The 114,568-nt window shown below is 65.1% G+C and carries 105 protein-coding genes and 1 pseudogene (1 of these 106 only partly in view); 45 read left to right on the forward strand and 61 right to left on the reverse strand.

Annotation, left to right across the window (positions count from 1 at the left end; translation table 11 throughout):
* The first annotated feature begins 183 nt into the window (after positions 1-183).
* The 3 genes from AAFP35_RS11835 to AAFP35_RS11845 all read left to right on the forward strand — a co-directional run bounded on the left by AAFP35_RS11835 (position 184) and on the right by AAFP35_RS11845 (position 3,572).
* Entirely contained in the window at positions 184-1,413 is a 1,230-nt protein-coding gene (locus tag AAFP35_RS11835; RefSeq protein WP_419221788.1) for an alpha/beta hydrolase, read from the forward strand.
* A 71-nt stretch (positions 1,414-1,484) separates the two neighbouring features.
* Positions 1,485-1,895 (forward strand): NAD(+)--rifampin ADP-ribosyltransferase, encoded by a 411-nt coding sequence (arr, locus tag AAFP35_RS11840; RefSeq protein ID WP_419221789.1) that lies wholly within the window; start codon positions 1,485-1,487, stop codon positions 1,893-1,895.
* 189 nt (positions 1,896-2,084) lie between these two features.
* Positions 2,085-3,572: a carboxylesterase/lipase family protein gene (locus AAFP35_RS11845; RefSeq protein WP_419221791.1), complete on the forward strand. Its 1,488-nt coding sequence runs from the start codon at positions 2,085-2,087 to the stop codon at positions 3,570-3,572.
* 22 nt (positions 3,573-3,594) lie between these two features.
* Here AAFP35_RS11845 and AAFP35_RS11850 read toward each other — a convergent pair whose 3' ends face one another.
* On the reverse strand, positions 3,595-4,314 hold the full coding sequence (locus tag AAFP35_RS11850; protein ID WP_419221792.1) for a DUF6319 family protein: 720 nt from the start codon (positions 4,312-4,314) through the stop codon (positions 3,595-3,597).
* Between the two features lie 91 nt (positions 4,315-4,405).
* Between AAFP35_RS11850 and AAFP35_RS11855 the strand changes: the two genes are divergently transcribed.
* Positions 4,406-5,236: an aminoglycoside phosphotransferase family protein gene (locus tag AAFP35_RS11855; RefSeq protein WP_419221793.1), complete on the forward strand. Its 831-nt coding sequence runs from the start codon at positions 4,406-4,408 to the stop codon at positions 5,234-5,236.
* 33 nt (positions 5,237-5,269) lie between these two features.
* On the opposite strand, the gene AAFP35_RS11860 is transcribed toward AAFP35_RS11855, so the two are convergent.
* Positions 5,270-5,809: an AAA family ATPase gene (locus tag AAFP35_RS11860; protein WP_419221795.1), complete on the reverse strand. Its 540-nt coding sequence runs from the start codon at positions 5,807-5,809 to the stop codon at positions 5,270-5,272.
* A 165-nt stretch (positions 5,810-5,974) separates the two neighbouring features.
* Positions 5,975-6,826, reverse strand: coding sequence for a hypothetical protein (locus tag AAFP35_RS11865; protein ID WP_419221796.1), 852 nt, complete (start codon positions 6,824-6,826; stop codon positions 5,975-5,977).
* A 508-nt stretch (positions 6,827-7,334) separates the two neighbouring features.
* Here AAFP35_RS11865 and AAFP35_RS11870 point away from each other — a divergent pair.
* Both AAFP35_RS11870 and AAFP35_RS11875 read left to right on the forward strand, forming a co-directional pair.
* Entirely contained in the window at positions 7,335-8,588 is a 1,254-nt protein-coding gene (locus AAFP35_RS11870) for a cytochrome P450 (RefSeq protein ID WP_419221797.1), read from the forward strand.
* A 236-nt stretch (positions 8,589-8,824) separates the two neighbouring features.
* Positions 8,825-9,640 carry an enoyl-CoA hydratase gene (locus AAFP35_RS11875; RefSeq protein ID WP_419221798.1) on the forward strand — a complete coding sequence of 272 codons (816 nt, stop codon included), beginning with the start codon at positions 8,825-8,827 and terminating at the stop codon, positions 9,638-9,640.
* Positions 9,641-9,847: 207 nt separating this feature from the next.
* Here AAFP35_RS11875 and AAFP35_RS11880 read toward each other — a convergent pair whose 3' ends face one another.
* The 5 genes from AAFP35_RS11880 to AAFP35_RS11900 all read right to left on the reverse strand — a co-directional run bounded on the left by AAFP35_RS11880 (position 9,848) and on the right by AAFP35_RS11900 (position 15,037).
* A complete protein-coding gene (locus tag AAFP35_RS11880) occupies positions 9,848-10,480 on the reverse strand; it encodes a TetR/AcrR family transcriptional regulator (protein ID WP_419221800.1) in 633 nt (210 codons plus the stop codon).
* An 87-nt stretch (positions 10,481-10,567) separates the two neighbouring features.
* The gene (locus AAFP35_RS11885; RefSeq protein ID WP_419221801.1) at positions 10,568-12,085 is read right to left on the reverse strand and encodes a class I adenylate-forming enzyme family protein; all 1,518 of its coding nucleotides are present in this window, start codon (positions 12,083-12,085) and stop codon (positions 10,568-10,570) included.
* 45 nt (positions 12,086-12,130) lie between these two features.
* The gene (locus tag AAFP35_RS11890; RefSeq protein WP_419221802.1) at positions 12,131-12,997 is read right to left on the reverse strand and encodes an SDR family NAD(P)-dependent oxidoreductase; all 867 of its coding nucleotides are present in this window, start codon (positions 12,995-12,997) and stop codon (positions 12,131-12,133) included.
* A gap of 224 nt (positions 12,998-13,221) precedes the next feature.
* Positions 13,222-14,013, reverse strand: coding sequence for an enoyl-CoA hydratase-related protein (locus AAFP35_RS11895; protein ID WP_419221803.1), 792 nt, complete (start codon positions 14,011-14,013; stop codon positions 13,222-13,224).
* 76 nt (positions 14,014-14,089) lie between these two features.
* Complete coding sequence (locus AAFP35_RS11900; RefSeq protein WP_419221804.1) at positions 14,090-15,037, reverse strand: PDR/VanB family oxidoreductase; 948 nt, start codon at positions 15,035-15,037, stop codon at positions 14,090-14,092.
* A 147-nt stretch (positions 15,038-15,184) separates the two neighbouring features.
* Between AAFP35_RS11900 and AAFP35_RS11905 the strand changes: the two genes are divergently transcribed.
* From AAFP35_RS11905 to AAFP35_RS11915, 3 genes are all read left to right on the forward strand, one after another.
* The gene (locus tag AAFP35_RS11905) at positions 15,185-15,967 is read left to right on the forward strand and encodes an SDR family NAD(P)-dependent oxidoreductase (RefSeq protein WP_419221805.1); all 783 of its coding nucleotides are present in this window, start codon (positions 15,185-15,187) and stop codon (positions 15,965-15,967) included.
* Between the two features lie 47 nt (positions 15,968-16,014).
* Complete coding sequence (locus AAFP35_RS11910) at positions 16,015-16,875, forward strand: alpha/beta fold hydrolase (protein ID WP_419221806.1); 861 nt, start codon at positions 16,015-16,017, stop codon at positions 16,873-16,875.
* 90 nt (positions 16,876-16,965) lie between these two features.
* Positions 16,966-17,613 carry a TetR family transcriptional regulator gene (locus AAFP35_RS11915; protein WP_419221807.1) on the forward strand — a complete coding sequence of 216 codons (648 nt, stop codon included), beginning with the start codon at positions 16,966-16,968 and terminating at the stop codon, positions 17,611-17,613.
* Between the two features lie 88 nt (positions 17,614-17,701).
* Here AAFP35_RS11915 and AAFP35_RS11920 read toward each other — a convergent pair whose 3' ends face one another.
* From AAFP35_RS11920 to AAFP35_RS11930, 3 genes are all read right to left on the reverse strand, one after another.
* Positions 17,702-19,186, reverse strand: coding sequence for an aldehyde dehydrogenase (locus tag AAFP35_RS11920; protein ID WP_419221808.1), 1,485 nt, complete (start codon positions 19,184-19,186; stop codon positions 17,702-17,704).
* Positions 19,187-19,195: 9 nt separating this feature from the next.
* The gene (locus tag AAFP35_RS11925; RefSeq protein ID WP_419221809.1) at positions 19,196-20,020 is read right to left on the reverse strand and encodes a mycofactocin-coupled SDR family oxidoreductase; all 825 of its coding nucleotides are present in this window, start codon (positions 20,018-20,020) and stop codon (positions 19,196-19,198) included.
* Between the two features lie 137 nt (positions 20,021-20,157).
* Positions 20,158-21,156: a GNAT family N-acetyltransferase gene (locus AAFP35_RS11930; protein WP_419221810.1), complete on the reverse strand. Its 999-nt coding sequence runs from the start codon at positions 21,154-21,156 to the stop codon at positions 20,158-20,160.
* 180 nt (positions 21,157-21,336) lie between these two features.
* On the opposite strand from AAFP35_RS11930, the gene AAFP35_RS11935 reads away from it, so the two are divergent.
* Together AAFP35_RS11935 and AAFP35_RS11940 are read left to right on the forward strand one after the other, a co-directional pair.
* Positions 21,337-22,509, forward strand: a complete 1,173-nt coding sequence (locus AAFP35_RS11935) for an aromatic ring-hydroxylating oxygenase subunit alpha (protein ID WP_419221812.1) — start codon at positions 21,337-21,339, stop codon at positions 22,507-22,509.
* A gap of 21 nt (positions 22,510-22,530) precedes the next feature.
* Complete coding sequence (locus AAFP35_RS11940) at positions 22,531-23,682, forward strand: acyl-CoA dehydrogenase family protein (protein ID WP_419221813.1); 1,152 nt, start codon at positions 22,531-22,533, stop codon at positions 23,680-23,682.
* 66 nt (positions 23,683-23,748) lie between these two features.
* Here the strand turns inward: AAFP35_RS11940 and AAFP35_RS11945 are convergent, their stop codons facing one another.
* The 9 genes from AAFP35_RS11945 to AAFP35_RS11985 form a co-directional block, all read right to left on the reverse strand.
* Positions 23,749-25,101 (reverse strand): MFS transporter, encoded by a 1,353-nt coding sequence (locus AAFP35_RS11945; protein ID WP_419221815.1) that lies wholly within the window; start codon positions 25,099-25,101, stop codon positions 23,749-23,751.
* 260 nt (positions 25,102-25,361) lie between these two features.
* Positions 25,362-27,773: a CaiB/BaiF CoA transferase family protein gene (locus AAFP35_RS11950; RefSeq protein ID WP_419221816.1), complete on the reverse strand. Its 2,412-nt coding sequence runs from the start codon at positions 27,771-27,773 to the stop codon at positions 25,362-25,364.
* Between the two features lie 29 nt (positions 27,774-27,802).
* Positions 27,803-29,242 (reverse strand): aldehyde dehydrogenase, encoded by a 1,440-nt coding sequence (locus tag AAFP35_RS11955; RefSeq protein ID WP_419221817.1) that lies wholly within the window; start codon positions 29,240-29,242, stop codon positions 27,803-27,805.
* A gap of 20 nt (positions 29,243-29,262) precedes the next feature.
* Entirely contained in the window at positions 29,263-30,447 is a 1,185-nt protein-coding gene (locus AAFP35_RS11960; protein ID WP_419221818.1) for a thiolase C-terminal domain-containing protein, read from the reverse strand.
* Entirely contained in the window at positions 30,444-30,878 is a 435-nt protein-coding gene (locus AAFP35_RS11965) for a Zn-ribbon domain-containing OB-fold protein (protein WP_419221819.1), read from the reverse strand. The genes AAFP35_RS11960 and AAFP35_RS11965 overlap by 4 nt, the downstream gene beginning before the upstream one ends.
* A gap of 11 nt (positions 30,879-30,889) precedes the next feature.
* A complete protein-coding gene (locus AAFP35_RS11970; protein WP_419221820.1) occupies positions 30,890-31,204 on the reverse strand; it encodes a hypothetical protein in 315 nt (104 codons plus the stop codon).
* Between the two features lie 125 nt (positions 31,205-31,329).
* Positions 31,330-32,853 carry an acetyl-CoA acetyltransferase gene (locus tag AAFP35_RS11975; RefSeq protein WP_419221822.1) on the reverse strand — a complete coding sequence of 508 codons (1,524 nt, stop codon included), beginning with the start codon at positions 32,851-32,853 and terminating at the stop codon, positions 31,330-31,332.
* Positions 32,837-33,874 carry an LLM class F420-dependent oxidoreductase gene (locus AAFP35_RS11980; RefSeq protein WP_419221823.1) on the reverse strand — a complete coding sequence of 346 codons (1,038 nt, stop codon included), beginning with the start codon at positions 33,872-33,874 and terminating at the stop codon, positions 32,837-32,839. Before AAFP35_RS11980 ends, AAFP35_RS11975 begins: the two co-directional genes overlap by 17 nt.
* Positions 33,875-33,916: 42 nt before the next feature.
* Positions 33,917-34,726 carry an enoyl-CoA hydratase-related protein gene (locus AAFP35_RS11985; protein ID WP_419221824.1) on the reverse strand — a complete coding sequence of 270 codons (810 nt, stop codon included), beginning with the start codon at positions 34,724-34,726 and terminating at the stop codon, positions 33,917-33,919.
* Positions 34,727-34,861: 135 nt separating this feature from the next.
* On the opposite strand from AAFP35_RS11985, the gene AAFP35_RS11990 reads away from it, so the two are divergent.
* Complete coding sequence (locus tag AAFP35_RS11990; RefSeq protein WP_419221825.1) at positions 34,862-35,698, forward strand: glucose 1-dehydrogenase; 837 nt, start codon at positions 34,862-34,864, stop codon at positions 35,696-35,698.
* Positions 35,699-35,776: 78 nt separating this feature from the next.
* Here the strand turns inward: AAFP35_RS11990 and AAFP35_RS11995 are convergent, their stop codons facing one another.
* From AAFP35_RS11995 to AAFP35_RS12045, 11 genes are all read right to left on the reverse strand, one after another.
* Positions 35,777-36,523 (reverse strand): SDR family oxidoreductase, encoded by a 747-nt coding sequence (locus tag AAFP35_RS11995; RefSeq protein WP_419221826.1) that lies wholly within the window; start codon positions 36,521-36,523, stop codon positions 35,777-35,779.
* 2 nt (positions 36,524-36,525) lie between these two features.
* The gene (locus AAFP35_RS12000) at positions 36,526-38,049 is read right to left on the reverse strand and encodes a class I adenylate-forming enzyme family protein (RefSeq protein WP_419221827.1); all 1,524 of its coding nucleotides are present in this window, start codon (positions 38,047-38,049) and stop codon (positions 36,526-36,528) included.
* 95 nt (positions 38,050-38,144) lie between these two features.
* Positions 38,145-40,319 (reverse strand): molybdopterin-containing oxidoreductase family protein, encoded by a 2,175-nt coding sequence (locus AAFP35_RS12005; RefSeq protein WP_419221828.1) that lies wholly within the window; start codon positions 40,317-40,319, stop codon positions 38,145-38,147.
* Positions 40,316-41,938 (reverse strand): FAD-dependent oxidoreductase, encoded by a 1,623-nt coding sequence (locus AAFP35_RS12010; RefSeq protein WP_419221829.1) that lies wholly within the window; start codon positions 41,936-41,938, stop codon positions 40,316-40,318. Before AAFP35_RS12010 ends, AAFP35_RS12005 begins: the two co-directional genes overlap by 4 nt.
* Entirely contained in the window at positions 41,938-44,172 is a 2,235-nt protein-coding gene (locus AAFP35_RS12015; RefSeq protein ID WP_419221830.1) for a molybdopterin-dependent oxidoreductase, read from the reverse strand. The genes AAFP35_RS12010 and AAFP35_RS12015 overlap by 1 nt, the downstream gene beginning before the upstream one ends.
* Positions 44,169-46,298, reverse strand: a complete 2,130-nt coding sequence (locus tag AAFP35_RS12020) for a molybdopterin-containing oxidoreductase family protein (protein ID WP_419221831.1) — start codon at positions 46,296-46,298, stop codon at positions 44,169-44,171. Before AAFP35_RS12020 ends, AAFP35_RS12015 begins: the two co-directional genes overlap by 4 nt.
* 23 nt (positions 46,299-46,321) lie before the next feature.
* A complete protein-coding gene (locus tag AAFP35_RS12025) occupies positions 46,322-47,863 on the reverse strand; it encodes a class I adenylate-forming enzyme family protein (RefSeq protein WP_419221833.1) in 1,542 nt (513 codons plus the stop codon).
* A 304-nt stretch (positions 47,864-48,167) separates the two neighbouring features.
* Positions 48,168-49,385, reverse strand: a complete 1,218-nt coding sequence (locus tag AAFP35_RS12030) for a CaiB/BaiF CoA transferase family protein (protein WP_419221834.1) — start codon at positions 49,383-49,385, stop codon at positions 48,168-48,170.
* On the reverse strand, positions 49,382-50,044 hold the full coding sequence (locus AAFP35_RS12035; RefSeq protein ID WP_419221835.1) for a PaaI family thioesterase: 663 nt from the start codon (positions 50,042-50,044) through the stop codon (positions 49,382-49,384). The genes AAFP35_RS12030 and AAFP35_RS12035 overlap by 4 nt, the downstream gene beginning before the upstream one ends.
* Before the next feature lie 11 nt (positions 50,045-50,055).
* On the reverse strand, positions 50,056-50,811 hold the full coding sequence (locus tag AAFP35_RS12040) for an enoyl-CoA hydratase/isomerase family protein (RefSeq protein WP_419221837.1): 756 nt from the start codon (positions 50,809-50,811) through the stop codon (positions 50,056-50,058).
* A 6-nt stretch (positions 50,812-50,817) separates the two neighbouring features.
* Positions 50,818-52,005 (reverse strand): aromatic ring-hydroxylating oxygenase subunit alpha, encoded by a 1,188-nt coding sequence (locus tag AAFP35_RS12045; protein WP_419221838.1) that lies wholly within the window; start codon positions 52,003-52,005, stop codon positions 50,818-50,820.
* Between the two features lie 76 nt (positions 52,006-52,081).
* Here AAFP35_RS12045 and AAFP35_RS12050 point away from each other — a divergent pair, with 76 nt between their 5' ends.
* Entirely contained in the window at positions 52,082-52,678 is a 597-nt protein-coding gene (locus AAFP35_RS12050) for a TetR/AcrR family transcriptional regulator (protein WP_419221839.1), read from the forward strand.
* Between the two features lie 39 nt (positions 52,679-52,717).
* On the opposite strand, the gene AAFP35_RS12055 is transcribed toward AAFP35_RS12050, so the two are convergent.
* Positions 52,718-53,200, reverse strand: coding sequence for a MarR family winged helix-turn-helix transcriptional regulator (locus AAFP35_RS12055; protein WP_419221841.1), 483 nt, complete (start codon positions 53,198-53,200; stop codon positions 52,718-52,720).
* Between the two features lie 172 nt (positions 53,201-53,372).
* On the opposite strand from AAFP35_RS12055, the gene AAFP35_RS12060 reads away from it, so the two are divergent.
* The 3 genes from AAFP35_RS12060 (at position 53,373) to AAFP35_RS12070 (ending at position 56,256) form a co-directional block, all read left to right on the forward strand.
* A complete protein-coding gene (locus AAFP35_RS12060) occupies positions 53,373-54,062 on the forward strand; it encodes an alpha/beta fold hydrolase (RefSeq protein ID WP_419221941.1) in 690 nt (229 codons plus the stop codon).
* A gap of 79 nt (positions 54,063-54,141) precedes the next feature.
* On the forward strand, positions 54,142-55,776 hold the full coding sequence (locus AAFP35_RS12065) for a hypothetical protein (RefSeq protein WP_419221842.1): 1,635 nt from the start codon (positions 54,142-54,144) through the stop codon (positions 55,774-55,776).
* A gap of 42 nt (positions 55,777-55,818) precedes the next feature.
* Entirely contained in the window at positions 55,819-56,256 is a 438-nt protein-coding gene (locus AAFP35_RS12070) for a carboxymuconolactone decarboxylase family protein (RefSeq protein WP_419221843.1), read from the forward strand.
* Positions 56,257-56,311: 55 nt separating this feature from the next.
* Here the strand turns inward: AAFP35_RS12070 and AAFP35_RS12075 are convergent, their stop codons facing one another.
* On the reverse strand, positions 56,312-57,394 hold the full coding sequence (locus AAFP35_RS12075; protein ID WP_419221844.1) for an esterase/lipase family protein: 1,083 nt from the start codon (positions 57,392-57,394) through the stop codon (positions 56,312-56,314).
* Between the two features lie 278 nt (positions 57,395-57,672).
* A pseudogene (locus tag AAFP35_RS12080) lies at positions 57,673-58,840 on the reverse strand (epoxide hydrolase family protein).
* 99 nt (positions 58,841-58,939) lie between these two features.
* Between AAFP35_RS12080 and AAFP35_RS12085 the strand changes: the two are divergent.
* Complete coding sequence (locus AAFP35_RS12085; RefSeq protein ID WP_419221845.1) at positions 58,940-59,527, forward strand: CGNR zinc finger domain-containing protein; 588 nt, start codon at positions 58,940-58,942, stop codon at positions 59,525-59,527.
* Here the strand turns inward: AAFP35_RS12085 and AAFP35_RS12090 are convergent.
* Entirely contained in the window at positions 59,524-60,720 is a 1,197-nt protein-coding gene (locus AAFP35_RS12090; protein WP_419221846.1) for an FAD-dependent monooxygenase, read from the reverse strand. The two genes, AAFP35_RS12085 and AAFP35_RS12090, sit on opposite strands and share 4 nt — an antisense overlap.
* 123 nt (positions 60,721-60,843) lie before the next feature.
* Here AAFP35_RS12090 and AAFP35_RS12095 point away from each other — a divergent pair, with 123 nt between their 5' ends.
* The 3 genes from AAFP35_RS12095 to eutC all read left to right on the forward strand — a co-directional run bounded on the left by AAFP35_RS12095 (position 60,844) and on the right by eutC (position 65,015).
* Positions 60,844-62,004 (forward strand): PucR family transcriptional regulator, encoded by a 1,161-nt coding sequence (locus tag AAFP35_RS12095; protein ID WP_419221847.1) that lies wholly within the window; start codon positions 60,844-60,846, stop codon positions 62,002-62,004.
* An 831-nt stretch (positions 62,005-62,835) separates the two neighbouring features.
* Entirely contained in the window at positions 62,836-64,245 is a 1,410-nt protein-coding gene (locus AAFP35_RS12100) for an ethanolamine ammonia-lyase subunit EutB (protein ID WP_419221849.1), read from the forward strand.
* Entirely contained in the window at positions 64,242-65,015 is a 774-nt protein-coding gene (gene eutC, locus AAFP35_RS12105; RefSeq protein ID WP_419221851.1) for an ethanolamine ammonia-lyase subunit EutC, read from the forward strand. Before AAFP35_RS12100 ends, eutC begins: the two co-directional genes overlap by 4 nt.
* A 379-nt stretch (positions 65,016-65,394) precedes the next feature.
* Here the strand turns inward: eutC and AAFP35_RS12110 are convergent, their stop codons facing one another.
* On the reverse strand, positions 65,395-66,201 hold the full coding sequence (locus tag AAFP35_RS12110; protein WP_419221852.1) for an LLM class flavin-dependent oxidoreductase: 807 nt from the start codon (positions 66,199-66,201) through the stop codon (positions 65,395-65,397).
* A gap of 258 nt (positions 66,202-66,459) precedes the next feature.
* On the opposite strand from AAFP35_RS12110, the gene AAFP35_RS12115 reads away from it, so the two are divergent.
* Entirely contained in the window at positions 66,460-67,320 is an 861-nt protein-coding gene (locus AAFP35_RS12115; RefSeq protein ID WP_419221854.1) for a class I SAM-dependent methyltransferase, read from the forward strand.
* Here AAFP35_RS12115 and AAFP35_RS12120 read toward each other — a convergent pair.
* Entirely contained in the window at positions 67,317-68,123 is an 807-nt protein-coding gene (locus AAFP35_RS12120; protein ID WP_419221855.1) for a crotonase/enoyl-CoA hydratase family protein, read from the reverse strand. The genes AAFP35_RS12115 and AAFP35_RS12120 overlap by 4 nt on opposite strands.
* A gap of 122 nt (positions 68,124-68,245) precedes the next feature.
* A complete protein-coding gene (locus AAFP35_RS12125) occupies positions 68,246-69,694 on the reverse strand; it encodes an MFS transporter (protein ID WP_419221856.1) in 1,449 nt (482 codons plus the stop codon).
* A gap of 286 nt (positions 69,695-69,980) precedes the next feature.
* Between AAFP35_RS12125 and AAFP35_RS12130 the strand changes: the two genes are divergently transcribed.
* Entirely contained in the window at positions 69,981-70,352 is a 372-nt protein-coding gene (locus tag AAFP35_RS12130) for a TraR/DksA family transcriptional regulator (RefSeq protein ID WP_419221942.1), read from the forward strand.
* 34 nt (positions 70,353-70,386) lie between these two features.
* On the forward strand, positions 70,387-71,628 hold the full coding sequence (locus AAFP35_RS12135; protein ID WP_419221857.1) for an NAD(P)/FAD-dependent oxidoreductase: 1,242 nt from the start codon (positions 70,387-70,389) through the stop codon (positions 71,626-71,628).
* A 92-nt stretch (positions 71,629-71,720) separates the two neighbouring features.
* On the opposite strand, the gene AAFP35_RS12140 is transcribed toward AAFP35_RS12135, so the two are convergent.
* From AAFP35_RS12140 to AAFP35_RS12150, 3 genes are all read right to left on the reverse strand, one after another.
* Positions 71,721-72,368 (reverse strand): LGFP repeat-containing protein, encoded by a 648-nt coding sequence (locus AAFP35_RS12140; protein ID WP_419221858.1) that lies wholly within the window; start codon positions 72,366-72,368, stop codon positions 71,721-71,723.
* 82 nt (positions 72,369-72,450) lie between these two features.
* Entirely contained in the window at positions 72,451-72,936 is a 486-nt protein-coding gene (locus tag AAFP35_RS12145) for a nuclear transport factor 2 family protein (protein WP_419221859.1), read from the reverse strand.
* Between the two features lie 122 nt (positions 72,937-73,058).
* Entirely contained in the window at positions 73,059-73,412 is a 354-nt protein-coding gene (locus AAFP35_RS12150; protein ID WP_419221860.1) for a histone-like nucleoid-structuring protein Lsr2, read from the reverse strand.
* Positions 73,413-73,780: 368 nt separating this feature from the next.
* Here AAFP35_RS12150 and AAFP35_RS12155 point away from each other — a divergent pair, with 368 nt between their 5' ends.
* Positions 73,781-74,227 (forward strand): hemerythrin domain-containing protein, encoded by a 447-nt coding sequence (locus AAFP35_RS12155; protein WP_419221861.1) that lies wholly within the window; start codon positions 73,781-73,783, stop codon positions 74,225-74,227.
* Positions 74,228-74,445: 218 nt separating this feature from the next.
* Here AAFP35_RS12155 and AAFP35_RS12160 read toward each other — a convergent pair whose 3' ends face one another.
* On the reverse strand, positions 74,446-75,102 hold the full coding sequence (locus AAFP35_RS12160) for a PAS and ANTAR domain-containing protein (protein ID WP_419221862.1): 657 nt from the start codon (positions 75,100-75,102) through the stop codon (positions 74,446-74,448).
* Positions 75,103-75,367: 265 nt separating this feature from the next.
* Between AAFP35_RS12160 and AAFP35_RS12165 the strand changes: the two genes are divergently transcribed.
* Positions 75,368-75,844, forward strand: coding sequence for a carboxymuconolactone decarboxylase family protein (locus AAFP35_RS12165; protein ID WP_419221863.1), 477 nt, complete (start codon positions 75,368-75,370; stop codon positions 75,842-75,844).
* A 1-nt stretch (position 75,845) separates the two neighbouring features.
* Positions 75,846-76,709, forward strand: coding sequence for an RNA polymerase sigma factor SigJ (gene sigJ, locus AAFP35_RS12170; protein WP_419221864.1), 864 nt, complete (start codon positions 75,846-75,848; stop codon positions 76,707-76,709).
* 3 nt (positions 76,710-76,712) lie between these two features.
* Here sigJ and AAFP35_RS12175 read toward each other — a convergent pair whose 3' ends face one another.
* Together AAFP35_RS12175 and AAFP35_RS12180 are read right to left on the reverse strand one after the other, a co-directional pair.
* Positions 76,713-77,477 (reverse strand): enoyl-CoA hydratase, encoded by a 765-nt coding sequence (locus AAFP35_RS12175; RefSeq protein WP_419221865.1) that lies wholly within the window; start codon positions 77,475-77,477, stop codon positions 76,713-76,715.
* Positions 77,478-77,545: 68 nt separating this feature from the next.
* Positions 77,546-78,409 carry a mycofactocin-coupled SDR family oxidoreductase gene (locus AAFP35_RS12180; protein ID WP_419221867.1) on the reverse strand — a complete coding sequence of 288 codons (864 nt, stop codon included), beginning with the start codon at positions 78,407-78,409 and terminating at the stop codon, positions 77,546-77,548.
* Between the two features lie 186 nt (positions 78,410-78,595).
* On the opposite strand from AAFP35_RS12180, the gene AAFP35_RS12185 reads away from it, so the two are divergent.
* The 3 genes from AAFP35_RS12185 (at position 78,596) to AAFP35_RS12195 (ending at position 82,117) form a co-directional block, all read left to right on the forward strand.
* Positions 78,596-79,495, forward strand: a complete 900-nt coding sequence (locus AAFP35_RS12185) for an SMP-30/gluconolactonase/LRE family protein (RefSeq protein WP_419221868.1) — start codon at positions 78,596-78,598, stop codon at positions 79,493-79,495.
* A 202-nt stretch (positions 79,496-79,697) separates the two neighbouring features.
* Positions 79,698-80,351, forward strand: a complete 654-nt coding sequence (locus AAFP35_RS12190) for an LGFP repeat-containing protein (RefSeq protein ID WP_419221870.1) — start codon at positions 79,698-79,700, stop codon at positions 80,349-80,351.
* 101 nt (positions 80,352-80,452) lie between these two features.
* Positions 80,453-82,117: an ABC-F family ATP-binding cassette domain-containing protein gene (locus AAFP35_RS12195; protein ID WP_419221871.1), complete on the forward strand. Its 1,665-nt coding sequence runs from the start codon at positions 80,453-80,455 to the stop codon at positions 82,115-82,117.
* 70 nt (positions 82,118-82,187) lie between these two features.
* Here AAFP35_RS12195 and AAFP35_RS12200 read toward each other — a convergent pair whose 3' ends face one another.
* A complete protein-coding gene (locus tag AAFP35_RS12200; RefSeq protein ID WP_419221873.1) occupies positions 82,188-83,210 on the reverse strand; it encodes a TIGR03617 family F420-dependent LLM class oxidoreductase in 1,023 nt (340 codons plus the stop codon).
* 187 nt (positions 83,211-83,397) lie between these two features.
* Positions 83,398-84,588: a zinc-dependent alcohol dehydrogenase gene (locus AAFP35_RS12205; RefSeq protein WP_419221874.1), complete on the reverse strand. Its 1,191-nt coding sequence runs from the start codon at positions 84,586-84,588 to the stop codon at positions 83,398-83,400.
* Positions 84,589-84,806: 218 nt separating this feature from the next.
* Here AAFP35_RS12205 and AAFP35_RS12210 point away from each other — a divergent pair, with 218 nt between their 5' ends.
* Positions 84,807-85,400 carry a TetR/AcrR family transcriptional regulator gene (locus tag AAFP35_RS12210; protein ID WP_419221875.1) on the forward strand — a complete coding sequence of 198 codons (594 nt, stop codon included), beginning with the start codon at positions 84,807-84,809 and terminating at the stop codon, positions 85,398-85,400.
* Between the two features lie 36 nt (positions 85,401-85,436).
* Here AAFP35_RS12210 and AAFP35_RS12215 read toward each other — a convergent pair whose 3' ends face one another.
* The 4 genes from AAFP35_RS12215 to AAFP35_RS12230 form a co-directional block, all read right to left on the reverse strand.
* Positions 85,437-86,504, reverse strand: a complete 1,068-nt coding sequence (locus AAFP35_RS12215; RefSeq protein WP_419221876.1) for a quercetin 2,3-dioxygenase — start codon at positions 86,502-86,504, stop codon at positions 85,437-85,439.
* On the reverse strand, positions 86,501-87,478 hold the full coding sequence (locus AAFP35_RS12220) for an alpha/beta hydrolase fold domain-containing protein (protein WP_419221877.1): 978 nt from the start codon (positions 87,476-87,478) through the stop codon (positions 86,501-86,503). The genes AAFP35_RS12215 and AAFP35_RS12220 overlap by 4 nt, the downstream gene beginning before the upstream one ends.
* Before the next feature lie 86 nt (positions 87,479-87,564).
* On the reverse strand, positions 87,565-88,446 hold the full coding sequence (locus AAFP35_RS12225; RefSeq protein WP_419221878.1) for a LysR family transcriptional regulator: 882 nt from the start codon (positions 88,444-88,446) through the stop codon (positions 87,565-87,567).
* Between the two features lie 58 nt (positions 88,447-88,504).
* Positions 88,505-89,299, reverse strand: coding sequence for a class I SAM-dependent methyltransferase (locus tag AAFP35_RS12230; RefSeq protein ID WP_419221880.1), 795 nt, complete (start codon positions 89,297-89,299; stop codon positions 88,505-88,507).
* Positions 89,300-89,435: 136 nt separating this feature from the next.
* Between AAFP35_RS12230 and AAFP35_RS12235 the strand changes: the two genes are divergently transcribed.
* Complete coding sequence (locus AAFP35_RS12235) at positions 89,436-90,512, forward strand: helix-turn-helix transcriptional regulator (protein ID WP_419221881.1); 1,077 nt, start codon at positions 89,436-89,438, stop codon at positions 90,510-90,512.
* 104 nt (positions 90,513-90,616) lie between these two features.
* Here the strand turns inward: AAFP35_RS12235 and AAFP35_RS12240 are convergent, their stop codons facing one another.
* Positions 90,617-91,609: a hypothetical protein gene (locus AAFP35_RS12240; RefSeq protein WP_419221882.1), complete on the reverse strand. Its 993-nt coding sequence runs from the start codon at positions 91,607-91,609 to the stop codon at positions 90,617-90,619.
* 305 nt (positions 91,610-91,914) lie between these two features.
* Between AAFP35_RS12240 and AAFP35_RS12245 the strand changes: the two genes are divergently transcribed.
* Genes AAFP35_RS12245 through AAFP35_RS12255 form a run of 3 tightly spaced genes read left to right on the forward strand, consistent with a single transcriptional unit; the run spans position 91,915 to position 92,982 of the window.
* Complete coding sequence (locus AAFP35_RS12245; protein WP_419221883.1) at positions 91,915-92,049, forward strand: hypothetical protein; 135 nt, start codon at positions 91,915-91,917, stop codon at positions 92,047-92,049.
* A 19-nt stretch (positions 92,050-92,068) separates the two neighbouring features.
* A complete protein-coding gene (locus tag AAFP35_RS12250; protein ID WP_419221884.1) occupies positions 92,069-92,782 on the forward strand; it encodes a methyltransferase domain-containing protein in 714 nt (237 codons plus the stop codon).
* On the forward strand, positions 92,782-92,982 hold the full coding sequence (locus AAFP35_RS12255) for a CDGSH iron-sulfur domain-containing protein (RefSeq protein WP_419221886.1): 201 nt from the start codon (positions 92,782-92,784) through the stop codon (positions 92,980-92,982). The genes AAFP35_RS12250 and AAFP35_RS12255 overlap by 1 nt, the downstream gene beginning before the upstream one ends.
* Before the next feature lie 37 nt (positions 92,983-93,019).
* Here AAFP35_RS12255 and AAFP35_RS12260 read toward each other — a convergent pair whose 3' ends face one another.
* From AAFP35_RS12260 to AAFP35_RS12270, 3 genes are all read right to left on the reverse strand, one after another.
* Positions 93,020-94,012: an iron-containing redox enzyme family protein gene (locus AAFP35_RS12260; RefSeq protein WP_419221887.1), complete on the reverse strand. Its 993-nt coding sequence runs from the start codon at positions 94,010-94,012 to the stop codon at positions 93,020-93,022.
* A 140-nt stretch (positions 94,013-94,152) separates the two neighbouring features.
* Complete coding sequence (locus AAFP35_RS12265; protein ID WP_419221888.1) at positions 94,153-94,803, reverse strand: DUF6766 family protein; 651 nt, start codon at positions 94,801-94,803, stop codon at positions 94,153-94,155.
* 85 nt (positions 94,804-94,888) lie between these two features.
* Positions 94,889-95,500: a TetR/AcrR family transcriptional regulator gene (locus AAFP35_RS12270; RefSeq protein ID WP_419221889.1), complete on the reverse strand. Its 612-nt coding sequence runs from the start codon at positions 95,498-95,500 to the stop codon at positions 94,889-94,891.
* A gap of 132 nt (positions 95,501-95,632) precedes the next feature.
* Between AAFP35_RS12270 and AAFP35_RS12275 the strand changes: the two genes are divergently transcribed.
* Both AAFP35_RS12275 and AAFP35_RS12280 read left to right on the forward strand, forming a co-directional pair.
* Positions 95,633-96,823: an aromatic ring-hydroxylating oxygenase subunit alpha gene (locus tag AAFP35_RS12275; protein WP_419221890.1), complete on the forward strand. Its 1,191-nt coding sequence runs from the start codon at positions 95,633-95,635 to the stop codon at positions 96,821-96,823.
* The gene (locus AAFP35_RS12280; RefSeq protein ID WP_419221891.1) at positions 96,820-97,917 is read left to right on the forward strand and encodes a hypothetical protein; all 1,098 of its coding nucleotides are present in this window, start codon (positions 96,820-96,822) and stop codon (positions 97,915-97,917) included. The genes AAFP35_RS12275 and AAFP35_RS12280 overlap by 4 nt, the downstream gene beginning before the upstream one ends.
* On the opposite strand, the gene AAFP35_RS12285 is transcribed toward AAFP35_RS12280, so the two are convergent.
* A complete protein-coding gene (locus AAFP35_RS12285) occupies positions 97,914-98,771 on the reverse strand; it encodes a sigma-70 family RNA polymerase sigma factor (RefSeq protein WP_419221892.1) in 858 nt (285 codons plus the stop codon). The two genes, AAFP35_RS12280 and AAFP35_RS12285, sit on opposite strands and share 4 nt — an antisense overlap.
* 122 nt (positions 98,772-98,893) lie before the next feature.
* On the opposite strand from AAFP35_RS12285, the gene AAFP35_RS12290 reads away from it, so the two are divergent.
* Complete coding sequence (locus tag AAFP35_RS12290; protein WP_419221893.1) at positions 98,894-99,250, forward strand: DoxX family protein; 357 nt, start codon at positions 98,894-98,896, stop codon at positions 99,248-99,250.
* Positions 99,251-99,320: 70 nt separating this feature from the next.
* Here the strand turns inward: AAFP35_RS12290 and AAFP35_RS12295 are convergent, their stop codons facing one another.
* The 3 genes from AAFP35_RS12295 to AAFP35_RS12305 all read right to left on the reverse strand — a co-directional run bounded on the left by AAFP35_RS12295 (position 99,321) and on the right by AAFP35_RS12305 (position 102,042).
* The gene (locus AAFP35_RS12295) at positions 99,321-99,548 is read right to left on the reverse strand and encodes a hypothetical protein (protein WP_419221895.1); all 228 of its coding nucleotides are present in this window, start codon (positions 99,546-99,548) and stop codon (positions 99,321-99,323) included.
* Positions 99,549-99,702: 154 nt separating this feature from the next.
* The gene (locus AAFP35_RS12300; RefSeq protein WP_419221896.1) at positions 99,703-99,909 is read right to left on the reverse strand and encodes a three-helix bundle dimerization domain-containing protein; all 207 of its coding nucleotides are present in this window, start codon (positions 99,907-99,909) and stop codon (positions 99,703-99,705) included.
* A 24-nt stretch (positions 99,910-99,933) separates the two neighbouring features.
* Positions 99,934-102,042 carry a heavy metal translocating P-type ATPase gene (locus AAFP35_RS12305; RefSeq protein WP_419221943.1) on the reverse strand — a complete coding sequence of 703 codons (2,109 nt, stop codon included), beginning with the start codon at positions 102,040-102,042 and terminating at the stop codon, positions 99,934-99,936.
* Here AAFP35_RS12305 and AAFP35_RS12310 point away from each other — a divergent pair.
* A complete protein-coding gene (locus AAFP35_RS12310; RefSeq protein WP_419221945.1) occupies positions 101,980-102,210 on the forward strand; it encodes a hypothetical protein in 231 nt (76 codons plus the stop codon). The two genes, AAFP35_RS12305 and AAFP35_RS12310, sit on opposite strands and share 63 nt — an antisense overlap.
* 692 nt (positions 102,211-102,902) lie before the next feature.
* Positions 102,903-104,690, forward strand: a complete 1,788-nt coding sequence (locus tag AAFP35_RS12315) for a lipase family protein (RefSeq protein WP_419221897.1) — start codon at positions 102,903-102,905, stop codon at positions 104,688-104,690.
* A 40-nt stretch (positions 104,691-104,730) separates the two neighbouring features.
* Here AAFP35_RS12315 and AAFP35_RS12320 read toward each other — a convergent pair whose 3' ends face one another.
* The gene (locus AAFP35_RS12320) at positions 104,731-105,666 is read right to left on the reverse strand and encodes an alpha/beta hydrolase family protein (RefSeq protein WP_419221898.1); all 936 of its coding nucleotides are present in this window, start codon (positions 105,664-105,666) and stop codon (positions 104,731-104,733) included.
* Positions 105,667-106,440: 774 nt separating this feature from the next.
* On the opposite strand from AAFP35_RS12320, the gene AAFP35_RS12325 reads away from it, so the two are divergent.
* The 5 genes from AAFP35_RS12325 to AAFP35_RS12345 all read left to right on the forward strand — a co-directional run bounded on the left by AAFP35_RS12325 (position 106,441) and on the right by AAFP35_RS12345 (position 111,398).
* Positions 106,441-107,082, forward strand: a complete 642-nt coding sequence (locus AAFP35_RS12325; RefSeq protein WP_419221899.1) for a SipW-dependent-type signal peptide-containing protein — start codon at positions 106,441-106,443, stop codon at positions 107,080-107,082.
* 295 nt (positions 107,083-107,377) lie between these two features.
* Entirely contained in the window at positions 107,378-108,718 is a 1,341-nt protein-coding gene (locus tag AAFP35_RS12330; protein WP_419221900.1) for a cutinase family protein, read from the forward strand.
* Positions 108,719-108,752: 34 nt separating this feature from the next.
* Complete coding sequence (locus AAFP35_RS12335; protein WP_419221901.1) at positions 108,753-109,412, forward strand: signal peptidase I; 660 nt, start codon at positions 108,753-108,755, stop codon at positions 109,410-109,412.
* An 86-nt stretch (positions 109,413-109,498) separates the two neighbouring features.
* On the forward strand, positions 109,499-111,007 hold the full coding sequence (locus AAFP35_RS12340; RefSeq protein WP_419221903.1) for a hypothetical protein: 1,509 nt from the start codon (positions 109,499-109,501) through the stop codon (positions 111,005-111,007).
* A gap of 52 nt (positions 111,008-111,059) precedes the next feature.
* On the forward strand, positions 111,060-111,398 hold the full coding sequence (locus AAFP35_RS12345; RefSeq protein WP_419221904.1) for a histone-like nucleoid-structuring protein Lsr2: 339 nt from the start codon (positions 111,060-111,062) through the stop codon (positions 111,396-111,398).
* A gap of 100 nt (positions 111,399-111,498) precedes the next feature.
* Here the strand turns inward: AAFP35_RS12345 and AAFP35_RS12350 are convergent, their stop codons facing one another.
* Together AAFP35_RS12350 and AAFP35_RS12355 are read right to left on the reverse strand one after the other, a co-directional pair.
* Positions 111,499-112,116, reverse strand: coding sequence for a dihydrofolate reductase family protein (locus AAFP35_RS12350; protein ID WP_419221906.1), 618 nt, complete (start codon positions 112,114-112,116; stop codon positions 111,499-111,501).
* 67 nt (positions 112,117-112,183) lie between these two features.
* Complete coding sequence (locus AAFP35_RS12355) at positions 112,184-113,545, reverse strand: HNH endonuclease (RefSeq protein WP_419221907.1); 1,362 nt, start codon at positions 113,543-113,545, stop codon at positions 112,184-112,186.
* A gap of 543 nt (positions 113,546-114,088) precedes the next feature.
* Here AAFP35_RS12355 and AAFP35_RS12360 point away from each other — a divergent pair.
* Positions 114,089-114,568, forward strand: partial view of an SDR family oxidoreductase gene (locus AAFP35_RS12360; protein WP_419221909.1) — the 5' portion only. It continues 351 nt past the right edge of the window; only the first 480 of its 831 coding nucleotides appear in the window; its start codon is at positions 114,089-114,091; the stop codon falls past the right edge of the window.

Raw genomic sequence — 114,568 nt, forward strand, 5'->3', positions numbered from 1 at the left:
CGGGCGCCCGGAGATCCCTCAGTGACTCGCCGGTCCGCCGAGACGGCGTACATGCGTTGACGATCCCGCTAGGCTGACGCTGTGACCGTCGTCCCGTTCAGTCACCGCCGTGTCCACGCGAGCTCGAGATCGTGGACGCGACACCATGATGGGCGATCCAACGGCGTCGGCACCCAGAGATCGATGAGGGCTCGGCGAATCGCCCTGGCCGCAACCGCATTGGCAATCGTCTCGGGGCTGACTTGGGGAATGGCGCCGGCAGCTCAGGCGAACCGTCTCGTTCAGACCACCATCCCGGCTCGCCCCGGGCAGATCTCGGACGTCTGGCTGGGGTCGGTACTCAACGCCGAGCACGCCCCGCCCTACCCCGGGCCTCCGCGTGCGAAGGTCCTGCTGCCCGACAACTATTCGCCGACAAGGAAATACCCCCTCCTGGTCTTGCTGGCGGGCGCCAGCAGCGATTATCGGACTTGGGCCGACGAAGAGCTCGGTCGTATCCGGACGACTGCCGCAGGGTTTCCCGGGATCATTGTGATGCCCGAAGGCGCGACCGGTTTCTACACCGACTGGTGGAACGGTGGCCGACGCGGAAACCCGTCGTGGGAGAGTTACTACCTCGACGTGGTCATTCCCGAGATCCTCAAGCGCTATCCCATCCGTGAGGAACGCCGTTGGCATGCGATCGCCGGCGTCTCGATGGGTGGCCTCGGCGCTGCCTATCTGGGTGGGCGGTTGCCCGGGTTCTTCGGTTCGGTCGTCACGATCTCCGGGCTCACTGATCTCGAGCTGTATCCCGGTGAGACCAACATCGCTGCCGTCGTACCGGCGATCAACGCCCGTCGACCGCTCGATCTGACCGCGGTTTTCGGGCCGGCAGGTGGTTTCTACGCCGCCGGACACAACCCGGTTCGGCTTGCCGCCAATCTGCATCACACGCGCGTGTTCATGGCGTCCGGCGATGGGCGGCCGACCAGCGATGGTGAGCCGATGGACAACAACGTCGTCTCCGACGCGCCCACCGAGGCCGCGTTGATACGCCCGGCATTCGACTCATACCGTCGGGCGCTGCGCCGAGCCGGGGTGCGCGTCGACGGCACCGTTCACGCGGGCATTCACGACTTCGCCAACTTTCGCCGTGAACTCAGGGATGCCATCGCATGGGATCTGTTCGCGCCGGTTCCCACGGATCCGGTGGACTGGGTCAACGACACGGTTGCCACGCGCGGGCAGCTGTGGGGCTTGGAGTACCGGTTCGACGTTGCCCCGAATAGGCTCGTGCGTTTCCGCCGGGCTGGGCACACATTGCACGTGTCCCCCGCCGGAGGTGCGGTGACGATCACCGACGCGCATGGCTGCCGACGGCACGTCGCGACTCCTGCACTCATCGACCTCCAGGTGCCTGCCTGTCGCTGACGTATCGAACCGGTGAAACGACGTGGCCCGGGCCGAGATGCGGCGGTCGCAACAGTGCGTAATCTGTGCCCATGGACGACGCGTTGGATTCGGGACCGTTTTTCCACGGCACAAAAGCCGATCTGCGCCCGGGCGATTCGCTGACGGCCGGTTTCCGGTCGAACTACCGCCCGGAGGTGGTGATGAACCACATCTACTTCACCGCGCTCCGCGACGGAGCAGGCCTGGCCGCCGAATTGGCCGCCGGCGACGCCACACCTCGCGTTTACCTCGTGGAGCCGACCGGCGCTTTCGAGAACGACCCGAACGTGACCGACAAGAAATTCCCCGGAAACCCGACCCGGTCCTATCGGAGCACCGAGCCATTGCGGGTCGTCGCCGAGATCACCGACTGGACGAGACTGACACCCGAAGCGCTACAAGGGTGGAAAGACCGGTTGGCTGCGCTGCGCGCGGACGAGCGCGGCGAGATCATCAACTGACCTCGACCGCCAGACGCTGCCGATCGTCAAGCATCCTCCCTGGGGGGCGATGTGACCGCCGCCGGGACCGCCATCGCAGCGCGACGTGGCCGGACCGCATGATTGCTCGCGCGGCCCGGGTGGTGCACGGTGGTGAACGACGGTCGCCCCCGGGCGTCTGGGCGGCCGAGGATGAGAGTCGAGGCCTCCATGAGCGATGTCGTGAACACATCGGCCGGTGCGGTGCGAGGACTGTCGGACGGCCGCGTCCGATGGTTCCTGGACGTTCCGTACGCAGCTCCGATACATGGTGTGTTGCGATTCCGGGCGCCACAGCCGGTTCCTCCATGGGATGGGGTTCGTGACGCGACGACGTTCGGCGTGTGGGTCCCACAGCAGGCGATTCCGAGCGCGGTGTCGGGTTCGGTCACGGGCGAGGTGTCCGATGTTCGGGCCGCGACAGGACCAGACTGTTTGACCCTCAACATCTGGACTCCTACCGACGCGAGCGGTGGCGAAGCGTTACCGGTATTGGTGTGGGTGCACGGCGGCGGATTCGTGGGTGGCTCGGCCAACACACCGGGGTTCGACGGAATGGTGTTTGCTCGGTCCGGCGTGGTGTTCGTATCCATCAATTATCGCGTCGGTTACGAGGGATTCGGCTGGGTGGAGGATGCGCCCTGGAACCGTGGCGTGCTTGACCAGCGCGCCGCACTGCAATGGGTGCAGGACAACATTGCTGAGTTCGGCGGCGACCCGGATCGGGTGACCGTGTTCGGACAGTCCGCAGGAGCGACGTCGATCGTCACGCTGATGGCCGGCGGAATCGCCGACGGAGTGTTTCACCGGGCGATTGCGCAGAGCCCCGGACACGTGTTCATTCCGGTCGACGAAGCGCGCACGGTCTCGACGATGATCACCGATGAACTCGGTGTGCGTCCGACCGCCGAGATGCTGGCCGACATACCTGCTGACGCGATCCAAGCCGTGCAGTGGAACCCGGTCGCGGTGATGTCGGCGGACGCTGCCGCCTGGACCTATCCCAACAGTCCCTTCGGTATCGTCCTCGACGGCGAGATGCTCGGCGAATTGCCATGGCCCGCAATGCAGCGAGGCGCGGGTCGGGCCATCGACCTGATGTGTGGGTGTACGGCGGCCGAGGCACGGATGTTCACCGTGAACCTCGACCCGGACGGCGCAGATCCCGGCGACGTCGCCCGTGATCTCCGCCTGAATGCGGCCGCGATGGATGAATACCGCGCCGAGCGTCCCGGCATCACCGACAGCGATCTGTCCACGCTGATGCTCTCTGACGCGTTCTTTCGATTGTCTGCGCACTGGGGTGCCCGGGCGCACCAAGCGGGCGGCGGGCGAACGTTCCTCTACGAGTTCGACTGGGTAGGCGATCGCACACTCGGCGCATATCACGGTCTGGACCAGTCGTTCGTCTTCGGTCTCCCGACGGGCCCCCTTGGCTGGGACCTCGGTGCCCGTCCGGGAGAGTTCGACCGACTGTCGGAGGCGATGCGCACGGCGTGGATGCAATTCGCCGTCACCGGGGATCCGGGTTGGCCGGCCTACCGGCCTGATGATTGGCTCGCGCGCGTCTGGAACCTACCGCCGACGGTCGGCGCGGATCCGATTGCGCCGTCGGCGGCGATCTGGGCAAGACACCACCACGCCGTGCAAAAAGGCTGATGAGGCGCCGTGGCGCGCGGGGCTACGAGTGGCCGGAGCCGTCGAGATTCGCCAGTGCGGCTCGTGCCGTTTCGAGTTCGAGATTCAACTCGTCGATTCTCTGTTGAGCTGCTTCACGGGCCGCGGTGATGGCCCCGTCGACTGCAGTGATCGCTGCGTCGTCGCCCAGTTCGCGCATCGCGGTGGCCACCCGATCTGCCGACACCTCGGTGGGCTTGCCGTGTCTCTTGGCGCCGTGTGACACCGATACCGACCACGTGCTCGCGTCTCCCCCGGCCGTGATGGTGACACTCACCGCGGCGGGCGCAGATTTCGCGCGTCGTGAGGTTTTCACCGGAGCGGGCTTCGGCTGGGCCGGTGGCGGATCTGAGGGATGCTCTTTCGGTTTGGGTTGCACGGCAACGGGTTTGGCGGATTCGACCGGGCTGGTGGGCGTGTTCGGCGACTTCGCGCGGTCTCGGCGTGCGGGGGCGGCGGTCGGCGCCGTCACTCGGGTTCGCTGCAGTTCGTCGGCCTCGAAGGGCAGTTGGTCATCGACCCCCTTGGGGCGCACCGTCACCGTGGATCCCTCGATGGACACCGCGCGTGCCGATGTTCCGGACTCGAGGTCCAACGACGGCATCGGCTCGCGAAGGTACACGGTGACTCGCTTGCCGGCAGCGAGCCCGGCGGACAGGGCTTCCAGATCGTCGGGAGTCAGCCCGACCGTTCTGCGCGTGTTCACACCGACATGATCGCACATGTGTGCGAAGGTCCAGGAAAGGCCGGTGTGTTCGGCCGCCGCAATGGCGCTGCTCCCCTGTCGGCGTCGTGAAGTCTGCGATCATGCGCTGATGGAGGCTTTGTCGCAACAGTGGGCGCGCTACTGGCCCGATGCCGACATCACCGCGTTGGTGAGCGACGTCCGGGACCGGGCGCAAGCCGCAGTGGCGGCGTGGGGACTTCGTCGCGTGCGGCCGCTGAACGGCGGCAATGTGGCACTTGTGCTCGCGGCTGACGACGTCGTGCTGAAGGTTCATCCACGCGGACACGCTGACGACGCGCAACTCGCCGCCGAAGGAGAGGCATTGGCGGCCTGGGCGTCGACTGATGCTGCGGTCGAACTGCACGACCGCCGCGACGACGGGTTCACCCTGCTGCTGGAGCGGCTGGTCCCGGGCACCACGCTCGACTGGGCCGACGTCTCGTGGGACGAACGCCTGGATGTGCTCGGAACGCTGGTGCGACGGTTGCACAGCACACGGAGCCCGGTGCCGGACTCGGTCCCGCATATAGGTGACGATTACTCACGCGATTGGCGTCGGGCCCTCGGTGACTCGCCCTTGCTCGATCCGAGCGCGGAGGACGTGCTCCTACACGCAGATCTCCACGGCGCCAACGCACTACGGCATGGGGCTGACTGGCGCGCCATCGATCCGCATGCCGTTCGCGGCGACCGGCATGCGGATGTGTGGGCGCTGATCGATCCCCTCGCGCCGGTCGCCCCGGACACGCGAACGGCCTGGAGTTGGGTCGAGCGCTACGCCGCCGCCGCGAATCTTGACCCCGTCCGCGCGGCCGAGTGGATTCGCCTGCGAGCGCGCGCCGAGGCGCTGAACGGAGCCGAGGGTGATGCGGCGTGGGCGGCACGGCTCACGCGCACAGCGGAGCTGTTGCGGGTGTGATCTTGACTGTGCACCTGATCGCCGGCCGCTGCGTCACGAGGCAGACGCAAGGGTGTCGAGGATGAAGTCGGCGCGTTCAACGACACCTGACCTCGGCAACACTGTCACCGCGTACCCCAGCGATCGATAGGCCCCCAGGAGTCGCTCGTACTCACCGACTGCTTCCTCGAATCCGTGACGGCGTTGCGCGTCGTTCTGAAAGATTTCTGCCCACGGCGGCGTCATGAAGACGTCGTGGTGGTATCGGTCGAGATGTCCGGCGGCGCCCGGCGTCGGCTCACCTCCGGCATGCTGAAGTGCGGCAACGGCATCGACCAATCCTCGATCGACGAACGCCCATGGGGCCGCGGTGGTGTGAACGATCTGCATGTCCGACAGCGCGACATCGACGCACCGTCGGGCAAACGCTTCGGCATCCACCCACGGCAGAGCCTGACCCCCGCTCTCGAGCTCCTCCGCCACTATCCGCCTGCCGGGTTCGGCAACGGTCGGATATCCGCGGCGGGCGAGTTCGGCGAGTGTGGTCGACTTCCCTCCCCCTGAACAACCGGACAGGACAACGAGGCGACTCATCGGCCGGCTCCTTCCGCGTGTGGGTCGGCACATGGACGTCGCCACCTACTCGCGGAAGACGGCGATGAAGTGCTGGTACGCCTCCGCGAGTTCCGACCCTCGGGCGCTCACCCTCAGTGAAGACCCGGCGACCGGCGATGGTCGACCCTCCCAGTGCAACGACTCTCAGCTGCAGGCGTAATCGGTGCGAACGAGCACGGCGTCGTTGCCCGAAACCGACGCGACCTGTTCGACTGTGCATCCTGCGTCCGAGGAGGCGACGACGGCGGCCGTGAGCTCGACGGTTGCGCGAGGAGGAATCAGCACGCGCGCATCGACGAGGTCGCCGTTCTCCGGGACTGCGGTGTCGGAGCCGGTGCTCTCGGCGGCCAACGTTGCGCCCAAGCCGAACATGGATCCCAGCAAATGAGCCACGGGCATGGCCGGATAGCCGTCGAAATGCCCTGCGCACTCTTGCGGACTCACGCCGGTCGTGGCGTTGGCCTGCGTATGGTCGAGACTTCGTATGTCGACGTCAGGCGAAGTGCCATAGGGGCTCTCAGTGGTGCCATCACTGCCTTCCCCAGGGTGCTCGAGGTAGCCGAAGAACTTTTCGAATGCACTCGGGGTGAACACCGAATAGTCGACGTGTCCCCGATACAGTGGCGTGCCGTCTGCTCGTACGACGAAGTCGGCGCGTGCCTCTCGCGACGTGGGCAATGCACCCTGTGCGCTGATCGAGAACGGTCCGCTCAGATCGGCGGCACCGACTCGGGTGACCGAGCCGGTGCGCGCGAGGTAATAGTGTCGGTCATCGTCTCCGCGAGAGCTCGCGGCTGCCGTCAGTCCGGCGATGGCACCGTGTCGTGCGGCTTCGGCGAGACTCACCGCGCCTTCCCCGTTGGGAACCATCTCAGGGACGAAATCACAGGTGATGTTGCCGCGTTCGAGAAGCTCGAGATTGCCGAGCGCGAAATACGGTGGGCGCACGCAGATCCGTGACATGAGTGGCGATTGTTGCGGGAATGCTTCGAACATGATGGTGTCGATTCCTTCCTGCAGAGAGCACGCGCAAACCGGCCGGAGGTGTCAGCAAGGGCACCGTTGACGCGCCCGGAATGTCGTGGGACTGAGATCAAACGGTCACTTCGGAGCGTACGCGCCAATGGGATAATTCACAGCCTTCAATGAGAAATACTCACGATTGCGAGATGTTTAAATACAAAATAGACATCGTATCAAGATGTCCGAATATAGCGATCATCAACAAGGGTGTCGACATTTCTAATCGCCTATTTATCCGCGATGTATTCCAGGATTTCATCTCTCTTAACCGGTCCGTAGCGGCAGATTTGAATCTTGCTGAAATGCGGGCCCCGGGGCGCCACGCGCAGCGCAGAGTCTGTGGTCGTCATCGGATGAGTTGCTGGGTGTCGAGCGGATCGGGCATAGGGGCGCGTGCGGCACTGACTCACTGTTACGGTAAACGCGCGGTTGTGCGGATCGGTGCGGGCCATAAGGACATGCTCGTGTCCGGTGCCAGTCGATGAGACACGGAAGGGCGGTTGTGACACTCGACCACATCGATCTCACCGATCTGGACCGGTTCACCACCGGCTTTCCGCATCACGATTTCGACGTTCTGCGTCGGGAGGCGCCGATCTGGTGGCACGCTCCGACCGACCACACACCGGGTGGCGAAGGATTCTGGGTGCTCAGCCGGTACGACGATATCGTCGCCGTGGCAACGGATTCCACCGGCTTCTCCTCTGAAGGTGGAGGCGATCGCGAGGGTGGAGGAACCACCCTCGAGGACATGCCGCGCGGGTCTGCGGTCGGCTCGTTGCTCAACATGATGGATGACCCTCGTCATGCGAAGATCCGCAAGCAGTTGGCGCCGTCCACCACCCCTCGTGCCCTGCGGGCGATGGAAGCCGAGTTGGCCGAGCGTGCGACGACGATCGTCGAGTCGGCGATAGCCAAGCAAGACTGCGACTTTCTCGTCGATGTCGCCGCGGAGTTGCCACTGCAGGCGGTGGCGCGATTGGCCGGTGTCCCGCAAGCTGATCGCCACGAATTGATGAACTGGGCCAATGTGATCCTCGATTACGACGACCGGGAGGTCGGCGAGACCAACGACCGGCTCCAAGCCGCGCACGCGCGTATGTTCACCTACGGTGTAGAACTCCTCGAACGCAAACGTGCCGCGCCCGGAGATGACCTCTTGTCGGTCGTCACCCAAGCAATCATCGACGGCCGGCCGTTGACGGAACACGAGCAACGGTTGTTTCTGAGTTTGATCATCGCAGCGGGTAGCGAGACGACGCGCAACTCCATCGCGCACGGAATGGCGGCGCTCGTCGAGCGTCCCGACGTGTGGGAGCGCTTGCGCGCCGACGGGTCGTTGTTGCCCAACGCGGTCGAAGAGATACTGCGATGGTCCTCGTCGACGCCGTACAACCGCCGCACCGCGACCCGGGACGTGGATCTGCGTGGTCGCCACATCGCGGCGGGTGACAAGGTGACGTTGTGGTGGTCCTCGGCCAACCGAGATGAGACGGTCTTCGACGATCCGCACGTCTTCGACATCGAACGGACCCCCAACCCGCATCTGAGCTTCGGGCGCGGGGTGCATTTTTGTCTGGGAGCGTCGCTGGCCCGCATGGAGATCAGGATGATGTTCGAGACCCTTCTCGATCGTGTGGACCGCATCGAGATGAGCGGCCCCGTCGAGTACGTGCGTAGCAACAAGCACACCGGTGTGCGGCACATGCCCGTCAGGATCGTCGCGACTCACTGACTGACCGTGTCCGTGCACTCACCATCGAGTGGACACGCGGCAGCATGCTCGACAGCGCAGGGGATTTCGGTGTGTCTTGTCGGACGGCGGTGCATCGGAGTACGGTCCGTACAACCATGCGGGCGCTGGTGTGGACCACCAGATCACAAGCGATCGTGCAGAGGAAGGCGGCAAGTGTGACGGCACGCTGCGATGGCCCTGTCGGGCCGGTCGACCGACAATGACGGAGGCGCTTCGTGACCAGTGAGCTCGTGCTTGTCGACAAGCCTCGCCCCCACATTGCCCGCATCACATTGAACCGCCCGGAGCGGATGAACTCCATGGCGTTCGACCTGATTCTGCCATTGAAGTCGGCCATCGAAGAAGTCAGGCACGACAATTCGACGCGGGCCGTGATCGTGACCGGTGCGGGGCGTGGTTTCTGTTCGGGGGCCGACCAGAAGGCTGCGGGAGCGATTCCACACCTACAAGACCTGACTGCCCCGACCGTTGCGCTGCGGCTGATGGAAGCGTTGGACGAGGTGATCTTGGCGTTGCGCCGACTTCATCAGCCTGTCATCGCGGCGGTCAACGGGCCCGCGATCGGCGGAGGTCTGTGCCTTGCAATGGCTGCCGACATTCGAATCGCCGGCGATTCGGCCTACTTTCGGGCGGCCGGGGTCAACAACGGACTCACCGCCAGTGAACTCGGGTTGTCGTATCTGCTCCCGCGATCCATCGGAGCCTCCCGGGCTTTCGAGATGATGCTCACCGGCCGCGACATGGATGCGGTCGAGGCGCAGAATGTCGGACTCGTATCCCGATGTGTCGCAGACTCGGAGCTCTTGGACCACTGCTACGCGATCGGCCGTCGGATCGCCGAGTTCTCGCGGCCTGGTATCGAATTGACGAAACGGACGCTCTGGAGCGGACTCGACGCGTCGTCGCTGGAAGGTCACATGCAGGCAGAAGGACTGGGCCAACTGCTGATCCGGATGATGACAGGCAACTTCGAAGAAGCCGTGACCGCGCGCAAGGAAGGCCGTGCGCCCGCCTTCACCGACCGCAAGTGACTGCGCCAGCAGCCTTCCGTCCCCTCCCGACGACGCGACACGCGACTCGCAGACGACGTGACAGCGGAGACGGCAGCACCGATGGTGGCCCCAGAAGGTGAGACGCCGGAGTCCACTCCGGCCCAGAGCCCCACATCGGCAGCAGAACGGACCGAGCAGAACTGATTCGGGATCGACACGCACGCTCGCTGATGCGGTGCACCGTCGTCAGGCTCCGAACGAACTCGCCGCCTCCGGCGTCAGAATCCCGGGCACCAAGAAGTTCGTCAACATGCGTCGGTGTTCGGGGTCTGCGTCCGAACCGAAGTCCATTCGCCCGACGAGGATCAACTCGACCAGCGCGATCCACTGACAGATCTCGGCGTTGGTGCGGTCGGGCCGCACCTCGCCGCGTTCGCGAGCCTCGTCGATGACCGGGCCCCACATCTCCTCGGTGAGTCGCGCCGCGAGACCGGAACTTCCGACGAGTGCAGTGGCCATGTCCATGTGCTCGGGGCTGACGATGAGCCGTACGACGGGATCCTTGCGCCCCTTGTCCACGAGGAAGATGAGACCGTCCACGATCTGTTCCCCGAACGTTTTTCGCTTGCGGAGGTACGTTCGGGCCTTGGCGAACATCCGACGCGAACGTACCTCGATCAGCGCGGTGATCAGCGTGTCGCGATCGCTGAAGTAGCGATAGACCGTTGGCCGGGAGATGTTGGCTTCCTTGGCGATGTCGTCCATCGTCGTCTTGCCCACACCGAAGCGTTCGAAGGTGCGCTCGGCCGCTTCGAGGATCTGCAGACGTGCCTCGTCGGGATCTTCACTGAGCACACTGCCCGTTCGACGTCGCGCCATGACACCCTTCTCCTGGTACGGCTGGGCGCCTACCGCCCGGGGAGATCGTACCGCCGAGGGGGTGATCGTCCCTCACGACATCAGCATTTACCGGACCTTTGTGAATCGTTCGGAGACGTCCCGATATTCGGATCGAATGGCGGTCTTGGACAGTTTTCCGCTGGGCAACCGAGGCAGCGGCTCGTCCCGGATGATCACGTACCGCGGCACCTTGTAATCGGCGACGATCCGGTCGCAGTGTTCGACGATCGTGGCTGCGTCCACATCGCCGCTGATCGTGACGATTGCAGCGGGTGTCTCCCCGAAACGATCATCGGACGCGGCGATCACCGCGACTTCCTCGACACCGTCGATCTCGCTGATGACGCGTTCGATTTCGACCGGCGAGATGTTGATACCCCCGGTGATGATCAGATCCTTCATCCGGTCCACGAACTTGACGCGGCCGTCGTCGTCGAGGGTCCCGAGGTCGCCGCCGTGCAGCCATCCGTCGTGCAGAGCTTGGGCAGTTGCCTCGTCGTCGTTCCAATAGCCCGGTGTGACGCCGGGGCCACGGAGCACGATCTCGCCCTCCTCCCCCGGAGCAGCATCGGTGCCGTCTGATCGAATCACCTTGAGTTCGGTGAAGATCGAACCGGTTCCGCACGTGTCGGGGTGCGTGAACGCCTCGTCGCGGGTGGTCGCGGTGGCCACTCCGCCCGCCTCGGTCATGCCGTAGATCTGTCGCAAAGCGACACCCTTGTCGGCCCACGCCTTGAGGAGTGCCGGCGCGACCGCGGCGCCGCCGACGATGGCTGTTCGCAATGACGAGACGTCGGCGGCTTCGAACTCGGGTGTGCGCGAGATGGCTTCGAACACCAGCGGAACACCGAAGAGGGCGTTCACGCCGTGCTCGCCGATGAGTGTGGCGGCTCGGCCGGGCTTGAGTTCCTTCTCGATGACAAGTGTGTTGCCGAGGACCACCGACATGACCAAGCCCCAGACCAGGCCGGGAGTGAACACCAACGGAAGCAGCAGCAGCGCAGTCGAACCCGGGCGGAATCCCTCCTCCGTGAGGGTGGCCTCGAAGACGATGTTGAGCAGGGTCTGGTTGGTGCAGATGACCCCCTTGGACAGTCCGGTCGATCCGCTGGTGAACAGAATCGCGACGGGGTCGTCGTAGTTGCGGTCGATTCGGAAGTCGTCACGGTCGCCCTCACGCAGCCCGACGAAGTCGTCGAACCACAGAGCCTGGAAGTCGGAGCCGAGGGCACGCGTCTGGTCGACCTGTTCGGCGTATTCACCGGGTGCGATGGTGAGCCCAGCTCCGGAATCGTCGAGGACCTTGCGCAGCTCGGCCGGCTTGAGGCGAGGGTTGAGCGGTACGAGGACCGCGCCGGCCTTCATCACACCGAGCGCGAGAACCGGCCAGGCCAGCGAGTTCGGCCCGAGCACCCCCACCCGGTCACCGGGCGTGACACCGGCGGCGATGATGCGACGGGCAACTCGGCTCGACCAGTTCTGTAACTCGCGGTACGTCAGCGTCTCGTCATCGACGATCAGCGCCCGTTGATCACCTTTGGTGCCGGCCCACCAGTGCAGTGCCGAACCGATTGTCGCAGCCATCGTGTCCTTCTCAGGTCGAAATGTTCGAGGGGTGGTGGTGTCGCGTCAGGACCCGGCGGTGGGGTTCAGGTCCTCTTCGAACCACATCCCGACGCGGGCCAGGGTGCCGCCGTCGGTGGTCGGCATCGTCACGCCGGACATGTAGGCTGAATCGTCAGAGACCAGGAACAACGCGGCCTTCGCGTTGTCGACCAGTGACGGCGGCCGGTTCAATTTGAGCGGGATCGGTGAAACGATCGGATCCCACGGGCCGGCGGTCTCCTCGTAGGACTTCCCGACGACCGGTGTGCCCGCCGGAGCGAGGAAGTTCGGCGACATTCCGTGGGTGGGCGCGATCGCGTTGGCTCGGATACCGAATTTGCCGAGGTCGAGGCTCAGGCCCCGGATCAGACCGTTGATGCCTGCCTTCGTCGCCTGGTAGAGCGCGATGCTGTGGTAGGAAGCGAGTGCGGAAGCAGACGACGTGGCGAGGATGACGCCGCCCCCATTGGCCTTCAGCGCAGGCACCGCAGCCTGTGCGGAGTAGATCACGCCGCTGAGGTTGACGCCGCAGACATGCTGCCAGTCCTCTTCGGTGAGGTCCTCGAAAGCGACCTGCTCGCCACCGGCGACGGACGGCACGCCGCCGCGCGAGACGACGCCGGCGTTGGCGAACATGATGTCGAGCTTGCCGAACTCGGAAACCGTGCGGGCGACGGCGTCGACCATCTGGCTCTTGATGCTGACGTCCGCGACCACATCGATCGCGGTGCCACCCTGTTCTTGGACGAGTTTGACGGTCCCGGCAGCGCGTTCCGCGTCGATGTCGACCACGACGATCGTCGCTCCCTCGGCGGCGAACAGCTGTGCCGACTGGCGGCCGAGTCCGGAGCCACCTCCGGTGATGATCGCGACTTTGTTCTGCAGTTTCATGGTGTTCTCCCTTGGGTTCGGAAAGTGGCCGGTCGGTGATCCGACAGCGGGTGAATGGTGAACACAGCTGGTGCACACCGGGTTTCGTCACGGTGCTGGTGGTAAGCCGGACGGCGGACACCTCCGGTGATGGTGACCCACGTTACGCTCCGAGCCGTGATACGTCAAACAAATTTTGTTCTTTGATAAGCCGGCTGAGTGTGCGGGCGAGAGGTGTCGAGCCCTCAACGGCCCGCCCACTGCGGCGCGAGTTTGGCAGCGAACGCCCGAGGCCCCTCCCGCGCGTCCTCGCTGGTCATCACGATTCGCGTGGCGTCGCGGTTGAGTGCCCAGTCCTGCTCGGCCCAGCCGGTGGCCGTCGCGGCGCTTTCGTGCATCACACGCTTGCTCTGCTGGACCGCGATCGGAGCATTCGCGGCGATCGTCGCCGCGAGGTCGAGTGCTGCGGTCAATGCGGTGCCCGCCGGGGCGACCGCATTGACCAGTCCCAGTTCGTAAGCGCGTGCCGCGGAAATGGGTCGCCCGGTCAGTGCGATCTCGGAGGCCACCTTCGGCGGGACCTGCCTGTGTATCCGTAGGACACCGCCGGCTGCGGCGATGAGCCCGCGGGTGACCTCGGGTAGCCCCAAGGCGGCATGCTCGTCGATGACGGCCAGATCCGCGGCCAGCACGATCTCGGTGCCGCCGCCGAGGGCAAATCCGTTCACGGCAGCGATCACGGGTTTGGGAATCCAGTGCCGGACGATCCCTGCGAAGTCGCGGTCACGGTGGTCCGGGTCGTAGATGTTGTTGCCCGCGGCCACTTCCTTCAGGTCCGCGCCTGCGCAGAAGGCGCGTCCCGCGCCGGTGATCACCACCACCCGGACCTGCGGGTCGTCTGCTGCCTTTTCCAGTGCCGCGCCGGCGGCGGCCGAGAGCTCCGAATTGACCGCGTTCATGGCCTCCGGCCGGTTCAACGTCACGATGGCGACATGCTCACGCACTTCATACAGCGCGGGTGGTTCGGATGAGTTCATGGGATCTCCTGGTGGTGTCGAATCCGGTTGCTGTCGGCGGAATTCCGGGTGCTGTCGGCGGGTTGGCGTGACGGGTCTAGAGGTCGAGCACGAGTCGGGGGCCACAACTGCGGGAGACGCAGATCATCATCGCGTCGTTCGCTGCCTGCTCGTCGTCGGTGAGTACGGAATCGCGGTGGTCGGGCTTTCCCGCCAGGACGGCGACCTCGCATGTGCCGCAGGTACCTTCACGACACGAGAAGTCCACGTCGACACCTGTGCGATGCAATGCGTCGATGATCGACTCCGACTCTCCTACGGCGACGACACCGCCGCTGCGTGCCAGTTCCACCTCGAAGGTGTCGTTCGCGCTGTCGTCGACGTCCCTGGCGGCGAACCTTTCGATGTGTAGCGCGACGTGATCGATGTCGCGACAAGCGGATTCGATCGCTGACAGAAGGGGTTCGGGACCGCAGCAGTAGACGGCGGTACCTGGTTCTGCGGCATCCAGGGCCGCGCGCAGGTCGAGTAGTCCGCACTCGTCCTGGGGGCGGAGTCGAACCTGCTCGGGGTGCGCGGCAGCCAGGTCGTCGGCGAAGGCCATGCCGGCGCGCGTGCGTCCCCCGTACAGGAGTTGCCAGGGTGCACCACTGCGGTCGACTCGATTCAGCATCGGGCGCAGCGGGGTGATCCCGATGCCGCCTGCGATGAACAGGTAAGACGACGCAGTCTCGAGTGCGAACCGGTTACGCGGACCGCCGACCTCGATCATGTCGCCGACCTCGAGTTTGTCGTGCACGTACGCCGAGCCGCCACGGCCCTGTGCCTCCCGCAGTACCGCGACCGTCAGGGTCTCGCCGTCATCGGGATCGCCGCACAGCGAATATTGCCGGATGACCTCGCCGAGGGTGAGATCGAGATGAGCGCCCGGCTCCCATCGCGGCACCGAGCCGCCATCGGGGTCGGCCAAGGTCACGAGGACGACCCCATCTGCGGCCGGTTCCTTTGCGCTCACCCGCATTCGCCGTGTCTTGCTCTCGGTCATCGGTGTACCCACTCTGTTCGAACTGGACTCCCCATAAATCTTAAGCAATTAGGTTAATGTGAGCAAGGCTGCTGCAACAGGCCCCCTGACCCGCGGGGCTGGGAGCACGTAAATCTATACTCATTAGCTATGGTCGAAGGGGTTCACTTGAGGACATCGGCGTCGTCTGGTTCGGTACTCGACCTCTTCCGGCTCACGGGGTCTGTTGCGGTCGTCACCGGCGCCGGTAGCGGCTTGGGTGCCGGATTCGCACGTGCGTTGGCCGAAGCGGGTGCCGACGTGGTCGTCGCCGCGCGCCGCCGCGACAGGCTGGAAAAGGTCGCCGAGTCGGTCACCGAGCTGGGACGCCGTTGCCTGGTGGTCCCGACCGACGTGACCGACCCCGGTCAGTGCGACGAATTGGCCTGCGCCGCGGTGGCCGAATTCGGACATCTCGACGTGCTGGTCAACAATGCGGGCGTGACCCACACCGCCCCGGCCACCCGAGAGCGGCCCGAAGACTACCGCAATGTGTTGGAGGTCAACCTGTTCGGTGCGTACTGGATGGCGCAGGCCTGTGCGCGCGTGATGCGGCCGCGGTCGAGTATCGTCAACGTCGCGAGCACGCTCGGGCTGACCAAATCTGTGCTGCCGCAAGCTGCGTACGCATCGAGCAAGGCCGGACTGATCGGGCTCACCCGCGATCTGTCCAATCAGTGGTCGGGCCGTAAAGGGATACGGGTCAACGCGATTGCACCCGGGTTCGTCGAGACCGACATGATCGAGGACATGCCGTCGGAGACACTCGGACGGTTCATCGCCGAATCGTCGTTGGGGCGCACTGCGACCCAACGCGAGATCGATGCTGCGGTGGTGTTCTTGGCCTCGTCGGGCGCCGGATACATCACCGGATCAACCCTTGCCGTCGACGGTGGGACCTCCGGCCACTGACACCCGACGGTGCCACCCGGGGACGGCATTGATCAGAGAGGACCAGCATGACAAACACCACGGTGCATCTCGTGGGTGACGGTCTCACCCTCGTCGCGACCCGCTGGGAGCCGGCCGAGGGCACCACCCGCGGCACGGTGCTACTTCTCCATGGCGGTGGGCAGACGCGGCACTCATGGCAGCGCACCGGAAAGCGGTTGGCAGAGCACGGCTGGACCGCATACGCCATCGACGCGCGAGGCCACGGGGACAGCGATTGGGCCGACGACGGTGATTATGCGATTGCTGCACACGCGCGCGACCTGATAGCGGTGGTCGGCTCGTTCGACACTCCCCCGGTGCTCGTCGGTGCGTCGATGGGCGGTATGGCCTCACTGATCGCGCAGGGTGCGCATCCGGGACTCGGTCGCGCACTCGTTCTCGTCGACATCACGCCGAAGGCCGAGCCGGAGGGGCTCGCAAAGATCAGTGCTTTCATGCACGACGGGCTGGCCGGGTTCGACTCGCTCGAGGACGCGGCTGCAGCCGTGGCCGCCTACAACCCACACCGACCGCGTCCTCCGCGTGCCGAGGGACTGCGCAAGAACCTTCGGTTGCGCAACGGTCGGTGGTACTGGCATTGGGATCCCCGAGTACTCACCCATCGTGAGAACGGACCTGAACAGGCGGGTGTGCGAGAGGAGACGGCGCGTGCCGCGGCACGCAGTGTCACGGTTCCGACGTTGCTGATCCGGGGTGCTCGATCCGATGTGGTCAGCTCCGACGGTGCCCGCGAACTCCTCGACCTGATTCCGGGGTGTCGGCAGGTCGATGTCCACGGCGCCGGGCACATGGTCAGCGGCGACGACAACGATGTCCTGAGTGAGGGGCTCCTCGAGTTTCTCGACCACGCGGTCCCCGCGTGTTGACGCCGTGATCGTCGCGCAGCCCCGACCACCCGTTACGATGTGGTCCACAGCCAGGTTCCGAGCCTGGTGTCGCCGAGTGGAAAGCGCGAGATGCCCCGACCGTCGAAACCGCTGATCAGCCGCACCTCTGCGGTCGCGGCGTCCATCGAGATCATCGATACTGAGGGACTCGATGCATTCAGTTTGCCGCGGCTCGCCAAGCACCTCGGCGTCCGCGCCCCGTCGCTCTATCATCATTTCGCGGACAAGTCGGAGATCCTTTCGGCAGTTGCTCGCCACATAGCCGGGGCCGGGTCCATTCCGCGCCGTACTCCCGGTCCGGATTGGCCGGAGTACTTCGTGTCGATCGCGTTGAATTTTCGGCAATCGATTCTCCGACACCGCAACGCAGCGCCGATTCTGCTGCAGTATCTTCCCCGCGATCTGCTCATCGGTACCTACGAGGAGACCGCTCGCTTCCTGGAAGCATCCGGGGTTCCCGCTCACCTGCACGTGCAGATCTTGGACGGAATGGAACGCCTCTCGTTGGGGGCCGCCCTCACAGAGGCGATGCGTGGCCCGAGCACCCGTCGGACGATCTTCCCGAATGTGGATCCAGAGTCGCAGCCCACGCTCGCGCACGCCTTGGCAGAGAACGAACTCACGTCCAAGAAGCTGTACGAGGAGATGATTCGTAGCTTCCTGCACGGTGTCATGCGTAACGAACCTGCTTCCGATGCGAGCCCGCGCTCGGCCTGACTCTCAGGCTGCGCGGTGATCCCCGCTGCATGACACAGGCGGTGTTCCGGAATTGAGTTCCGGAACACCGCCTGTTAGGCCGAGAAGGTCAGGCTGGCATGTGCACGGTCTGGGTCTCGAAGAACTCCTCGAGGCCTTCGATCCCTCCCTCGCGACCGACGCCCGACTGTTTGTAGCCGCCGAACGGGATCGTGAAGTCGATGACGGCGCCGTTGACGCTGATCGTGCCGGTACGGATACGCTGCGCCAGAGCGTATCCGCGGTCCAGGTCCTCGGTGTAGACGGCGCCGGACAGACCGTAGATCGAGTCGTTCGCGATGGCGACCGCCTCGTCTTCGTCCTCATAGGTGATCAGCGAGATGACCGGGCCGAACACTTCTTCCTGCGCGATCCGCATGTCATTGCGGACTCCGTCTATCAGCGTCGGGGCAACGAAGTATCCCTGTTCGAGTCCCGCGGGCCGACCGCCCCCGAGGACCACCGTCGCGCCGTCGTCGACCGCAGAGGCGATGTAGCCCTCGACTCTTTCGCGGTGACGTGCGCCTGCGAGCGGACCGAGGAAGTTGGTCTGTTCCCACGGGTTTCCGATCGGCAGCGATCCGTATGCCGCGGTGAGTGCCTCCACGACCTCGTCGTGGCGTTTGCGCGAGACCAGGACACGGGTCAACGCGATACACGCCTGCCCGGACTGCATGCAGCCACCCATCGGCAGCGACTGCAGCACGTGGTTCAGGTCGGCGTCATCGAGAATGATCGCGGCCGACTTGCCGCCCAGTTCCAATGACACACGGGCGATGCGCTCGCTCGCCAATGCGGAGATACGGCGGCCCGCGGCAGTGGATCCGGTGAACGAGATGTGGTCGACATCGGGGTTGGTCACCAACGTCTCGGATACCTCACGATCAGCGATGAGGACGCTGACCACGCCCGCGGGAATCCGACCTTCGGCGACCAGTTCGGCGATGACATCGGCGAACACCGCAGGCGACAGCGGTGCATCCGGAGCGCCCTTGAGTACGACCGAACAGCCTGCCGCAAGGGCCGGTGCGACCTTGAACGCGATCGTGCCGATCGGCCCGTTCCACGGAATGATCGCGGCGACAACGCCGGTCGGTTCCTTGAGGATTCGTGAGATGCCGCCGTCGGCGCGGGTGCGATCCTCTCTGACCTCGAATCCACGTGCTTCGTTCGCGACCGCGCGAAAGAGCCCCGCGGTCATCTGCTGGGTGCCGGTGCTGACCGCGACGGGGATGCCGACCTCGAGCACACCGATCGTCGTGAGTTCGTCGACACGCTGCTCGAGGCGGTCGGCGATCTCGTCGATGACGTCGGCGCGCTCGGCCATCGTCTTGCCCGCCCACACCCCCGCGTCGAACGAACTGCGCGCCTCGGCGACCGCACGAGTGACGTCTTCAGCTGTGGCCGAACGTATTCGAGCGGCACGCTGTTCGCTCCAGGAGTCGATGAGGTCGATCCACTCGTCACCGGTGGAGTCGACCCAGCGGCCGCCGATGAAGACCTGTTCGCGGTCGGCGACGGTGGGTGCCGAGGGGGTGGCGTCGGTGATGGTCATGGCTGCCTCTCAGCGGTTGTTGTAGCCGGCGTCGACGGGAAGCGTGACGCCTGTGATGTAGCGCGCCTCGTCGGAGGCGAGGAAGACGATCGCGTTGCTGATGTCCACCGCCTCGATCAACTCGACAGGCATGGGGTTCTTGTAGGCGTCGTCGTTCGCGACCTCGGGATGAGCGTTGACGAATGCTCCGTACTCGGCGTTGGCGACCATCGGTGTGTTGACGCCCGTCGGATGAATGGTGTTGACGCGTATGAAGTTCTTCGCCAATTGCTTGGAGAACAGGCGCATCAAACCGACGACACCGTGCTTGGCTGCTGAGTAGCCGGCCTGTCCGGGAATGGTGCTCAACCCGATGCTGCTCAAGCCGGCCGCCGAACTGGTGATGGCGATGGATCCGCCCTCGCCTCGCTCGACCATGCCGGGTACGGCGACGTCGAGCACCTGCCATACACCGGTGAGCATCGTGTCCACGGCGTCGTGCCAGGCCTGTGGCTCGATGCCCTGATCGATGACCGGCATGATTCCCGCATTCGGCACGAGGATGTCGACGAATCCGAACTGTTCGATGCCCGCGTCATAGGCGCGCTGGACGTCTTCACGCTTGCGGACATCGCCGATCGAGGTGACGATGCGGCCACCGACCTCCTTGACGAGTCGTTCGGTTTCGGCGAGGTCTTCCTCGGTGGCCATCGGGTAGAACACCGATGGGATCTGGGCGCAGATGTCCATGGCGATGATCGCCGCACCCTCTTCGGCGAGCCGGACCGCGTGCGATCGCCCCTGTCCTCGTGCGGCGCCCGTGATGAACGCGACCTTGTTCTCGAGTCTCTTCATGGATTATCTTCTCTCGCTCAATATTTCGTCAGGACTTGGAGTTCGGCGATCGCCGTTCGGATATCGCCACCAGGTGGACGCACCGACGAGGGGGGCATGATCGCGGCCTGGGTCTCTGTGACCGGCGTCACCGGACGTTACCCGCGCGCTGCCGCGTCCGTCAACAGTGGACAAATATTGTCTTTCGTATCAGCGGCGCTCACCTGGTAGCAGGCGTGCGCTTCGTCCTGTTCGAAAGAGAGCAGGCGACACATCCGGACGGCTCTCTCGTCGTCGGGGTCGATGCGCATCAGTGCCAGTTGAGCTCCCGACTCGCGAAGCGCCGCCATGGCGCGGACGAGCAGAGCCGAGCCGAGTCCGCTCCCCGATGCGTCATCGGTCACGAGGAGAGCGCCGATCCAGGACGCTCTGAGTTCCTCGTGGCTGTGATGGGTCGGATCGAATCGCACGAAACCGACGGCCCCGTGGTCTCCCGTGGCGGTGACGACGAAACCGCAGTCGGTGGTGCGCGAGAGCGTGAGGCGGTGTCGGTCGGGCATGGTCGTGCGCGCGAGCACGTCGTCGACGATGGCGTGCGAGTCCGCGCTCTCGATCGGCTCGGAGAGTGTGTACTCCGTCGAAACCGGGTCGATCGGCGCTGCCCACGGCCCGGACAGGTGCCGCACGAGTGTCCACTGCCGACGAATGGCCGGTACTGCGAACCGCGCCGTCAGGCGCTCCGCGGCGGGATGGGTTCCGAACGCCCAGGACCGGACGACACGAGCACCCGTCCCGGCCCAGCCGTCCTTTGCGGTGACGTCGAGCCCCAGCTCCTCGACGAGGAGTGTGGCGATCCCGCGCGACCGATAGTCGGGATCCACGACGAATCGAGCCAGGCCCAATCCGTCGGGGTCGACGCCGAGGTGCAGGTAGGCGACGATGATCATCGGCTCGTCGACTCGTGTGCTGAGGTTGCGTCGGGCTCGGATCGGTAGGTGCCAGACCTGTTCGGCCGCAGACGAACGTGAATCCGCCGTACTCTCATCGATGGCCGAGAAGCCGGCCTCTGCGTCGTACGCGGCGGCTCGTCGAATCAGTGCGCGGACCTCTTCGCGGTCGTCGGCGGCCAACTCGTCGCACCAGTGGTAAGAGATCACCTTTGCTCCTCTGTTGGGCAGATGTGTACCTAAATCTAATGAGCATCGGTTTATGCCGCAAGGGTGTGTGCCGGTCGTGGGGTTTACACGTAAACCTAAGTAGATTAGATTTATGGAGTCGGCGTGACAGCTACCGTCACGGACCTGGCCGACGTCGCAGCCTAGCTTGGGAGGAAACCGATGACCGAGGTCGGAGCGCCCCGTGAGGAACGGATTCGGCGCGCATTGGATCATCTGCGCAACGACACCACCGACGAGTACGACCACCTGACGTGGTTTCAGCCGGAGGAGTTCACCGATCCGGCCGTCGCCAAGCGTGAACGGGACGGCGTTTTCGGCCGGGTGCCGACCATCGTCGCGCACGGATCCGAGATCCCCAAGGCCGGTGACTTCTTCACCTTGCAGCTTCCCCGCAACAACGTCATCGTGGTTCGTCAACGGGACGGCGGTGTCAAGACCCTGGTGAACCTGTGCCGTCACCGTGGCGCAATGGTGGAGAAGGAAGAGAAGGGCCGTTGCCGACTGTTCTCGTGCCCGTATCACCGCTGGTCGTACGACACCGACGGCAGTCTCCGCACCATTACGCGTGACAACACGTTCGGCGAGGCTGACCGCGAGACGATGGGACTGGTCCAGCTGCCGACGGAGGAACGGCACGGCTTCATCTGGGTGGTCGACGATGCAGACGCCGAGATCGACGTGGCCGGCTGGCTGGGGTCGGAGATGGACACGATCCTGTCCACGTATGACCTCGAGTCGAAGGTGGCGGTCAAGGCCGAGGGTTTCGACGAGCCGGTGAACTGGAAGATCATGCAGGATGCCTTCCTCGATGGCTACCACATCCAGTACGCCCACCCGAATACGGCGGCGAAGCACATTCACACGAACGTGATGGCCTTCGACGATTTCGGTCGGCACTGCCGCTTCGTGGCATTGCGCAAGTCCATCGATCGGTGGATCGAGGAGGACCCGGGCGACCGCAGCCTCGCCAAGGACGTGACCGAGACGCACTTTCTGCTACCGAACAGCACCCTGCTGCGACAGCCGGATCACTTCCAGCTCTTGACCTTCCGTCCACATCCGACCGATCCGCAGCGCAGCCGCATGGAGATGCGACTGATCGTGCCGAAGGTCGAGGACACCGAGATGACCGAGGAGCGTTGGACGCGTATCTGGGACAAGAACTGGGAGATCCTGCTTGCCGTGCTCCATGCCGAGGACTTCCCGCTGTTGCGGGATTCGCAGGTGAGCATGGCGAGTTCGAGTGCGGGACGAATGGTGCTCGGACAAAACGAGGTTGCCAACCAGGTCTTCCGCCGCGAGATCCAAAAGCTGCTTACGTCCCAGAACTGATACACACCCGAAGGAGGGGACGTGGAGAGCGATCTCTTCGCCGAAGACCATGAATTGTTCCGTGAGTCGGTGCGCGGATTCGTGGCCAAGCACGTCGCACCGAACCTGGAGAAATGGGATGCCGCCCGGCTGATCGACCGTGACACCTGGTCGGCCGCGGGCCGCCAAGGCCTGCTCGGATTGTCCGTGCCCGAGGAGTTCGGAGGTCCGGGCGAATCCGACTATCGCTACCGCGTGGTGATCCAGGAGGAGATCGCCCGCGTCGGGGCGTCTGCGTTGCAGTCGGGGTTCTCCACCAACGACGACATCGTGTTGAACTACTTGCTCCGGCATGCCGACGACACTCAGAAGCGGCGCTGGCTTCCCGGGTTCGTCACCGGCGAGACGATCGGTGCGATCGCGATGAGCGAGCCCGCGGCGGGCAGCGACCTCCGCGCGGTCACCACGAGTGCGGTCGAGAGCGATGACGGGTGGATCATCAACGGTGCCAAGACCTTCATCACGAGTGGAATCCTCGCAGACCTCGTCATCGTTTTCGCCAAGACCGATCAGGACGCCGGCTCCAAGGGGTTCAGTCTGTTCGTCGTCGAAGACGGCACCGAGGGCTTCACCCGGGGTCGAAAGCTCGACAAGGTGGGGCTGCACGCGCAGGACACCGCCGAGCTCTTCTTCGACAACGTCCGAGTGCCCGAGGAGAACTTGCTCGGCGAGCGGGGTGCCGGATTCGCGTACCTGATGCAATCGTTGCCCCTCGAGCGTCTCGGTATCGGGATCGCCGCGCAGGTTTCGGCCGAGGCGGTGTTCGAGTGGACGATGGACTACGTGCGAGGACGCACCGCATTCGGCAAACGGATCGGCGAATTCCAAGGCATGGGCTTCGATCTCGCGAAGATCCGTACGGCAATCGAGGTCTCGCGTGCGTACATCGACCGCTGCATCCGCGAGTACAACGAGGGCACGTTGTCGGCCGTGTATGCGTCCAAGGCGAAGCTCTGGGCAACCGAACTCCAGGGGCAGGTGGTCGATGCCGGTGTCCAGTACCACGGCGGATACGGGTACATGATGGAGTACCCGGTCGCAAAGGCCTACCTGGATCACCGCATCCAGCGGATCTACGGCGGTACCAACGAGATCATGAAAGAGATCATCCACCGGGATCTGATGAAGGCCTGAGGCCCGGAGGATGCCGGACGCAGTGGGGTGGATCGACGCGATCCACCCCACTGGCGCCTGTGCGACTCACACGGCGATGTGCACCCGATCGCGAGAATGCACATCGTCTGTTCTGCTTGGCGAACCCGAGAGAACGGCGGCGACCAGTCCCAGCAGGGCGATACCGCACAACAGCAGGCTCAACCAGACGGTCGTCCCGTCGAATGCGAGGGGCACGGCCACGACGGGGACAGCGGCCGCGCCGATGGCATTTCCGGCCTCTCGGCCGAGCCCCAGGCCGCTGTAGGCGTGTTCGGTGTCGAACAACTCCGTCACATAGGCGCCCATGGGGCCGAAGATCGCTCCGACGCCGACACCGTTGCCCAATGCCAGAATCACCCAGAACATCGTGGCGGAGTTCGAATTGGTCAATGCGGAGAAGGCAACCCAGGCGAAGATCGCGCTATAGCTGAATCCGAATGCGATGACGGGCTTGCGGCCGACGCGATCGGAGAGGCCACCGAACAGCGGGATGAGCGCCGCATTGGCCAACTGGGCCGCGATCAGGCCCACGAGAATTGCCGTGCGGTCGAGTTCGAGTTGGTTCGCGCCGAACGTGCCCATGAAGACGAGATAGAAGTACCCGATCCCGGTTTGCCCGATGGTCATCACGAGGACCGCCACGAGAGCGCCGGGCTGACGGCGGATGACGTCGCGGACCGGCGACTTGGCCGTGGCATCGGCCTGTTCGATCCGCCGGAACTCGGGCGTCTCCGGCAGGGATCGTCGTAGCCACAGTCCGTAAGCGAGGATCAGCCCGCTGAGCAAGAACGGGATTCGCCATCCCCAATCGAGGAACACGTCCTTCGGGAGGGCTGTGGATACCGCCAGCAGTGCGCCGGTACCGAGCACGCCGCCGAGGGCCGCACCCATACCCGGCAACGATCCGAGCAGTCCGCGCCGGCGCTGTGACGAGAACTCCACCGCGACCAACGTCGCGCCCCCGTACTCGGCGCTCGCACCGATCCCCTGCACGATGCGGAGCAAGACGAGCAGCACCGGCGCCAGCCAGCCGATTCGGCTGTAGCCGGGCAGTAGCCCGACCAGCATGGTGGCGGCACCCATGAGGACGAGAGTGAGCACGAGAATCTTCTTGCGTCCGAAACGGTCTCCGAGACTGCCGAGGATCACACCGCCCACCGGTCGGACGAGGAACCCGACGGCGAAGGTTCCGACGGCCTGCAGCGTTCCCAGGAATGCGCTCGATCCGCTGAAGAACACGCCGGCGAAGACAACCGATGCCGCGGAAGCGTAAAGGCTGAAATCGTAGTACTCGAGCAGGGTTCCGACGAACGCCGCACGGCCGGCACGTTTGGACAACGTCGGTGATGGCGGCGTCTCGATGGGTGTTGTCGCGGTGTGGGATGAGGATTCGGTCATGGACACCTCGGTGTGAGTTGGGCGGATCGCCCGCTATGGACTGTGATGCAGGCCACGTTAACCGATGATGGTTAGGTTTGTCCTATGTTCCGAGATGCTTCACTGAACCTGAAAAGCGTTGTGCACCAGTACCACTCTCCCACGGGGTACTCAGTGTCAGACGCGCACACGGCGGCGTGAAGTCCACAGTCGTGGGCGACTGTGAGCTGCGTGCGTCCGTCGTCGAGATCGGCAGCGCCAGACGAACGCCGCTGGTTGTGCTATCCGGCGGTCACGACGTCATCGAGGGCTGGGTCACCGGCCGGCGGCTGCAGTACTCCCGACCGGACCAGACCGTCGATCTCGTGATCGTCCAGGCCGAGCAGTTCGATGCAGATCTGCCGCGTCTGCTCGCCGGCCAGCGGTGCCTGCCGAGCCGGTGGGTCGCTGATCTCATCGAACACCGCAACACGTGCTGTTGCGGGTAGGTCGACCGACAGCAACTCGTGGGCGATGGTCGTGTACGTCCGTCGCGCGGTCAGATGAGGGTCGGTGAGCAACTGAGGCAAGCGCAGCATCGGGGCGGCAGGGACTCCGGCCGCCTGTAGCGTCGTGGCCGCCGCCTGCGGTTCTCGATCGCGCAGCCAGTCCGCCACCGTGGCGTCCACCTCTGCACGGTTTTCGATCCGAGCCCCTACAGTCGCGAACCGCTCATCCTGCAGCAGATCTGCGCGCTCGATCACGGCACACAGTGACGCCCACTCATCGTCGTCGCGGACGGTGACCACGCACCACTCGTCGTCGCCGGCGCAGGCATACACGCCGCTCGGTGCCGCGTGCGGATCGGCGTTTCCGGGGGCGCTGACGGTTCCGGGTCGCAGCCCCTCCGTGACGAGTTGGGTGCCGAGCTGGACCAGGGCCGTATCGGCCTGGGCCACATCGAGATGCGTGCCTCGGCCAGATCGCCTGCGATCGATCAGCGCCGCGAGGACCGCAACAGCGGTGACATGTGCGGCGATGTGGTCGGGATAGACGGTCTGGCCGTCGCAGAGCAGTTCCGCGTTGTCGGGGTAGCGCCACAGTGCCGAGACGCCGCACGAGGCGCGGACCAGCGGTCCATACCCCAGGCGTGTGCGCCACGGACCGCTGCTGCCGAACGAGCTCGACTCCGAGACCACGATCCGAGGATTGATGGTCGCGAGCGTCTCGTGCGAGAAACCCATTGAGGCGAGTGTCCCGGGCTTGAAGTTGGCGAGAACCACATCGGCGTCACGGACCAGGCGCCGAAAGAGGTCTGCACCCTCGGGGCTCCGCAGGTCGACGCCGAGACTGCGCTTGTTGCGGTGTCCCCAGGCGACCGAGGCAGCCAGTGCCGCACCGCGCTTGGACTGGCGCAGGCCGTCGGGGAAGTTCGTGTTCTCGATCTTGATGACGTCGGCGCCGTAGTCGGCGAACTGGCGGCTCAGTTCGGCGCCGAAGACGATCACGCCGACGTCGAGTACCCGAAGACCGGCGAGCGGTGCATCGGTGGGGCCGCGCGACCCGGCGCTGCGTGCGCCCAGAGGTTCGAGCCGGGCCATGTTGTGCTCACCGAGTTGTGGGGCCCGCGTTCGGATTCCGGCGCGTTCACCGTTCACGCTGACGTATCCGGAGGGCACCAGCGCCCGCAGTCCCGGCGCGATCTCGGCATCGACGAGCGATCCGGATGCCGAGAAGTGTTCTGTCGTCAGGACTTCGGCGAGGGTGTGCACCCCACCGACGGGCACGCCACGCCGTGCGCCCTCGGCGACGAGTTCGGCCTGAGTGCTCTCGGCGAACAACTCCTCGATCAAGGGGTGAAGTGTCTCCGCGGCGGCAAATCGCGCGGGAATCGTGTCGTATTTGGGGTCGGCGAACCGCTCTGGACTGCCGAGCCATTCGAACATGCCGCGCCATTGGCGTTTCGCGAGTAGGCAGATCCGTACGTGTCCGTCCTTGCACCCGAACACCGGGTAGAAGTTGGCTGCGTTCGGTCGTCCGCGGGGGAAGTCCTCCGACCGCCCGGCCGCGGCGGAACCCTGCGCACCGAAGCCGGGATCGAATCCGTGCACGATCGCCTCGAACGCCGACAGGTCGACGGTCTCGCCGCGCCCGCACTCGAGCCTGCGGTGGTAGGCGAGCAAGGCCGCCCATGCAGCATGTGCGCCGACGGTCTCCTCGATGAGTCCCGAGGGCGGAAGGAGCGGCTCGGCACCGGGCGTGCCCGATCGAGACAGCACCCCGGACAGGGCATACAACACCTGCTCGCTGGCGTGCCAGTCCCGGTACGGCCCGGTCTGGCCGAAACCGGTCACCGACACCCAGATGAGCTCGGGTGCAAGAGAACGGATATCGCGAGCTCCGATCCCGATCTGGGCAAGGTGCCCCGGGGGCATCGACTCGATCAGGATGTCGGCATCGGTGGCCAGACCGCGAAAGCGTTCGCGGCCCTCCTCGGTGTCCAGATCGAGCGTGATGCCGAGCTTGTTGGCGTTTCGCAACGCGAACGGGATGCTGACGCCGTCGACGACCGGCTCGGTTGCGCGTGAGCGCGATCCGCGCGGGTCTTCGATGCGGATCACCTCGGCCCCGAGATCGGCGAGGTAGCGGCCGGTGGACTCACCGAGCCCATCGGTGAGGTCCAAGACGCGTATGCCGTGCAGCGGCAGTGTCATCGTAGGTCTCCGTTCGAACGGTGGATTCGTCAGCGGAAGTAGACAGACTTCGCGGCGTAGTACGGCGAAAGCCCCTCGGGGCCGAGCTCGCGACCGACGCCGGAGGCTTTGACCCCGCCGAACGGGGCTGCCAGATCGAGGAGATAGTGATTCACCCCGATCGTGCCGCTGTGCACTCGATCGGCGATGGCCAGGCCGCGTTCCTCGTCGCTGGTCCACACGGTGCCGCCCAGCCCGTAGTCGGAGTCGTTCGCGATGGCGACGGCTTCGTCTTCGTCTCGGTACGGGGTGACGGTCAACACGGGACCGAAGATCTCCTCCTGCGCAATTCGTGCGGAGTTGTCGACACCGTCGAACACGGTGGGCGTCACATACCAGCCGGTGGACTGGTCGGCCGGCACGTGGCCACCGGCGGTGATGCGATATCCATCAGCGCGGCCTGACTCGATGTAGCCGAGTACCCGATCACGCTGCGCCGCACTGACCAGCGGCCCGATATCGGTCGCCTTGTCCAGCGGATCACCGATCCGCAATGCGCGCACCGTCTCCGTCACCCGGTCGACCACCTCGCCATACCTGCTGCGGGGCGCGAGGATTCGCGTGCTGGCGTGGCAGGTCTGACCGTTGTTGACCAGCGAGACCTCGAGCAGGTTCGCAGCAAATACGTCCAGATCGGCATCGTCTGCGATGATCGCGGCGGACTTGCCGCCGAGTTCGAGGGTGACGGGTCGCAGGAGCCGCCCGCATGTCTCCCCGATGGCGCGGCCCGCCGCGGTCGATCCCGTGAAAGCAACCTTGTCGACACCCGGGTGGGACACCAGATGGGCACTGACCTCACGATCCGCGGGCACCACGTTCAACACGCCTGCCGGGAGTCCGGCCTCGGCGGCGGCGTCGGCGAAGACGAATGCGTCCAGCGCTGTCTCGGGGGCGGGTTTGAGCACTACCGTGCACCCCGCGGCGAGTGCGGGCGCTATCTTCATGGCGGCGAGGGATTGCGGGTAGTTCCACGGGGTGATCGCCGCGACGACACCCACCGGTTCACGGCGTACCACGGTCCGTCCACCGAGTGCGGTGGGACGCACATCGTCGGAGTCCTGTTTGCGCACCAGATCGGCGTAGTACCTCACCATCAGCGCGGGTGCGTATCCATTGACACCGATCGACAAAGCGATCGGCATGCCGTTCTCGCGGCTGGCGAGTGTGGCGGTTTGTTTGCCTCGCGATTTCAGTGCTGCGGCGAACCGGTCGAGATGGTCGGCGCGCTCGTCGGCGCTCAGCGCGCGCCAGTGCGTCAGAGCACGCCGAGCGGATGAGACAGCCGCGTCGATGTCGGCGTTCTGCGCGAGAGCGGTGGTGCCGAGCACTTTCTCGGTCGCCGCCTCGATGACGTCATAGGTGGAGTCGCTCGTCGGCGTGGTCCACTCCCCGCCGATGAACAGGGTGCGTCGGTCCAGGGTCATGTCCATCTCGATCCTCGTCGAATTGTCTACAGCGTGTCTTCGTGGCCGAACAGGGTGGAACTGACCACCGGCGCCATCGGACCGCCGATGAACAGCGATGTCCGTGTTCCCTCGACGGGATTCGTGGAGGTTCCACGGATCTGACGTACGGCCTCGACAGCCAGACCCATACCGTTGACGAACGAGTCCGCGATGTTGCCGCCGCTCGTGTTGACCGGCAGCTTGCCGACACCTGCGGTCAGGTTGTCGACGGTGAGGACGTCGCCTGCGGCCGGGCCGGTCGGCGCCAGGCCGTGATCGATCAATGCGGCCACCGCGGGGCCGCTGAAGTTCTCGTACACCTGCACGACATCGACGTCGTCGGGTCCGAAACCTGCTGCTGTCCAGAGTCGTTCGGCGACACCGGGATGCCCGTCGCGGCCGGCGAATCCGGCACTGGTGTAGAGATCGTCGTTGTCGATGATCGACGAGTAACCGCCGGGCGCACCCTGCGCACCTCCCAGCACATAGGCGGCGTCGGTGCGTATGGTCCTGGCGCGTTCGGCCGAAACGAGTACCAAGGCCACCGCGCCGTCGTTCTCGCGGGAGCAGTCGAACAGATGGAACGGCTCGGTGATCATCCGGGAGGCGTCATAGGTCGCTTCGTCGAGTGGCTTACCGAAACCGGCGGCCGTGGGATTGTTCTGGGCGTGCCGGTAGGCAGCGAGCACCAGGGCTCGCATCGCTTCACGAGGCACCCCGTCGTGCTCGAGGAGGCGTTGGGTGCGCAGTGCACATACCTGTGCGGGCGAGCCGACGCCATGGGCGAGATAATGCGGACCGTAGAAGTACTTGGCGTACCCTAGGCGCCCCGTGTCCTCCTGTGCCATCGAGCGATACACCACGACACATTCGGCCTGACCCGCCGCGATCGCGACGGCGGCATTGTTGATGGCGGCGGCGACCGTTCCCCCTCCCCCGCCCCACATCATGTTCGACCAGCGCACGTCGTCGACTCCGAGGGCGCCGCCGATGATCGCACCGTCGTGCCCACCACCCGCGTAGGAGACGAACCCGTCGAGTTCTCGCGGAGAGATCCCCGCATCGGTGCAGGCGCGGACGATGGCCTCGAGCGTCATCCGGAGTTCGCCGTGCGGCGCCTCCCCACGCTTGTAGTGCATCTCGGAGATGCCGACCACCGCAGCCGCTCCGCGCATCGCGATGGCGCTCATGCTCGGGCTCCTTCAGGTCGTCGCCACCGCAGCAGCGGCCACGTGGCGTTCTCATCGAGTTCGATGTGGCCGATCACCGGATCACCGATACGGATGTCGGTGTCGTCACCGGTGAGAATGCCCAGGACCCTGCGGTTTCCGGCCCCGGGAAGCTCCACGAGTACCGTGACGTAGGGCACCCGGTCGGCGAGTTCGGTGATGAAGGGGTAGTGACTGCGCGCCCAGCTGTACACGGTGCCCACGGCCTCGACCTTTTCCCAAGCCGGGTCGAAAGTGTGGCATCGTCCGCAGAGCCACTGTGGGCCCCAGATCCATTCGGCGCAGTTCCCACAGTGCTGCAGGCGCAGTTCACCGTCGAGCAGACCATCCCAGTACGGCCGGTCGAGCCCGTCCGCTGCTGGGCCCCAGGGGAACTCGATGGTTCCGGTCATGGATGTCACACTCACGACGATGCTCCCGGCACCGGGAAGTTCTCCAGAGATGCGGCCTTCCACTCACCCGCCCGGCGTTCCCAGATCGACCGCAGCCCGATGACGCCGTCGGGGGTGTCGTAGACGGTCTCGCCGATCTGTTTGTCGCCTTCGCTGCGGATGTCCTTGATCTCGAAAGCGTTGACAGCGCCACGTGGAACGGAGACGCCGTCGAACACCGTCGGGATGTTCTCCTGCACCATGTCGGCGAGTGCTGCCTTCATGTTCCCGGACACGACATAGCCGACGTGCCGCTCATAGAGTGAGCGGAAGTCTTCGGACGACATGTGATTCTCCTTGATCCACGGGCACCGCAGGGGGCTGACCCCGTGTGCGGTACCGGTTGTGTATTTACCTTATGTCGTTAGATAACTGTGCGTCAATGACGACGGTCGTGTGTTTGACGGTTGCCTCAGGCGAACTCGAATCCACCGTCTTCGGCGACGGCGACAGATCCACCGCACTCTTCGGCGGCCAACAACTGGTCGATCGCCATGGGGTCGGTGGTCGACGCCAGCGTGCGGCCGCCGTCGGGCGTGCGGGCAGCCAGGAAGCCCCGTTCGGGTACACCCGAACGGCCGTAGAGCACAGCCCAGGCCTCTGTGGCCGCCGGGCCGGCATAGCTGGGATGCGCACGGACGGTCGGCTCGCGGTCCACGCTGGCCTGCACGTCTTCACGTCGGAATCCACCGGCGGGCGGTTCGGTCCGATACACGCCGAAGGCGTGCTTTGTCAGGTAGCCGCTGTTGGCGGTGATCAGGCCGATGCCACCCGGTGACTCCCGCAATCGGGTGGCCAGGGTGGCGATGGCATGGGTGCTGTAGTTGTTCCACGGTCCACCGGCGAAGGTGAGCCCGCCGGTGACGGTGAGCGGCCGTCCCGGATCATCGAGCGGCAGACCGAGTTCTCCCGCAGCGACCTGTACTGCGGATGGGAAACACGAGTACACGTCGATGTCGGTGATGTCGTCGATTCCGGTGCCGGCCAACTCCAGCGCCCGGGTGCCGGCGATCCGGATGGCCGGTGACCGGTCGAGTGCCCCACGCTCGGCGATGTCGTAGGTGTCATGGGATTCGGTCCCGGACTGAGGGAAGACCCAGTTGTCTCGGGAGATTCCGAGGCGTGTGGCGACCTCCACCGAACAGAGCAACAGGGCCGCTCCCTGCTCGACCATGTTGTTGGAGTTCAGCAGCTTGGTGTACGGCGACACGATCCACCTGTTGTCGGGGCTCGGCGTGACGATCTCTTCCGTCGTGTATTCGCGTGGCGTCCAGGCGTGTGGATTGCTGGCGGCCACCGCGCTGAAGCGTGACCACAACCTGCCGATCGCCTCGCGGTGTTCGGTGACGGTCCGCCCCCTCGAGAGCCGCACAGCCTGTTCGAACAAGGGATAGATGTAGGCCGGCCGATCCAGCCCGGCTCGCATCTCGGTGTCCGAACGCATCGGAACCTCGTCGACGACGATGGGTGCGGCCGGGACCGAGTCATCCTGAACTGTCCAGTCCGGTCGGATTCCCTGACCACGCAGCTTCATCCGTGTGCGCCATGATTCGGCCCCGCCGATCAGCACGACGTCGGATCGGCCGGCGGCGATGTCCTCGGCGGCAGCATTGACGAGCACCTGCGGCGTGCTGCCGCCGCTTCCGGTGTAGGCGGTGTGCCGCGGTGTGGCGCCGATACGCTCCCCGACGAGGGCGCCGGGGTCGCGATAGCGCCACGACAGCAGCCCGACGATTCGGACCGAGTCGACGAGCTCGAGCAACCTCGTGTTGCCGGCTTCGTCGGCGGCGCCGCGGGCGGCGTCGACGATCAGATCCACCGGCTCGCGGCCACCGTCACGGCTGTTGACCTGCCCTCCCCCGACCAGAACAGGGGTACGTGGGTCGAGCGTCGTGACGGTGCGGGCAAGGGGTGTGCTGTCAGGCACGGATGGCATCGAGGATCTTCTCCCGGTTCTCCGGTCGGGGCCAGCCCCCGAGGATGATTGTGGTCAGACAGGTTGGCTTCCAACGCTTCTCGACATCCTCGCAGATCTTTTCTGCGGGGCCGACGAGGGCGACGTCCTCGACCATCGCGGTCGGGACCGCTTGGGCGGCCAGGTCGGCACGTCCACGGAGGTACAACTGCTGGATCTCGGCGCACGCATCAGCCCAACCCATCCTCACGAACACGTCGTTGTGGAAATTGACGTTCTTGGCGCCCATCCCGCCTGCGTACAGCGCGACGACAGGCTTGAGCTTCGCCGCGGCGCGCTCCACGTCGTCGTCCTCGACGAGCCAGCAGACGTTGGCGATCTCGAAGTCTTCCGCGCTGCGGCGGGCTCCCTCCCGGCCGAAACCTTCGGCGAGCGCGTCGCGATAGAAATCATCCGACTTCGGCGAGAACCAGAGTGGCGTCCATCCGTCGGCGATCTCGGCCGCCAGCGCAACGTTCTTCGGCCCTTCGGCCCCCAAGTAGATCGGGATGTCGGGGCGCAATGGGTGGACAATCGACTTGAGTGGCTTCCCGAGCCCGGTGCCACCCTGATGCGGCAGCTGGTAGTGCTTGCCGTCGAAGACCACCGGCTCGTCGCGCGCCCACACCGCACGCATGATGGACACATACTCGCGGGTGCGTTCGAGAGGACGTGGGTAGGGCTGCCCGTACCACCCCTCGACGACCTGCGGGCCGGATGCGCCGATGCCCAGCACCAGACGCCCGCCACTGAGGTGGTCGATGGTCTGTGCGGCCATTGCGAGGGCAGTCGGGGTGCGCGCCGACATCTGGCACACCGAGGTGCCCAACGTGATCCGCGACGTGCGCGATCCCCACCAGGCCAGCGGGGTCAAGGCATCGGACCCGTAGGTTTCCGCCGTCCAGAAGCCGTCCACACCGAGCGCTTCCGCCTCGACGATCGTCTGCTCCACTCGCCGGGGTGGACCCGAACCCCAGTATCCGGCTGCCACGCCCACCTTCACCGAATCCACCCCCGTGCGTATTGAGTCGTCACTGTTGTCCCGTCAGTGGTTCTGGTACACGGCGGGCCGCTTCTCGAGGAACGAGTACACGGCCTCGCGGTGGTCCTTGGTCATCGCCGCGAGGATCTGGGTTCGGTTCTCCAGGTCGATCGCAGCGCGCAGGCTGGGGACCTCGAGGTTGGACCACATCACCTCCTTGGTCATCCACACACCGAAAGGGCTGTTGCGGGCAATGTTCTCGGCGGTGTCGAGTGCGGTGTCGAGCAACCGGTCCACCGACTCCACCGACGACACGATCCCCACGCGCTCGCATTCGGTGGCATCGACGGGACGGCCGGTCAGCATGATCTCGGCGGCCCGGGAGAATCCGATCATCCGTGGTAGCAGCCAGCTCACACCGATGTCACAGCTGGACTGTCCGCGATTGATGAACGATGCGTGAAGTGTCGCGGTGTCGGCCATCAATCGCACGTCGGCCATCAGTGCCAACGCCATGCCGCCGCCGGCCGCGGCACCGTTGATCGCCGCGATCACCGGTGGCCGCGCGCCGCGGAACGCCTCGACGAGTGAGGCGATGTGCTGCTGCACGCGCATCCCAGCCTGTGCCCGACCCTCGCCCTCGGTGGCGCCCGGTGGTGTGCCGTAGCCGCGTAGGTCGATGCCGGCACAGAAGGCGCGGCCACTTCCGGTCAGGACGATGGCGCGCGTGTCGGAGTCGTGCCGGACGTCGGCGAGCACGGAATGGAGCTCCTCGACCAGTTCGACGTTCATCGCGTTCAGGGCGTCGGCACGGTTGAGGCGGATCAGTAGGACGCCGGGTCTGGGCCGCTCGGTGAGGATCAGTTGGGACATGCGTGGCCTTCCCGTCGTGTGATTGGTGAGGTCACGGCATCGCGCGTGTGACCGTCGACATATCAAGCTAATGTCTTTAGGTTAATACCTCAAGATCGACGGTTCCAAACAGACTGCGGGGAAAGGATTCGACACATGACAGAACTCGACGGCAAGGTTGCGGTGGTCACCGGAGGGGCGAGTGGTATCGGAGCTGCGACCTGCACGCTCCTGGTGGAACGAGGTGCGCGGGTGGTGGTCGCCGACATCGATGACGCGCGCGGATCGGCGGTTGCGGACCGCCTGGGCCGACAAGCCGTCTATCTGCACACCGATGTAACGGCCGAACAGGACATCGCAGCGGCAGTACGAGCCGCGACCGACCGGTTCGGACGCCTGGACGCGATGGTGAACAACGCGGGGCGCGTCGGCACGTGGACCTACATCGCGGACACCACCGCCGACGAGTGGGATGGCGCGTTCGCGGTGCTCGCCCGCAGTGCATTCCTGGGCACCAAGCACGCGGCCCGGACGATGCGCGCACAAGGGTTCGGTACCGTGGTGAACGTGTCGTCGGTGGCGGGTGTGCGGACCGGCTTCGGCCCGCACCCCTACGGTGCGGCGAAGGCGGCGGTCCTGCAGATGACCCGAAGTGCGGCAAGAGAACTCGCGGAGTTTCAGGTTCGAGTGAATGCGGTGACCCCCGGCGGCGTCGCGACTCGGATCACCGGCCACGGCGCAGGTCTGGAAGGTGACGAGCTCGACGCCAGCATCGACGATGTGCGAAAGGGGTTGGCGTCGTTCCAGCCGATTCCCCGTGCCGGCGAGGGCGTGGACATCGCCGGGGCCATCGCATACCTGGTCTCCGACGATGCGACGTTCGTGACGGGGCAGAACATCGTCGTCGACGGTGGGCTCACGCTCGGAAAAGCGTGGCCTGGGAACTACCGTGCCGAGGCGGCCGCGGCGAGCGACGCTCTGGCACCCAGTTGAGATCGTTCCCGTGACCCCGGTCCGAGGTGCAGGCCTTCGGACCGGGGTCACGGGCAACGATGAAGGCGACGCCCTTGCTCAGACGCCGACGGGACCACCGAGCCAGACGCCGACCTCTTCACCCGAGACGTGGCGGCCGTTCTCACTGACGAGGAAAGAGATCGTGTCGGCGATGGACTCGGCGGGGATTCTGGGCCAGTGTGCCGCAAGGTTTTCCACCGCCGCATCACCTCCGGAGGAGATGATGTCGGTCTCCACGAATCCGGGCATCACGGTGTTGACGGTGATCCCGCGGCGCGCGACCTCCAGAGCCATCGAGCGGGTCATGCCGACCAGGCCTGCCTTCGCCGCGGCGTACGCGTTCATCCCTGGTGAGGGCCGTCGACCGCCAGAAGGACTGCTGACGAAGACAACTCGGCCCCAACCGGTCTCGTACATCCCGGGCAGTGCCGCATGGGTGCAGTAGAAGGCGCCGCTGAGGTTGACACCGATCACGCGGTCCCAATCTGACGGCGACTGCTTGCGGGCCGAGCCGGCGAGGTTCATACCCGCGTTGTTCACCAGTACGGTCGGTGCGCCGAATTCGTCGGTCGCCGTTGCGATCAACTTCTCGGCCTGCGACGCGTCGGACACGTCGGCCCGGAGGGCGACAGCTCTGCCGCCGTCGGCGACGATCTTGTCGGCCACCGCCTGAGCGTCCGCCGCGCTCGACGAATAGTTGACCGCGACCGCGAATCCGTCCGCCGCGAGCCGCCGGGAGATCGCGGCACCGATGCCCCGACCGCCGCCGGTCACCACCGCGACTGATCGTCGATTCTCCCCCATGGTCACCGCACCTTCGGATAGGTCTGCGGCACATCGGAATACGTATCGCGCAGGTCCCGTTTCGAGATCTTTCCGCTGGCCATCCGAGGCAGTGCGCCGTCGACGAACACCACATACCGCGGGACTTTGTAGTCGGCGAGATTGTCGTTGCAGTGGGCGACGATGTCGGCCTCGGTCAGGCCCTCCACCTTCTTCACGATGGCCGCCGGGGTCTCGCCGAACTTCGCGTCCGGCACGCTGATCACGGCAACTTCCTCGACACCGGGGAGTCGGTTGATGACTTGCTCGATCTCTGCGGGCGAGATGTTGAGGCCTCCGGAGATGATCATGTCCTTGAGCCGATCCACGAATGTGAGGTACCCGTTCTCGTCGAGCTTCCCGAGGTCTCCGGTGTGCAGCCATCCGTCGATCAACGCCGACCGGGTGGCGTCCTCGTTGCGCCAATAGCCCGGCATCATGCCGGGGCCGCGGAGCAGGATCTCCCCCACCTCTCCTCGCGTGCAATCGGTTCCGTCGGCGGCCACCACGCGGATCCGCGTGAAGATGCCGCCGAAGCCGCATTTGTCCGGATGGTCGGCGGCCTCGTGGCGAGGCATGGCCGTGGCTGAACCGCCGATCTCGGTCTGCCCGTATATCTGTCGCAGTTGCACACCCCGCGCCAGCCACTGCCCGACGAGGGCCGAAGGGACGCGCGCACCACCGACGTGGGCGGTGGTGAGGTGGCTCAGGTCCGCATCCGTGAAGCCGGGGACCCGGGAGATCTGCTCGAACAGGATCGGTGGCCCTGTGAGTGTGGTGGCGCGGCCCTCGATCATCACGCGCAGCGCCGATTCCGGATCGAATCCGGGCTGAAGCAAGAGGGTCCCGCCGTGCAGGGTGGTGCGCGAGATACCCCAGATGATGCCGGCCGCGGTGAACAGCGGGAGCACGAGGAGCGGGCGCAGTCCGTTCTGCTCGATCGGTTCCATAAGCGCCCATTCGTGCATCTCGCCGGCGATCGTGGCGTGGGTGAACACCACACCCTTCGGTTTGCCGGTGGTGCCGCTGGTGAACACGATGGCGGTCGGATCGGATTGCTCGGTGAGAGGTGCGCGAAACGCTGCGTGTGTGCCGGTGCGGAGGGGCCGCACGTCGTGTTCGAACTCTGCGATGGTGAAGGTGCCGCGAGTGGCGTGCACCTCGTCGAGCCGCGAACGCAAGGCCGAATCGCAGTAGACGACGGTGGGCTCGCAGTCCTCGACGAGCGTGGTGAGTTCGCCTGCGAGCATGCGCTGGTTGAACGGCGCGGAAATGGCGCCGACCTTCATCGCGCCGAGGGCGGCGGCGCACCACTCCAGGGAGTTGACACCGAGGAAGCTGACACGGTCGCCGACGCGAACGCCGCGGGCCGTCAGGTCCTCGGCGACACCATCGGCCCAGGTGTCGAGCTCGCGGTAGGTCACGACGTCACCGGCGAAATCGATCGCTGGTTGATCGGGGACGGTGCGAGCCCAGTAGGTCAACGCGTCGATAACGGTACCGCTCATGGGTCCTCCAGGAAGTGTCGGCGCGGCCGGCGTCGGTCGGCCGTCGCGCGGGACGATGTGGGCCACACATCGTGCTCCGCGTCACAGTAGTAAATCTAAAGGTATTTGGTTGTGTTGACAAGGTCGGCCGGGGCTGGGTCCGCGCGGCGGACCTCCACGCGGAGGCCCGTCAGGTGGGACTGATTACTGAGCGGGTCATAGCCGTTCGTCCCCGTGGGGGCGAGGCGGTTGACGTTCGTCCCGGGGTGGCGTCGTGCGACGCCGAGCCCGTGCGCCCTGCCCTGCCCCCAGCCGTGGGTCATCGACACGACGCCGGGACGGAGTCTCTTGTCGTACAACAGCATTGCTTCCACAGACCCGTGGCGATTGGACACGGTGATATCATCTCCCTCGAGCAAGCCGCGGGAGTGGGCATCTTTCGGATTCATCCACAGTGGGTTGCACTGGTGGACGCCCTGTTTCAAGACCGGAAGATTGTGCAACCAGCTGTTGACCATGAAATTGGTACGACGCGTGATCAGCTTGAGTTGGTCGGCAGGCTCCGACTCCAGCTCAACGAGAATGCGCTCCGCGGTGTCGAAGAATCGACCGAACAGTGTTGGACAGCAGTCGATCAGGCCATCGTTGTGCTGGACGGCGATGCTGAACACGTGCCCCGGATCGGCCGGTGGCAGTACGGCTGTCTGGCACGGCATCGATTTCAGTGCCTCGATACTCAGCCCCGATTCCCGCATCATCGCATCGACAACGGCGAACGGATCCGGAGTCGGGTCGTCGAGCAGTGTCTGTACACCCATCTCCTGTTGGATGCGGGACAGGATCCACCAGTCGTCTCGCCGTGCGCCCTTGGCGGGGACGACGGCCGGCGTGTACTGAACGTAGGGTTCCATCGCGACACCCATCGTGTTCAGGAAGTTGATGTCCTCCCGCTCGAGCCAGTCCGTCGCCGGCAGGAGGTAGTCCGCCATCTCGCCGGTCACGGTTCGGTACAGGTCGATCACGACCATCAGTTCGAGCTGTTCGAAAGCCCTGCGCAGTCGGTCGTCGCCGCCGACCGACAGCATCGGGTTACCCGAGACCACGATCAGTGCGCGAATCGGATCATCCGGGTTCTCGATGAAGTCCGGGAGCATCGCTGCGGGCAGATCACCGCCGACGGTCCGCAATTCGCCGAACGGACCGTCGTAGAACGGGTTCTCCCGTTTACGTTTCGAGTTCTGCACGACGTCGGCGACGCCGCGGGAGTAGATGTTGCCGCCGCGTCTGCCGAGGTTGCCGGAGAACAGACTGATCATGTTGAGCATCCAGTACGCGAGTGCCCCCTGGCGTCCTTGGTTGACACCGGTGGCCATGTAGATGCTTGCGCTCGGCGCAGCGCAGAACTCGGTCGCCACACGTCGGATCGTGTCGGTCTCGATGCCGGTCACCGCGGCCACTCGTTCTGGCGGATACTTCGCGACGAAATCGAGCATCTCGTCGACACGTCGCGCATGGCGGTGCACCCACTCGTGGTCGTAGCCGATGCGGAAGACGATCTCGTGTGCAATCGCCGCAAGGAAATAGACGTCGGTGTCCGGCTTGATCAACAACACGTCACCGGTCTCGGGCCCCGACGATTCGATCAGGCGCGGATTGACGAACCGCACGGTCCCGCCGCGTCGCCTGATATCGCGGATCTTGGCCATCGGATCCGAGATGTGGATCAGCGTCATGTGTGAGATCTGCGGGTTGCTACCGAGGCACAGAAAATAGTCCGTGTGCAGCAGGTCTGGGATCGGGTGTGCCATCGACGCACCGTAGATCGCCTCGCTTGCAGCGTATTTGGCTGATGTGTCTTGTGTTCCGGCGCTGAAACGCATCCGGGTGTCGAAGCCTCTGGCGATCCGACCGGCGTTCGCGTAGTAGGCACCGTTGAACGCTGACGGGTTGCCCTGGTAGACGGCGAGCGCGCCCCGGCCGTATGTGCGCCGCACCGAGGCGAGCCGGTCGGCGATCTCACGAGCCGCGATGTCCCAGTCGATGCTCTCGAAGTCCCCGCGCTCTTCGGCGCGATCGTTCGTCCGCCGCAGTGGTCGATCGAGTCGATCGGGATCACGGTGAAGGGCAAGGTAATGCACTCCTTTGTGACAGGAGAAGCCCTTGTGTACCGGGTGGTCGGGGTCGGGGGCCAGTCCGATGATCTCACCGGCGGTAACGTCTGCCACCAGGCCGCAGCCCGGCTCGCAGATCCGACAGAACGTGTGGACCCTGGTCGATTCGGTCTCGGTCATCGCGATGCCGCCGCTGCGACGACAACGGCCTCAGCAGGATCGACGACCTTGACGCGGGGGCGACCTGCGTCGCGACCGCGCGCACGTTCGTGCCGATCGATTGCACGCCAATCAGCGCCGTTGAGTGCATCGGGTCGCCGGGTGCGAATCAGGTCGACCAGATGCTCTGCGGATGCGGTCGGTGCGGGTAGCAATCCCGCATCGAGGTCATCGAGGATCGCGGAGACCGTTTCGGCAGCGCACCAGCGGTTCGTGCCGATGACGCCGGTCGCGCCGCGTTTGATCCAGCCTGTGACGTAATGGCCGGTGACGACCTGATCGGTCTCGGGACGGGTGACCCGACCCGAGCGGTTGACGACGGTTCCGGTGGTGTCGTCGAAGGGCAGCCCTGCGATCGGCAGGCCGCGGTACCCGACCGCCCGCAACACCAGCCCGCAGTCGATCCTGTCCGTGCCGCCGGAGGTCGAGATATGCATCGCCGCCACACGGTCGGCACCCACCACCTCGGTCGGGCTGCACCCGAATCTGAAGACGATGCGTCGATATCCCGGCGTCGGTCGGTGCTCGGCGTAGTCGGCGAGGAGCCTCAATTTGGGCGGTGCGTCCGGACCGGCGACGACCGGACCGTCGACCAAGACGTCGATACCCGGGAGAGAGCCGAGCGCCAACAATTCCGGGGTCGTACAAGCGGCATGCTCAGGTCCTCGTCGACCGAGTACCACCACCTCTTCGACTCGACTGTCCGCGAGTGCGGCGAGCGCGTGGTCGGCGATGTCGGTGCGGCGCAGGGTCTCCACGTCGGACACGAGGATTCGTGCTACGTCGAGCGCCACGTTTCCGTTTCCGACGACGACAGCGCGGTGCACACCGAGATCGAACACCCGGTCGGCGTGATCGGGGTGACCGTTGTACCAGGAGACGAACTCTCGGGCGGCGTGGCTACCCGTCAGGTCCTCTCCCGGGATGTGCAAGCGGCGATCCCCGGCCGCGCCGGATGCGTGGATGACCGCATGGTGGTGTGCGAGCACCTCGTCGAAGGTCACGTCCCGTCCGACCTCGACGCCGAGGTGAAAGGTGAAGCCGTCACGCCGGGCCGTGCGATCGAACACCCGATCCACCGTCTTGGTGCGCCAGTGGTCGGGCGCGACGCCGAATCGAACCAGTCCCCCGGCGACGGGTAGCCGTTCGAACATGGTGACCTGCGCTGCGATGTCGCGGCGCTCGAGCAACTCCGCGGCGGCATAGAACGCGGACGGACCGGAGCCGATGATCGCGACCCGCAGCACGGGCGGGTTCGCGACGCCCGCAGTCGCGACTGCGAGTGGCAGCGGCTGCACCTGGGCTCCCGTCGGCGCGGTTCGCGGATTGCGCTCGTAGTACTCGGCATTCAACTCTCGGTACCGCGAGACGTTGGGTGTGGGTGAGTCGTCGGGCACGATCGCGTCCACCGGGCAGACGTCGGCGCACGCACCGCAATCGATACACGTGCCCGGATCGATGTACAGCATCTCGGTGTGCGTGTATCCGGCCTCGGCGGGCGTCGGGTGGATGCAGTCGACCGGGCACACCGCGACGCAGGTCGCGTCGTTGCAGCAGTTCTGCGTGACCACATACGTCATCAGGGATGCTCCTCGTTCGCGCGGGTCACCGTCACCGGGATCCCGTTGAAGATCGGGGACGACGTGGGCTTCTCGAGCTCGTCCGTGTCCACGAGTGCGTTGTAGTTGCTGCCGGGGACGGCCGCGGACCGTGACGTCCGCAGCCCCGGCCCGTCATGGCCCCATCCGTGCGGCATGCTGACGACGCCGGGCCGCAAGGCGTCGTCGACACGTAATTCGGCCGCGACGGTCGTGACGCGGGAGGCGACCATCACGCGGTCACCGGTCATCAAGCCGCGCGCGGCGGCGTCCTGCGGCCCCATCAGCAGTGCGCACTGGCCGCCATCCGGTTGTGGCAGTGCATTGTGCAGCCAGGAATTCATTCCTCGCCGCTGACGCCGATTGATCAGCAGCAAGTCGTCGTGGGGACGCCTGATGCCGGCACGCATCCGCGGCAGATCGGCGACGATCATCTCCGGTACGAGGTCGATGCGCCCGTCATGGGTGCGCAGTACTCCCGGAATACGAGGCGTAAGCGGCCCGAAGTCGATGCCATCCGGATTCTCCTCCAGGACAGCGAGGGTCAACCCGTCCGGGGCGTGTCCGAACCGGTCACCGTAGGGTCCACTGCGCAGGCGCAGGTCGAGCAAGCGTTGCGGTCCTCGTCGAGCGCCCACCGCAGAGGACGCCTGCGCGGGCTCGCAATCGGCGAGTCTGGCGGCGCGTCGGATCGCTACGGTTGCGACCTCGTCGTCGAGTTCCTCGAGCGGCCGGTCCGGGGTTCCCCTCGCGATCGCAGCCAATCGCAACAGGATGTGCCACTCCGCCATCTCCGAGTCGGCCAGCTCCACGAGGGGCGCGGTGTATCTGGCGACGTTGCGAATCTGGAAGTGCGCCAACGTCACGTCGTGGTGGCCTCGGGTGATCAGCGGTGGTGGTGGCAAGATGACATCGGCGTACCTGGTGGTCTCGTTGAGGTAACAATCCACGGACACCATGAACTCGAGCGCCCCGAGCGCCTCCTCGACAGCGCCACTGTCGGGGAGAGAGCGCGCCGGGTTGCCGGCAAGAGTGATCAGTGCCCGGGTGCGCCCAGGTCCGGGAGTGAGGATCTCCTCGGCGAAGCACACCGCAGGCAACTCCCCCATCGCCTCGGGCAGACCCCGTACCCGCGACCGCCAACGGCCGAATGTCAGTGTGGGACGCTTCGTGACCGGCCAGGTGTTCTGGCCACCACACGGGGGCAGCGCGAACATCGCACCTCCCGGTCGGTCGAGGTTCCCGGTGACGATCGTGAGCACCTCGACGAGCCAGTTTGCGAGAGTTCCGAATTCCTGCATGCAGGTGCCGATTCTGGAATGTGCCACCGCCGCAGATGCTCCCGCGAATCCACGAGCGACACTGACCAACAGGTCGGCGTCGATCCCGCATACGTCGGCCATCTCGCCGGGGTCGAACTCGGCGGCCAAACGCAACATCTCGTCCATTCCGTCGACCACCTCCGGCACGCGATCGGGACGCGTGAGTGCCTCCGTGGCGATCACCGACAGCACTCCGAGGAGGAACGGCGCGTCGGTCCCCGGCCGGATCGGCACGTGCACATCTGCGATCTCCGCGGTGCGGGTACGGACCGGGTCGACGACGACCAGGGTGCCGCCGCGGGCCCGCAGTGCCCGCAACCGGCGGGGCATGTCGGGAGCGGTGAGGGTGCTGCCGTTGGACACCATCGGGTTCGAGCCCAGGATCATGAGATGGTCGGTGCGGTCGAGGTCGGGCAGACTCATGCCCAACCCGGTGCCGTACAGCAGCATGTGCGCGAGGTTCTTCGGCCAGGTGTCCACGCTCGCAGGCGAATAGATGTTCTCGGTGCCCAGGGCGCCGATCAGCTCGCCGAGGTAGAACGTCGCGTCGAGATGGTGTGCGGCCGGGTTGCCATGGTAGACGGCGCAACTGCCGGGATCGTTCGCCACGTACTCCGGAAGCCTGCGTTCGATCTCGGCGAATGCCTCGTCCCAGGTGGCTTCGCGAAAACCGTCGCCGGCGCGCAACAGTGGTGTGCGGATCCTGTCCGGATCGCCTTCGATCTGCCCGAGGCCCAGCCCCTTCGCGCAGCTGTGCCCGGCGCTGAGCACGTCGTCGTGATTCGGCGCGACCCGCACGATGGAGCGCCCGTCGATGTCCATCAGCAGGCCGCAGGTCGACTCGCACAATGGGCAGATTCGGTGTCCGGCCGTCTGTTTGATGGTGGTGGTCACGTGTACTCCTCGGGTGCCGGTGCAACCGCCACGGGAATCGCCGTCATGGTCGGCATCGCATTGATCGATTGCACGCCGTTGTGGGTGCCGGTGAGGACGTTGACGTTGACCCCGTGCTCGGTCCCCGGGTCGACGCTGCCGAAGCAGTGCGTCATCGTCACCGTGCCGCGGGCGAGGGTCGCGTCTGCCCGCGCGATCGCACGGATGACGCCGGATGCCGAACGTATCGTCACGGTCTGTCCGTCGACTGTTCCGATATCCGCCATGTCGTCGGGATGCAGGCTTGCCGGATTGGTGCCTCCCGGTACCAACCCGGGTACGCGTGTGCCGGTGGAGTTCACTGCCTCCCGGATCCGGCGAACCGTCAACAGCAGTGGGAACCGTGCCGCGGGAGCCGCGTCGGTGAGGGCGGCGTGCAGCTCCCGACGGACGTCGTCGGGCATGAGCTGCAATCGGTGGCCGGAATTCTGAGCGAGTGGCGGACCCACGACGGCACCGCTCGGTTCGGCGAGATGCCCGTGAGGTGCGGCGATGAGGTCGTTCCAGGCAACCCGTCCACGCCCGGCCATCATCGCCAACATCTGTTCGGATGTCGGCGGTTCCGTCGGATCGAGGATACGGCCGGCGAACTTCGCGGGTTGCCCGGAGGCGGTCGCGAGATGCAAGAAGAACCGCCAGTCGTCGATCACCCCGGGCGGTGGTGCCACGACCGCCGATGTGAGTTGTGCGAAAGGCTGTGGGAAGAACGGCTCCATGATGGCGGTGTGATCGGGCCGCTCGTACATCGTGGTGGGCGCGATCACGTAGTCGGCGAGACGGGCGGTGTCGGACATGCGCGGGTCGACGCATACGAGCAGGTCGAGTGATCGCAATGCACGCAACGTCTTCGCCCGATCGGGCAGCGCTGCGGCCGGATTGCCGCCGGAGACGATCAGCGCGCGTACGCGGTCCGGCCCGGGTTCGAGGATCTCATCGGCGAGAATTGACGACGGCAGCTCACCGCGGAGGGTTCGTACCCCTCCGACTCGGCTGCGGAAACCGTGTTCGTGACCACGCGAGGGCGGAGCGACCTCCGCGCGGGCCGGGACGTGCCTCATCAAGACGGCGCGGTCGTCGGCGGGCTCCCCCTCTCGAAGATACCGGCCGCACACCACGTTCAAGGCGGCGACGAGATGCTCGGCGAGATTCGAGTGGGGGCCCATACAGAGCCCGGTGCCCGACGTCGCCATTCCGCGGGTCCCGCGCGCGAACACTCGAGCCGTCGCCGTGACATCGTCCGCATCCACGTCGCACAACCGTTGTACGACAGCGGGATTCACATCGGAGACCGCGGCCGCGAGCTCGGACAGGTCCCCCACGTGGCGGTCACAGAACTGTGTGTCGTACAAGTTCTCGGCGAGCACCACATGGAGCAGGCCTGCGAACAGCACCGCGTCCGTCCCGGGGCGCGGCGCCAGGTGGATGTCGGCAAGGGCTGCGGTCTCGGTGCGACGCGGGTCGATGACGATCAGTCGCAAGCCCCGCTCTCGCCCCGACCTAAGCGTGACGGACGGATTCTGCACCACCGCACCGTCTCCGTCGCCGCCGTTGCCGGAGACGACCGGGTTCGTGCCGACGAGTAGCCACACGTCGGAATCGGCGAAGCGTTGCCGGCCGCCGAGGTAGGTGCCCATTCTCTCCGTGACAACCCATTTCGCGGATTGATCGATGGTCATCGTGGAGAACAGCTTGTGCGATCCGGTGCCTTTGAACCAGGCTCGGGCCATCGGCCCGGTGAGGGCCGCGAAGTTCTGCTGTGTACCCATGAACAGAGCGACCGCGTCCGGGCCGTGTCGTTCGACGATGGTGCGCAGTCGATCCGCGATGTCGGTGACTGCGCGCTCCACCGCCACCGCCTGGTGGCTGCCGGTTGCGGTGCGGCGCATCGACGTGGTGAGTCGGTCACGACCGTGTACGAGGTCGCCTCCGCGACGGCCTTTTGGGCATGTGTACCCACCCGAGATGGGATGTCGTGTGTCGCCGAGCACCCGATCGATCCGACCGTCCACGACGTCGACCAGCACCCCGCACGAAGACGCACACAACCGACAGAACGACGTTCTCCGAAACGTGTCGGATGATCCCACTGGGCCAGTGCTCCCCGCCGGTGTCAGGCCCGGGCGGTGATGCCGTCGACTGCCAGCGCATCCTCGGGTGCTGATGGGAACCGCTGGCGCAGTGCAGGTTTGGCGAGCTTGCCGGAGAATGTACGCGGCAAGGGCTCGTCGAGGGCAACCGCGTGCTTGGGCCGCTTGAACTTCGCGAGGTTCTCACCCGCAACCGAGGCGATGTCGGCGACGATCTCGGCGGCGGGACGGTCGCTGTGGAACACCACCATCGGTACTTCGCCCCAGCGGGAATCCTGAACCCCGATGACGGCGAGGTCGACGAGACCCTCGATCCCATGCAGCGCATTCTCGATCTCGGCGGGATAGACGTTGAGCCCGCCGGAGATCAACATGTCCTTGCTCCGGTCGACGATCTTGAGGAATCCGCTCTCGTCCTGCATGCCCAGGTCCCCGGTGCGTAGCCATCCGTCGATCAGGGTCGCCTGGGTCGCATCGGGTTTGTTCCAGTACTCACGCAGCACGTGCTCGCCGCGGACCAGGATCTCGCCGACCTCTCCGGCAGGTGTGTCCACGTCGGGGGCCCCGATCGTAACCTGCGTGCCGACCAAGGACAGGCCCGCGAACCCGGGGCGGGAGAGCGCGTCCTCGTACGTGAGGGTGGAGACCATCCCGGATGCTTCGGTCAGGCCGTAGCACTGTGTCAGCGGGATACCGTGCGCGCGGTAGAAATCGAGCAGATCCAGGCTGACCGGGGCGCCACCGGTGCCTGCGAACGTGAAGTCCGCCAGCTTTCGGCTACCGAAATGCGGGAGCATCGTCATTCGCTCCCAGATGACCGGGACCGTGGTTGTCGCGGTGATCTGTTCGCGCTCGAAGGTGTCGAGGGCGATCTCCGGGTCGTATTCGCGCAGTAGGACCATCGTCGCGCCGGGTACGACGACGAGCTGCATGAAGATCGACAGGATCGAACCCGTGTAGACGAGCGGTGCAGAGCACAGCACGCGGTCCCGGGACGAGAAACCGAAGGTGACGGCTTGCGAGATGCCGGGTGTCATCGCGTTGCGGTGGGTGATCAGCGCACCCTTCTGTGCCCCGGTGGTTCCAGACGTGTAGCAGATGAAACCGGGGTCGTCGGCGGCGATGGCGACAATGGGAGCGGTGCCGGGATCGATCAGCTGCTCGTAGGGGGCAAACGAATTCCCGCCGAGCGCGTAGGTCTCGAACTCCGCCTGCTCGGCCGCGACCTCGAGCAGTGGCGCGAACTCGTCCTCGACGATGATGATCCGAGGAGCCGAGTCGAGGATCATCGGTGCGAGCTCTTTGGCGGTGAGTCGAAAGTTGAGTGGAACGCTGATGGCTCCGAGCTTGAGGGTCGCAAGGATGATGTGGGCGAGCTCGGGGCGGTTGAGCATCATCACCGAGACCCGGTCACCCTTGCGGACGCCGCGGGCCGCGAGACCGCGGGCGATGGCATCGGTGATCGCATCGACCTCTGCCCAGGTCTGGGAGGTGTCTCCGAAGACGATCGCCTGTTGTTGCGAACGCGTCTTGCCCCAATAACGGGTCAGGTCCGCGAGATTCATCTGTGCTCCTCGTGTTCTGTGCGGGGATCCGCGGGCTGTGTCGTCGATGCGCCGGGGAGTTGGTGTCGACGGGGTGTGACCACCCTCACTTCGTAGGTTAAAACCTAACAGTAGTAGGCAATTTGTGCAATGGCCGGGCGGTGGCACTCGTGCGCAACCGGGTCCTGCGTGCCCGGGCACGAAAAGTTCACCCACACAGGCGATTCTGTGTGGGTCAAGGTCCCTGGGTCACTGGCCGATCAGCCGGCCGTGGATGTCTCTCGACGGGATCGGGTCGGGTCGCGCCGTGCCGATCCCGTCGTAGTCATGACCGCGTCATCGTCGCGATCGTGTCATCGTCGTAGCCCGCGACCGAGCGCAGCACGGCGACGGTGTCGGCGCCCATGTCCGGCGGCAGCGCGGGCGCGAACTTCTCGCCGGCGACACGTACCGGACTGACCACGAACTCCAACTCGCCCACCCCGGGATAATCGACACGGTAGGTGTTCTCCCGCGCCCGGAAGTGCGGATCGTCGAGCATGTCGGCGATGCTGTTGACCGGGCCGCCCGCGATGCCGTGCTCGAGGAACAGTTCGACCCACTCCGCGCGCGTGCGTTGGGCGAAGATCTCCGTCAAAGCCCGCCAGACCTGATCGGCACGTTCGGCGGCCCCGTCGTCGACGCTGGTGAGATCGATGGTGATGAGGTCATCGCGGCCGACGGCGATCAGGAAGTTGTGCCAGAATTTCTCCACATGCGAGCCGAACAGGATCGCCTCACCGTCGCTGGTGCGGTACGCCTCGAGACGCGGCCAGTCCGGCAGGCGGCCATCCGGTAGCCAGGTCGGCCGCGGTATCGACCGATCTCTGTTCAATTCTGCATCGACGAGATCGGGCATCCATGCGGCGGCGACGTCGATGCCCGCGACTTCGACGTGACATCCGTGCCCGGTGGTCGCGGCTCGATGTAGGGCGGCCAGCAAGCCCATCGCGCCGTACGCCCCGAGCGCGTACATCGCGATGGGAGGGGTCGTGGACCCGGCCATCCCGTCGGTCGGTGGTTGCGACGGGGTGCTCACCTCGCGAAGGCCCGCGTACGCGTCGAAAACCGGACCGCCGGTTCCCAACACGCGGTAAGGGCCGTCATTGCCCATTCCCGACACGGTGCAGAGCACGATCTTCGGATTCGACTGAAGCAGTTGCTCGTAACCGATGCCGAGCCAGTCCAGGTATCCGCCGCGCATTCCCTCGATCACCGCATCACAAGAGCGGGCGAGGTCGAGGAAGGCCTGCCGACCCTCCGGGCTGCGCAGGTCGAGCGCGACCGATTTCTTGCCGCGATTCCAGCGCAGATGCATGAACGCCGGGCCGTCGGCGTCACCGATCGCTCTGCTGCCGCCCACGCGGACCGGGTCTCCGAGCGGACCCGACTCGAGCTTGATCACCTCGGCACCGAGGTCCGCGAGGTGTCCACCCAGTGACGCCGGGGCGAGCTGGGCGACCTCGAGGACTCGTACGCCGCTCAGCAGTGAGAACCCGCTCATCGGTCACGTCCTTCCAGATTTCTCGAAATATCTTGTGTCTGTTCGTGTCTGAGCTCAACCCACAGGCCTTCGGCATCGGCTACGAGGATGTCGCCGTGATGCATGGCTCCGCGCAGAAACCGCTTTCGACCTTCTTGGCCAGTGAGCTCTCCGGTCACGGTCAGTTCGGTGTGCAACGGCGCCGGGGCACGGAAGTTCACATTGAGGTATGCGGTGCGTGCCCACGGCCGCCCGCCGCTGTTCGCCAGTCGGGCGAGGAGCTCGTCGAAGATCAACGGGGTCACCCCGCCGTTCATCGCGTACCGGCCCGAGTGGAACCGTCCGATCGTCACTGTCCCACGGGCAAAGGTGTCGGTGACCGTGTCGATGTGCAGCACGGGCGCCAGCGAATGACCCTTACCCGCTATCTCCCAACGCTTTCCGGCTATCTGAGAGTCTTCGTCGACCTCGAACGCGCGCATTCGTCTCGCTGTTTCTCGCAGCGTGACGGCAGCGTCGGCCGCCGCGCCTGGCGTCGGTCGGCTCCGGGTGATCGCCTCTTGCACCTCGCGTAGTGCATCGACGAGCTGCGCATACTCGTCATCGGCGTTGACGGTCGGGGCGAACGGGTCCACCCAATCGGGGCTCCAGATGTCCGGGCTGGTCGCGGGCTCGGCCATCCTGCGCTCCTTCACTTGCCCTGCCGGGAGAAGAACCCTGCGAACAGATCTGTGACCGGACGCGGTCGCAGGGTCGTACGGGATACGGTGTTCTCTCTGTCGTACCGGGTACGCAGGTCGTGCCCTGGACCGTCGAGCATCAATCGCTTGATCTCGCGCAACCCCGCTGGTGGCTGCGCGGCGAGTTCGGTGGCCGCGCGCAGCGCCAGAGAGGCGACGTCGCCGTCGTGTGCGTACCGACTCAGCAGTCCTATCCGCAATGCTTCGAGGCCGTCCACGGTGCGTGAGGTCATGAGGATGTCGCGGGCCTGCCCGGCGCCCACCAGGTTGTCGAGAAGCCAGGTCATATTCGCGCCCCCGTACCGTGCCGCGGTGACCGTGAAACGGGTCTCCGGACCCCCGACCCGCAGATCGGAACAAACGGCGAGGATGGTGCCTGCACCGTGCGCGGCGCCGGCGACCTCGGCGACGATCGGCTTGTCGAACGTGAGAAACCGCCACAGCAGTTCCTCGCGCTCGAGCATCGCCTCGGTGGCCGACGCCGGAGACATCTCGGCCAGTTCCTTCAGGTCGTAACCCGCGCTGAAGGCGTCCGGCCCGGTTCCGGCGACGATCACGGCACGGATGTCCTCGTCGGTCGAGGCGTCGGTCAGGGCTGCGTCCACATCACGCTGCAGCTCGAGGGAAATCGCGTTGCGGACCTGTGGACGGTTGATCGACAACCGGAGCACTCCCGGGGCGGGACATTCCCGGAGCAGGGTCGTCATCGCGTGTTACCGGGCCCCTTCGAGTTCGGCCGACGCCCGGGTGCGATCGAGTTCGGCGACGTCTTTGGCGACCATGTTGTGAAACAGTTGACCGGGCAGCTCGTTTCGGCCGTAGATCAGTTCCTCGACCTGTCCGAACGCGGCGTTGTCGGTGATCGTCTTGGTGACGAACCAGTCCTCGGCGTGCAGGGTCTCCATCAACAGTTCCCAGTTCTTGTCCAGGATCCGCTCCTCGCGGGGGGTCTCCGGCTTCTTCGGCGAGAGCAGGCGGATCGTGCAGTAAGAGACGTTCGGATCGTCCTTGTCCGGCACGATCGTCCAGATCTCGAAATGATTGGGTTCCGTGACCAGCATCGTGCCCGGATAGATGGTGTAGTTCGCGAGCGAGTAATCACGGACGTCGAAGCTGTCCGGATCGGCATCCCGCACCTCGGTGATCGCCTTGCGTGCCACCACGAGTCGCCACGACCGGTCAACGACGTCGAGCGCGGTGATGTTGCCCTCGAGGTAGTTGCACACGGTCTTGGTGTGCAATTGGCACAGGTGATACGAGTCCTGGACGCCGTCGACGGCGATCTTCCAGTTCATCCCGAGCCTCCAGGTCTCCTTGCGTACCTGGAACGAGTCGGCCATGCCGGTATCGGTGACCTCAGCGTCGTGCTTGGCGCCCAGAACCGCCTCGATGTCGAGATCGGCGCCGACAGTGGGGACGACCCAGACGAGCCCGTGCCGGACCTCGCATGGGAACTCGACCAGCCCGTACTCACCGCGGTCCATCCCTTCGAAACCCTCCGCATGTGGAAGGCCGCGCAGTGCGCCGTCCTTTCCGTAGGACCAGTTGTGGTAGGGGCAGGCGAACACCCGCTTGCAGCCGGTCTCACCGAACTCGACCTTCGAGCCACGGTGACGACAGACGTTGGAGAACGCTTTGACGCTGCCGTCGCTCTGCTTGACGATGAGCAGTGGTGTGCCGATGAGTTCGGTGGTGAGGAAGTCGCCGGCTTTCTGCAACTCGTCGACATGCGCGACTATGTGCGGGAATCGGCGCACGACCGCACGTTCCCTTTCGGCCAGATCTGGATCATTGAAAACCGAAAATGGCACTCGCAGTAGGTCATCCGCGTAATCGGTGGTGTCGTTGTCCACGTGGTCGATCAGTCGTCGGGTGAGTCTGATCTTCTCGTCGCGCTCCATGCATCCGAGAGTGACACACGAGACAATCAATGTCTAGCGTCTTATCTAATTACTTTAGGGTTGATATCATCGATGCGTGGCGACGCGCATAGACAACGAGCCCCGGACGGATCCGCGTGCCGCGATTCTCCTGGCGGCCGAGGAATGTTTCGAGCGGTTTGGCATTGCCAAGACGACTATGGAAGACGTCGCCAGAGCTGCATCGATGTCGCGGGCAACGGTGTACCGGTACTTCGCCGATCGGGAGTCACTCATCGCCGAATCGGTGGTGCGACGTGCCAGGGCCAACATGGATCGCGCCCGTGTGTACATCAGGCGCTGGCCGACTGTCGAGGAACGAATCGTGGAGGGCATCTGCCGCGACATCAGCAAGGGGCATCGCGACCCGATGGTCAATCGACTCGTCTCCCCCGAGTCGATGGGCTTGTCGATCCAACTGCTCAGCGAGTCCGGACGGGCCATCGAACTCACGCATGAGTTGTGGGGGCCGATCCTCGCGGACGAACAGGCGGCCGGGACGATTCGCGCAGACCTCGACCTGAAGCTACTCGCCGAATGGATCTCCGAACTCGAGATCATGTACATCAGTCAGTTCGGCGCCGATGACAGTGCTCTCGACCGGGTGCGGGCGAAGTTGCGGGCATTCGTGGTGCCGGCCCTGCTGTCGCGGTGATCGTCCGTCCGATTGGCGGGCCAGCAGCGGACGAAGCCGCTAGAGAACGTCCTCGAACGCGGTCAATGCAAGTCCGAGAACGATTTCCGCAGTCTCGAGATCGTGCGTGGGCACGTCGGACAACTGGCTGTGCATGTCCTGCACAAGTGATCCGAAAGCCGACCAGCCGGTCTGTCTGCCCTTCTCGGTGATCGCGAGTGCGACCTTGCGCCGGTCGCCCGGTACCGGTCGCCGCTCAACGAGTGTGTGGTCCACGAGGCGGTCGACGATCGCGGTCACGGTCGGCTGATTCATCCGCAATGTTGCCCCGAGAGCGCCCACCGTGAGGGGCTCGCGAGAGCGGCCCGCGTCCAGGACGAGGGCGAGTGCGCGCAGGTCGGTCGGGTGCAGTCCCAACTGTGCAGCCGAGCGGGATACTCGGTCGGAATAGGCGAACGCCAGGCGCCGAACCAGATGCACGAGGCGGCCGCGAGCGTCGTCGGGAGCGTTGTCGATCCAGTCGTCCCTGTCCGGATAATTCATTTGTTGATAATATCACTGAGTGAATGAAAATCCGCAGTCGCGAACGTCGGACTTCGACGTCGAACTGAACCGCCTGATCGACCGGTGGCCACTGGGCACCCAGCCGGTGTCGGTGGACGGCGCCCGGGCGAGCACTCACGTGCTGGTGAGGGGCGACCACGGCGTACCCGTGGTGCTGATACCCGGCGGGGGCGCGACGGGTGCTTCCTGGTGGCGCGTGGCGCACGAGTTACCCGGTCGGACCGTGATCGCGGTCGACATCGTCGGCGACGCAGGACGCAGCGCGTACCGAGGTCGGCGGTTGACCTCGGCGGACGAACTGCACGACTGGTTGGATGACGTGCTCGAGGCACTCGACGTGACGGCGCTCGATCTGGTGGGGCACTCGTACGGCGGATGGATAGCTGCAAGCTATGCACTCGCGCGCCCCGGTCGCGTTCGTCGTCTCTCGCTGGTGTCTCCGTCGATGTGCTTCTCGTCCATGTCGGTCCCCTACGTCCTTCGCGCGATGCCGGTTCTCGTGCGACGAACGGAGTCCGGTGCGCGTCGGCTGATCGATTGGGAGACACGAGGTGACCTGCCCGTCTCGGTCGACGTCTATGCATCGGGGGTCGCAGCATCGGTGGCCGGGGATCGTCCGACCCAGGCGACCGCACACCGGCGAGTTCCGCTCGCTGACGGCCGACGCGGTGACACTCGTGATGGCCGAGGCCGACCGCAGCCAGAACAACCGGACGTGCGAGGGTCGTGCCCGACACGAGGTGGCGGGTCTCGACGTCGTCGTGACCGACGGCACCTCCCACCACAACATCATCGAGAAGGGTGCGGCGGCGATCGCCGAGACGGTCACGGTCGCGGCTGATCCGCGCAGGGTTCGCGGCCGAGACGAGTGATCCGACAACCGGCCGTCCGGAGTGGTTCTAGGTGGCATAGTTCTGTTCATGCCCGACAATCGATCCCGTCGCGCGTGGCGATGTGCCGTCGCCGTCCTCTCGGCCGCGACCTTCGCCACGGTGGCGACGACGACGATCGCACCGGCCGACGCAGGACCGGCGGGCTGCGTCCCGTTCGGGACCGCGCAAGTACCGCCGGGGCCGCCGTCGACCGGAAACCGCACCGGGCTGGCTGCATTCCCGTCGTACCGGGGAACCCACGCGCCACCTCGAGTGGACCTGCGTACGGAGCGGACACAGTTCAACCGGTTCTGGGAGTTCGCACTCGTGGACCGGCAGTTGCTCACCAGGCCCCGTCACTCCACCGGCGGATGGCGTGTCGTGCCCCTGCCGTCGTGCTTGCGTGGCCAGATCACCGCCATCTCGCTCGATGACGACGAACTCGTCGGTGTCGACCGCGGCGGATGGATCTACACGATGGACAACGTCACTTTGTCTCCGGTGCTGTGGAATTGGACGTCTGCGTGGGGATCGCTCTTGTGGTTGGGGGCTGGCCGCACATTGCCCGACGCCCGTACCGGCGGATGGGCGCTGAGCGTGACATCGCCGACCAACAACCGGGTGTACGCCGACATCGCGGGCCGCCTGCACCCGAGTGGCAGTGCCAAGATGACGATGATCCCATCGCTCACCGGCGACGGAAGCCGGATCACGTATGCCGATCCATGGCTGCCCAACGACAACAGCTACGAGATCGGGAGCCCGCTGGGCGGGCGGTTCCGATCGGTGGCGCTCTCGGCTGCCGGGTCGACGACGTTCGTGATGAACCGCTACGGCGACATGTACACGAGGACTTTCGATTTCGACTCGTCCGGTTCCGATTCGGTGTTCTTCCGCTACAGCTGGGAGCCACAGACGGGCAAACCCAGCGCGCCTGACCTCATCTCGGAGGTCGTGGACCGATCGACCGCCGCGGTTCAACTGCCCGCACCGGGGTGGACCCATCAACCCAAGGTCCCGGGCGAGATTTCCTCATCGATCACGGTGATATCGCTGGGACCCGGCGCCGAGAACCGCGAACTACGGGTCGAAGGAAGATCCGGGGGACATACCGGATTCTGGCACAAAGAGATTCATGCTCCCTCCTGGTCGTTCACACCGACGGGTTCGCCCATGCGAGGACGACCGATTGCCAACTCGGCAAGCGATCGATCGGCGGATACGCTTGCGCCGCCGAAACCCTGGAACCTGACCGCGTCACTCCCCTCGCGAGATGCCCTTGTCGACGGCCAGACACTGATCGACGTCGGCCTGCCGTACAGCATCGTCGATCCACGACTCCTCGACCAGGTGGGACTCCATGCCGGGCCCTCGGGTTACCGGCTCCTCGTCGACAATTTCGACCCCGCCGTCACGACCCGTGATGCCGTGGTTGTCGGCCCTGGCGGCGCCCACATCCCGGTTCTGTTGCACACCGCCGATGGCATGCGGATGACACCGTCACTCCCCGGTTTGACCTCGACGCCGCGGCACCTGGTCGGCGCCATCGAGATACCGAAGAAAGCGTTCGTGGGTCGCGGGGGCAATCCCGCACTCGACCGTTTCGTCACCACCTGGATGCGCGGTGAGTCGATCGCGGCGATCACTCTCAGCGCGACGACCCACGATCTGGTGGTGCGGTGAACACGACGACTGCTCCAACGCTCACCACATCCGGAGGAAACATTGAGCACAGTGAATCTCGGTAAACAGCACCCAGCTGCCTACCAGGCGCTGACAGCGCTGAACGCAGCAGCCGACACGGCATTCGACGAGTGTGGTCTCGACCCCCTCGTCTCCGATCTAGTGAAGATCCGGGTCTCCCAGCTCAACGGATGCGCCTTTTGTCTGCGAATGCACACGCGTGACGCACTGGCCAAGGGCGAGAGCACCGACCGCCTCGCCGTCGTGGCCGCATGGTGGGAATCGCAGTATTTCAGCGCGCCCGAGCGTGCTGCGCTCTCCCTGGCCGAACAGGTCACCGAACTGTCTGTCCCCGAACGTCGCACCTGGGACGACGGCAGTCTCTCCGACGAACAGATCTCTGCCGTGTGCTGGCTCGCGACGGTCATGAACGCGTGGAATCGGGTCGCCATCACCAGCCACTACCCAGTCGGACCCTGACCGACGTGAGACCGTGGGCGGTCCGGCGAGCCGGTGAGACTCGCCGGACCGGTGGTCAGCCGACCAACCAACCGTTGGGCGCGCAGACCACGGGTACATCAGCTCCCAACGCGTCGAGGATCAGGGCCACGGCTCGTTTCGAATAGCTCAGGGCCAGATGGTCGGACATGTCGGCCGCGCACCCGTCCTGCAGGGTGATGTTCTCGACATTCGAGCCCTTGAGGAATGTCGAGTCGTAGGGCGTGGTGACCTCGTCGTACCTGGACCCGATCACGGTGTAGTGCACGCCGGGCACGGTGTCCCCGTCAGCGTTGAGCTTTTTCAGGAAGTCCGAATCGTAGACCTGCTGGATGCCTGAGACCCCGACACCCAAGGCGATGGGCCCGAGGACATCGATACCCAGATTGTTGATACTGCGACCCAGCGCTCCGATCCCGACCAGTGTGGTGCCGTGGTTGGTCGCACCCAGGGTGACCAGGTGGTCGACCTTGGCGGCTCCGCCGTCGAACTTCAGATATTGACGTGCCATCAATCCACCCTGCGAGTGACCCACCATGTCGACCTTCGAGGAGCCGGTCGACGACCGCACGCGGTCGACGAATGTGGCAAGTTGCTCGGCCGACTCTGCAATGTCGCCGGTCGCGTAGGCGCCGGGGAGGACGGTGCCGAGGCCACCACCTCGGCCGAGACCGAGGATCCCGTAGTTCAAGGCATAGACGCAGTACCCGGCACGCTTCAGGTTCGGTGCCAGAAACGCCCAGTTGTTGTACGCGTTCTCCCAGGTGCCGTGCACCAGGACCACGGGGTCCTTCCCTTCGGACGGCCGACAGGTCCAGTCATTGGCCCCGGGTGGAGCGACATCCGGATCGGACAGACCGTTCCCGAACGCCTTCCAGAAGTCGTCCTCCTCCTTGCCGCCACCCGTAGGCACCTTCCACGTGCTCGACCCGCTGAGGATGACATCGTCGGCGACGTGACGCTCGAGCCCTGACTTGATCGTGGTGTCGAGTTGCTGCGCGGTGACGGCAGAAGCCGGCGACGTGGTTCCCAACGCAACCGACGCGGTTGCGGCGATGGCGACGGCTCCCCCTACCAGCCGTCGGCCCCACGCCCGGCGGGACACGACAGATTGACTCATGGTTGTACTCCCCCACTGATGATCGATGTCGATGCCGGCCAATGACCGGCCATGGTTTCGCGGGATGCGCATTCCGCGATGGAGAGTACAACACGATGATTGTGAAAGGTGAAGAAAATCAACAGTTTTGGTGTCGCTAATCGCGAATAGCGTTCTTGAACAACTTAACCGAGCGCTCGATTGGATTGTCGACAGATGGCGTTGTTGCACAGTCGATCTGAGGATAGTTGAGCGTTGCTCAATTGACTTGGTCAATTGTCCAAGTCGGTGCGCGATCGTTACGTGGCGAGAATCGCTGCCAGACCCTCCCGTAGGTCTCGGACGAAGTAGCCGGGAACCTCCAGTGACGGAAAATGTCCGCCGGCGTCGGGGACGTTCCATCGCACGATCTGTCGGTACCGCTGCGCCGCCCACGGGCGCGGGGTCTTCTCGATGTCGCGGGGATACATGGTGATGGCGGTCGGCACGTCGACCCGGAGTTCAGGGTCGAGGGAGTTGTGGCTCTCGTGGTAGATGCGTGCTGCCGAGGCACCTGTTCTCGTCAGCCAGTACAAGGTGACGTCGTCGAGGACCGTATCCAGAGAGATCCGCTCGAACGGACTGTCCTCGGAATCGGTCCAGTCGGCGAACTTGTCGAGGATCCAGGCGAGGAGTCCGACGGGCGAGTCGACGAGCGAGTACCCGATGGTCTGTGGGCGCGTGGCCTGCTGTTTCGCATAGGCCGCGCGGTGTCGCCAGAAATGGTGGGTCTCCTCAGTCCAGCGGCGCTCGGACTCGGTCAGGCCGTTCGTGCTCAGGCCCGGCGGAGCCTCGGCGAACAATGTGTGGATGCCGAGGACGTGATCGGGAAATCGTCCGGCCAGCACCGTGGTGATGTTGCCGCCCCAATCGCCCCCATGAGCCAAGAACTGGCGGTAGCCGAGCCTGGTCATCAGCTCTGTCCATGCGGCGGCGATCTTTTCGGTTCCCCAACCGGTGGCGGCGGGCTTGTCGCTGTAGCCGAAGCCGGGCAACGACGGCGCCACGACATGGAACGCCGGTGTGTTCTCATCTGCTGGGTTCGCCAATTCATCCACTACGTCCACGAACTCCACGATGCTGCCCGGCCAGCCATGCGTCAGGATCAGGGGGGGTTGCATCCGAGCGACGGGACCGCTTGTGTAAGAAGTGAACTCCCAGGCCGTCGATCGTCGTGTGGAACTGGCCGATGCGGTCGAGGCGTGCCTCGAGCGACCGCCAGTCGTACTGGGTGCGCCAGTACTCCACCACCTCGACGAGGTCGGTGAGCGGAACCCCCTGATCCCATCGGCGCGAACCGACGGCCGTGGGGGCGACAGTCTCGGCCTCGGGTAGCCGGGCCGCGACCAATCGCCCGCGTAGATCGTCGAGTTCGGCGTCGGTCGCGTGGGACTCGAACGCTCGCACGTCGCTGCCTGACCGAGACATGGATGCTCCTCGCGGTCGGATGTTTCCGCTCGATTAGAACCGGCTATGACGGTTCTAGCAGTCCGATCGGTCATCGCGCAACCGGCTATGTTGGTTCCCATGACCGCGTTGTTCCCTGATTTCCGGCTCGGTGCCGTGCTCGCAACCAGCTTCACCGGGACCCTCAGCGAGCGATGCGGCACGCCGGTGGAACGCATACCCACCCCTGCTCGGCTCGTCGACTGGCTGGACATCTATGGGCTCACCGTAGAGACCTGCACCCAGGCGCAACTCGAACTCGCATGGCAACTTCGGGAATCGATACACGCCACCGCGACGGCAGTCGCAGTCGGTGGTGCCTTACCGTCGTCGGCCGTCGAGGTCATCAACGATCGCAGCGCTCGAGGCCGCGCAACGGCCGAGTTGACGGCCGACGGTGACCTGCGTTGGCGGCTGCGCAGTGACACCGCCGTCGAAGATGCGCTGGGCGTGATCGCCGCCGACGCGATCGGCATCCTTTCGGGCACACGCGACGGACGGTTGGCGTTGTGTGCATCGCCGACCTGCCGGGCCGCCTTCTTCGACACCAGTCGCAGTCGCTCGCGCCGGTGGTGCGACATGAGCACGTGCGGAAATCGCGAGAAGAAGGCGCGGTTCAATGCCCAACAGCGCAAGCGCGATACGCCGGCACGTCAGCGCAATGTCTAGGCTCCGACCGTTGGTTGATCCGGGAGCTGCGAATCGGCGCGGAACGAGTGAATCCAATCCAGGTGTCGGTCAAAGGCTTCCGGTGCGGCGAGGCGCCTGTTTCGTTCCCGCGCCATCGGGCTGTCGGGCAGATGGAGCATCTCGCCGACCGTGACGGCGGCGTCGGTGACCTTGCGCGTCCGGAAGCGACGGCGTTGCTCGTATGCGGTGCGCGCCCAATCCCAGTCGGAGGACTCGGAGAGCAAGTCGGACAGGACGATTGCGTCTTCGATCGATTGGTTGGCGCCCTGGCCGTGGTGTGGCACGGTCGCATGTGCGGCATCCCCCAGCAGCGTGACCCTGCCCTGTGACCAGTGGGTGAGCGGGGGACGGTAGAACAGCGCCCACTGCTCGCGAACCGGCACGGCCGACACCATCTCGACAACCGCCGGTGCCCACTCTGCGAACGGCTCGACATGCCGCTTGTCCTCCACCGGCGCGACCCATGTCTTCTCCGCCCACGGCAAGGACTCCCGTTTGACGAGAAAGAAGTTCTGATCCCCGTTGCCGATCGGGTAGTGGAGCAGATGACCGCCCGGTCCCATCCAGAACTGGATGGTCTCCGGATCCGGTAACGAGGGCATGAGTTCGGGCGCGACGATCCCGCGGGCTGCGCTGCACCCCGAGTACCGCGCGTCGTCGTATCCCAGCAGGAGTCGTCGGACCAGGGATCGCGCACCGTCTGCACCGATCACCAGATCCGCTTCGGCCTCGTCGCCGTCCTCGAACATCAACCGCGCCGCCGCGCCGCTGTCGTCGATGTCGGTCAGTCGCTTGCTCAGGTGCAGGCTCCCGGCGTCGAGTGCATCGAACAGGATGGCCTGCAGATCTGCGCGATGAATCCCGATGTAGGGCGCACCGTAGCGGCGGCGATAATCTTCGCGCGATGACAGTCGGGCGATCTGCTCACCGGTGCGTCCGTCGCGGAAGATAAGCCCGTCGACCTCGGCCGCCTTCTCCCCCAGCTGTCCGGTGAGCCCGAAGCGTCCCTCGTAGAAGCGGGTGGCGTTGGCCGAGAGTGCAACGGCCGCGCCCACCTCCTTGAGGACGGAGGTCTGCTCGTAGATCGCAACGTCCATGCCCTTGCGCTGGAGGTCGATGGCCAGGGTCAGGCCACCGATACCTGCGCCGACGATCGCGATGCGTTTGGACATGAGTTGGCTCCTTCTGGCTCGGTGGTTCTGAGCCTAGGCAGGCACGCTGGTCCAGATCTCTGGACAAATGGGCAACAATGGTTCCATCGATTCCGACAGACTGTCCAAGCGGAGGTGACCTCGATGCCCAGGGCTGCTGGATTGGATGACGCGCTGCAGGATCTGTCGGAGACCTCCCGGCGGAGGCTGGTGGTCGTGGACTGGGCCATGGCGGTGGTCGCCTACTCCATTCACGAAAGCGAGGCGGATCGTCGCCGACTGTCGCTGCTGCTTGCGCATTCGGGTGGCTGGTCGGCGCCGTCGTTCACCGCGCAGGAGCACACGATCGTGGAGATTCCTCAGATCGGGCGGTGTCTGCTGATCATGCTGACCGATCATCGGCGGCCGGTGGGCTATCTGCTGACCGTCGTCGACGACGCATCCGTCGCCGACGACGAACTCTCCGCTCTGCTGCGTGGTGCTGCCGAGATCGGAGTCCTGCTGTCGCTGCGCCTCCTCTATGAGGAGCACGATCGATCCCGGGTCCGCGAACTATTACTTCGGGTCACCGGAACCGACCCCGTGCAACGGCGTGCGGCGGCCGAAGCCCTTATCGCGGAGCGCCATGTCGGGTCGGCGACGCACTACGCCTCCGTCGCGGTCGGCGGCGATCCCCGTCCAGGACATTCGCCGGACGGTTCCCAGATGGCTGTGTGGCGGACGCTCGACTTCGTCGCGCGGTCATCGACTGCATCGGTCGTCGGCTCCACATTCGACGACGGCACCGGTGTGCTGATCTTTCCGCGCCCGGTTGTGCCCGGTCGACTGGAGCGAATCCTGGCCGACCCGGACTCAGGAGACGTGCGCGCCGGGATCGGGCCGGTGGTCAACCGGCTCGAGGACGTCCATCACTCACTTGTACGGGCTCGTCGGGCGCTGAGAGCGAACTGGTTGGCGCCCGCGGATCACGGCCGCGCGACTGCCTGGGATGAGATGGGGATCGACGGGATACTGGCGCTTCTGCCCGTAGAAGAGTTGACCGGCGAAGATCTCCCGAGGTCGGTGAGACAGCTTCTGGCAGCGAATCTTTCACCCGAGATCATGTTGACATTACGGGCATACCTGGACTGTGGCGGTGATGCACAACGCACCGCCCTGGCGCTGAACATTCATCGATCGACGCTGTACTACCGGCTCGGGAGGGTTCGTTCGGCACTGGACGGAGACCTCATCGACGGTCGACTGCGAACTGAGTTGCACGTAGGGCTGCGATTGCACGACATGACTGGTGTTGCCCGTGAGTGACTCCGGTCTCGAGATACTTGCCGGATGACTCGTCCGCGAGGATCGATGAGACGTAGTAGGTTGGGGCCCTGCGAATTTCGTTTGGCAATCTAACTTTCACGATTCGCGACGAGTGATTGACGTTCGATGAGAGTACACGGGTGCATCGGTTCGAGAATTCTCTCGATCTGCTGATCAGGTTATGGGAGAATCAGAGCTCACCAGCGTCGGCCCCGGTATGGAAGGTGGCGAAGACGCGCGGAGTGCATGGACTGAGTGATCTCCGCGTGACAATCAATCGGGATCTGTTGATTCTGTTGGATGTCAAGACATTCGGTTGTTTGATGCCCCGGGTCGCGATCTCGAGGACAACGGGTGGATCTCGAGAGGAAGAGCAGCCGTGAGTATCAACATCCGAAAGATCGCAGTCGGCACGGCCATCGGAGTGGCGACGGTGACGGTGGCGTTGGCGCCGACAGCGTCGGCAACGCCCGCGGCGCCCGCCGCCGTCACATCGAGCAACGCAGACACAACCATTCGAATACCCGATGTTCCGGTGCCGGTTGTGCCCGCGCCATTGCTACCGGTGCCACTCCTTCCGGTGCCTGTCGTCCCGATCTTCCCGATCCCGGACGCGCCGATGACCGTATGTATCACGATCGTGTGCATCCCTGTCCGCTGATCGATCATCGCCGAATGCGAGGCCGAATGGGGCGGGAGGCAAACAGCTCCGTGGAGTGTGCGGCCAGCGCCGGTGCCGGTTTCATGCTGTACTTCGCTGTGTAGCCGTCATCGGGGCGGGCAGACCTCTGGGCGCGGTCGGCCCGCGTGGTCGACGCCGTGGAGGAGCCTGTGGAGTTCAAGCAGACAATTGCCGGTACCTCATATACGTTTCACGGGCTGGTGGACCTGATGGGGAAGGCGTCCCCCCGGCGATCCGGCGACGAGCTCGCCGGATGTGCCGCCCACTCCGATGCCGAACGTGCAGCTGCCGCTTGGCAACTGGCGGACGTGCCGTTGTCCACATTCCTCGAGGAGCAGCTCGTCGCGTACGAGGCCGACGAAGTCACCCGGCTGATCATCGACACTCATGATCGTGATGCATTTCGGACACTCTCGCATCTCACGGTCGGCGGTCTGCGTGATTGGCTCCTCGACGCCGCTACTCGCGACGACAGCGCGAGCAGGATCGCGGCCGTCGCTCCGGCGCTGACCCCTGAGATGGTCGCGGCGGCCTCGAAGATCATGCGCAACCAGGACCTCGTTCTCGTGGCGTCCGCGACGCGGGTGACCGCAGCGTTCCGCACAACGGTCGGTCTACCGGGGCGGATCGCGACGCGGCTACAACCCAATCACCCCACTGACGACCCGCGCGGTATCGCGGCGGCCATCCTCGACGGTCTGCTGATGGGCTGCGGCGACGCCGTGATCGGAATCAATCCGGCAACGGACTCGCCGCACGCGGCGGCCGAGTTGTTGTATCTGCTCGACGACATCCGACAGCGATTTCGGATTCCCGTGCAGTCATGTGTGCTGTCGCATGTAACGACCACGATTGACCTGATCGACAGGGGCGTACCCGTCGACCTCGTATTCCAGTCCGTGGCAGGTACCGAGCAGGCCAACAACAGTTTCGGCATCGACCTCGCGATGCTGCGTGAGGCCGACGAAGCGGGCCGTTCCCTGCACCGGGGCACTGTGGGTGACAACGTCATGTACCTCGAGACCGGGCAGGGATCGGCACTGTCGGCGAACGCGCACATCGGTGTCGGTGGCAGACCGGTCGACCAGCAGACGCTGGAAGCCCGTGCGTACGCCGTTGCCCGAGAACTCGACCCTCTGCTGATCAACACGGTCGTCGGATTCATCGGCCCCGAATACCTGTACGACGGCAAACAGATCATTCGAGCAGGACTCGAAGACCATTTCTGCGGGAAGATCCTCGGGCTGCCGATGGGCGTGGATGTCTGCTACACCAACCATGCCGATGCCGATCAGGACGACATGGATACCTTGTTGACCCTCCTCGGTGTGGCCGGTGCGGCGTTCGTCATCGCGGTGCCGGGGGCCGACGACGTCATGCTCGGTTATCAGAGCCTGTCGTTTCACGACGCTCTGTACGTGCGCCGAGCTCTCGGGCTGCGTCCTGCACCGGAGTTCGAGTCATGGCTTGCCGGGCTCGGCATGATCGACGGCACCGGCAGGATCCTTCCGGTCGACGTGTCGGCCTCGCCGCTGCGATCACTCACGTCCGCGCGATGACGGACGCGCGCGAGCCCTCCGACGAGGTGTGGATGCCGCTTCGGCTCAGCACTCAGGCGCGGATCGGTCTCGGACGTGCCGGGGACTCGTTGCCCTCGCGCCGTGTGCTCGAGTTCCAGACTGCCCACGCAACAGCACGCGACGCCGTCCACGAACCCCTGGACGTCGGGCATCTCGAAGCCAGGATCAGCGCCCTCGGGGTGCCACAGGCTCTCGTGGTCACCAGCCAAGCCAGCTCGCGAAGCGAGTACCTCCGTCGCCCGGACCTGGGCCGGCGTCCCGCTGACGTGGGACACCTCCCGGCGACCGGAGCCGATATTGCCATCGTGCTGGCCGACGGGCTCTCCCCACGAGCTCTCACAGACCACGGTCCCGGATTGTTCAAGGCCCTTGTCGACACGCTCGCGACTGATTTCACCGTCGGTCCACCGGTCATCGCCACGCAGGCTCGTGTTGCCCTGGGAGATCACATCGGACCGGCACTCGGCGCGCAAACGGTCATCGTGGTGATCGGTGAGCGTCCAGGATTGTCAGTCGCGAACAGCCTCGGCATCTATCTGACCCATCGGCCTCGCGAAGGATGCACAGATGCCGACCGAAACTGCGTCTCCAACATCCACCCACCCGATGGACTGGGCTACGAGGCAGCCGCCGCAGTCGCCGCTGAACTCGTCGCGGGTGCCCACAGACTCGGACGGTCGGGCGTGGCACTCAAAGACACCTCCCGAGAACGAGTCACCGACGGCAGAGCGCGCACCATCGACCCGTAGGCCGCCACGGTCGACTCGCATGATCAGTGACCACTGGCAGGACTCGGGCGCAATGTGGCAATGGAAGTCGCGCTCGGTCATTACCCGGAGAACCCGCGGTGGACCGTGGGCGACCTCCATGCCGACGCGCACCTCGCCGTGCGTGTCTGAACAGAAAGAGCTTGATGGTCGAATTGATGAAGGGGGCATCGCTGAGCACGGCTGTGTCCGTGTCGTGCTTGGTGCTCGCGGGGTGCGGAACAGGCCCTGCACAGCAGGATTCGGCGACGGTGCGACGGTTCCCCCCCGACCGAATCCGTCGTCGCGCCACTGGCCCCGGGGAGGTGGGTACTGTTCGGCCGGGGCCGTTGCCCCGGCCGAACAATGCCGGTACCCCCCGTCAGTTGCCGGCCAGAGCAGCGACAACGGGCGCGAATCTCTTTGCGTGGTCGGCGCCGAAGACAAAGTAGGAGAAGCCCAGCTCGACGCGCCGCCGCTGTATCTCCTCGGCGGCGGCCTCCACATCGTCTGGGAGCACGGCCACGGAGTCGGCGGCTCGGAGGGCGGCGGGGTTGGTGTCGGGCGATGCCATGTACGCGGCGACGTGGTCGCCGATGACCGGCACGGCGAGCGCGAGTTCGACGTCGCGGCCAGTCCGGAAATCGCGAGTCAGACGTTCGACGTCGGTGCGGGTCTTGCCGTCCAGCGGAAAAGTGACGATATCCGCAACGTCGGCCGCGAGGGCCCGCGCCCGCGGCCCCGAGACGGCCATCGCGACCGGGGTGTGACGATCCGGCCCATCGAAATCTCGCAGCGCCACAACGGTTTCCCGCACTTGTGTCAACCTCTCGCGCGGCGGTGGCACGGCGGGCATGCCCTTGTCTCGGAGTTCGTCTTCGATTCCTGGGCGGCCGGTACCGATACCCATTTCGAAACGGCCGTCGGTGAGCAACGACAGTGAATGCGCTTCCCACGCCGTCAGCCACGCCGGGCGGAACGGAGCAGCGTAGACCCAACTGCCCACCCGTAGGTCGGCCTGTGCTGCCGCGGTGGCCAGCATCGGACCGGGCGCCGGTTGGGTGAGTGGAAAATCGGGAACCAGCAGTGTCGAGTAGCCGTCGTCGGCGATCTGACTGACACGATCTCGCCACGTCGTCGGGTCGGTGGTGCGCGGGGCGACGACCCCGAATCTGAATGGTCGAGGCATGAGTCGGCTCCTGTCTGTTGACATATCCGCTGAGGCAGACGGCCGGTGGATGCCGAACTCATCGGTACGGGGGAACGCGGCGACTACGGTTTCGGTCCGTCGGTGGTTTCACGACAAGTTCGGAGTCAACTGGCAACTCGCGGCTCCCACAGCCGACCAAGCGTGACGGCGGCGGCCCGTGGCGATCGACGGTCCCCCACGACCACATCGGTCGGCGGCCTCGGGAGCCGTTGCGGCGGTCACGGTATGGTCGCGGACATGGATGCCGAGGAGCCGAGCCGGACGGCACAGGCGACAGCCTATGCGCGGGCCTACCATCAGATCGCCGACCGGCCGCCCATCCTGAACGACCCGTTGGCTGCTCGGCTGATCGGTGTCACCGCCGAGGACCTGTCGATGGACTCCGAACCCACCGAGGACCGCCCCGGTAGTGGCGTCACGTATCGCCCGCGCCGGCTGTTCTTTGCCGCCCGCTCCCGATTCGCCGAAGATCGCGTGGCATCCGCCGCTTCTGCCGGGGTGCGGCAGGTGGTGGTCCTCGGTGCCGGACTGGACACCTTCGCCTATCGCAATCCGCACCGCGGCATGCAGGTCTTCGAGGTCGATCATCCTGCGACGCAGGCATGGAAACGTCGGCGTCTGGTCGAGGCGGGAATCGAGATCCCCGACACGGTGACGTTCGTACCGGTCGACTTCGAAACAGACGTGCTGGCAAACCGATTGCGGTCATCGGGGTTCACACGCGAGGACCCGGCGGTATTCGTGTGGCTGGGGGTCGTGTTCTATCTGACTCCGGACGCCGTCGGTGCCACCCTCGAGTACATCGCGACCCAGGCCTCGCCGACCGAGGTGATCTTCGACTACCTGCAGCCGCCCGCCAACGAGGTGGAACGCGCACGACTCCGGGAACGAGCGGATCGTCTGGCGGCGGCCGGAGAACCATGGTTCAGCTACTTCACGCCCGACGACATCGCCGCGCGGCTGAGTGATCTCGGATTCACCGACATCGTCGACCACAGCGCTGCGGAGTTGATCGACAGGTACTTGGACGAACCGGAGTTCGACGGGGATCCTCCGGGCGCGATTCTCGCGAGCCGCATCCTGCGGGCTGGACGTTAGTCCGGATCGGCAAAAGCGGGCGCGCGCTTGGCCATTCCGGCCGTGACGGCCTCGATCTGATTCGCCGATCCCATCAGACCCACCTGCAGCTCACTTTCCAACAACAACGCCGACGCGGGATCGGAACTGGTCCAGGTCTCGTCATAGAGTCGTTTGGCCGCCTGCACGGCGTGCGGTGACTTTGCGGCGATCTCCCGAGCGAGCTCGACAGCCGTGGCGAGCGGGTCGTCGGAGACACGAGTGACCAGACCGATGTCGTGGGCTTCCGAACCGGAGAGGATGCGTCCGGTGAAGGTCAACTCCTTCGCCACGTCGATGCCGACGAGGCGCGGGAGGGTCTGGGTGATGCCCATGTCGGGCACGAGACCCCACTTGACCTCCATGATCGACAGACGGGCATCCGGCGTCGCGTAACGGATGTCGGCACCGAGCGCGATCTGCAAGCCACCGCCGAAGCAATTGCCGGTGATCGCGGCGATGACAGGGGCGCGAACGCGGGACCAATCGTGCGGGACCCGCTGGGCATGGTTCGCCACGTGACCGTTCTCGCGGGTGAGCAGGTCCCGAGGGCCGCTGCCGTCATCCTTCGCGAGGCCGGTGATGTCGAGCCCGGAGCAGAAGCTCTTGCCCTCGCCATGTAAGACGACTGCGCGCACCCGGCGGTCGGTCGAGAGGGTTGCGGCAGCGTCGACGAGTGCATCGAACATCGCGGCGTCGAGTGCGTTGTGTTTGTCGGCGCGAGTCATCGTCACCGTGGCAACACCGTGGTCATCCACATCCACATGGACTCTCTGCTCGCTCATCTCGGCGGATCTCCCTAGGGCAGAAGGCAATATGCGTGACGCCGGCAGCGCGCCAGGCGTGTGATCACGACTGTACAAGGAGGGGTGGGTGCGGCACCGACGATCACCGACGAGCGGATACGTCATCCCTCGGTGGCTCGGGAGTCGGTCAACGTCAGGGCCCCGATCGTGGTGATCAGTCCGACGACGACGGCCAGCACGGCATACGTGATCCGTTCGCCGTGGAAAAAGGACTCCACCAGTGTGTTGCTCCAGGTGCCGGTGGGCAGTTGGGTGGTGACGAGGACCGCGATGAGCGTGCCGACCACCGCAGTTCCGAGGCTCGTTCCCACTTCCTGGGCGGTGTCGTTGAGTGCGGTGCCGATGGAGGTGCGGTTCTCCGGCATCGCGCCGACGAGTGCGATCGCGCAGATGGTCATGACCGTGCGAAGGCCGATCGTCATCACCACCATGGAGACCGCGATGACGGCGTACCCGTGTTCGACGCCCCAGGCGAGACCCACCATCGAGCCTGCCAGACAGAACGCACCGACCAGACATGCGATGCGGTGACCGAACCGGGCGGCAAGCCACTCCGAGAGCGGTGTCGCGACGATCATCGTGACGATGATCGGCAGATTGGCCAGACCGGCCTTGACCGGGCTCCAGCCGTAGGCGTACTGGAAGTGCAGGATGAGCCCGAACATCACACTGGCCATCGCCACCGCCGTCCCCACCTGGGCGATGGCTGCGCCGCGAACCGTGCCGTTGGTGAACACACGCACGTCGAGCATCGGTGACGAGCTGCGAAGTTCGTGCCACACGAACGCCACCGCGGCGACCACTGTGCCGACCATCGATGCGACCGTCAGCGCCGAGCCCCACCCGTGCTCGACACCGCTGGTCAGCGACCAGCACGCGAGGCCGATCGTCGCGATGCTCAACAACGCACCAGGCACGTCGAGGGCGTCGTGGGTCAATCCGTCGGGTCGGTCGGCTGCGACCCCGAGTCGGACGCCGATGCCGGCGATGAGTGCAATCGGCGCATTGACGATCAGCAACCACTCCCATCCCACATGAGCGAGCGCGGTGCCACCGAGCAACGGCCCGAGGATGAAGCCGGACATGCCGACGATGATCATCACCGTCATCGCCCGCATTCGCAGCGTCTCGTCATCGAACAAACGGAACACCAACGAGTTCGTGATCGGCGCCATCGCGGCCGCCGCGACGCCGAGAGCTGCACGCAACACGATGAGCTCTCCTGTCGAACTGACGAACAGGGCGAGCAGACTCAACGCGCCAAATGCCGACAGCCCGATCATCAGCACACGTCTGCGCCCGAATCTGTCGGCGATCGACCCGGCGGTCAACAGCAGACCGCCGAAGGTCAACGAGTACGCGCCGGTCACCCACTGCAACGCCGTCGTCCCGCCGCCCAGGTCACGTCCGATCGTCGGCAGGGCGATCGAGAGCAAAGTGTTGTCGACCATCTCCACGAAGAACGCCAGGCACAGAGCAGCGAGCGGTATCCATGCTGCTGACAACGAGGTATAGGTGCGCGACGGTGTCGCGGTGGTGAGGCTGGTCATGGGCAACTCCTGGCGGTCCGGGTGGAGAACTGACGGCAACGCTAGGCACCGGCGCTGTCGTATCGCTGTCACCCGCTGTCACCCGCTGTCACTCGGTGTCACGAGGGTGCGGGTGTACGTAAGCGCGGTGGCGCACACTGTGTGGTGACACAGCATGCGGACCGTCAGCGATGGCCGACCCCACCAGACAGAGGTCATGCGTATCGACGAAGGGACACCCGACAATGTCCATACCGCAGCAGCCGGATTCGGTGAGTCAATCGGCGCAGCACATCGCGGTGCCGCGGTGAGCGCCGGCGACACCCGCGGCACACGCGAAGCGCTGATCACCGAACGAACGCGAACCGTAGAGCTGATCGAGTCGCTGTCGGCGCGGTTGACGGCCGTCATCGATGCGACAGCCGACGAAGCCGCCGACGACGAGCACGATCCCGAGGGCTCCACCCTCGCAGTCGAACGCGGACACCTGGTCGCCCAGGTCGAGCGGTCAAGGGTGCGCCTCCACGAGATCGACGCGGCCCTCGAACGCCTGGGGCACGGGGTCTACGGCAGTTGCGAAACCTGTGGCACCCCCATCGATCCCGAACGACTCGAGGTGCTGCCGGCAACTCGGCAGTGTGTCGACTGCGCGATGCGGGCGTCGCGCAGACGCTGGTGACCGGACGTGACAGGTCGGGTTCTACCGTAGAGCCATGACCACAAGCACCGAGCAGTCCGTCGTCATCATCGGGGCGGGGCATGGCGGGACCGGACTGGCCGCCCTGCTGCGGCAGTCCGGATTCACCGGACCGATCACCATGGTCGGCGACGAGGAGCATCTGCCCTATCATCGGCCGCCTCTGTCGAAGAAGTTCGACGGACCGTCGGTGCAACAGCTGTTGCGGCCCGCGGAGTTCTACGCCGACAACCAGATCGACCTGCGAACCAGGTCGCGCGCGGTCGAGATCCGTCCTGCCACCAAGACGGTGCTCCTCGCCGACCGTACGGAGATCGGGTACGACACCCTCGTGCTCGCAACCGGCTCTACTCCGCGTCCGTTGCCGGGTACACCGCAGGGCACGACCTCGGTCATCACCCTGCGCACCCTCGATGACGCCGACACGCTCAACAGGTCACTGACCCGGGGTGGTGAGCTCGCGATCGTCGGCGGCGGTTACGTCGGGATGGAAGTCGCCGCGGTGGCGCGCAGTCGCGACATGCACGTGACCGTGATCGAGCGCGAGGAGCGGATCCTCGCCCGGGTCGCCAGCCCCGAACTCTCGAGGATGCTGACCGATTATCACCGCGACCGCGGAACCACCATCCTCACCGGGCGGTCGGTCGCCGATCTGCGAACCGACGGCGACCGGGTGACCGGCGTGCATCTCGACGACGGCGCCGTGGTCGACTGCGGCACCGTCCTCGTCGGGATCGGTGCGGCTCCCGAAGAGCTGCTGCCCCGTACCGCAGGCTTGGAGTACGACGACGGGGTGATCACCGACGAGTACGGCCGCACCAGCGACCCCGATATCTTTGCGATCGGTGACGTGGCCCGACGGCCGGTCGCCGGACATCACGGTCTGCGACGACTCGAATCCATCCCTGCCGCAACCGAACACGCAAGACATGCGGTCGCAGCCATCCTCGGTCAGGAACCGGAGGATCACGAGGTGCCATGGTTCTGGTCGGACCAGTTCGATCTCAAACTGAAGATCGCCGGCCTGACCACCCCGGACGTCACCGTGGTCACGCGCGCCACACCGGGTAAGAATGCGGTGTCGTTCTTCCACCTGCAGCCGGGGGGCAACGTCGTCGCGGTCGAGGCGATCAACGTACCCGCAGATTTCAACGCTGGCAAGAAGCTGATCCGCAGCGGTGCACCGGTCGATGCCGCGGCGTTGGCAGATCCGTCTATCAAGATGCGTGATCTGGTGGCTCGATCGGAGGGCGCCTGACGGCCGGGCCCTGCGAAGCGAGACCCGTCGCTCAGCGGCTCGACCAGGTGTCGAAGAATCCCCGGATATAGGGGTGGGGTCGGTGATCACCCTCACGGCCAGAAGATGGTGCCGTTCAGGAAGTCCTGGGCATAGCGGGAGCCGACCTTGTACATCCCGCCGAGTGGCACGCCGTAGTACCCGCCGGCGCCCCGCTGCGCCTGCCACTTCTTGAGGATCCCGCCGCGGACGACCTGAACGCCGCCGGCGTCGCTGAAGCAGATCACGCCGCCCTGAAAGTTGTTCAGACGTCCACTGCCCACACCGATCTCGCTGGTGGTGGGGTATCCGAGGGGGCCGCGTTCGGCTCCCGACGCCCGCCAACGCTTCGCGATCGCGCCGCCCACTTCGTGTGCTGCTCCGTCGCCGATCGACGGATGCCAGTAGAACGACGCATCGCGACTGAAGTGCTGTACCCGGCCGCCTTTGGCGGCCGCACGCTCGGGCCCGGTGGGCTTGCCCCACTTCACCACCCCGCCGCTGAGGATGTAGGCGTTGCCGATCTTCCCTCCCACCGAATGCCCACCGATCTTGACATCGGCGCGGGCGGGTGACGCAGAGTGTGCCACACCCAGAACGCCGATGGCGGACATGGCGCACACCAGCGACGTAGCGATCACGCGACGGCGGACACCGAAGCGTCCGCGAGAGCGGGCGTTCACGGCAGGGTTCGGCGACTGCGAGGTGTGAGGTCTCGACATGATTTCGGAGTGTACGTATCCGCCTTGTCCGGCTGTGTGCGGGGTGACCCTCTCCATCGTCGCGAGTTCACCTCGAGGGCCCTCACCGTGAAGCGCGGGCCAACAATTCGCGAGCTTCGGTGCGACCGTCGAGCAGCCTGGCAGTACGGCGGGTGATCAGCCACGACCCGTCCGTCCGGGCGAGCTCGAAACGATTGGCGGTCACCCGCCACACACGGAAAGAATCTTCATCGTCGTTGCGGCGCAACAACATTGAGTGACAGGTCGCCACTGCCGTGTCGCCCTCGACCTGGATGTTGACGGGATCGAGGAGGTGTCCGCAACCGGAGTTGATGTAATCCTGATGCGGTGCGGTGCGCACCATCTCGGTGATCGCGTCTCGGCCGGTCAAGACCGTGATGTCGAGGTCGTACACCGCGTCGGGTGCCCACAGCTTTCCGACCGCTGCGGCGTCCCCCGCATCGACAGCGGGACCGTAGGCGGTGAGCACTGCATGGATCGCCGCTGTGTCCTCGAGTCGTTGAACCCGTTCGAGCAGTGATGCCACCCGGTCGTCGATGTCTGTCATGTCGCTCCTTGTCCGAAGCCTATGGAAGATTGTGTCGAACTCTTCCACAGGCGGTCGGCAGCGATCGGCCGGTATCCACCGAGGTGATCACGCCGAGCGTCGCAGGGCGGTCTCGCCGGTGTTCAGTGCGCGGCGTCGAACGCTTCGATGATCTCGCCGGCGAGACGGCCACGCGCGGACACGTCGTATCCATGTTCCTGTGCCCATTCACGGATCTCGCGGGTGCGTTCCTTCGACGCCGCCGACTGTCGCCCACTCGACGGGTTCCCGTTGGAGTGCACCTTCTCGGCCTTGGAGATGTACTTCGTGATGTCCTTCTCGAACCGTGCGACGTTGGCGGTGCGCAGGTCGAGCCCATAGCGTGCCGCTCGACGACCCGAGATCTTCACCTCGAACTCGACCCGATTCAGATCGTCCGGATCAATCGGCTTCCCGTCGATATCATCGACGATTTCGACGCGTTCGATCTTGGCCATGGGTGCGCACATCCTCCCCTATTGAGCAACGGTTTCCACTGAGCATCGTACGCATCTTGCCGAAAAAGTCCGTCAGGTCGGCGCGCGGCGTGGTTTCCGCAAGCGGCCACCACGCCAATTATATTGGAAGCCAACAGAACTCATGTTGTTCACGAATCCACTGTGGTGGCTTGGTTTCCGGCACCAGAATGGCAGTGCCGCACCGGTTGTTTCTGGTGCGGCACCGCAATTCCGGTGCCGGATCGTCGGACTGTGGGGCTGATTGATCGAGAGGGCCCGCGCGCGCCGCACCGGGTGGTTACCGTGGAACTGTCTGTTCAGCTCTGACGGGGAGGTTCGACGTGTGCCAGTACTGCGGATGTCGGGAGATGCCGCTCTTGCGGGACTACACCGCCGAACATGAGCGCGCAGTCAACCTCGGCGGCGATGCCCTGCGAGCGTTGGAAGCCGGCGACCTCGAGCACGCTCGTACGTTGGCCGACCGGTTGGCCACCGAGCTCCGGTCGCACTGGAAGGGTGAGGAGGACGGATTGTTCGCCGAGCTTCTGGTCAGTGGTGACCTGTTCGCCGAATACATCGATCCGTTGGTTGCCGAACATCGCGAACTCGACGCCTTCTTGACGACGATGGACCTGTCCCGGACCGCCGATCGGGACGAGTTCGCGACGGCGGTGTTCGACCTGCACGAGCACATCGCCAAGGAGGAGGACGCATTGTTCCCGGCGTCGGTCACCACGCTCGACGGCGACCAGTGGGATGCCGCCATCGCGGCATGGCAGCGCGCGCACCCGGGCGTCCGGATGCTCGGTCCGTAGCGGGAAGGTGTTCTCCGGGTAGGCCGAGCGCCCCGATATCCGGTTTGACTGCGTCTCGCCGCGGGTATCTCGACGACAGCCACCTCTTGTTCCCGGGGACCGGAGGAGGTCAGGCCTTCGGAGTTCAGCTGGAGTAGCTCCGGAGGTCGTTCCCGTCTGGAGGGCAGCCGACAGCCGTGGGTGAGCGTTCAGGATGGTATGCCGTCAGCGCCCGGCCCTCACCCCGGGTTCGGTGAGACCCGGGTCCCGTTGAGAATGATGTCGTCGAAGTGGCGGCGCAGCGGATCAGGGATGTGCAACGCCGCAGCGTCGGATATCACCGACTCGGCAACCTCCCGGAGCTTCACATTCTCCTGCTGAGAACGCCATCGGAGAACATCGATCGCCCGTTCGGCATCCACCCCGTAGATGACCATCAACATTCCCTTGGCCTGTTCAATCGTGGCGCCGGTCTCGCGGAATCGACGAATGTGATCATCGACAGCATCGCGCACGGATTTGTCGACGGAGTCGGAGAGGTCGAGATAGAAACCTTCGGTACCGATCGGCTCTCCACGAGAGTCGTGGATGGTGTGGGCGATCACGACCACAGGACGGACACGTCCCTGCGTGTCGATGATGCGGTGCCGACTCGAGAACGGTGCGTGATTCGTCAGCATCTCCGACACCATCTCGGTGAACCTGGCCCGATCATCGGGGTGCTTGTGCCGGACCATCAACTCCGTTGTGGGAGTGACCTCCCCGGGGCGATAGCCGTGCAGCACGGCAACTTCGTCGGACCACTCCCAACGCTCCCCGTCATAGAGGAATCGGAAGTTGCCCACGTGCTGCAGACTCTCGGTCTGCTCGGACTCCACCGATGCGAACTCATTCAATTCTCATGCGCCTTCTCTGCACATCCGGCCTCGAACTCGTCTTGTACCGCGATTCCGATGCGGTGACGTGTCCGGGATGGAATCAGTCGAACAGTGACCGGCCGCTGCTCTTTAACTGCCGCTCACAGAATAGCCGGAGACGTCGACCGAGTTGGCGGTAGGTCGGCCATTCGAGTCAGCGGGTCTGGCGGGTCCGGTCACATTTCCGGAAGCCATTTCGTCCTCCTTCCGACAGGCACGAATCACAACCCAGGAGGACGTCATCATGAGCACCGCACGCATCGACTTCTTCGCGAACACCGTCGGCGCGAAGTTCCTGAGGTACATCAATTCGGCGGGCAAGGTCATCAGCGACTCGACCCTGCCGCCCGCCACTCAAGAGCTGGTGAAGATCCGGGCCAGCCAGATCAATGGTTGCGGCGTCTGCACCGACATGCACACCAAAGACGCTGCGTATGCCGGCGAGACCTCGGTTCGATTGAACCTGGTCGCAGCCTGGCGTGATGCCACGGTTTTCACCGACGCCGAGCGAGCGGCGTTGCTTCTCGTCGAGGAGGGGACGCGTATCGCCGACGCCGGCGGTGGTGTGAGCGATGACGTCTGGGCAGCCGTCGTCAAGCACTACGACGACGAACAGCAGGCCGCTTTGATCGGTCTGGTGGCACTGATCAACACCTACAATCGGATGAATGTCATCGCGGCGGCCCCGGCAGGCGACTACACCCCCGGACAGTGGGGCTGAGATGGACGTGGTCTCGGTGTTCGACGACCTCCGGCCGCGGCTCATCGGCGTGGCATATGGCTTGCTGGGCAGTGTCGCCGACGCGGAGGACGTGGTCCAGGACGCCTGGATTCGTCTGCAGCGCACCGACCCCGCCGGAATCGACGACGTGACCGGGTGGTTGGTCACCACCACCTCGCGGCTTGCGTTGGACGTGTTGCGGTCGGCTCGCGTGCGCCGGGAGAACTATGTCGGCCCCTGGCTGCCGGAGCCGGTCGAGACCGCACCCGACCCTGCAGATTCGGTGAGCCTGGCCGACACGTTGTCGTGGGCGATGCTCGTCGTATTGGAGACGCTGACCCCGGCCGAACGGGCCGCCTTCGTCCTGCATGACGTCTTCGGGCTCTCGTTCGACGAGATCGCCACCGCACTGGATCGGAACCCGGCGACGTGCCGCAAGCTCGCTTCCCGCGCACGGGCGCACGTCGAGGCCCGTCAACCTCGCTTCACCGTGGACCCGGAAGCACACCGCCGGGTGGTGACGGCGTTCGCCGAGGCGACCGCCACGGGAGATCTTGCCGGTCTGCTCGCGGTTCTCGACCCCGATGCCGTACTCACCGCGGACGGTGGCGGCGTGGTGTTCGTCGCGCCGGAACCGGTGCATGGCGCGCAGGCGATCGGCCGGTTCCTCGCAGGTCTCGCCGGCGGACCCGCCAAGACGATGCGAGTCACCACGGTCAATCACAATCCGGCTCTGCTGGTTTTCGTGGACGGCGTCCTCGACGGGGTCGCCGCACTCGGGATCGTCGACGGTCGCATCGCGACGATCGATTTCGTCCGTAACCCGCACAAGCTCGGTGGAGTCAGTCCATTGAACTCCAACTGACCGCTACAACTGGGCGCGGTTGCGAGCCATCACCTCGCGTCGGTTCGATTCCAGGCTCGCCCAATCCGGAGTCGCACCGGCAGCGAGTTGACGCTCGGTGTCCATCGCGCGACCGGTTGTCGCGGTCCACCCACGTACATACATGTCTTTGACGGCCTGGAGAGTTGCCCCGTCGGCATCGGCGATCCGGGCGGCCAGGCCCATCGCGTGATCCAGGAGCTGCTCGTGCGCAACCACTTCCGTGACCAGACCGATTCGCTGCGCAAGCACGGCGTCGATCACCTCACCGGTGAACGACATCCTGCGCGCCCATGCGGTTCCGACACGATCCGGTAGGCGTGCGGTCAAGCCGCCTCCCGGGAGTACCCCGACACGGGCATGTGTGTCGGCGAAGACGGCCCGTTCGCCGGCGATCAGGAAATCGCAGCCGAGCGCGATCTCCAGGCCCCCGGTGAACGCGGCCCCGTTGACCGCCCCGATCACCGGGGTGGCAAGAGTGCCGACCAGGCGTATGCAATCGTGGTCGCGGAACACGTCGAGGTAGGCCTGCCCATCGGCTGCGAGCGCTTTGAGATCGAGCCCGGCGCAGAAGGCCGGATCCGATCCCGTCAGGACGATGGCTCGTACCGCGGGATCGGTGTCCAGTTCGCGCAGGGTCGCGCTGAAGGCGTGGACGAGTTCGACGCTCAGCGCATTGCGCGCCTCTGGGCGGTTCAGGGTCACCACGGCGACCGCCCCGTGAACCTCAACCAACAGTGGGTCTTTCATCTGTCCCTCTCCGATCTCTGTGGAACGACCACGGCCGGTGGCGGTACTCCTCCCCCGGTTGCGAGGGTTCAGTCGGGGACTCCCGGCGGCACCGATTTCAGCAGGGCTCCGGCCTCCACCCGCATTTGCAGACCGGTCACGTACCGTGACGCATCCGACGCCAAGAACGCCACCGCATCGCTGATGTCCTCCGGAGCGATGAGGTCGACGGGCAGTCCGTGGAACGCGGCGAAGACGTCCTTCGCATCGTCGTAGGTCGGGTTGTCGAGGTCGGGCCGGAAGAGGCGATAGATCTCGTCGTTGTGCACCATCGTGGTATCCACATTGCCGGGATGGACGGCATTGACCCGGATGCCCTTCGGAGCGAGGTTACGTGCCAGGTCGTTCACGAGCCGGGCGACCGCGCGTTTCGAGTGGCCGTACCCGGCAGCGCCGGGGCCTGCCTCCGCCGATTCGAGCGAGCCCATGAAGGCCGCCATCGAACCGATGCAGACGATGGAAGCGCCCGACTTGAGATGTGGCAGTGACAGTTCCAACGTGTTGATGATCCCACCGAGGTTCACGGCGACCGTGTTGAGCCAGGCAACCGAGGGCGCGTCGGCGCCCAGCGGGCTGACACCGGCGTTGGCCACCACGATGTCGAGTCGTCCGAACTCGTTCACGCCGGCGTCGATCGCGGCTTGTAATGCGTCACGGCTGCGTACGTCGGCGATCTTCGCGACGATCCGGCGATCGAGGGCCTCGACGGCCTTGGTGGTCTCGTCCAGATCTGCTGGCGTGCTCATCGGATAGTTCACCGTGCTGATCTGATCGCAGATGTCGACTGCGATGATGTCGGCCCCCTCCTGGGCCAGCCGTAACGCATGGCTCCGGCCCTGACCCCGGGCGGCTCCCGTGATCAGTGCGACCTTCCCATCCAGCCGTGTGCTCAATGTTCCTCCTCGGTATGCAAGAGACTCCTCGAAACGTGCTGCTCGTCACACCGTAGTGGGTTCTGTGAAAGTTGTGGACCGCGACCACCTCGTGTGCGTCGCCGTGACTCGTCGGCGGGAGTCCGTCGCACAGCTGCTTTTCGTGAAGCCGCTTTTCCTGACGCGACGCCTGCTTATAGTCGCTGCATGAGCGCGAATGAGATTCGCATCGTGGTGTCCGGGATGTCCTACACCGAATGCCCGCGCTGGCATGACGGCAGACTGTGGTTTGTCGACTTCTACACTCACACCGTCAATTCGGTGAACGGCGACGGCAGTGATCTGCGCATCGAGCTCGAGGTACCCGCGCAACCTTCCGGGCTCGGCTGGCTGCCGGATGGCCGATTGCTCGTCGTATCCATGAAGGATCGCAAGGTGTTGCGGGTGGAACCCGACGGCTCGGTCGAGGTACACGCGGACGTGACCGACCACGTCACCGGACACCCGAACGACATGGTCGTCGATGCGCAGGGCCGTGCCTGGCTGGGAAACTTCGGTTTCGACCTGATGGGCGGCGCCGACCTCGGTACGGCCGATCTGCTCCGCATCGATCCCGACGGCACCATCGTGCATGCAGCGTCCGACCTCTGGTTTCCCAACGGCAGTGTGGTGACCCCCGACGGTGCGACCCTGATCGTCGACGAGACCTTCGGTAATCGGATCAGTGCCTTCGCAATCGCGCCGGACGGTTCACTCGGCGAACGCACCGATTGGGCACGGTTCGGCGCTCCACCGTCGACGCTCGTCCTGGCCGACGCGTTCGGAGAGGCCGTGTTGGCGCCCGATGGGTGCGGTCTCGACGGTGAGGGTTGTCTATGGGTTGCCGACGCGATCGGGAACAGGGTTGTGCGAGTCCGCGAGGGCAGTGACATCGTGGACGAGATCCCGCTGGACACCGGCGTTTTCGCCTGCATGCTCGGAGGTACGAGCGGCAGAACGTTGTTCCTTTGCTGTGCACCGGATTTCGATGAGAATGCGCGATCGGCCGCGCGGGAGGCAACAATTCGTGCGGTCGAGGTGACGATCGGACACGCCGGGTTGCCGTGAGCGGTAACGAGCCCTGCCCTGGCTCCGAAACGCGCACGCCATCGGCGTCGTGCCGGGGCCCGCCGACGATGCGCCTCGGCGAGGCAGCCCTTCGCTATTCTGCATTTCCAAGGTACGGTCCTAATTTGGGTCGGGAACAAGGGGGCGTGCTCTTCGCGTGGACCCCATTGCACAAGTGCTCTGAGCAACCGAAAGGGAATTCATGAAGCAGACCATTCGACGGGCGGTCGGCGCCGCCGCTGCCGCCTCCATTGCCGTACTTGTCGTCGCAGGCTGTAGCGACGACGACAGCGACAGCTCGTCGGCGTCGGCAACGTCGTCGGTCGCCGAGTCCGGCATGGCGGGCTCGGCCGATGCGTCTGGTGAGGCGGGTGCGTCAGGATCAGCGCAGGCCTCCGGGGAGAACGGTTCGGTCGAACTGACCGCGGCCGACGGCAGCAAGGTGACCCTGAGCGGTCCCATCGCAGCTAAGTATCAGACGGCCACCGAGAAGCAGAAGACTGATCTCGGTAAGCCGATGACCGGTGATGACGCCGCCGGTACAGGCGACAACGGTGTGGTGTTCCAGCAGTTCGACGGCGGTGTCATCACCGCGAAGAACGCCGACGCGGGCACCCCGGCATACATCACCTGGGGCAAGATCCGTGACGCATGGAATGTTCCGCGTGACGACACGGGCAAGCCGGCAGAGGACGGCAAGGGCGGCTCGGAAGGGCCGCTCGGGACCGCGACCAGTGACGAGACCGAAGAAGGCACCGTCAAGACGTCGACCTTCGAACACGGCAAGATCACGTGGGACTCCGCGACCGACCAGGTCGAGGTGACCGTCAACGGCACGGTTGTACCCGCACAGTAGGAAGCGAATCAGATTCTGCCGCACCCCATTCGCTTTCTCGGGCGGATGGGGTGCGGCGGGCTCGGTGACCCGCACCGGCGATGTCCGATCTTGGAGGGCCCATGGTCGACGATCGGCTCCCCGCACGAGCGCGTGCCAGCATCGTGGTCTCGGAGGTCACCGTCACCCTCGGAGCGATCAGCGTTCTCCAGGGCGTGGACCTGGCCGTATCTGCCGGGTCACGGGTGGCGATAGTCGGCGAGAACGGCCGCGGCAAGTCGACGCTCCTGCATGTCCTGGCGGGCACGCTGATCCCGGACACCGGCAGCGTGACGCGAATCGGCACGATGGGACTCGCCGAACAGGAGATGCCCGCAGGGGACGACCGTACCGTCGGTGAGGCGGTCGCGGTGTCGATCACCGACTCGCTGCAGGCTCTCCATGACCTCGACGACGCGTCGGTCGCACTGGCCGCCGACGATGACGACGCGGCGCAGGTCTATGCCGACGCACTCGGGCGTGCCGAGGCTCTCGACGCTTGGGACGCCGAACGGCGTGTGCAGATAGCGTTGAATGCGCTCTCTGCCGACCATGACTGGTCGACGCGGTTGGCGGAACTGTCGGTAGGTCAGCGCTACCGAGTGCGGTTGGCCTGCCTGCTTGGCGGTGAGGCCGATTTCTTGCTGCTCGACGAGCCCACCAACCACCTAGACCGCAGCGGTCTGGAGTTTCTGACCGACCGCATCCGAACGTGGGATGGTGGCGTGGTCGTCGTCAGTCACGATCGCGCATTACTCGCCGACGTGGCGGACACGTTCATCGATCTCGATCCCTCCCCCGACGGATACCCGCGGGTCTACGGCGGTGGCTACCAGGGATTTCGCGCCGGCCATCGTGCCGATCGGGCACGCTGGGAGCAGGAGTATGCGGTACAGGAGTCCGAGCGAGCCCGGCTGGAAGCCGATCTCGACGCCGCGCAGGATCGTCTGGTGACCGGGTGGCGCCCCGACAAAGGTACCGGAAAGCATCAACGCGCCACGCGCGCACCGGGATTGGTGCAGAACCTGCATCGCAAGCAGGACGCGCTCGATGCACACGCACTGACGATGCCGGAACCTCCTCTGGCGCTGTCTTTTCCGGATCTCCCGGCGGCCGTCGACGAGAATCTTCTCGAAGTCGACGACGTGACGGTGTGGGATCGCCTGGACCGCCCTGTGTCCCTACGTCTGGCGGGCGGTTCCAGAGTGCTCGTCACCGGACCGAACGGTGCGGGAAAATCGACCCTCCTGGGTGTCCTCGCGCGTGAGGTGCGAGCGACCTCGGGGCATATCACCCGCTCCGAGCTTCTCCGAATCTCCTTGTTGCATCAGGAGTCCGATCTTCCAGTGCACATGCGTGCGGGCGATGTCTATCGTCGGCACGTGGATCGGCTGGTCGTCTCCGGTGCGGTTCCCGAGAGTCTGACCGTCGCCCTGGCCGATCTCGGGCTGATCGGTCCCGATGAGGAAGAGCAACGGGTGGGTGACCTGTCGATGGGAAAGCAACGCCGCCTCGATCTCGCGCTGACGGTCGCCACGCGACCGAACGTGCTTCTCCTCGACGAGCCGACCAACCATCTGTCGATCTCACTGGTCGACGAACTCACCGAGGCCCTCGAGACCACGCAGGCGGCGGTCGTCGTCTGCACCCATGACCGCCAGCTGTTGCGGGACATCGATCACTGGCCACATCTTCGCCTCGAGACCGCAGGAGACGCGACGGGGGCCCTGGTCCCCTCGTCCACCTGAACAGCGCGGGAAGAGCCATCGCGGCCGATCGTTGCACCCATGGAGCCATGCAGCCGCGACGTCGCAGCGGTCACCGTCGCGTTGGCAGGGCGTGGAGTCCGGCCACGAGATCGGCGACGTCCTCGGAACGCTGGTCGTAGCCGGGAAAGTAGCAGCAGACATCGTCACACTCTGCGCCGAACCGATCATGGATCTGGCGAACGCATTCCTCCGGGGTTCCGACGACTCCGATCGTGCGCACCACGTCGTGGCCGATGAGCGCTCGCATCTGGGCGTACTCACCGATCTTGGACAGCCGATTGAGTTCTGGCTGAAGGTCGTGCCAACCGTGGGTTTCGAGCACGGGACGATACGCCGGGGTCGAGCCGTAGAAGGCGATCAGGGTGGCGACCCCGTCGATGGCTGCGGAGAGATCGTCGTCGGTGCGCCCGACCGCGACCATCGACTGTGCGACGATTTCGAAGTCATCCGATGTGCGACCGGCGCGGCGGTGCCCCTCGGCCAGCGCGGGAAGGGTGCGCTCCGCGAAATATCGTCCGCTGGTGAACGGCATGACCAGCAGACCGTCCGCCACCTCGGCGGCAGTTCGGGTCATGATCGGCCCGAGTGCGCCGAGCAATACAGGCGGGGGTCCATACGGGTTGGGACCCGGATCGAAATTGGGCGGCATGAGGGTGTGGGTGAAGTGTTCGCCGCGGAAATCCAGCCGCGAATTGCCCTCCCAGGCATCAAAGATGGCCTTGATCGCGGCTATCGTCTCCCCCATGCGCGCGGCGGGTGCACTCCACGTGCTGCCGTAGCGCTTCTCGATGTGCACCCGGATCTGGGAGCCGAGGCCGAGCCGGAACCGTCCTCGGCCGTAGATCTGCATGTCGTAGGCGGCGTGGGCCAGATGCAGTGGGCTGCGCGGCCCCGCGATGGCGACATTGGTCATCAGATCCAGCTCTGTGTTCACAGCGGCGACCGACAGGGGCAGGAAGACGTCGTGACCGCCCTCGAAGGTGAACAGGCCGTCGGCAGGTAACTCCGCCAGCTCACGCGCGTGATGCGCGACCTTGGCCGGTGAACTGTCCAGCTGGACATGAACTCTCATAGATCCTCCCCTACCGCCGTCGCGTCGCCGATCGACATCGCAACACGGGACCATGCCGACCACGCGCTACTCGTTCGTCCAACGTACATCGGCACGGAGCGTCGACCGTTTCGGTGACACGGGCCACCACGACATGTCGCGAAGGCGGTACGCGGTACCACGACGACGGTCGGCCCCGAGGTCAGGTCTACTCGACGACGATGGTCTTCGTCGCCTCGCCCAGCATGTGTTCGCGAACCATGGTGTCGGCGTTGTCGAGTGCACCGAGGTGGCTTGTGACGAGTTCGGGTCGCAGCGCTCCCGAGCGCATCAGGTCGAGCACCGCCGGAATGTTGGCGCGCGCGTGTGAACGGCCGAGATGGAAGGTGATGTTGCGGCCGTACATCAGGGCAGTCGGGAGTTTGCTGGTGCGGGCCAGTGATGCCAGAGAGACGCAGATGCCGTCCGGGGCAGTGCGTTTGACGGCGGCCCCGACGCCTGCTGTGGTGCAGCTGGTGTCGACCACCAGCGGGGCCCGTGCAATTCCGCTGAGCTCACCGGGATGGTGCGGTTGAAGCCCGATGGCCTCGGCGTGACGTCGAACATGCGGGCGTCGATCCACGAAGTGGACGTTGGACGCACCCAATGCTCGGGCGACGAGCCCCGCGTAGAGACCGACGCTGGAACTGAACGGCAGTCGCCGTCCGAGTTCCGCGAGCACGACGACTGCTGCGTCGGGCTGGCGGGCCAAGATGTCCGGGAGGTACGGCGCGACCGCGCGGTATCCGTCGGCGACGTTGTCGGCCACCGAGGCGGCGGTCGCGGGATCGATGTCCTCAGGCAGCGGCACCAGCATTCCGTCGGCGTACGGCACCGCCACCAGGTCCGAGTACGCGCCGCCCCAGTGGCCACCGACGAGCCCGAACCCGTACATCGAGATCGGCGGTACCGCAGAACAGTTCGCGGTCAGGCCGGCCCGACACGCTTCACAAGACCCGCAACTGATCTGAAACGGTACGACCACCTTGTCGCCAGGTCGTACCGACGCCACCGCATCGCCGACCTCGACCACCACGGCCACGCATTCATGACCGAAATGAAACGGCAGCAGGAATGGCGTCGCACCGAGCGCCATCGGACGGTCGAGGTCGCAGGTGGCCACCGCGATCGGGTGGACCACAGCCGAGCGCGGGCCCGGAGGTGGTGGGCGTGGCACGTCGCGCCACCGGATGTCGCCGCCCGTGCCGGCCACCAGGGCGCGCATCGTGGCCGGGGCGGATCGACGTGCCCTACCCCGAGCGCCCGCAGCCGATTTCAGTCTGTCCAGACGCTGAGATGGAGCGCGCTCGAGAGCCACGCGCAACGCCGGCAGTGCATTGGCGGCTGTCGCGACACCCATGACATGACCTATGCGACCACGTGGTCGGTGCTTCGGTGCGCGCGGATAACCGAAGGCGAGGTGAGCCTCCTCGTTCACCCTCTGTGGCGTTTCGTTCACGTCGGTCACCGGTAACCTCCAGAGAGACTGGATAGATCGTTCTATTTGGTACCGTACTGCACACAGGCTGTCTCCGCAGGTGCTCTGCGTGACGGGACGTGGGGCAGAAGGGATCGATGATGGCAGCAGGGACGCGCACACGGATTCTCGACACGAGCACCGAACTGTTCCGGCGACAGGGCATGACCGGCACCGGTCTCAAACAGATCGCCGCGGCGTCCGGAGCGACGCTCGGGTCGATCTATCACTTCTTCCCCGGCGGCAAGGACGAGTTGGCCGCGGAGACGATCAGAGCTGCCGGCGAGGAGTACCGCGCCCTGGTCTTCTCGTTCTTCGCCGACGGCGACGACCTCCTCGGAAGTGTCGAGGCGGCATTCGGCGCCGCGGCAGAGTTTCTGGTGGAAACCGACTATGCCGACGCGTGTCCGATCGCGACCGTCGCTCTCGAGGTCGCGAGCACCAACGACATGTTGCGCAGAGTGACCGCTGACGTGTTCGTCTCGTGGATCGAGTCCGGCACGGCGCATCTGGAGAGTAGTGGCCTGAAACCCGAAGTGGCCCGGCGCGCGATCATCGGCTTCATCACCGGTCTGGAGGGTGCGTTCGTGCTCGCACGAGCGATGCGCTCGACCGAACCGCTCGACGCCGCCCGCGAGACCGTCGTGTCCTCGGTGCGTGCGGCTCTCGACGGTGCGTCGCCGCAGGACGGTTGACTCGACGGTGTCGCGGGCGTGACCGCGTGTGCGACGTCAGATGTCGAGCCCCCGCGTCCGTTCCGGTGGTGGCCCGACGAACTCGAGGTCGAGATCTGCCATGGCCGCACCGAGCTTGCCCATCATCTGTTCGGGATGGACAAGACCTTCGGTATACACAGCGTGCTCGGTGTGCTCGCCGGTGACGTCGAAGAAGTTCTCGAAGATGTCGGAGGTGAGCATGCCCAGCATCGTGGTGTTGTGGGCATCGAAAGCAAAGCTGTGGATGGTGCCTGCCGGGGCATGCAGATAATCTCCGGCAGTCAACAAGGTCTCCACACCGTTGGCGTGCAACCACACCCGGCCGGTGAGCACGAAGAAGTTCTCGGTGTGCTGTCGATGGAAATGGCGTGGGATATAGGGGCTCTTGTCACCCAGGGTGAGAACCGAGAAGTACCGCCCACCGGTGTTGCGCCCACGTGCACCGTAGGCGTTGACCGAATCCGGCCAGGCCCGGCGATCTCCGGTATGCGCACGGACGAAGTATTCCGACACGGACGCCGGCAGCACGTCATCCCATGCCGCCGACGGCGGCACCATCGGTAGGTCGGGTCCGTGGGCGCCGACCGGCGAGAACAGTTGTGCGGCAGACGTTATGATGCTCGAGGAGCCTGTTGCCGAGTAGATGTGGGCGGTCACGTCGGCGCCGCTGTCGGCCAATACGTCCAGCGCTCCTCCCGGCGCCGACCAGAACAGCAGCTTCGTCATGTGTCCGAGCATGCGATAGGCCACGGGGACGCCCGGCGGGACGTGTACGGAATCGCCTGTGGTCAGGATGCGACTCTCCCCCGGCAGCCAGAACTGCACTTGCCCGTGGAACACATAGTACGAGCGCTGGTGATCGGGAAGGGCATGCCAGCCGGCCCCGGCACCGCGTGGCCCGAGAACGAAGGCGGCGTCGAACAATCCGCCGGTGTCGGCGGCTCGGGCGATGACGGTCCAGAGCTGATTGTCCACCTCGTACCGACGTCCCTCGCCGCTGGCGATCCGGTACGGCACGGCTTCGCCGGGTAGTGCATCGAAGACGGGCTCGAGTCCCTGGATGGCGTCGAGGTCTGCAGTCATCGGGTCTCTCCTGCTGTCGTGGTGGTCGTGCCGACGTCCGAATGCCCGGGATGCAGATGGCGGGCGAAGAAGTCGCCGATGGTGTCGAAACCGAACGTGGTCCGATCCGCGGTGGATCCGTCGGTGCAGCGATGAGATGCCGCAGCTGCGCCGTCGTGGGCGAGTCGACCGTCGTCCATCGGTCCTCCCCGGACGTCGGACCGGTTGGGCGGGTTGAGGAAACCGTGTCGATAGCCGTCGACGAGGTACAGATCGGCCGTCACGCCCGCCCCGGCGAGTGCGGTGAAGAGTCGTTCGCTGTGGGCGTGGCGGACCAGAACGTCGGCAGTCCCGTGTGAGATCTGGAAGGGCGGTGCCGACGACGTGACGGCATGCAGGGGGCTGGCTGCGCGGGCGAGAGCAGGAAGGTCGGCGGGGTCGCCGCCGAGCAGGCGCCCCTCGGGGCTGTTCGCCGGACCGACGGCTCCGGGAAGCGGTGCACCTGCGGCGATCTCCTCGGCAACCAGTGTGGCGGGACCGTAGGACTCGGCGACGGCCTGTACGGCCGGGTCGCCGACGGCGGGCTCCTCGCCCGCCAACTGCTCGAGATGACCGGTCAGGCCGGTCAGCGCGGCGAGATGTCCGCCGGCGGATGCTCCCCAGACACCGACGTGTGTCGGGTCGAGCCCCAATCCGGAAGCGTGAGTGCGCAGATGGCGGATTGCGGCACGGACGTCATGCAGTGGTGCGGGAAACAAGGCCTGTCCGCTCAGGCGATAGTCGACACTGGCCATCGCGAATCCGCGCGCCACGAAGTACCGGTGCAGATCGGGGCGCAGTGTGCGGTCACCCGTGAACCAGCCGCCACCGTGCACGAAGACGATCACCGGCGCCGGACGTGGCGACCTCGGCACGACCAGATCGAGGTAGAGCGTGCCGGTGTCGCGTCGGATGTAGGCGATCTGTTGGACGGGTGGTTCACACGGGGCAGACACGGCAACCAGTGTGCGGTCCGGCTGCGTGTGGGTCCACGTCCCATTCACACACGCACGTTAGGCGAATCCTCATGATCGCCGGTCGATCAGGTCCCGCCGGCAACTTCCACGGCGATCCGTTCGAACGCCTCGATCAGCTCGTTACCGTGAGACCGCTTGCGACACAAGAATGTTGTCGTCGGCGGTAGGTCACTGATGGGGATGTAGCGCAGTCCGGGACGGGCGTAGGTGACGGCGGCACTCGATCCGCTGATGTTCACGCCGACCCCCGCCGCACACAGCTGCAGTACCTCGTCGAACTGCGCAGCGAGAGGCAGGATTCGGGGATGTGCACCGCTGGGTCGCGGATCGACGAACCACGTCTGGGTTCCGACCGAGTCCCGGATACCGATGTAGGTCTCGTCGTCGGTTTCCTCCAGCCGCACCGACGCCCGGTCGGCGAGTCGATGACCGGTGTGGACCACCAGCACGCGGTCTTCCGACCACAGCGGGGTGGCGACGATGTCGTCGGTGTTCGGTGGATCGACGCTGACCATGAGTGAAACATCAAGGCTGCCATCGCGTAACAACGGGATGGGTTCGGTGAACCGCAGTCCGTGGACCTGCCAGGCGACGTCGGGATGCCTCTCCACGGCGGCGGCGAGCACGGCATTGGCGCGTTCGCTCGCGGCAGGAACTCCCACCCGGAACACCGGCGGCGAGCGGCGGCCGCCATCGGCCCACGACACCACGTCGTCCATGGCGGTGATGACTGTGCGTGCCAGCGTCACGAGTTCGGCGCCTCGGGCGGTGAGTTCGACGTGTCGAGATGTGCGTTCGAACAGCGGTCCCCCGACCCGCTTCTCGAGGTGCTGTATCTGCTGACTCAACGACGGCGGGGAGATGTGCAAACGTTTGGCAGCCCGCGTGAAGTGCAAGGTCTCGGCCACGGCCAGAAAATAGCGCAATTGCGCGATGGTGAGATCCACACCGACCTCCTACCCGTGCAGACGTAGGCCAGTGTGGCATATGTGCTGATGGTGCGAATCAGCGGTGCGCGGGCCGCCGTCCGCAGGTGAACGTGAACTGGAACGACCAGGCGGCGAAGGTCGGATCGAGCATGATGTTCGCGAAGCGCCACAGGTCCTCCTCGGACAATCCGTGTGCCTGCAGAACCGGTTCCAATTGCTGCACGAGACTGCGGTAGTAGAGCATGCCTTCGGATCCGCCGGTGGCGGTGAACCGGCGTTCGGCGGCGTGGATGCGGTCGAGTCCGGCCGCACGCATGTGCCCGCTCACCTCGTGCGCCCAGCCGAGATCCATGCCCACCGACGGCGCGGCCAGCCGAAGGCCGATATCGAGGACATGGTCGAACAGCGCGATGTCGGCATCTTCACGGCCGGTCACCGCGGTCGGAACAATCGGGCCCACGTCGCCGATGACCAGCCAACCGTCCGGTGTGAGTCTGTCCACGAGGGCCTCGAAGATCTCACGTCGTCTGTGCAGATGCATCAGCAACAGGCGGGTGTGGATGAGGTCGTAGCGATCATCGACGGGAAACCCCTGGTTGATGTCATGAGAGTGGATCGTCACGCCGGGAGCGTGCTCGATGTGGTCGGTGTCGATGTCGATCGCGTCGACACTGCCGGTGGGGCCGACCCGGTCGGCGATCCATCGTGCGATGGATCCGTTGCCCGCCCCGAGTTCGAGACATCGCCACCCCGGCTGCGGACATAGCTCGTTGAGTAACTGGGTGGAGGTGCCGTCGAGTATGGCGGCCAACGTATCCACCTGAACTCGACCATCATCGGACGCCGTCTTGAACGCGTACTCGGTTGTCATCGATCTGTCCCTCCTGGATGTGCGGTGAGCGGGTGTGGACTCCGATCGTGCGGATGCCGGTGAGATCGCACCACCGTAGATGCCGATTAGGCTGCAGGGATTCCTAATCGGGTGGCACGTTTGAATGATGAACTCGATGCCGGTTCGATTGTTGAGGCTGCTGTCGATGCTGCAGGGATCGCGCGATCTCACCGGTGCGCAACTGGCCGAACGTCTGGACGTCAGTCCGCGCACGGTGCGCAACGACATCGAACGACTCCGTGAGCTGGGATATGACATCGCGGCATCGCGAGGCGGCATCGGTGGATACCGCCTCGGTTCCGGCGGTAAGCGGATTCCGCCGTTGCTACTCGACGCGAATGAAGCGGTCGCGGTCGCCGTCGGATTGCGAACCGGTGTCAATTGCATCATCGGCGGGATGGAAGAGACCTCCCTGCGTGCCTTGACCAAACTCGAAGGAACGCTGCCGGCCTGGTTGCGTGACCATGTCCGTAGCCTCAGTCACTTCATGGTGCCGCTGCCACACGAGGAACCGGTACCGATCACCGACCCGTCTCGACTGACGACCCTGGTCGAATCATGTCGCAGGCGTGAACGTTTCCGGTTCGACTACGACGAGATCGACGATGCGGACGTTGATCGGTCAGATGGTGACGGTGCGATCGTCGGTGAAGGGGACGACGAGCACGGCGACGAGCGACCCGCACGTGTCGCGCCCCGCGAGGTCGAGCCGTACCGCCTGGTCAACCGAGGCCATCGCTGGTATCTGTTCGGCTACGACGTCGATCGTGCGGATTGGCAACTCTTTGCCGTCGAACAGATCCGGCCGCGCACGCCGTCCACCGGCCCGCGCTTCGTCGAACGTCGTCTGCCCGCCGAGGATCTGACCGACTACGTCAGCCGGCGCCTGCCCGACACCCGGTGGAGGCACAGCGCCACGGTCACTCTGCACGTGCCCGCCGACGACGTGACCGACAAGATTGCGTCGGCCGAAGGAGTCGTGACACCCGTCGACGAGCACACATGCCGTGCGGTGATCGGTGGGGAGACGATCACGGCGGTCGCGGCCATCCTCACCCGGCTCGATGTGGATTTCACCGTCGACCGCTCTGCGGAACTCGCGCTCTGCCTCTCGGGACTGGCCGGACGTTACGCGGACGCGTCGATGCAGTTCCGCGGTACGCGAACCGATACGCAGTTCCGCGGCCGTTGATCACCCTCGCGGCGGCGCATCGGGCTGAGGATCGCTGCGCCGCTTGGCGAATCGAATCGTGACCCGACAGTGGTGCGCGTCGTCGCGGTAGGCCGCCCTCCTTGTCACGGACGCATGCGTTCATCGGCCCGTAGCTCCGTACCCGGCCGTCCGGTGGATGAAACCATCGCGTGGGTACCGGCGGATCGCTCTTCGTCAGGGTTGGTACCGGTCCGCCTGCGCAAGCGCTCACGACGGCCATACGTGGCCCGCAGAACGTCGTCATGACTGTCGGCACTCGAGCCCAGCGCTCCGGCGAAGATCCCCATCGACGTGGCCAGCCAAGCGAGCCTGACATACGCGGTGACATCGACGGGTCGGCCGAGCTCCTGCCGCATGTATCCGGCATCGATCACGATCGCCGCCGACAGGAGGGTCGCGACGAACAGGATCGCGTACAGGGCCAGAGAACTGAACAGCACCGTGCACGCCGTGACGGTGTTGAACAGGCGGGTACGCCAGCTCGGTAGCTCGGTCGTGCGTTCCCAGAGCCGGTTGTTGACGATCAGCCACATGGACGCCAGCAGCATCGACAGAATCGAGATCGCGACCAACCGCACCGGGCTCAAAGCGTTGGCCATCGACCAGATCGAGGAGAAGAAGACGCCGAACGATGCGGCGGCGGCCGCAGCCGCGGTCAACCCGGTGAGGGTCGGGATGAGACGCCACGGGCGGTTGCCCAGCACCATCCCCGCGATCAAACGCAGGCGGTTCGTCGCGCCGGTGGCCCGCAGGGAGTCGGTCCGGCCACTGTGCGTGCGGGTCCATCTGCGGCGACGAGAGCCGGAACGGAGCGGATCATCCTGGGACAGTGCACGCATGATCTCCGTCAAGACGATGACGAGTCCTCTCCGGGGCCACAGACCGAGTGCGGGCATGGACACCACCGCCGCACGATGACGCCGGTCGATCTCCACCACGGTCACCCCGCCGTCACAGGCACGCGGCATCTCGGTCACGAAGACCACGACCTCGTCGTCGGCGTAACTGCTGCCCGCAGCGCCGGCATCCAGATCGTCTCGCGGCGTGGCGTGCAGCGCGAATTCCTGCACCTCCATGCCGCGGTATTCCGTGCCTTGTTCGGACAAGGCCGCGGCTATCTTGCGTTCGGCTCGCTGTGTCACAGAGGCCGGCAATCCCGGCTCGGTCACGATCCGTAGATGGGCAAGCGATGGTGTTGTCGGACTGATCGTCGCCATGTTGCTGCGCTTACCCGGACGGCGCCGAATTCAACCATTGCGGCACGGTCGTCACCCGATGGGTGTTTCGTTGTCTGTAGGACTGGGAACCCGGAGGGGCGCCCGTCGATGCGCCCACATCGTCGACGTGCAGATTGGAGTCGATGTGCAGATTGGAGATGCGAGTGGCTCACATGACGTCCGGCGCCCGGCGCAGTCCCGCGGAGACTCGAACCCAGCAGGATCCGTTGCAGCCAGAGGTGACCGCAGAAGAGGAACAGATCTATGAGGCCCGCTATCACGGCAACACGCGCAGGTGAGGACGAACGATGGTCGGAAATGAGGCCGTTGGCGGAGGTCAACTCCGATATCTATCTACCGCAACATGATTCGTGGCTGCTGGCCGAGGCTGTTCGGGCGAGCGGCCTCGCCGGTGGTGCCCGGGTCGCCGATCTGTGCACAGGAACCGGCGTCATCGCGCGCCGATGCGCCGATCTCGGCGCGCATTCGGTGGTAGCGATCGACGCCTCGCCCGCGTCAATCGCCTTCGCTCGGATCGCCTGCCACGATGCGCGTTGTCCTGTCCGGGTCGAGCACGGTGACATAGGCGATCTCGTGGTCGACCATGGCGGCCTCGGATTCGATCTGATCACCTGCAACCCGCCGTATGTGCCCACGCCGGGGTGTGCGATCGGCGGCGCTGATCTCGGTCCCGTGCGCGCATGGAGCGCGGGTATCGATGGTCGTGGAGTTCTGGACCCGTTGTGCGCCATCGTATATCGGCTGTTGGCTCCGGGCGGCACGTTGCTTCTGGTCCAGTCGGAGTTCGCCGGCGTTCCCTCGACGATGAGCGCTCTGACGGCAACGGGTCTGTCGGCGACCGTGGTGGCGCAACAGACGATCCCGTTCGGGCCGGTGCTCGACGCACATTCCGCGTGGTACGAACAGCAGGGTCTGCTCGAACCCGGCAGGCGAACCGAGGAACTGTTCGCGATCCGGGCCGACAAACCGCTCCGCCCAGGAACTGATGGTGGCATGGAGGTGCCGTCCTGATGAGTGAGTCGACCTCGTCGATGCCGGTCCGTGTGACACCAGGCGGCCCGATTCTGGTTCCCGGCCCCGTCGACATCGAATTACCGAACGGAGAACATGTGTGTTCGGATCGATTCATGGTGGCGATCTGCGCCTGTGGTCGCAGCGGCCGGTACCCACTGTGCGACACGAGCCACCGAAAGCGGCGGCGGCAGAACTGAGTCAACTGCGTCACGGCGACTGACATCTGGAGGCGGCTCACGCCATGGCCGGGATGCCCTCGATCCACGAACCGCGGAGGCCCTCGCCGAATGCGTCTTCCATCGCCAGGAACGCTCGCATCCCGAAGACGATGTCGCGTTCGAGTGCTGGTTCGTCGAGTATCAGTGACCCGACCACGTCGGTGCGCAGGATCTGTTCGTGGACGGCGTCGGCCTCGACGTGTTCACGATAGAAGTGTCGGCAACTCTCCGGCGCGTCAAGTCGTTCCAATCCGGCCAGAAGCCGCTGGGAGCCCGGCGGTGAGGTGATCTCGGTGGCGGCGAGATGGCCGACGGTCGCTCCGCGCAGGGACCGGTGAAGACCGAAGCAGGACATCAGGTTCACCGGTGCCAGCGCCCACCAGGGGGCGTCATCGAGATAGGCCAGGTAATCGGTCCGCAGACCGGCAGCACCCATGAGATCGGTGAATAATTCCTGATGTACAGCATCACCGCGGCCGGCGCCGAATTCGTCGAATTCGACTGCCACAAAAGCTGCCTTGGCCTGATGTCGCAGACGCGGTATCGCCCACGCGTGCGGGTCGGCCTCCTTGTGGTGGTACAGCGATCGCAGCGCGAAGAGATCACGAAACTGTTCCCAGGTGCCGTTGTCGCGCAGCTCGTAGGAGAGGCCCTCGCCGTCGATCGGTTCCACGCTCAGTTCGGCCATCTCGTCATCGGCAGACACCGTTGTCGGCAACGCACCCACGCTGTCGCGAACGGCACCCATGAATCGCCGTTCGAGCTCTCGCCGGAACGTGAGCAAGACCGGATCCCATTCGTGCTCGTCATCGACGTCGACGAAACCGCGGTAGTGCAGCTCGTAGCAGACGTAGAGCGCGAGTTGTGTGTCGTCATCGAACGGGTCGGCGTCGGCCACCTCGAGCGAGTTGCCGCCGCTCCCCTGCGTCAATCGGGCGATGACCTGGTCAGACAGCGGTCCTCGAGCCGACGGCAGTTCTGCGGCACTGCGTGTGTGAGCACTTCTCACCGAGTACGTCCTTTCCTCGGATCGACGGCGAGCAGACCATGGATGTCAGGTGGCTCCATGTGTCTCTGTCCATTCTCCACCTCCGAGCGTTGTGGACCATGGATTCCCGAAACCGAACCGTCCGAAACACGGGGCAGCCTTCACGCCCCCGTGGTCAGATGCGGGTCGGCAACGGGTTTGGACTCCGCGGAACGCCGTTGTCGAAACACTATGGACAACACCACGATCGCGGCGACCGCGATGAACTCGCTCTGCCAGTTCTGCATCGATTCGAACCAGAACTGCGATGTCGTCAGATAGCGCCACACCGACACCGCGGCCTCGCCGTGTTGTTGCTGTTCCTCGCTGTAGGCCCGTGCACCGCCGAGTGCGTGCAGTATCAGCGACAGTCCGAACAGCAGGAAGAACACGATCGACAGCGAGTTCTCGTACACCACAAGCACCCATCCGCCGCGCCGGACCGGCCACGGGGCGCCCGGCTGGTCTCGCTGGGTACGAGGATCGACATCTTGCGGGGCGGGTGTGTCCACCGGCTTCGATTCCGACGAACCCTTCTGGTAGAGAAAGGCCGTCAACACCACGTACATACCCATCTGCAGGAACTCGGATTCCCAGTTCTCGAATGTCGCCTCCACGAACTCACCGGTGCGCAGGTAACCGACCAGGGAGACCGCAGCGTCTCCATGGGAGAGTTGTTCCTGGTTGTAGACGTGCCAACCGGAGACCACCATGCCGAGGAAGAACACGGCGAACAATCCGAGACACGCGATCAGCAGACCATTGTTGTGCACGGCCCGGCGCATTCTCGATGGGGTCGAACGCTCGCCCGGTGGCATCATCACAGCCTACGTCGCGGGTCGGCCGGTGTGGTTGTGATCAGACCGGCGGTCGGCACCGGCCCTGGATGGCCGGAGCCACCCAACGATGCAGATACCGCCGCAACTCGGCCGGGCTGCGTGGGGGATCGCCCGCGTCGGCGAGCAGCGATTGGACCATGCGCAGCATCATCTCGACGAGCTCGTCGAGATCGTCTGCTGTCCAACCGAATTGGTCCCAATCGACATCGAATTGTTCGACTATGACCTTACCGAGCGTAATCGCTTCTGGCGACGTGACCACGGCGATGAACCGACCGTTCTCGGCCGGTGCGAAGAGGATGCCGAATCTGCGGTGTGCGCGGAGCCGCTCATACGTGACGGCGATGCCCTCGACCGTTGCCTCGGCAGGGTCGGTCAGCCCGCGCAGAGAGTCGGCGAGACCTCGGAGGAACTCGTCGGTGGCGTGTTCGGCGGCCGCGCGTACGAGTGCATCGGTGTCCGGGAAATACCGATAGACGGTCTGCCGCGAGATGCTCAACTTCTGTGCGATCTGACGGATGTTCACCGACGTCACGCCGTCGTCGATGAGTTCTCCCGCAGCCATGACGATGCGTTTGGCCGCTTCGTCGTCGTCGACCGGAGTCGATCCGGCCCACCCATGGGTGCGCATCGCGAGAGGAACCTTTCTGGACGCACTGAGTCTGGCCTGACAACACTACCGCCCGTCCGGCCTTCGGCACTGACTGGACATAGAACTCGTTTCATGTACCGTCATGGTTCACCGGACCTGAGAGGACAGCCCATGACGATCGATGTGCCGGCACCGGCGGACACCAGCAACACCCCGTTCGGTCGCGACCTCACGCGACGCGGACTCGCACTCGCACTTGCCAACACCACCGACATGGCGCCGACAACGTTGCGCGTTCCGTTGCACTACTACCGTGACGAGAAGCTCGCCGAGATCGAGGAGACGCAGGTCTTGCGGCGTACCCCGCTGCCGTTGCTCGCGAGCGCCCAGATTCCCCAACCCGACGACTACACGGTGCGCACGGTTCTCGATGACTCATTGCTGATCACCCGGGACCCCGACGGGGTGGCGCACGTGCTGCTGAATTATTGCAGGCATCGGGGTGCCATGCCCGCATGTGGCTCGGGCAACGCCAGGCGCTTCACCTGCCCGTATCACGCATGGGTGTACGACAACACCGGACGACTGCGAGGCATTCCCGGTAAAGCGGGTTTCGACGATCTCGATCGCAGCACCCATGGGCTCGTCGAATTGCCCAGCGAGGAACGGCACGGCTTCATCTGGGCGGTTCTGGATGCCGATGCGCCCTTCGACCTCGACACCCACCTCGGCTCGTTCGATGCCGAACTCGCCCGCTGGAATTACCAGGACTTCCAGTATCACGAAGAACGCTTCCTGGAATCGACGGTGAGCTGGAAGGGTGCCCTCGAGGCGTTCGCGGAGGGCTATCACTTCCCGTTCGTCCACGGCAACAGCGTCATCGGACAGAACACCATCGCCAACACACATGTTTACGACGAGTACGGCCCGCACCACCGGATCGGCTTCCCGTTCAACTGGATCACCGACCTCGCCGACGGCGAACCGGACGAAAGCTGGGATGATCCGGGCCAGTACATGGGCGTGATCTACTGGGTCTATCCGAACCTGATCCTCGCCAACAGTCCCGTGGGTGTCGAGGTGATCGACATCTTGCCCGCTGGTGCCGCCACGAAATGCACGGTCCGGCACAGCTGGATGGCTCGGTTTCCCGCCACCACCGGCGAACAGACCGAACTGTACGACGGCATATTCGCGCAGGTGCACGCCGCGGTACGTGACGAGGATTTCGCGATGCTGCCTCAGTGCGGTGAGGGTGTGCGTCGTGGGCAGCACGACCACATGGTGATCGGGCGAAACGAAATCGGCGTACAACACATGATCCGGGTGATGGCCGAACGGCTCGGTGTCGCCCTCCGGTGACCACGACGTCGGACGGTGGGGCCGGATTCCCCTGGCCGCGTATGGAATCCGTGCTCGCCCACCAGGCGGTAAGCGCAGTTCACGAGGCTGTGGCCGCCAACACGGCTGTGCACACCGCGGAGATCTCGGATCTGTACGCTCGCGACATGCTGGTCCTGTGGCCGTCGATCAGTGTGGGTGACACGCACATCGACACCTGCCTCGAAGGTGATCGGTGGGCCGAACGACTGACCACTCATGCCGGACAGAACGGGGACCGGTGGACCGATGTGGCGCGACACTATCGACGGACGGCGGTCGCGGCGGCCCGACGCGCGACCTGGATGCTGACCACAGCGGGCGTCGTCGACCCGGAGTTCGCGGTCGTCGTCCGTGATGAGCACGGATCCGACGAACTGCTGCGCGAGTGCCTGACGCCGACACAACTGCGTCGCCGCGATCCGCGGCTGCACCGTCGATACATCGCCGAAGAAGCTCTCCGTGCGTTGTCGGGGGATGCCCGGATCGCGGCGCTGGTGCGCACGCTCGCAGACGATGCCGCCGATCCGGGTCTGCATCGGTCGGCGCATTCCATGCTGGCCGATCTCGGTGCACCGGCGGCTATCGCGATGGCCGAAGAGCTACGACTGTTCTCGTTGGCCCCCAACGGAAGTCTCGCGCCGCAACGGATGCTATCCGTACTCGAGGAGACCCGGACAACCGACGATCGTGCTATCGACACTCTTCTCGCGATCGTCGGAGACGACCGTGTCCCGCCACGCTTGCGAGCCGATGTCGGTGCGTGTCTGAGCTGGCTGAATCAGTTGGGGCGCACCGCTCCCCTGCTCGATCTGCTACCCGATGATCTGGTGTGCGACGTACTCGGCGCCCCATATCTACGAGAGACGACCAATGGTCCGTTGAATTATCGCCCACTCGAGCAAGCCATCGTCGCGACTCCGCGATTCGACGAGCAGCTGTTCCTGCGACTCAGCGCGACACGCATCCATCGCATCCGATCTGCGGATGTCTCGACGGCGACTGCGGCTCTGTCGTCCCCGTCTCGGTTCGTCAGGCGTCACGCGGCGATCGTGCTCCTGTCGGTGCACGTTTAGACGGGTGTGATCCTTCGGTGTGCCACATGTGTGGCATCGCTGACGTGGATTCGAACGATCACGCCCTCGGTGATGGTGAACAGCATGACGATGCGCAAGTCACCGTGCGGTGCGACCAACAGTGCGGGCGCACCGTCGACACTACCGATGGTCGACACCGCGGCACGGGTCCCGAACCTTCTCGTCTGCTCGGCAACTGCGGAGGCGCCCTGCACGACTTCGTGTTTCGGTGGAACCAGGCCGGGATCGCAGGTGCGCACCACGTCCGGCGCGAGGATGGCGAGCAGCCCGGCGATGTCACCGCTGCGTGACGCCTCCAGATAGGCGTCGACGATCTCGTGATCGGCCTGGGCGCCGGCATCCGACGGCGGCGGATCGAGTTGTCGGCGTGCACGGGAGGCCAGTTTCTTCGCCGCGGCCGGGCTGGTGTCGAGAATCTCGGCGACGAGAGCGAACGGGAAGTCGAACATGTCGTGCAGTACGTAGGCGACTCGTTGTGCCGGGGTCATCCGATTCAACACGACGAGTAGGGCACGCCCGACCGATTCGACGTGGACGGCATCGTCTTCCGGACCGTCGACCATCGCGATAGGCGTCACGCCATCGTCGAGTGGTACCTCCGCGCGCCGTCGCCGTCGACGCAGGACGTCGAGAGCCTCGCGTGACGCCACAGCCGACAACCAACCGGCCGGCGACACGATCTCGGTTCCGGCCTTGTCGGTGGCCTCGGCCTTGATCCATGCGGCTTGCAGCACGTCATCTGCATCGTCGGGGTGGCCGGTCAGCCGGTAGGCGATCGCCCACAGCCGCGACCGTTCGGCCTCGAAGTCCTCTGTCAGCAAAGTCGCATCCATGTCGCGTCACCTTTCTGCCCTCTGAGACGTCATCCATGTGTGAGCAGGGACGTCCATCGAGCAGAAAGGACCGATGTGTTGAGCGTACAACTCGGGGGTCGAGGAGAACCGGGTGAGGAATCGTGAACGTCGCATACGTTGTCATCGCGATCATCACCGTCGTCATCAATGCGGTGATCGCGGGCGCAGACTATCTGCGAGCCCCGTTCGTGCTCGCCAATTCCGCCGAAGTGAACGTCCCACCGGCCTGGCTGCCGTGGTTGGCCACCAGCAAGGCGGCCGGAGCGCTGGGGGTACTGGTCGGTCTGGTCGCGGATCGGCCGACCCTCGTCACCGTCGCAGCCGCAGGCTTGACGCTGTTCTTCGTGGGTGCGATCGTCTTCCACGTGCGGGCCCGCGTGTTCTACAACCTTGCGTTCCCCGGGTTGTTCCTTGCAGCCGCGGTGGCGACGCTCGCGCTCGCCGCCGGCCAGACCTGAATCCATCGTCGTGGTGGGACTGCGTGTTCAGCGCGCAGTGCCACCTCAGGCTTGGTTCAGCAGCGGACGATCAGTCGGCGGCTTCGATGGCGTCATCGTCTGCGAAGACGAGTCCGGCATCGTCGGTGTTGATGGCGTAGCGACGCAGACGAACGGACTTGTCTTCGTCGATGCGTGCTTCCACCGCGTTGCCCAGGTCACTGAAGTCCTCGACGATGACGCCGTCGACGGTTTGCCCATCGTCGAGGGTGACATGCACCCGTGACGAGACCGACGGGCCTGATGTTGGTGTCGACATGATCTCTCCTCGGATGCACTCTCGGCGTTCGGCACCTGACCGACGCAAGCCAGTCAACTTTACCGGACATACATAGATTCCGAATACTCTTCACGTCAGTCACCTGTGGCATTCACCACGATCGGCCCGCCGTGGCCGGCGATCTCGTCGAAGGTCAGCTGTTGCCCAGTGCACGCCGGGCACGGCGCTCGACCAAGAGCGGCACGAAATCGCGAAGCCGCAGACCGTCGAAATGGCGGTAAGCGTTGACCACTGCGGACTCCACGTCCTCAGGCGTTTTGTCGGCGTGCTCGTCCGCCAGCCGACCGTGCACTTCGCAAATCTGCCGCTTCTCATCGTTGCGGCCCCCGACTGATGTCATGAGACAAGGGTATTCGCGAAATGGTTAGCCATGCGAATCGTGCGGGAGTGAGGATGCCGACTCGCGATTGCCGAGGACTCGGGCTGCACTGTGTTCCGGGGTCAGATCGAGGCGGCGGAGCAGCTGGGCATTGAGCGCGACGACGACCGTCGACGCCGACATGAGGATCGCACCGACGCTCATCGGGAGGACGAATCCGATCGGCGCGAGAATGCCGGCTGCGAGCGGCACGGAGATGAGGTTGTAGCCCGCGGCCCACCACAGGTTCTGCTTCATCTTGCGGTATCCGGCACGCGAGAGTTCGATCACCGACAACACGGAGCGCGGATCCGACGAGGCCAAGATCACTCCGGCCGAGCCGATGGCGACGTCGGTGCCTGCGCCGATGGCGATACCGACGTCGGCCTGGGCGAGAGCAGGTGCATCGTTGACACCATCGCCGACCATCGCGACCCTGCGGCCTTCGTCCTGCAACTCGGCGACCTTGGCCGCCTTGTCGTGCGGTCGCACACCCGCGAACACCCGATCGATACCGAGTTGATCGCCCACATTCTCGGCCACTGCCTGTGCATCACCGGTGATCATCACGACCTGGACACCGAGGGCATGCAGCGCATCGACGGCCTGCTCGGACTCGGGTCGGATCTCGTCGGCGAGGCGCAGTGCGCCGATGACCGTTTCGTCGGCGAGCACGTGCAGGATGATCGCGCCTTCCTCACGCCACGATTCGGCGACGGTGAGTTCGGACAACCCGTGCTCGTCGAGGAGGTGGGGTCCGCCCACACGGATCCGACTATCGTTCACCGTCGCGGTCACGCCGACCGCAGGCGACGAGGTGAAGTCCGAGGAGGCGGGCACCGAGAGTCCCTCGCTGTTGGCCGCGCGCACAATGGCTTTGGCGAGGGGGTGCTCACTGTCGGACTCAGCTGCCGCGGCCAGTGCGAGGACGTCGTCACGGCTGTGGCCGGAGACGGGCTCGACGGCGGTGACGGTCGGCTCGCCCTTGGTGAGCGTGCCGGTCTTGTCGAAGAGTACCGCGTCGACGTTGCGCATCGACTCGAGCGCAAGGCGATCCTTGATGAGGACACCGCCGCGAGCGGCACGTTCGGTCGCGATGGACACCACCAGCGGGATGGCCAGGCCGAGCGCGTGCGGGCAGGCGATGACCAGCACGGTGATCGCACGGACCACTGCATCGTCGGGCATCCCGATGGCGGTCCAGACGACTGCGGTGATCGCAGCTGCGCCGAGCGCAAACCAGAAGAGCCAGCCTGCTGCGGTGTCGGCGAGCCGCTGGGCCCGCGACGAGGACGCCTGGGCGTCGGCGACCAGTCGTTGGATGCCTGCCAGTGCGGTGTCGTCGCCGGTGGCGGTCACCTCGACCCGAAGACCCGAGTCGGTGGCCACGGTGCCCGCGACGACCGGGTCACCCTGTGCGCGGCGAACCGGTCGAGATTCTCCGGTGACCATCGATTCGTCCATGCTCGCCGAGCCGTCGATGATGGTGCCGTCGGCGGGGACCGAGGCGCCCGGACGCACCATCACGACGTCCCCGACGACGAGTTCGGCAGGGCTGACCGCGATGATGGTGTCGTCGACGATCTTCTCGGCCTCGTCGGGAATCAGTGCCGCAAGCGAATCCAGCGCGGACGTCGTCTGGGCGAGTGACCGCATCTCGATCCAGTGGCCGAGCAGCATGATCACCACCAACAGGGCCAGTTCCCACCAGAAGTCGAGTTTGTGGTCGAGGATGTGCAGTGTCGAACCCCACGACGACACGAACGCGACGGTGATCGCCAACGCGATCAGCAGCATCATTCCTGGTTGGCGTGAACGGATTTCGCTGATGGCGCCACTGAGGAACGGGCGACCACCCCACACGTAGATGACGGTGCCGATGATCGGAGACACCCAGCGCACCCATTCGGCGTCCGGGAGGTCGTAACCGAGGAGATCGGCGAACATCGCGCTGAAGATCACCGTGGGTACGGCGAGAGCCAGCATGATCCAGAACAGTTGCCGGAACTGTGCCACATGATCGCCGTGTCCTGCATGTCCACCGTGGCCCTCGTGGCCCTCGTGGCCACCATGACCGGCGTGACCGTTGTGGTCGTGATGATCGCCGTGTGCCATGTCGTGGTCGGCACGGGGATCTTGCTTCAGGACCGACTGCTGCGCATGGTCGGCGTGACCGTGATGGTCACCACCGTGTGCCGTGTGATCACCCTGCTGCATCTGCACAAACCTCCTCGGGTCGCGACGCCGCGTCAAGGGCGTCATACCAGCGTCAATATACCCTAGGGGGGTATTTATTCCCGCCGGTTCTGGCTTTCTCCGGACGGCCCACGCCCGTCGTGAGCCATGGATCAGCCATGCGAGAACGGGATCGTCGATGTGACAGCGGATCCCGCGCAACCCCAGCGCAATTCATCAGACCGCGTTAGGATGGACGAGTGTTGCGCGCCTCTGGTGCGGACTCACCTGGTGCAGGTGGATTCGCGGCTACAGAGGGGGGAACCACAGACGCTCGACGACCTGGTCATCTCATGAGGCGAGGAGTCAGATGCAGTGACTGGATTGTTTTGGATCGCGATACTGGCGGTTCCTGCGGCCGTACTCATGATCCCGCTGATGCTCGACAAGGTTCAGGCAATCGCCGAATCCTCCCCTATCGAACGTCCCTCGGACTCGCTGATCACAGACACTTCTGGGCGCCGACATCTGCGCCTGGTTCGTGACGTCGAACCAGCGGGTGCTCAAGATTCAGTGCGCGCCGAAGTCGCGTAGCGGCCGAGCTCCACCGGAAGGTGAGGCACCGGCGAATCCGGATCACGATGTTGCCAGCACCTTTCACGGCCACACTGGCCGTTGATGTGTACGGATGAGGCCTGTTTCGGCGCACGGATCTCGTGATGGTCTGTGGAGTAGACACTTCGCCGCGCGGCCGTGCTGCACCCCGGTAGCCATGCGAGCGGGCGATAGCATCACCGACCATGAGTGATCGAATCCTTGCGCTGCGGGACAGAATTCGGGCGGTCCCCTGGCTCACCGACTCGGCACCGCGTGGCCTGTCGCTCGTTCTCGGCATCGTGGCGATCGTCGTCGGTCTGTTTCTCATCCTGCGTCCGTTGAGTGCGGTCACCTGGCTCGGCGTCTACATTGCCGTGAGCTGCATCGTGTCTGGCGTCGCCGATCTGCTGACCCCGGCGCATTCCGATCCACGACGCGTTCAACGTGTTGGTGGAGTGCTCTGGATCCTGGCCGGCATCACCGGACTGGTGTGGTGGGGCCGGCTCATCGACTACTTCGTCCCGGCAGTCGCCATCATCCTGGTGGTGTCCGGTGCACTCCACGTGTTCCGGCTCGTCATCCGCCGGTCATGGGAGACGCTGGCGCTCGCGCTGTTCGGCCTCGCCGAGATCCTGTTCGGTGTCTTGACCTTCTCATGGCCGGATGTGTCGCTCATCGTGATCGGTGCGCTGTTCGGTGGGCGCACCGTCGCATTCGGCGTGATCCTTCTGGCGAGGGCGGGCAATGGGCAACGTGAGCACTCGCCCGAACAACGTCAGGGGCGGGCCGTCATACATGTTGTGTTGGCAGCTTTGCTGCTCGTCGTGGCTACGGGAACCGCGCTCGTGGGTCACGCGCTGCGCAACGGTCCGCTGGAACTCGACGGGTTCTATGCAACCCCGGCGACTCTGCCCGACGAGCCGGGTGTGCTGATCCGTACCGCGCCTTACGATCATGCGTTTCCAGACGGCATGCGTGGCGTGCGAATCTACTACACGACGACCGACCGGACCGGAAAAGTCGTTCCTGCTTCAGGTTTCGTCGCCGTGCCCGAGCACGCCACACGACCGGTACCGTTGATCACCTGGGCGCATGGCACCGTCGGGATCGCTCGCGGTTGTGCTCCATCGGCCTTCGCCAAGGTGTACGACCCCGATCTCACGCCCGCTGCGGACAAACTCGCCCAATTGGGTTGGGGTGTGGTGGGAACCGACTATGCCGGTATGGGCGCGGATGGCCCGGCCGCGTACTTGGTCGGGCAGACGGAAGGTCGGTCGGTCCTCGATGCCGCACGCGCAGCGCGTCAGGTCAGGGACATGTCCTTCACCGACGACACGGTCATCTGGGGGCATTCCCAGGGCGGGCATGCCGCGTTGTGGGCGGGGCAACTGACCGCGTCGTATGCGCCTGACCTGCACGTCGTCGGCACCGCGGCGCTGGCGCCGGCGAGCGACCCCCGAGCGATGGCCGACGCCGTGCTCTCCAATCCCGGTCACCTGGGTGTGAGTCTCGCGGTCAGCTATGTCGCGACCGGCTACATCGAGTCGTATCCCGACCTCTCACTGGACTCGCTCACCGCGCCCGGCGGACGAACTCTGATCCGCGAGGCCGCATCACGCTGCACAGGCGACGGCGGCACCCTCGCCACCATCCTGACGGGATTGTCGATCGCGAAGGACACTCCCCTCGTCGATCGACAAGCACTCACCGGTCGCTTCGGTGAACTCCTCGATCAGAACATGCCGACCGGTCCGTGGAACGCACCGCTGTTCATCGGTCAGGGTGAGGCCGACGAAGTGATCCCGTACCGCATCAACGTGGCCTATGTCGACAGGTTGTGCGCAAGCGGTACCACCGTCGATTTCGTCGGGTACCCGGGCGGCGATCACATGAGCATCCTGAAGAGGGACTCTCGGACCAATGCTGACGTCATCGCTTGGACGCGGGATCGACTCGAGGGTGAGCCCGCACCGAGCACCTGCCCTGCTTGATCCGTGCCCTCGAGGCACGCCTCGAGGGCAGCTCGGGTTTTCAGCAGCGCGCCCTGCGAGGATTGTGCGGTGACTCGCATTCGCCCCGGAGTCCGAATGGGGCGAAAGCGGTGGCGGGAGGACCGGCGTCGACCGGGTCGTCGGATGACACCGATCGCCGCACCGGAACACCATCGCTCCATCGCCCCATGTAGCCCAGATCCGTGGAGCAGTACTGGCCCGTGAGTGAACAACCCTGCAGCGCATCCCCGACGCGGTAGATACCGTAGGTGCGGATCGCATCGTCGGGCGCGAGAAGACTGTTGGGTGACAGATGTGTGGCGCGAAGGCTCGCGAGCGGACCGCCGCGCGTATCGCTGCGCACGAAGACATGTTGCTTCTGCGAGCGCGGCACGTCGTACGCCCTGTACTGCTCGATACCGATCCGTGCGTCGAGAATGTTGTCGCCGTCGTAATTCTCGACGACGATCCGCGTGTGGGGCGGCACCGAGATCGGACCGGTTCCCACCCCGCTCGCAGGTGCGGGTGCGAGCTGGAAAAGCCACAGCGCCCTGGAACCCCAGCCGCGTTTGACGGCCTGCTGCGCGAGGTACGGTGTGGCGCCACCGCCCATCGAATGCCCGACGATTCCCAGTCGGGTGAAATCTCCGCGAGGGGCGTAGCGTTTGGCGACCGCCAGTGATTGATCCTCACGGGCGAAAGATGACTGGAAGTCATAGGGATTCGTCGGCCAGCTCGCGAAGACCACGACATTGCCGGTGCTGGCGAAGTGCCTGATGATGTCCGCGTAGAGCAGGCTGCTTCCCAACATCTGCGAGTCGATGCCTGCGAGCAGACCGTGCACCACCACGACGACCGGGCGCTTCGGGTCGTCACATCGGCCGCCTGTCACCGGCGTTCGCGCGTGACCACCGGGGTTGTACACGGCGATCTTCTGGGTGGCGTCGAGCGGATTGACGTGGCTGCTCGTGGTCACCTGGCACGGTCCTGGTGCTCCGAGACCTCGAGTCGGGGCCGGCGGCGGACGTAACGGTGTGTCCGCGTGCACGGGTGCCGCCCCCAACAAGCCGATGATGACGGACCCGACGACCGTCACCACGACGATCGCGTGGACCGACCGATCTCGACGCGATCTGCCCACCTTGCGTATCTGTTTGCTGCAGAACAGCATCGGTAACCAACCCCCGAACTCTCGTGTCACAGGCACATGATGTAGATCACCCTAGATAGCAATGGTTGATCTGGTCAATGGTCTCGGTCAGAGCCGGTGAGCGTGCGCCGGAGTCGGCTGACGGATCACCGAGACTACGAAAGTGGCTGGGGCCATTCATCTTCGTCCTATTTTCGGGTGCCCGAACAATTCGTGACGGTAATGGGCAAGAAATAGCTGAGAGAGCATGAATATGCGCACACTGGGTCACTTTCTTGACTGGTTCCAGTACGAGGGATGACCCGAGTTACGGTTTCCGGATTTCGCTGCTGCATCACAGAAATCGGGACCTGTGAGCTACGGCACAGATATTGATTTTTATCTACTGCACGACATTTGAGCAGTCCGGAGGCCTTTAAAGAGATAGTAAAACCCTTGCAGCACAGACATTTTCGACCACGTAGCACCGAGTGTGATCCCGTGCACGAGATTGCAATCAATGAACTTAATCCAGGTCACAGAACCTGAGAGGCGTATGAGAGTAGCTTATGGATTCGTGGCAATGAAGCCACAATTTCCTACAACAAACGGACAGAAAGAATGACAACGAACAACAGCCAGCCCGTCGACCGAACCACCAGGAATCGCAAGCGCAAGGCAATCCTGGCTTCGGGAGCGGTGCTCGGCATTGGCGCGATCATCACGCTTGCTGCATGGAATGACTCGGTGTGGGGCAATGGCGCCTTCGGCACCGGTGACAACGCATGGAACGTAGAAGGCAGTACCGACGGTGTCCACTTCGCCGAGTACAGCGAACCGGGGTCTCCGGGGGCGATCAACTTCAGCATCGCGGAATTGCAGGGCGTCGATCCGTCGAATCTGATGCCTGGCAAGACGGCGATCGGTCAGTTCTGGTTGAGGGAGGGCGGTCAAAAGATGGACGCGAACGTCACCATCGAACCTCCTCAGACGGATGCAGGGAACAGCCTGGGTAATGCCTTGAATGTCAAGGTTTTCGCCCTTGGTCCAGACGGCATGTTCGGTGGCGATGACGATGAGACCGTCGTCAACAGCACGACCCTCGCTGCCGCTGGAAGTGGGGGCAAGGCCTTCACAATTAAGGCGGGCGAAGTTCGCGTGTTGCGGTTCGAGGTCTCGCTCAACACCGATAGCCCGAACGGTCTTGCCAGCACCGTCACCGCCAACTGGCAGATGAAGGCACAGAGCGTCGACAACACCTAACGCCTCCCCAGGCTGGCCGGCCGTGGGGTGCCGGCCAGCCTGCACTGGTGGACTCCTCCACCACTTCTGTCATCACGAGTCTCAGCCACGACGCCCAGCTCTCACCGTCGTTCGGCCTTCCTGGATCGAATCGTCATTTTCGCGTGCCCGTCGAGGGCCGATCCAGCCATGCGGAGAGCATCCGCCTCCCGACCATCTGGGATGCCCCGAAATGTCTTTTGCCTCCACCCTTTTCACATCTTATTGCCCTCCTGAGCGGTCATCTGACCTGAAGCGTCAGATCGGCGTTGCGGCCGTGACACTGTCGACAGCAGTCGGCGCCGCTGCCCTAGGCTTCCCGGCTGTCGCGCAGGCTTCGCCGGTCACCGAGACGCTGGACCTGTTCATCCCGGGCACCTGGGAGACGTCCGAGACGGCGGATCCGTCGGTTGCCGTCGGAATGCTCAAGCCGGTCGCCGATACCGTCGCCCGCGATCACGGCCCCACCTCGAGCATCTACTTCCTCCCCTACATGGCCCGCGCCTTCGACAACGGACAGACCTATGGGGCCAGCAAGGCCACGGCGATCGACAACGCGTCGAAAGTATTGCGCGACTATGCAACTGCACACCCCAAAGCGAAGTTCACCATTACCGGATACAGCCAGGGTGCCGACGCGGCCGGCGACCTCGCAGCCAAGATCGGCAATGGTGAAGGTCCCATCCCTGCGGAGAAGGTCCTGGCCGTGGGCCTGCTCGCCGACCCGAGCAACGGCGGCGCGGGTGAAACCGTCGTCGGCCCGTCGGCGGGTAGCGGGATCACGGGCGCTCGCGCCGAGAGTATGGGCGCGCTGACCGGTCGTGTGTCCACGATCAGCAGCCCCGAGGACAAGTACGCATCCACGGACGCATCGTCGAATCCGGTGCTGGCCAAGATCGGCGAACTGTTGGGCTCCGACTACACCGGTGCGATCAATGCGGTCAAGCAGACCGCCACCGCGGTCGATGCCGTTGCTCAGACGGACTGGAGGCGTGTGCTCGACCGGATGAACAAGCTCCCCGCCACACTGGCTGCCGGAGACATGGTGGCCGCCCACCAGATCGCGGGGTCGCTCAACAACGACCTGCGACCGTTGGTCTCGCTGGCCGATGCCATCGATTACGGCACGGTCGGCAAGGTCCTGTCAGTGCTGCCCGACGAGACCGGCCTCACCAAGATCGCTGCCGCCCTCTGCGAGGTCCTCGACCGGGTCGACATCACCCAGACCGCCGACCTGGTCGGCAAGATCCAAGAACTGGCGTGGACGTTGGCGGGTGGCTCGCCGGCCGACGCGGCGTCCGCCGCGACTCAGATGTTGACCATCGGACAACAATTCGCGAGGTTGTCGGTCAACTTCGCCGCCGGCACGACGACGGGGTCCAGCGGGGCCGGTGTGGTGTCGTCGGACTTCTTGGGGCTGATCACCCAACTGGTCAACATCCTGCACACCAATGCGATCAACGATCCCGCCGCCGTGATCAACGACGCCATCACCGCGGCGTCCTCACTTCGGTCGGGATCGCACGTCAACTACGCGTCGATGATCGTCGACAACCAGGGCACTACCGCGACCGATTGGCTCGGACGCTGGCTGTCGACCTCGATCTCCAACGCCTGATCCAGCCAATTACCTTCTCAGAAAAGAGATATCGATGACCTCCGTGATGCCCGACCCGTCGCCGGGCACCGATGAACCCCCCCGGTCTCACCGCACCGCCGAGACCGCCGCCGACCGCTGGGCGATGTACTGGGTGCCCACCGACACCACAACACGATCCGCGGCCGAACCGGTCGAACAGATTCCACCGGTCCCCCGCCGTTCGGCACGCCAATTCATCGAGAACACCCTGCTCAACATTCTCGCGGTGTTCGGCGTCATCTGCATCGGACTGACCATCTGGGCATTCGCCGGCGGCTACTCGCTGATCATGTTCAAGACCGGTTCGATGTCCCCGACCATTCCGCAAGGATCGCTGTCGCTGGTGCACAAGATTCCTGCCACCGAAGTCAAGGTCGGCGACGTGATCACCGTCGACCGTCCCGGCGAGCGGCCCGTGACCCACCGTGTCATCGAGGTGCATCCGCAAACCGGGCGTGAGGTGTTGATCGCCATGCAGGGCGACGCCAACCCCAACCCAGACCCTGGCATGTACCGCGTCACCGAGGTCCGCAAGGTGATCTGGAGTGCACCGGGCCTCGCCAAAAAGGTTGTCTACCTGACTGATCCGTACGTCCTCGGTGGCATCGCCGTCGCGATGTCGCTGCTGGTGCTCTGGGCCTTCTGGCCGCGCCAGGCCAAGACGCGCGAGTAACAGACTCCGGCTCGTGTGCGCTGCGCTCGGGGGCGCGCACACGAGTCGGTACCACGAGCTGACACCACAACCGAAGGCCAACTCGCATGAACCGCAAGAAGACCACAACGATCATTGCCTCGACAGGCGTGCTGCTGGCAGCGTTGCTCGCAGCGCAGACAACCGGGGTGCTGGCCTCCTGGCAGACGTCGGTATGGGCCAACGCGCCGTTCGGGCGCGCACAAGTCGCGCACGAAGGCTACGCTCGTGCGCTCGGTGGGCAGCACACCGGCGACGACGGCACGTACTTCCCGGCATTCGCCGAGCGGACGCACCTCAACCCCGGTGACTCCGGCGTCATCCCAGGTGAGATCTTGCGAGAAGGTGGCGGCTACCACGGGTACGCAGCGGCAAGCGTCCAAGCGAAATTCGATCCCTACGAGGGTGGCTCAGCAACAGCCGAACTCGACGAGTTCAGGATCATCTACAACGACCCGGCGAATGGGATGCATCTCAATGCGCCTATCCGGGCGTCGGTGAACTGCCCGACCGATGGTACTGCACCGTCGGTCACTCCGCCGACAGGAACTTTCGATATCCAGGGAACCCCGTTGACCATTCCGGCCCCGAACGCGAAGGCCAGTGCGAAAGGTGGGAACTGGTGGTTCCATGAGACTCTCGGCGAGCTCGAGCACATCCAGGTGGTGACCGAAACCACCGCAAGTTCGACGCTGATCATGCACGCCAGTGGTTGGGTAGCTGGACCACGGTACTGGTGGAGTGACCACGTCCTGACTCAGGTCTCCTGCAGCACGACCGGCGGTGCTCCCCCGGCCGCACTGACATCTGGTGGACCCGATGGATCCGCGTCGGACAGCCAACCGCCGATCGTCGACGACGCGGAATCGGATCCCGACACCGTCGTTCCATCCGAACCGGATGCTGACGGACCGGAGATCGCAGACAGCAGCAATGGCGGCCATGCCATCGCCGACGAGAGCGAGGACGGCGACCACTCCGCTCCCCCGGACAAAGTCGGTGCGCCACTACCTATTCCGGGGCCGACGACACCCAGCGACATCCGTCCCCATGAGGAGTTCGCCGTGATCGACCGCAAGGGGACCCTGCTGGGCCGCGCCACGATCACCGACGTGCGGTCTCGTGCGGCCGAGGTCGGTGACCCTGCCACTGTCGCGGTGAGGATGTCGATCAGCACCTCTGACGTCTCCGACGACCAGCGGCTGTCGGCGCTGGCGTCGGACAGTTTCCGCCAGGTGCTGCCCGGCGACGACACCGCACCGGTCGACGCAGCAGACGGCACCCATGGTCCGGCGATGCCGGAGTCGTTGCAGCCCAACCAGACCTACGAGGGATGGGTGACATTCGCCGTCGACCATGGGCGTCAGATTGTGATGTGGCTGCCGAACGGGACCGCGGGTTGGCGGTTGAACCTCCCGAGCGCGGCGGTCGCGGCGCCTCCAGCGGTGACATCGCCGCCGACTGACCCAGTGACTCCGCAACCGTCTGCGCCCCCTACACCTGACATGCCTGCCGCAACGATGCCTGCCGAATCATCCGGCAAGGAGGATTCGTCGCGAACGGAGGGTCCGCCATGACCGTCGTCGTTTGCGCCCCATCCACCTTCCACCTTCCACGAAAGCCCATGTAATGGCCGAGAACTTCATCCTCCAGGTCGCCGGCGACATCGATGGTCCAATCGGAGACCACGAAACGGTTCGATTCGTGGTCGACGATGAGACGAACGAGTTCGACATCAGCCTCGAGCGGGCCGACGAGTTCCGTCGTCTCCTCGAGAGTTTCATCGACATAGCCAGGCCTGCCGAGGTCGCGCCTGCGCCTACAGAGCGCCCGTCTGTCGAACACGGTCACACCGCAACCCGGAACTGGGCCATCCGAACCTGGGCCTGGGAACACGGATATCGGGTCGCGGACCGCGGACCGATACCGGGCGAGATCGTCGCGCTGTACGACGCGGCGCAGGTGTGATCGACCGACCGCGGAGGCTTCAATCAGACGCGGACGTAGCAGCGTCCAGGTTTGCGTGGAAGGTCCGCGGATAGGCGGTGGCGGGGCGTGCGGGTGCCCGTCAGGGGTGGACGTCGTAGGTCAGGTGGGTGGCGGTGGACGTCACCACCACATCTCGCTGGATCAGGGTGCGCGCAGACCGTGGACCGGTGAACAGCGGTGTGCCACCGCCGAGTACGACGGGCGCGAGATGAAGTGAGAGAACATCGACGAGGTCATCGTCGAAGGCCGAGCGGATGGTCGCGCCACCTCCCATGACCACGACATCGAGATCGGTCCCCTGCTCGGTGCTCGCGTCCTGAGCGCGTTGACGTGCCACACCGACGGCTTCGGTCATCGTGGTGACGAACGTCCAGTCGAGGCCGGTGAGACGCATCGTTGTCGGTGGCGAGCCGGTCACCACCACGAACGCAGGTCTGCCGACCTCTTCGGCGCCATAACCGACGTCGTCGTTCCAGCCATTTGGACCGTCGACGAGGTCGAAGAGCCGGCGACCCATGACAACCGCGCCCGACCGGGTCGTCGAAGACTGCAGCAGACGACGGTCGTCGGGGTCGTCCGAGAACGCCCAATGGTGCAAGGGTTCGCCGCCGGTGCCCAGCCCATTGTCGGGGCCGGGATCTGGCCCGGTGACATACCCGTCCAGGGAAACCGAGATGTCGGCGACGATGCGTGTCATGTAGAGGTAGACGCGGCAACCGGCCGGAACTCATCGTGGTCGAACGGACACGGCTGTCCGCGTCGGGTCACCGCGCAGGACGCACAACGATCACTCGACCCGACCGGGAATCGCGCCAGGTGATCGAACGGTCCGTATTCATCGTGGGAACCCACGTCCCCAGATGTTTGCGCTGGTGATCGGGACGACACATGGGTGCGGCGTTACCCCGGACCGTCCAGCCGCCACCGAGTGGGTCTGCATGGTCGAACGGGACCAGATGATCGATCTCGCACTCGTGAAACGGCCGGTTGCAGTACGGATAGACGCAATGGCGGTACGTGCGCTCGAGGTGGCGTCGCAACGCCGCCGACGGCGCATAGGTGAGGGCGCCTGGTGGCGGTCGTTGAAGGCCACCGTGCCCGCTCCGGTCCAGCGGCGGCGCAGGGCCTGACGACCCACCAGGTGCGTCGGTGACGATCGGATCAGCGCTCATTCCGTCATCGACGCGTCGGATACGTGTGGCCACACCCGCAATCGTCTCGGCGTGCACACGATCGATTGGTCCGTACCCCGACAGGTACGGCACCCGCACCTGCGGATCGACGACCACGATGATCTCCGATGGCGGCGGGGTCACCGCACCGGACGGATCCGGGCGCGGAGTATGGCGAGGACAATCGTGGTCGCCGCATTCACACCGCAAGCGGACGCCGGGCGTCTCGGTCAGTTCACCGAACGCGACCACCCGCTGCTGTCCGACCGTCCGCGGGTCACGACTGCACAGCCGTGCCTCGATCAACGCGATGATCCGCTTGGCCAGATGCACCCCGTACTCGGCGGGCACACACGCGTCGATCGTCGAATGACCATGCGCCTCAGCCGTGATCGTGACGTTCTGGTGGAGGTCGGTGAACTCGGCTCGCTCGTCGACCGCGACGTCGGGCTGGGCCTCGATCACCATCTCGTCGAGGTTCTCGCGCAACACGTTGTCGTTCACGGCTTGATCGGCCAGCTCGACGACCTGATCGAGCGCATCGTCGCGTTGCCGCTCGTCGAACCGCAAGACAGCGCGAGCCATCAACGTGACCCGGTTGACGCTGTACTCGCCGGCCAGGAAGCGCAGGCGCAGCCGCGGAAGGTCTTGGAGCAACGTCGCCAGTTCAATCCACCGGCCGGCCATCGACTTCGACACCCCGAAGCGGAGTGACACTTCGCCGACCGCAGCCTTGTCGGCGGCATTGCCGATCCGCGGGTTGATGGCGGATTCTTGCGCGATGATCCGCTCGAAGGATGCGCGGCCGACCCGGTAGGCGGCAAGGATCTTGCGGGCAGCGGCTTGTCGTTCCAGTCGCTGCGCTTGGAGTCCGGCATCACCCAGGTCCGATTCGGTCATCGCCGACGACGCCAACACGGCGTCGTCGGCGACGGAATCGGAATAGCACAGCATGACAGGCATCCTTGGTAGACGAACACGAACAAACCCGCGTCAACGTGAACCCGCATCAAGTGGCTGACCTGCATCAAATGAACTGATTCGACCATAGCGCGCGGTACCGACAGAAAGCTCGGCGAGAGTAGACCGTCGCGACGCTGTCCGGCCGTGGGGTTTCCCGCGGGCTCGGTGGTCGGATACAGACGGGACCCCCTCCGCGACGGGTGCCGATGGCACGTCACGACTGTACGAGGACGACGGTCGCTCCGATGCTCACCGCTTCGGCGAACGTAGATGGACGACGTTCGAGAGGAGCGACGAGACAAGCGAATCATCGGTCACGACAACAGGTTCCAGTGATCATCGCCGCGCACCCATCGCGCCCATCGCACGCGTCGATCTGATCGGCCCGCGCGGCCGCGGTCGCTGTGACCATGCGTTAGTCGGCGATGGCGGCTTTGCCGGGAACCTCTTGTCGCTGACATCGGGACCGTCGACGATCCCGCCGGTTGCGGACCCGTCGTCGACGAAAACTGAAACACGTTCTAGTCTGTCGTCATGGAGATGACTGGAAAGTCGATACTCGTGACCGGCGGTGGCAGTGGTATCGGAGCGGGGGTCGCGACAGCGCTCGCCGCACAAGGCGCCACGGTGACGATCGTCGGACGGACGGCCGACCGCCTCGAGGGCACCGCTCAACAGATAGCGACCGCCCATCCGGACGCACCGGCCGTGCATTCCCATCCGGCGGACGTGACCGACGAAGAGCAGATCGCTGCCGCGGTTGCCGCCGCCACCGAACACGGTGGCGGGCTTCATGGTGTGGTCGCTTGCGCGGGCGGTAGCGAGACCATCGGGCCCGTCACCCAGATAGATTCCGCGGCGTGGCAACGGACTGTGGAACTCAACGTCAACGGCACCATGTACACCCTGAAACATGCTGCACGGGAACTGGTTCGCGGCGGCGGCGGATCGTTTGTCGCGATCTCGTCGATCGCGGCCAGCAACACACATCGGTGGTTCGGCGCATACGGCGTC

This window comes from Gordonia sp. CPCC 206044 (assembly GCF_048537895.1).
Lineage (GTDB): Bacteria > Actinomycetota > Actinomycetes > Mycobacteriales > Mycobacteriaceae > Gordonia.

What these genes read in the sequence shown, in the direction of transcription:
- AAFP35_RS11995 (WP_419221826.1), bottom strand. Translation starts at nt 36,523, where the DNA reads ATGGGGGAGAATCGACGATCAGTCGCGGTGGTGACCGGCGGCGGTCGG.
- AAFP35_RS11945 (WP_419221815.1), bottom strand. Translation starts at nt 25,101, where the DNA reads ATGACCGAATCCTCATCCCACACCGCGACAACACCCATCGAGACGCCG.
- AAFP35_RS12090 (WP_419221846.1), bottom strand. Translation starts at nt 60,720, where the DNA reads ATGTCCAAACGCATCGCGATCGTCGGCGCAGGTATCGGTGGCCTGACC.
- AAFP35_RS12345 (WP_419221904.1), top strand. Translation starts at nt 111,060, where the DNA reads ATGGCCGAGAACTTCATCCTCCAGGTCGCCGGCGACATCGATGGTCCA.
- AAFP35_RS12030 (WP_419221834.1), bottom strand. Translation starts at nt 49,385, where the DNA reads ATGAGCGGGTTCTCACTGCTGAGCGGCGTACGAGTCCTCGAGGTCGCC.
- AAFP35_RS11870 (WP_419221797.1), top strand. Translation starts at nt 7,335, where the DNA reads ATGAGACACGGAAGGGCGGTTGTGACACTCGACCACATCGATCTCACC.
- AAFP35_RS12025 (WP_419221833.1), bottom strand. Translation starts at nt 47,863, where the DNA reads ATGAATCTCGCGGACCTGACCCGTTATTGGGGCAAGACGCGTTCGCAA.
- AAFP35_RS12325 (WP_419221899.1), top strand. Translation starts at nt 106,441, where the DNA reads ATGACAACGAACAACAGCCAGCCCGTCGACCGAACCACCAGGAATCGC.
- AAFP35_RS11835 (WP_419221788.1), top strand. Translation starts at nt 184, where the DNA reads ATGAGGGCTCGGCGAATCGCCCTGGCCGCAACCGCATTGGCAATCGTC.
- AAFP35_RS11970 (WP_419221820.1), bottom strand. Translation starts at nt 31,204, where the DNA reads ATGTCGTCCGAAGACTTCCGCTCACTCTATGAGCGGCACGTCGGCTAT.
- AAFP35_RS12085 (WP_419221845.1), top strand. Translation starts at nt 58,940, where the DNA reads ATGACCGCGTTGTTCCCTGATTTCCGGCTCGGTGCCGTGCTCGCAACC.
- AAFP35_RS12285 (WP_419221892.1), bottom strand. Translation starts at nt 98,771, where the DNA reads ATGGATGCGACTTTGCTGACAGAGGACTTCGAGGCCGAACGGTCGCGG.
- AAFP35_RS12095 (WP_419221847.1), top strand. Translation starts at nt 60,844, where the DNA reads ATGCCCAGGGCTGCTGGATTGGATGACGCGCTGCAGGATCTGTCGGAG.
- AAFP35_RS12300 (WP_419221896.1), bottom strand. Translation starts at nt 99,909, where the DNA reads ATGACATCAGTCGGGGGCCGCAACGATGAGAAGCGGCAGATTTGCGAA.
- AAFP35_RS11950 (WP_419221816.1), bottom strand. Translation starts at nt 27,773, where the DNA reads ATGACACTGCCGCTGCACGGCATACGCGTCTTGGACCTCACCGATGGG.
- AAFP35_RS11920 (WP_419221808.1), bottom strand. Translation starts at nt 19,186, where the DNA reads ATGACCATCACCGACGCCACCCCCTCGGCACCCACCGTCGCCGACCGC.
- AAFP35_RS12305 (WP_419221943.1), bottom strand. Translation starts at nt 102,042, where the DNA reads ATGGCACACGGCGATCATCACGACCACAACGGTCACGCCGGTCATGGT.
- AAFP35_RS12190 (WP_419221870.1), top strand. Translation starts at nt 79,698, where the DNA reads ATGAAGCAGACCATTCGACGGGCGGTCGGCGCCGCCGCTGCCGCCTCC.
- AAFP35_RS12215 (WP_419221876.1), bottom strand. Translation starts at nt 86,504, where the DNA reads ATGACTGCAGACCTCGACGCCATCCAGGGACTCGAGCCCGTCTTCGAT.
- AAFP35_RS12155 (WP_419221861.1), top strand. Translation starts at nt 73,781, where the DNA reads ATGCCGCTCTTGCGGGACTACACCGCCGAACATGAGCGCGCAGTCAAC.
- AAFP35_RS11960 (WP_419221818.1), bottom strand. Translation starts at nt 30,447, where the DNA reads ATGAGCGCCATCGCGATGCGCGGAGCGGCTGCGGTGGTCGGCATCTCC.
- AAFP35_RS12200 (WP_419221873.1), bottom strand. Translation starts at nt 83,210, where the DNA reads ATGAGAGTTCATGTCCAGCTGGACAGTTCACCGGCCAAGGTCGCGCAT.
- eutC (WP_419221851.1), top strand. Translation starts at nt 64,242, where the DNA reads ATGACGGACGCGCGCGAGCCCTCCGACGAGGTGTGGATGCCGCTTCGG.
- AAFP35_RS11965 (WP_419221819.1), bottom strand. Translation starts at nt 30,878, where the DNA reads ATGACCGGAACCATCGAGTTCCCCTGGGGCCCAGCAGCGGACGGGCTC.
- AAFP35_RS12270 (WP_419221889.1), bottom strand. Translation starts at nt 95,500, where the DNA reads ATGCGCACCCATGGGTGGGCCGGATCGACTCCGGTCGACGACGACGAA.
- AAFP35_RS12075 (WP_419221844.1), bottom strand. Translation starts at nt 57,394, where the DNA reads ATGAGTCAATCTGTCGTGTCCCGCCGGGCGTGGGGCCGACGGCTGGTA.
- AAFP35_RS12165 (WP_419221863.1), top strand. Translation starts at nt 75,368, where the DNA reads ATGAGCACCGCACGCATCGACTTCTTCGCGAACACCGTCGGCGCGAAG.
- AAFP35_RS12135 (WP_419221857.1), top strand. Translation starts at nt 70,387, where the DNA reads ATGACCACAAGCACCGAGCAGTCCGTCGTCATCATCGGGGCGGGGCAT.
- AAFP35_RS11885 (WP_419221801.1), bottom strand. Translation starts at nt 12,085, where the DNA reads ATGGCTGCGACAATCGGTTCGGCACTGCACTGGTGGGCCGGCACCAAA.
- AAFP35_RS12150 (WP_419221860.1), bottom strand. Translation starts at nt 73,412, where the DNA reads ATGGCCAAGATCGAACGCGTCGAAATCGTCGATGATATCGACGGGAAG.
- AAFP35_RS12010 (WP_419221829.1), bottom strand. Translation starts at nt 41,938, where the DNA reads ATGACGTATGTGGTCACGCAGAACTGCTGCAACGACGCGACCTGCGTC.
- AAFP35_RS12340 (WP_419221903.1), top strand. Translation starts at nt 109,499, where the DNA reads ATGAACCGCAAGAAGACCACAACGATCATTGCCTCGACAGGCGTGCTG.
- AAFP35_RS11955 (WP_419221817.1), bottom strand. Translation starts at nt 29,242, where the DNA reads ATGGACATGACCCTGGACCGACGCACCCTGTTCATCGGCGGGGAGTGG.
- AAFP35_RS11910 (WP_419221806.1), top strand. Translation starts at nt 16,015, where the DNA reads ATGACAAACACCACGGTGCATCTCGTGGGTGACGGTCTCACCCTCGTC.
- AAFP35_RS11845 (WP_419221791.1), top strand. Translation starts at nt 2,085, where the DNA reads ATGAGCGATGTCGTGAACACATCGGCCGGTGCGGTGCGAGGACTGTCG.
- AAFP35_RS11985 (WP_419221824.1), bottom strand. Translation starts at nt 34,726, where the DNA reads ATGTCCCAACTGATCCTCACCGAGCGGCCCAGACCCGGCGTCCTACTG.
- AAFP35_RS12275 (WP_419221890.1), top strand. Translation starts at nt 95,633, where the DNA reads ATGACGATCGATGTGCCGGCACCGGCGGACACCAGCAACACCCCGTTC.
- AAFP35_RS12295 (WP_419221895.1), bottom strand. Translation starts at nt 99,548, where the DNA reads ATGTCGACACCAACATCAGGCCCGTCGGTCTCGTCACGGGTGCATGTC.
- AAFP35_RS12005 (WP_419221828.1), bottom strand. Translation starts at nt 40,319, where the DNA reads ATGACCGAGACCGAATCGACCAGGGTCCACACGTTCTGTCGGATCTGC.
- AAFP35_RS11895 (WP_419221803.1), bottom strand. Translation starts at nt 14,013, where the DNA reads ATGAACTCATCCGAACCACCCGCGCTGTATGAAGTGCGTGAGCATGTC.
- AAFP35_RS11975 (WP_419221822.1), bottom strand. Translation starts at nt 32,853, where the DNA reads ATGCCATCCGTGCCTGACAGCACACCCCTTGCCCGCACCGTCACGACG.
- AAFP35_RS12115 (WP_419221854.1), top strand. Translation starts at nt 66,460, where the DNA reads ATGGATGCCGAGGAGCCGAGCCGGACGGCACAGGCGACAGCCTATGCG.
- AAFP35_RS12240 (WP_419221882.1), bottom strand. Translation starts at nt 91,609, where the DNA reads ATGGAGGTGCAGGAATTCGCGCTGCACGCCACGCCGCGAGACGATCTG.
- AAFP35_RS12350 (WP_419221906.1), bottom strand. Translation starts at nt 112,116, where the DNA reads ATGACACGCATCGTCGCCGACATCTCGGTTTCCCTGGACGGGTATGTC.
- AAFP35_RS12175 (WP_419221865.1), bottom strand. Translation starts at nt 77,477, where the DNA reads ATGAAAGACCCACTGTTGGTTGAGGTTCACGGGGCGGTCGCCGTGGTG.
- AAFP35_RS11850 (WP_419221792.1), bottom strand. Translation starts at nt 4,314, where the DNA reads ATGTGCGATCATGTCGGTGTGAACACGCGCAGAACGGTCGGGCTGACT.
- AAFP35_RS12145 (WP_419221859.1), bottom strand. Translation starts at nt 72,936, where the DNA reads ATGACAGACATCGACGACCGGGTGGCATCACTGCTCGAACGGGTTCAA.
- AAFP35_RS12120 (WP_419221855.1), bottom strand. Translation starts at nt 68,123, where the DNA reads ATGAGCGAGCAGAGAGTCCATGTGGATGTGGATGACCACGGTGTTGCC.
- AAFP35_RS12205 (WP_419221874.1), bottom strand. Translation starts at nt 84,588, where the DNA reads ATGGGTGTCGCGACAGCCGCCAATGCACTGCCGGCGTTGCGCGTGGCT.
- AAFP35_RS11855 (WP_419221793.1), top strand. Translation starts at nt 4,406, where the DNA reads ATGGAGGCTTTGTCGCAACAGTGGGCGCGCTACTGGCCCGATGCCGAC.
- AAFP35_RS12210 (WP_419221875.1), top strand. Translation starts at nt 84,807, where the DNA reads ATGGCAGCAGGGACGCGCACACGGATTCTCGACACGAGCACCGAACTG.
- AAFP35_RS12185 (WP_419221868.1), top strand. Translation starts at nt 78,596, where the DNA reads ATGAGCGCGAATGAGATTCGCATCGTGGTGTCCGGGATGTCCTACACC.
- AAFP35_RS12315 (WP_419221897.1), top strand. Translation starts at nt 102,903, where the DNA reads ATGAGTGATCGAATCCTTGCGCTGCGGGACAGAATTCGGGCGGTCCCC.
- AAFP35_RS12355 (WP_419221907.1), bottom strand. Translation starts at nt 113,545, where the DNA reads ATGCTGTGCTATTCCGATTCCGTCGCCGACGACGCCGTGTTGGCGTCG.
- AAFP35_RS11990 (WP_419221825.1), top strand. Translation starts at nt 34,862, where the DNA reads ATGACAGAACTCGACGGCAAGGTTGCGGTGGTCACCGGAGGGGCGAGT.
- AAFP35_RS12235 (WP_419221881.1), top strand. Translation starts at nt 89,436, where the DNA reads ATGCCGGTTCGATTGTTGAGGCTGCTGTCGATGCTGCAGGGATCGCGC.
- arr (WP_419221789.1), top strand. Translation starts at nt 1,485, where the DNA reads ATGGACGACGCGTTGGATTCGGGACCGTTTTTCCACGGCACAAAAGCC.
- AAFP35_RS12000 (WP_419221827.1), bottom strand. Translation starts at nt 38,049, where the DNA reads ATGAGCGGTACCGTTATCGACGCGTTGACCTACTGGGCTCGCACCGTC.
- AAFP35_RS11900 (WP_419221804.1), bottom strand. Translation starts at nt 15,037, where the DNA reads ATGACCGAGAGCAAGACACGGCGAATGCGGGTGAGCGCAAAGGAACCG.
- AAFP35_RS12040 (WP_419221837.1), bottom strand. Translation starts at nt 50,811, where the DNA reads ATGACGACCCTGCTCCGGGAATGTCCCGCCCCGGGAGTGCTCCGGTTG.
- AAFP35_RS12055 (WP_419221841.1), bottom strand. Translation starts at nt 53,200, where the DNA reads ATGAATTATCCGGACAGGGACGACTGGATCGACAACGCTCCCGACGAC.
- AAFP35_RS12335 (WP_419221901.1), top strand. Translation starts at nt 108,753, where the DNA reads ATGACCTCCGTGATGCCCGACCCGTCGCCGGGCACCGATGAACCCCCC.
- AAFP35_RS11925 (WP_419221809.1), bottom strand. Translation starts at nt 20,020, where the DNA reads ATGAAGAGACTCGAGAACAAGGTCGCGTTCATCACGGGCGCCGCACGA.
- AAFP35_RS12255 (WP_419221886.1), top strand. Translation starts at nt 92,782, where the DNA reads ATGAGTGAGTCGACCTCGTCGATGCCGGTCCGTGTGACACCAGGCGGC.
- AAFP35_RS11915 (WP_419221807.1), top strand. Translation starts at nt 16,966, where the DNA reads ATGCCCCGACCGTCGAAACCGCTGATCAGCCGCACCTCTGCGGTCGCG.
- AAFP35_RS11890 (WP_419221802.1), bottom strand. Translation starts at nt 12,997, where the DNA reads ATGAAACTGCAGAACAAAGTCGCGATCATCACCGGAGGTGGCTCCGGA.
- sigJ (WP_419221864.1), top strand. Translation starts at nt 75,846, where the DNA reads ATGGACGTGGTCTCGGTGTTCGACGACCTCCGGCCGCGGCTCATCGGC.
- AAFP35_RS12125 (WP_419221856.1), bottom strand. Translation starts at nt 69,694, where the DNA reads ATGACCAGCCTCACCACCGCGACACCGTCGCGCACCTATACCTCGTTG.
- AAFP35_RS12035 (WP_419221835.1), bottom strand. Translation starts at nt 50,044, where the DNA reads ATGGCCGAGCCCGCGACCAGCCCGGACATCTGGAGCCCCGATTGGGTG.
- AAFP35_RS12250 (WP_419221884.1), top strand. Translation starts at nt 92,069, where the DNA reads ATGAGGCCGTTGGCGGAGGTCAACTCCGATATCTATCTACCGCAACAT.
- AAFP35_RS12195 (WP_419221871.1), top strand. Translation starts at nt 80,453, where the DNA reads ATGGTCGACGATCGGCTCCCCGCACGAGCGCGTGCCAGCATCGTGGTC.
- AAFP35_RS12045 (WP_419221838.1), bottom strand. Translation starts at nt 52,005, where the DNA reads ATGGAGCGCGACGAGAAGATCAGACTCACCCGACGACTGATCGACCAC.
- AAFP35_RS12230 (WP_419221880.1), bottom strand. Translation starts at nt 89,299, where the DNA reads ATGACAACCGAGTACGCGTTCAAGACGGCGTCCGATGATGGTCGAGTT.
- AAFP35_RS12110 (WP_419221852.1), bottom strand. Translation starts at nt 66,201, where the DNA reads ATGCCTCGACCATTCAGATTCGGGGTCGTCGCCCCGCGCACCACCGAC.
- AAFP35_RS11860 (WP_419221795.1), bottom strand. Translation starts at nt 5,809, where the DNA reads ATGAGTCGCCTCGTTGTCCTGTCCGGTTGTTCAGGGGGAGGGAAGTCG.
- AAFP35_RS11935 (WP_419221812.1), top strand. Translation starts at nt 21,337, where the DNA reads ATGACCGAGGTCGGAGCGCCCCGTGAGGAACGGATTCGGCGCGCATTG.
- AAFP35_RS11880 (WP_419221800.1), bottom strand. Translation starts at nt 10,480, where the DNA reads ATGGCGCGACGTCGAACGGGCAGTGTGCTCAGTGAAGATCCCGACGAG.
- AAFP35_RS12140 (WP_419221858.1), bottom strand. Translation starts at nt 72,368, where the DNA reads ATGTCGAGACCTCACACCTCGCAGTCGCCGAACCCTGCCGTGAACGCC.
- AAFP35_RS12065 (WP_419221842.1), top strand. Translation starts at nt 54,142, where the DNA reads ATGCCCGACAATCGATCCCGTCGCGCGTGGCGATGTGCCGTCGCCGTC.
- AAFP35_RS11865 (WP_419221796.1), bottom strand. Translation starts at nt 6,826, where the DNA reads ATGTTCGAAGCATTCCCGCAACAATCGCCACTCATGTCACGGATCTGC.